Source organism: Paenibacillus sp. 7541 (genome assembly GCF_002276395.1).
Lineage (GTDB): Bacteria > Bacillota > Bacilli > Paenibacillales > Paenibacillaceae > Paenibacillus_AQ > Paenibacillus_AQ campinasensis.
Genome location: NZ_NQLZ01000012.1, coordinates 57672 through 173014 on the forward strand (window position 1 = coordinate 57672; position 115343 = coordinate 173014).

Genomic DNA, 115343 nt, shown 5'->3' on the forward strand with positions numbered 1-115343 from the left:
ATTTCGCGCTCGGACAGATTACGGAAGGCGGAATCGCTAGAGCCGGGGTTGCTGCGGCCGTTGCACTGCTCCTGATGATCGTTCCCATCACGCTCTTTATCATATCCCAGAGCAGTGTCATGCAAACGATGGCCACTTCAGGGATGAAGGACTAGAAAGGAGGCATGTCAGATTGATGAAACGCAAACTGAAGACGCCTCTCCTCATCATGATCTGCTGTTTATTGGGGGTTGGGGCAGGAGCGGGGAACGTAAGCGCCAAGCGCGCCTCGGACTCCTATATTTATTCCTATTGGGGCGATGCTGCGGCAGCGCCGGCCGCTTATGTAGCGACTGAATGGATCAGCGGCTCCGACCTGGGGACGGGAGCTTTTCAAGAGCCGAGCGATCTCCACGTCACCGCCGATCATCGCGTATACGTACTGGATTCCGGCAACAATCGGATCGTTGTGCTGGACCATGATCTAAAGCTGGTAACGGCTGTGGATTCCTTCACAAGAGAGGGCGAGCCGGATGCATTCCTGCAACCGCAGGGAATCTTTGTGACCGATGACGGCGAGGTGCTCGTAGCGGACACCGGTAACAAAAGGGTGGTTCACTTGGATTCGGATTTTGAACTGATCAAGATTATCGATTCGCCGGAGTCGGAGCTACTCCAGGATTCGTTTAGGTTCGAACCTGTGCGGATCGTCATGGACCATGCGCAGCGAATTTATGTCATGGCTGCCGGCGTGTTTGACGGGTTCATGGAATTCGACGCCGAAGGGGCGTTTACTTCCTTCATTGGCGCGAATCGCGTTTATATCGATCCGATCGAGTATTTCTGGAAGCAAATCTCGACCAAGGCGCAGCGCAGCCAGATGGTCATGTTTACGCCTACGGAGTTTACGAATCTGGATATTGACTCGGAAGGGTTCATCTATGCCACGAACGGGGACCAGTGGGGGAATAACATTAAGAAGCTTAATGCGCAAGGCAGCGATATTTTAAGAAGAACGGGGTATTCCGACCCGCAGGGCGACATTCTTTACGTCAGCAGCGAAGGTCCTTCTAGGCTTATCGACATCGATGTTGCCGACAGCGAGATTTACTCCGTGCTCGATGGCAAGCGGGGACGGGTGTTCACTTACAACGGGGACGGACATCTGATGTATGTATTTGGCGGGTTGGGGAACCAATTGGGTCAATTTCATACACCGGTGGCCATTGACCGAATCGGCGAGGATTTTCTTGTGCTGGATAAGGCGCTTGGCGAAATTACCGTCTTCCGAACGACTGAATACGGTCGAACGCTGAACGAAGCCGTCAAAAGCTATTATCGTGGCGAGGAAGAGACCGCTTTTGCGTTGTTTAATCGAACGATCGCCATGAATGCTAATCTGGAATTCGCCTATGCGGGGATCGGCAAAGCCTTGCTTCGTCAAGGCGATTATAAGGGTGCCATGGTGCATTTCAAACGCAGCTTGGATCAGAAAAACTATTCGAAAGCATTCCTGCTATACCGCAAAGAGGTCATGAGGGAACATTTTCCGTTGATCATGACCATGCTGTTCTTGGCTGGAACCGGGATATTTGCCGTGTCCAGGATTCGGAATGTGAAGGAACGAAGAAAGGGGGCTTCCGCATGAGCAGGGAATGGATTCGATTTCCCCTAAGTCTCATGGTTCATCCCTTTGAGGGCTATTGGGACCTGAAATATGATCGCAGCCGAAATTTCACGTTAATCATTTCATTTAGCGTATTGTTCCTGGTTGCCGTTACGAACATTTTGAGGAGCCAGTACAGCGGTTTTCTAGTCCATGTGTACAATCCTGAGAGCATGAACAGTGTCATGGAAATTGTATACGTGATCGTGCCGCTCTTGTTCTGGTGCGTGGCCAACTGGTCGCTTACGACCTTGATGGATGGGGAGGGCAAATTCGTCGAAATTTTTACGTCGACCTGCTTCGCGCTCCTGCCGCTCGTGATCATACAGTTTCCATGGATTTGGCTCAGCAATCTCGTTTCTCTGGAAGAGACCGCATTCTATTATTTTTCCAACTCCGTTGCGGTGCTCTGGTTCGTTTATCTGCTGTTTGTCGGCAATATGACGGTGCATCAGTTTTCTCCGTCCAAAACGATCGGAATTATGCTGCTGACCCTGGTTGCCATGGGGTTTATGGCTTTTATCAGTTTGCTGTTTTTCAGCTTGGTCCAACAGATCGTGGCCTTTATTTCCGTCATCTATCAAGAATTGGTCATGAGAACTTAAGGAGGAGGAAGGATGGGCAATTTCGCTAAATATATGCTGCTTGCTGCCAGTGTGCTGACAGCACTGATGATGGCCGGTTGTACGGATAAAGGACCGGAAAAGGCAGCTGGCGATGAAGGCAATGGGCCCGCCAACAGCTTCACGCCGGGAGCAGCCCTTAAGTCATCGTTCGTCAATCCGAGCGTCAAAGGCATGAAAGGTATTGCCGAGAACGATCAGCTCCAGCTGCTAACGGACGATCAGACGGGGGCGATCGCCGTCGTGCATAAGGCAAGCGGCGAAATTTGGCACAGCAATCCCCCTGGCCATGAGTCGGATCCGCTGGCCGCGGGCGTGAACAAAAGCTTGTTGTCCTCTCAGTTGAAGCTTGACTTTTATAACAGCTTCGGACAGATAAATTCGGTCAATTCGCACGCCGACAGCGCGGCTTACAAGCAAATCGGCATGGAGGAAATCCCAAACGGCGTTCGCGTTAACTACCGGTTCGGCACGGACAAAAAAACGATGGACGACATGCCCAAGAAGATCAGCAAGACCCGTTTTGAACAGAACCTGTTAAGCAAGCTGGACAGCGCCGGCCAGCGAACGCTGAAAATCGCGTACACGGAAGATGCCGAGCAAGGGGTGTATGTCCGGTCCGACGGCGCGCTCAAAGGTCTTCAGCTGGAACGTGCGCTTAAAGCCTTTGAGGATGCCGGATATACCGAGGACGATTTGCTGGTGGACATCGAGGAGAACCATTTGGATCAGACCAAGCCTGAACCGCGGGTATTTCATGCCTCGATCGAATATACGCTGGACGGCGACAGTCTGATCGCCAAGCTTCCGGTTTCCAGCATCGATTTCCCGGCTGAATATCCAGTGAATACGGTCTCGTTCCTTAGCTTCTTCGGTGCAGGGGGGGCGGAGGATAAGGGCTCAATCCTTGTTCCAGACGGATCTGGGGCACTGATCCATTTTAATAACGGCAAGACGCGGTACCCTTCCTACCAGCAGAGCGTGTACGGAATGGACCGAACGATGAGCGGGATTGAAACGGCGGATAGCAGCCAGGATGTCAGACTGCCGGTGTTCGGTATCATCCGTGAAGGCGGGGCATTTATCGGCATCATCGAGGAAGGGGCTCCGGCCGCGACGATCCATGCCGACGTCAGCGGCAGACTGAACAGCTATAACTACGTATACCCGGCGTTCACGGTAATCAACAAAGGCGACTTAAGCCTGGATGCGAACGGCCAGCAGCGCTCGCTCCCGAAGTTCCAGGAGGATCCGATGCGAAGCGATTTTTCGGTCCGGTATGCGTTTGTAGGCAAGCAGTCGGCTTCCTATCCGGGACTCGCCGCCTATTACAGGAATTACTTGGAGCAACAGGGAGGCCTCCCGGCAATTGCCGAGAGAAATGAAGAGAATATGCCGTTCTATATGCAGCTTGTAGGAAGCATTTATAAGAAAAAGCATTTTGCAGGAATTCCGTATCGGGCGCTGGAGCCGCTCACGACGTTCGAACAAGCGCAAAGCATTCTGACAGAGATGGGCAAGCGAGGCATCCATGACATCAAATTGAAGTATAGCGGCTGGTTCAACAAGGGGCTGGCTCATGAGGTTCCAGACAGCGTCTCCGTTGATCAACAGGTAGGGGGAGAGAAGGGACTCCGGCGTCTGTTATCCTATGCGAACGAGAATGGGGTAACGCTGTATCCGGATGTCGCCATCCTTACCGCGCTGTCCGGTTCCGGGTTCAACGAGGCGAAGGAGGCGTCCAGAACGCTGCGAGGCATCCCCGCAGAGATCTATTCCTTCAATCCGGCGCTGAATCGGCGGGATCGGACCGGTTCGCCGGCTTATGTAGTTTCACCGCGGTTCATAGGTAGCTACACGGAAGCTTTCTTAAAGGATTATGGAAAATACGGCGCTATTGGCGTGTCGCTGAGTGATCTTGCCGCCGAGCTGGACAGCGATTTTCGCAAGCATCGTCAAATTGACCGTACGGAGTCCGAGCAGTTGTCTCTGGATGCGCTGAACAAGATTTCAGATGCCAATCTTCAGGTCATGGCTGACGGAGGAAATGCTTATGCGCTGCCTTTCTTAACCGATATCACCCATGCGCCCATGTCTAGCAGCCGCTTTAAAATCGAAGACGCGGAAATCCCCTTCTATCAAATGGTTGTCCGCGGGCATATCGATTACACGGGAGCGCCTTACAACCTGTCCGCATATACCGATGCCAAGCCATATATTTTGAAGTGTTTGGAGTATGGTGCTGGCGTGTATTTTCAATGGTTCTATGAACCTAATCATAAAATAAAGGACACAGAGCATAACGAACTGTTCTCTGCCAATTACGCGTTATGGATCGACGAGGCCGCCCGCATCTACGAGGAAGTCAATGCATTTCTGAAAAAGGTTCGCCATGAGCGGATCGTCGGGCATGACGAATTGGCTGACGGCGTGTTCAAGACGACATACGAGAGCGGCGTGTACGTCATCGTGAATTACAATCGTGCACCGGTGACGATAGATGGCGTAACCATTGAAGCCGAAAGCTATGTGACGGGTGGTGAAGCGCCATGAAATCCATAACCCAGCGATTTGGGCAAAAGCAGCGAAGCTATGGGAAACAGAAGGCATTATGGGGCATTGTTTATGTGATGCCTTGGCTGCTCGGCTTTATCTTTTTCTTCCTGATCCCTTTGCTGACTTCCCTGATCTACAGTTTTAGCACCGTTACGGCAAATTCCGAAGGCATCGGCATTACGTTTATGGGGATGAAAAATTACGTGACTGCCTTTACGGTCAACACCAGCTTTAACCGGATGCTGACCGAGGCGATCGTGAACATGGCGGTGAACGTGCCCCTGATCGTTATTTTCAGTCTCTTTCTGGCCGTCGTCCTGAATCAGAAGTTCCTTGGTCGTTCCTTTGCCAGATCGATATTCTTCCTGCCCGTCATTCTTGCTTCCGGGGTCATTCTGACCCTGGAAAGCAGCAGCCTCGTTCAGGCGATCAATGATCAGAATGCCGGTTCCGGCGGGCTGATTAATGCACTGGGAAGCTTTGAACTCGAACGATTGATGCTTCAGGCCGGCGTAAGCGAGACGATCGTAAACTATTTAACGGGAGCCGTGGATCGTATTTATGAGATCGTAAGCCAATCCGGCGTGCAGATCCTTATATTCCTGGCAGGCATACAGACGATATCCCCCCAGCTGTACGAAGCGTCCAAGATGGAAGGAGCTACGGGTTATGAAGCCTTCTGGAAAATCACGTTTCCGATGGTCAGCCCGCTGATTCTGGTCAACATGATCTATACGATTATCGACTCGTTCTCCCGAAATGAGCTGACAGACTTGATCAAGACCACGGGCTTCGTCCAATTCAATTTCGGACTTAGCTCAGCCATGGCTTGGATTTACTTCCTGGCCATCTCCATCATCCTGTTGATCAGCACGTACTTTGTATCCAGGAAGGTCTTTTACCATGAATAGAAGAAGGTGAATGCAATGTCGGTTTCTCGGTGGCTATCGCTCGAAAGCTGGAAACGATGGCTCTGGTCTTTCATACGTTTAACATTGATCGCTGGCTTGTCCTTTGTCATTCTGTATCCGATTCTGCAAAAAATCTCGACGGCCATCAAAGACAAGGCCGATCTTTATTCACCGGTCGTCGTATGGATTCCGGAAAATTTCACAATGAGCAATTTCCTTGATGCGATCCGCATTATGGATTACTGGGAAACGCTGTTCAACACGTTTGCGCTGTCGACGACGACGACGGTCTTGACGGCCGCTTCTTGCGCACTGGCGGGTTACGGCTTTGCCCGTTTGAAATTCAAGGGCAGCCAGCTTTTGTTCGCCTGTGTTGTCCTGACGATTCTGGTGCCCCCAACCACGATTCTCATCCCGATTTATTTGAATCTGAAGGATTTTACGCTGATGGGCCTGATTCCGCTCCTCACCGGCAAGTCCGTCAACCTGTTGAACAGCTATTGGCCGTTCATTCTGACTTCGCTGACCGCCAATTCGCTTAAAGCCGGCTTGTACATTTTTATTTTCCGGCAATTCTTCCGCGGCATTCCGAAGGAGGTGGAGGAGGCGGCTTATATTGACGGCGCGGGCGTCGGAACCACCTTTACCCGCATCATGATGCCGAACGCGATTCCTGCCATCATTACCACGACGTTGTTCTCCTTCGTCTGGCAGTGGAACGACAGCTTCTACACGACGACGTATCTGACTTCAAGCAAAGTCATGTCCACCCAGCTGTCATCGCTGCCGTACAATCTGTCCATTATGCTGGGCAGCGATCCGTCAAAGGCGGACCCTTTTTATTTGAGTATGGTGCAGGATACCGGCATTTTGCTGGCCATCCTTCCCTTGATCGTCATCTATTTGTTCGTTCAGCGCTATTTCGTGGAAAGTATCGAGCGTACGGGCATCGTGGGTTAAATCACGGATGATTATACGGCTTGGCAATAAAATTGGCTGTTGTTCGTTGCTATGCTGTTGATCGTCATCCCTCCCCAATCTATTACGTATCGTTAGCCCAAATACCGAAGCCAACACTCAAGTAAAAGAGTTCCTTGCGCTTAATATATGAAAATCGCAGCCAGCCCCATCTGTCCTTGGGGTTGGCTGTTGTTTATTTGCAGATATCTTATCTTTTAGGGCTCGATCGAATTTATCGAACAATCAAAGGGTTGGTTTAAGAGGGTGGAATATATTGGGATTTGAACGAAACAACAAGTCAATATTGGGATAGAAAGTAAAAAAATGATTATTGTGGGCCTTGGCCTTTAAAGTATAATAATACAATTAATCGATAGGAAAGGGTGTTTTCTGTTGCTGATCATCGTAAAGAACTTCTCCAAAGTCGTGCTAAGTGCTTTACTGTTTGGTTCCACACTGGCGTCTTGTCACCAAAACGGCGGTATCGACCCCAATCCGGATAGGAGAACACCGGGAGAGGGCGTATACAGCGATAAGTCATTAAGCGCCTATCATCCGCCGATCGAAGTCACGCTGGTGAGAGAAATCGGTGACGGTTTGGAAGATATGCTGAAGGCATTGCCGGATGAAACGCTGGAGGACAATCGATGGAGTCAGTTGTACGAACAAGTTCTGGGCATTCAAATCAAATACGAATGGGCTGTGAGAAGCGAACAATACCACAAGAAGCTGGATATTATGCTGGCTTCAGGAGACATTCCCGATATCGTTAAGGTGAATGCCCAGCAGCTAAGGCAATTGAGCCATGCCGGTCTGATTCAGGATCTGACGCAGGTTTACAAGGAATATGCTTCGCCGTTAACACAGCAAGTTCACCGTCAAGAAGGGAGCGGTACCTTGGAATCCGGCATGATCGACGGCAAGCTGATGGGCATCCCGGAGACCGATTCCTCCATTGAAAAGGCGATGTTTCTGTGGATTCGAACGGATTGGCTGGACCGATTGGAGCTGTTGCCACCGAAAACAATGGATGACGTCCTGGCAATTTCGAAAGCGTTTACAGAAGGGGATCCCGACGGAAATGGCCAACAAGACACCTATGGAATAGCAGCTACCCACTATTTGTGGGATCCTATCATGGGCTTAACCGGATTCATGGCCGGTTATGGAGCTTACCCGAACATATGGCTTGAAGACGAGAGTGGCAAGCTCGTATACGGAGGCATTCAGCCTGAAGTGAAACAGGCGCTCAAGGCGCTTCAGGATATGTATCGCAATCATGAAATCGACAGTGAATTCATTTTTAAAAACGGAAGCAAAGCTAAACAGCTCGTTGCTGATGGGAAGATCGGCATGGTCTATGGCGAGCAATGGGGAGCATTCATGCTTCAGTCCAGCCGCAGCGGCGATCCGGATGCGGAGTGGCAGGCCTTTCCCATTGTTACTGACTCTGGCAAGGCAAGGAGGGTTCCTCTTAAATTTACGACAAGTTATTTTTACGCCGTAAGGAAGGATTTCGCTCACCCAGAGGCGATTCTCAAAATGTTCAATTTGCATCTTGAAAAAAATTGGGGCAAAACAGCCGATTACGGGACTTACTACAACAATTCCTCGCCCGTGTGGGGCCTATCTCCCGTGACTCCTTTCCCTGCTGATAAAAATCTCAAGGCATACCGGCAAATCGCCGAAGCGCGTCGTCAGGGCACGACGTCTCAGTTACAGGGCGAGCCCGGATTCATACAAGGTCGAATCGATCGATATTTGGATAAGAAAGAAGACGGCGAATCCGGCTGGGGTTGGGAGAAGATCTACGGGCCGTCCGGTGCGATGAGTATTCTCGACCAATACGAGGATAACCATCAGTTGTTGTTCGATGCTTTTGCCGGCGCGCCGACTGAAACGATGATTGAAAAACAAACGATTCTGGACAATCTTCAGCATGATTATTTCGTCAATATCATACTCGGCGAGCCCGTAGAACAATTCGACCGGTTCGTGGAGGAATGGTATCGGCTTGGCGGTGCTGACATTACGGCTGAAGTGAATCAATGGCATGAGGACAAAAAAAGCCGTCCATAACAAATGAGCCACACCCGCACGGTTGGCCTTAGAGGCTGACAGGCGGCAAATTAACATGCATATTCACACACATCGGAGGAGTTTAATTGCTTAAGTTACCTGTTAATTCCATTCGTAATAGCATCTTTATTCGGCTGGTCGCTACCTATCTCTTCGTCATTCTTCCGCTTATCATACTCGGCGTTTATCTATATAACTGGAGTTACCAATACGCTAGCCAGGAAGTATCCAAAAATACGCAAGCGCAGCTTTCGGCCTACCTGGACGGGTTGAACCGGGAAATCGAATGGCTGGAAATTCAGCAATACGATATTTTGCAGGATGGTGAACTGAACAAAATGGTGCTGACATGGGATATGATGAGCACGGTCGAAAGAAAAGCAAGTCTGCATTATTTGCTGCCGCGGCTGGTCTCCATCAAAAACAGCAGTGTCTACATCAAAGATGTTTTCATTCATATCCGCAGTATGGATAAAACGATTTCGGCCATGACCGCGATGAATACATTCGACTCGAGACGGTATAACGATGTTTATGCAGGTGAGGCGAGCGGCAATCAAAGACTGCTGCAGATCGACGATACGTTCCATCTTGTGGCGGCCAAATACGGGGCTCGAAAAGGGGAAGAGCCGCTTCTGATCGTTCAGATCGAACTGGATGCGAGCAAACTCAGGGAATCCCTGATGCAAATCAGCGTATATCCGGAAAGCGGGGCTTTTATCGTCTCCGAGCCGTCCGGCTTTGCCCTGGCCAGCCATGAAGAGGCGGATCGTTTAATGAAAGAGGCCATGCAGGCCATCCAACATGCGAATGGTCAAATTCTGAATATCGGCACAGGCAGGTATCTGATCGACAAGGCGTATTCCGACAAGCTGGATCTATCCGTGTTCACGTACTTGCCCACTGAGGCGGTGAAGCGGCCGTTAAGTAAATTTTATGTGTGGGCTTGGCTGTTTGCGGGCACGACCTTCTTAGCCATCGCCATCTATGCCGTATCGACGTACAAATTGGTTCATAAACCACTGCTTCTGCTTGTCCAGAGCTTCAGAAAAATGGAGGATGGCATGTTTAATATCCGGATCAGGCACGGACAAAGGGACGAGTTCGGCTATTTGTACGATCGATTCAATCAGATGCTCATCAAGCTGCAGCATCTGATTGACCAGAATTTCAGGCACAAGCTCATGATGCAAAGGGCGGAGCTGAAACAGCTCCAATCCCAGATCAATCCCCACTTTTTATATAACAGCTTCTTCATCCTGAGCTCCCTGGCCAAAACGGGGGATGTCACGCAAATCGAGCTGTTCACGAACATGCTGGGAGAATATTTTCGATTCATTACCCGCAATGATGCGGACAACGTTCCATTGCTGGAAGAGACGAGGCATTCCCGCATTTATACCGAGATTCAAAAGCTCAGATTCTCAAGGCGAATCCGCGTAGAATTCGGCGAGCTGCCGAAGGAAATGGAGGCCATCAAGGTGCCGCGACTGATCATTCAGCCGATTATCGAAAACGCCTATGAGCACAGCCTCGAAAAGATGCAGGAAGAAGGCTTCCTGCGTGTGTCGTTTCATCTGGATGGCCAAGAAGCTTCCATCGTGATTGAAGAGAACGGGAACGGGCTGACGGATAACGATATCGACATGATAAATAAGCGGCTTGAACGCACAGCTGAATCTGCCGAATCTCCTGAAGTGACGGGACTTATCAACATCCATCGGCGAATTGCCCTGACGTATGGGGAAAGCAGCGGATTAGTCTTATCAAGGAGTCCATTGAACGGACTGCGGGTCCAAATTCGAATCAGGCTGACGGAGGGGAATGAACATGTATAGACTGCTGGTCGTCGACGATGAAGAGATTATTACGAACAGTTTGTACGAAGTATTTCATCAGTGGATGCCCGAGAACCTTGACGTTTGCCGGGCATACTCCGGCAAGGAAGCGCTGAATTGGATGTCGCGCACGCGAATCGACATCGTCCTGACGGACATACGCATGCCGGGCATGAGCGGATTGGAATTGACGGAGAGCATCCGGGCGCTCTGGCCAAGGTGCAGAATTATCTTTCTGACCGGTTACAGCGATTTCGATTACGCCTATCAAGCGATTCAGATGCCGAATGTCCGCTATTTGTTGAAGACGGAAGGCTTCGATAAGGTCATGGAGGTCGTGAAGGAAGTCATTCATGAAATCGAGAGCGGCCACCGGATGAATGAATGGCTCATGCAATCCCGCGTGCAGACCGAAGCGCTGGAATGGATGGAGCAGGGAGAATACTTCCGGCAATTCGTCGCGGACAGCAGCCTGCTTGGACAGGACAAGGAAGCCATGCGGAGCGATTTCCGGGCCTTGAACATCGGATTGGATCCGGAGCTCCCTGTGCTGCTGGCTCTTGGCCGTGTAGCTTATTCAGCAGGAAAAGCGTATGTAGAAAAGAAAAACGACCACCGCTCGGTGAGGCTGATTTGGAATTCTTTTATGGATGAGCATGTCCGAAGCATCGGTGTCCTAGACAAACATGGGGATTTATTATGGATGCTCCAGCCGCGGTCTGAGAATCCATCCGTGGATCGTCTTGTTATTTATTCGGAAGGGACGCTAGAACTGATCCAGGAAGCCTGTCTGGATTCTCTAGGACTTGCCATTTCGTTCACCATAAGCGGCAACCCCTGCCGGTGGGAGGACGTAACACCGCAGTATGAACGACTGCGAAGGCTCCAGCAGTTAAAGATGGGCAACGGGATTCCGATGATCTTGAAGGATCAAGTTGACTCTTCCCAGGCGCCTCACTGCAAAGAAGGAGTGGAGACGAGCCATAAGGCGGGCATCTTGGAAGCCCATTTGGAGGCCGGAAGGGAGAACGAATTCATGAAGGAATTGGAGCAGTTGTCGGAATTCGTGCTGAACGGAGAAGATCATCATCAGCATGCTGCACAAGCCTATTACTCTATCGCTCTTGTGCTGTATGCCAAGCTGACCCGGCTTGAGCTTCAGGACCCTACCGGTGAACGGGGGAAACTGCTGGATTTGGAAAGTCATGATTCCATGAAGGAAGCTTTTCGGTATTTGAGGCGAACGGCCGAAGATATCTTCGATTTCAAGCGCCTGGATGAACGAGGCAAAACGGCGCATGTCATTGATCGGTTATGCCAGTATATCGAGGAGCATCTGGATCAGGACATCACCCTTGTGCATTTGGCCGAACGCTATTTTTTTAATCCCTCCTATCTCTCGCGTTTGTTCAAGCAGGAACGGGGAATCAATCTTTCGGAATATATCGAAAAGTGCCGAATACGGCGAGCAAAGGAGCTGCTTAAGGAAGGGGATTTGAAGGTAAGGGACGTGGCGCCATTAGTCGGATACGATGCCGCCCATTCCTTTACTCGCTTCTTCAAAAAGGCGACGGGTTTAACGCCGCAGGAGTACCGGGACCATCTCGCAAAATAGGCAGGCAACCTATCATTTGCCCGGTGTTTTCAGATGGAATGTCCGGTTGTTGCCCCGCTTACCCCAAGGTACACTTTTTACAAAACAATTTCGTTCATGTCGACCGTGATGGGACCGACCAGATCGGAATGACAGGTCACCAAGTAACGATGGAGGAGGGCGTATTCAGGATGAAGCCCGGAAAGACGTTACTGGTCATATCTGCCGTATTTGCTTTCGCTTGCATTATCGTTGTTGTTGCAAGCCTGGCGAGTCGTGGCCAAGACGATCCCAAAATGTTTAATCAGGAGCTGAGTGACAAGATGAGTAATGAAATTAAAGCCGGCCAAACAGGAACTGAAATGATGGATCAAGGAGGCAATGTTGTGAGCCGGGATGCGAACAGCACCCGCAGGGAGGCGTATGCGGCCGCAATCGGCAAGATTCCTCCGAACGGGAATCCGGTCGTCTCCCATAAATTCGGTGCGGATCCCTATGCACTGGCAGTTGACGGACGTGTTTATTTATATAACACGTACGACACATTGGAATATGACGGTGAAGGAAATGTCAAGGACAACAGCTACAGCACGATCAACAAGCTGTCCGTCATCTCTTCCTCGGACCTGGTCAACTGGACCGATCACGGAGCAATCCAGGTCGCAGGACCGACCGGCGCTGCCGCATGGGCAACGCAATCGTGGGCGCCAGCGGCCGCGCACAAGGTGATTGACGGCGAGGACCGCTTCTTCTTGTATTTTGCCAACAATGCCAGCGGCATCGGCGTGCTGACGAGCGACAGCCCTGTTGGCCCGTGGACGGATCCGATCGGAAAGCCGCTGATCACAAGAAACACGCCGGGCGTGGAAGGTGTCACGTGGCTGTTTGATCCCGCCGTGCTCGTTGACGATGACGGGAAAGCCTATATCTACTTTGGCGGCGGCATTCCGGAAGGCGAAGCCGAAATGCCGAACACGGCTCGCGTCATGCAGCTGGGCGACGATATGATCAGCGTGCTTGGCGAAGCCGTCACGATTCCGGCTCCTTATATGTTCGAGGATTCAGGAATTAACAAATTTGACGGAAAGTATTACTATACGTACTGCTCCAATTTCTCGGAAGGAACGCGGCCGGAGAACAGTCCCCCTCCCGGCGAAATCGCCTATATGGTCAGTGAGCATCCGATGGGCCCATGGACGTATCAAGGGACCATATTGAAAAATCCCGGGCATTTCTTCGGGGTCGGAGGGAATAATCATCACGCCATCTTTCAGTTTCAACAAAACTGGTATATTGCCTATCACGCCCAAACGTTGTCAAAGTCCATGGGGATTCCGAAAGGCTATCGTTCCACCCATCTGAACCGCGTTTATTTCGAGACGGACGGTACCATCCGAGAGATAGACGCTGATATGGAAGGTGTGGAGGGGGTCCAGTTGCACAATCCCTTCCAGCGAACGGAGGCAGTAACGATGGCATGGAATGCCGGAATTCAAGTCAATCCGTCTACTGCCGCTGAAGACTCGCAGGACAGCCCGATATTGGCGGTCACGGACATCCACGACCGGGATTGGATCGCTGTGGCCAATGTTGATTTCGGAAAAGGAGCATCCGCGTTTACGGCTTGGGTCTCGGGAGTGGAAGGAGGAGGAAGCATGGAGCTTCGGCTGGACCATCCGGAAGGAGAACGGATCGGCACAGTGAACGTACCGCCAGCATCCGGTGCGAAACAGCGTCAGGAAATATCCATTGAAGTTTCAGGCGCATCCGGCATTCATCATCTATACTTCGTATTTACCGGAAAGCAGGATCAGAAGTTATTTGACTTCGAAGCATGGCAATTTGAGCTGTGACTGCATATATACAGCCCGTCCATTCATAACGTGATGATAGCCAGCTAAAAAGGCGCTCGCGAGTCAAGCGGCGCCTTTTATAAGTGCTTCAGGTAAAAATGTACGTACAAGTTAGTGCTGGCCAGAGGCAACGGGAACCGGAACCGTACGGGAGCCATGTAATTTTCTATAATTGTTAGCGCTTATACCAGCATAAGACTTGAATTTTTTATAGAACCAATCCATATCGTTGTACCCCACTGCGTCAGCGATTTCGTATATTTTCATGTCGGTATGCGTCAGCAAGAATTTCGCTTTCTCCATTCGCTGCTGCAGCAGATATTCGTTAAACGTCATCTTCTCGTGGAATTTGAATTTCTGCACCAAGTAGGAATAGTTGAAATGCATCCGTTCGGCAATTTCTTTTAAGGTGATGTTTTGATACATCGAATCCTTCAAATATGCCTTGACCTCTTGAATGACCTGATCCTCCTTTTCCGCATGGACTTGGGACCATCTATTATCCGGATGCCCGTCACCAGAAGGGGGTGCCGGCAAAATCATCCGCAAGCAAGTGTTGAGCTCTTCGACCGTGAACGGTGCAGGCAGATAATCGTTAACTTGCAGCTGCAAGGCTCTCCGGGTCCAATAAAACTCCGTGCTGCCTCCGGTAATAATGATGGGAACCTGGCTTACGCACCGGATGTTTGCGCATAACTCCATACCTTCGGAATCTGAGCCAAGCGCATGGATAATCACCAAGGTGTAAGGCTCCAAAGCAATGAATTGCATGGCGGACGAGGCGGACCTGACGCAGCGGCGCCGCGAGCATCTCAACGCATTCCAATCCGGCCGGATTCCCGGTGTTGCTTCATCATGGGATTGCAGATCAACAAACAGGACATCGTGCACAAAGCTTCCCCCCAACTTCGTTGTAATAACGCTTTCATACGGTTTGATAACATTATGGGGAACGGAAAGCCGGATCACAATGTGCCGATTTTTATATTTCTAACCGATATTTACTTCTTACTGAAAAATACGGGGCCTGTCTATGCGCAAGGAACATTGGCAACCGGAGATTGGACGGGTGAACGATCCCAAATTTGGCAGGTTGTTTCAATAATTTGTAAGCGCTAATATGAAGTTGTATTTATTCGGGCCGGGTCCGACACCGGATCCCTATCACTTGCTTGAAGTGGAAAGGAGGTCATGCTTTGCATCGCATGCCTAAACGCGGCCGATGGGCGGCCACGGCTGTGGCTGCTGCGGTTGCCGCGTCCGTTGTTGTCCTGTTAATCCTGCCCCAAATGGGCAGCCGTGACAAGCCCCCCGCCGAAAGTCAGGCCCCAGGAAAACCGGGGGAAGGAGCAGTGGAGCTAACAGGGGATTCGGATGCGTCGAACGGAAAACTGAATGCCGAACCCCCTGCCGGCACTAATCAAACTGCGTCAACTGAGCCGCAGGCACAGCCGTCCGCATCGCAAGATATTCCCTCGCTGCATGAACTCTTCGAGGAGGATTTTCCAATCGGCGCCGCGATCGAACCGAACCAGACGAGCGGTCCATCATCGGAATTGCTGAAGAAGCATGTCCGCTGGCTGGTGGCGGAGAATGTCATGAAGCCGGATGCAATCCAGCCGTCGGAAGGCCAATTTATATGGACAAATGCCGACCGGATCGTGGAATTTGCCAAGGAGAACAACATGCAGGTCCGTTTTCATACGTTGGTCTGGCATACCCAAGTCGGGGCATGGTTTTTCCAAGATGAGGAAGGCAAGCCGATGGTGGATGAGACAGACCCCAAGCGCCAGGAAGCGAACAAAAAATTGCTGCTGAAACGCCTGGATACCCATGTAAGGACGATCGTCGGCCGATATAAGGACGAGATTACGTCTTGGGATGTGGTGAATGAAGTCATTGAACCGGGGGATCCGGACGGAATGCGCGCGAGCGAATGGTATAAAATAGCCGGTACTGATTACATCGCAACGGCATTCCGAGCGGCCCGGGAAGCCGGAGGACCCGAAGCGAAGCTTTATATTAACGATTACGGCACGGATAACCCTGTGAAAAGGGACCTTTTGTTTCAGCTTGTGAAAAATTTGCTGGAGCAAGGTGTTCCGATCGACGGGGTCGGACATCAGACGCATATTGACATCTATGGCCCATCGGTGGATTCCATCATCACCTCGATGCGAAAATTCGCGGAGCTGGGCCTCGACAATCTTGTCACTGAGCTCGATATGAGCATTTATGCGTGGAATGACCGCAGTGATTACGGCCAAGATCTCCCGCAAGATATCCTGAACCTGCAAGCTGATCGTTATGGCGAGTTATTCAAGGCATTCCGTCAGAATAAGGACATTCTCAGCGGCGTCGTGTTTTGGGGTATCGCCGACGACCATACCTGGCTTCATGGTTTTCCGGTCGCACGTACCAATGCGCCTTTGCTATTCGACCGACAGCATCAGCCTAAACCGGCGTTTTGGGCCGTTGTTAAGGCGGCAAGATCTGAGTGATAAGCGGACGTTTCCGTATAGCCGGGCTAACATTTATGGATTTAATGTCTATAGCTTTATGTCGCTTACGAAATAACGTTGATAAGGAGAGACGAGTGATGAGCAGAAGCATGGAAAGGCTGCCCAAGCTCCATGAAGCTTACGGCAATAGCTTCAAGATCGGCGCTGCCGTGAATCCGATCACGATGGTGACCCAAAAGGATTTATTGGCACACCATTTCAACAGCGTGACGGCGGAAAATGAAATGAAGTTCGAGCGATTGCACCCATCGGAAGAGGTGTACACATTCGAGCAAGCCGACGAGATCGTATCGTTTGCCAAATCAAACGGAATGTCGGTGAGAGGACACACCCTCGTATGGCATAATCAGACGCCGGAATGGGTATTTCAAGACAGCTCCGGCGGCAAGGCCGACCGCGAGCTGCTGCTGGCGCGGATGAAAGCGCACATCCATGAGGTGGTTGGCCGTTACCGTGGAGACATCCATGCCTGGGATGTCGTGAACGAAGCCGTTGCTGACGGCGGAGGCGAACTTCTTCGTTCTTCTCCGTGGCTTGCTTCAATCGGGGAGGATTTTATCGCAAAGGCTTTCGAATACGCGCACGAGGCAGACCCGCAAGCGCTGCTGTTTTATAACGATTACAACGAATCCGTACCCGAGAAGCGGGAGAAGATTTACACGCTCCTTAAATCGTTAAAGGAGCAGGATGTGCCGATTCACGGCGTCGGGCTTCAGGCCCACTGGAATTTGGAGTTTCCATCGCTTGATGATATCCGCAGGGCCATCGAGAGATATGCAAGCCTTGGCATGTTGCTGCATGTAACGGAGCTTGACGTATCCGTTTTTGCACATGAGGATAAGCGGACCGATCTGGCAGCGCCGACGGCAGAAATGCTTGAGCGCCAGGCGGAGCGTTACGGGCAATTGTTCCGGCTGCTTAAGGAGTACAGTGGCAGCATCGCTTCCGTAACCTTCTGGGGAGCGGCGGACGATTATACCTGGCTGGATCATTTTCCGGTAAGGGGCCGTAAAAATTGGCCGTTCGTCTTCGACGAGAACCATCTTCCGAAGGAATCCTATTGGAATCTGCTCAAGGAAGCCAATCCCGAAAGAACATTCCAAGAGATACGTTCGTAAGTCGTATTTCGGCTGTCGCCATAGGTTGAAAGGGGAATCCATCAGATGAACAAAACGCAGATCACGAATCCGGTCATATGGGCGGACGTGCCGGATGTGGATGCCATCCGGGTAGGGGACGTCTATTATATGGTCAGCACCAGCATGCATTCCATGCCGGGCTGTCCGATCATGAGGTCCGAGGATTTGATGCATTGGGAGATCGTCAGTTACGTATACGATACGTTCGAAGACAACGAGGCCCATCGTCTGGAAGGCGGCAGCAATATCTACGGGCAAGGTTCTTGGGCAGCCAGCCTCCGCCATCATCGGGGGGAATTTTATGTTTGCTTCTCCAGCAACGATACCGGACGGTTTTATGTGTACCGCACGGACGATGTTATTCAGGGGCCGTGGCAACGATCCGTCATTGATGGACTGCGGCATGATCCGGGCCTGCTTTTTGAGGATGACCGGGTATTCGTGATCTACGGTAACGGGGATATTTACATCACCGAGCTGACCGCCGATGCAGATGCCCTTAAGCCGGACGGAATCCACCAGCGGCTCTTTGAAACGGAAACGGAGGGCATCGGCTTGCGCTGCGAAGGCTGTCATGCCTACCACATCAACGGTTACTATTATTTACTGTTCATTGAATGGCCGAAGGCAGGGTTCGGCAGCGGCCGGCGCAGACAAATCTGTTACCGGTCACGGGAATTGCTGGGCCCCTATGAACGAAAAATCGTATTGGATGACGATCTCGGCTACCATAACAAGGGAATCGCCCAAGGGGGGGTGTTCGATACGCCGAATGGCAAGTGGTACGCGATGCTGTTCCAGGATCATGATGCCGTCGGGAGAATCCCTTGCCTGGTCCCGGTAACCTGGGAGGAGGATTGGCCCGTGTTCGGCATCGAAGGCAAGGTGCCGGAACGGTTTGAGGTCGACTTGCCGCAAGCCGTTGCGAAGCCGCTCGTGATCAGCGATGAATTCGAATACGAATCGAATAAGCTGGCTCTGAATTGGCAATGGAACCACAACCCGGATCATCGGTTATGGTCCGTGACCGAACGTCCCGGTTTCCTAAGGCTGACAACAGGAAGCCTGGCACCGGCGGGCGTGCTGCAGGCCCGGAATACGCTGACGCAGCGCACGGAAGGGCCGGCATGCACGGGGACTGTCTTATTGGACACGGGGCGTATGAAGCCCGGTGATCATGCAGGGCTTGTTGCCCTGCAAAGCCATTTCGGCACCGTCGGCGTCAAGGTCGCGGAGAACGGCGACAAGTTCATAGCGATGAGCGTGAACGATGGGGACGGCAGGGAGAAGGAGCTGGAAACGGTTCGGTACCGCGGCAGGGAAGTACATTTGAGAATTGATTTTGATTTTGAGAATAGCAAGGATGTGGCCTCCTTTCATTATTCTGTCGACGGGGCTGATTGGATGCCGATCGGCGGTGAGCTGAACATGCGGTATACCTTGGATCACTTTATGGGTTATCGCATCGGGCTTTATTATTATGCGACCAGGCAAACCGGCGGCCATGCCGACTTCGATTATTTTCGTTACGAAAAAGCCGAGCGGTAGAGCACGTAAACAAAATGAAGAGGAGTTGATCGATGTATGAAAAGAACTGGATGGACGCTTAAGTTGTTATTGGCCGTGCTGCTCCTGCTGCCGATAACGCTGGGGCACCCTAACGGTGCTGCTGACGCATGGTCGGGCATGCCGATGTCCAAGCTTCGCGTCAGCGGCAATCAGCTGGTAAACAGCGAGGGGCAGCCCGTTGTCCTCAGCGGATGGCACCAGCCTGGGGGCTCGTACTGGACGTATCAGGGAAGCAACTACTACCTGAACCGGAATGGAGGAAATCGCCATGCTGCCATTTTGGAATATCTAAAGGATATTACCGACACATTCTCCGATACGTCTCCGAAGTACGGCAACAATCACGGCTGGTATATGAATCAGGTCAGGCTCTTTATCGACCGCGAAGACATGGGCGACGTGGCGGCCGGAACGTATAATTTTGCGGGCGTGCAGTCCTTTACGCAGAATGTTGTCGTGCCTTATATCCAGTATGCTAAGAGCAAGGGAATCTACGTTACGCTAGGCCTCGACTTCACGCTCCAGGATAATCAGGCAACGACGCAAGCCAATCTCGAGAAATTCAATCAAATCTGGGGATATCTTGCGGCACAGCCGGCGATTAAAAGCGCAGACAACGTCATGTTCGAGATTATCAATGAGCCGGTGCTGTCCTATGCGAATGGACGCTGGGGAGGACACCCGTCTGATCCCGATTTTCCGGCGTTTTGGGACTCGCTGCGCAATTTTCAAAATTCCATCATTTCCACGATCCGCAGTCAAGGGGCAGATAACGTGATATGGGCCGCCGGCCTTGGATGGGATCAATATTATCAGTTATGCGCCACGCGTCCGCTAACCGATCCGCTGAACAACATCGGATATGCCGTGCATTGGTACCCGGGCTATGGAGCAAAGGATAACGGCTCGATACTCCAGCAGCAATGGGATACCAACATTAAGCCTTGCGCGGACAATTATCCGATCAATATTACGGAAACGACCTGGTTCAAACGGTTGCCGGGAGACTCGGAGTACTGGGAGCTGTTCAACGGCTCGAACAAAGGCTTCGGCAAAAACACCAAAGCGATATTTACGACAGCCGGGAACGTCAGCATCGCGGTCCACATGAACGGTTTTCTTCTGCAGCCGGGGCCAAGAAGCACGTTTGCCGATCCGACGTCAGGTCTGCTCTTCGACGGCGATCCGGCACGGGACGGCATGGCCCGCTTTATCTTCGAATGGTATTACGAACGTGCGCAGCTTCATCCATGGAACGGCATATGGAATGGTATTATATCGGGAGAAACCTATAAAATCGTGAACCGTGCCTCAGGGAAGGTGATCGACGTCCCGGGCGGACAAAACAGCAATTCGCTGCAGCTGCAGCAATGGCCAGACAATAACGCCACGGCGCAGCGATGGGTTGCGGACGATATGGGAGCATACAACAATGTATACCGGCTTCGCAGCGTCAGTTCGAGCGACGGCAAGGTGATGGATGTTAGAAACGGTTCTTCAAACAACGGGGAAGCAATACAGCTCATGCAGGATTATGGGAATCAAGCGCAGCGATTCCGTCTGATCAAGCTCAGCAACGGATACTGGAGCATCCTTAACGCCAACAGCAATAAAGCCGTCGAAGTGGCGGGTGGTTCGTCCGCAGACGGAGCCAAGCTCCAGCAGAATCCTTATCGAGGGGATTTGCATCAGCAATGGCAGCTGGTCAAGGTGAATTAAACAGCATGATTGCATAAAAGTGACTACATTTGAGTGATAGCATTAGGACATAGTTTGCCGGGCGGTGTGTTTGATTGGATATCGCCCGGTGCCAAACCAATGTACTGAAGGGGAGAGGAACATGAGGGAGAAGGCTCCGGCCGGATACGACCGGCATCGGGAACATATCGCCAGGGGGAAAATCGAAACGGTGGAATATGCATCCGAAACGGTAGGCAATGATCGTAAGGCGATGATCTACACGCCTCCGGGGTACGCGGAAGACAACGTATACAGCGTTCTTTATTTGCTGCATGGCATCGGAGGTGATGAAACCGAATGGTACCGTCATGGCGATCCGCAGACGATCCTAGATAATCTATATGCGGAAGGGAAACTTGCGCCCATGATCGTCGTGTTTCCGAATGGCCGTGCGATGCCGAACGATCGGGCGGAAGGGGACCTGTTTGATCCGGACAAAGTGAAAGCGTTCGAGACGTTCGAATACGATTTGCTTGATGATCTGATTCCCTTCGTCGAGTCACGATATTCGGTATCGACAGGCCGGGAAAACCGTGCGATTGCGGGGTTGTCTATGGGCGGGGGGCAATCGTTAAATATCGGCTTGAAGCATCTCGACCGTTTCGCATGGATCGGCGCTTTTTCCCCGGCTCCCAACACGAAATCACCGGAACAGCTCGTCCCGGATCCGGAAGAAGCGTCGGCATTACTCAAATTGCTCTGGCTGTCATGCGGCGATGAAGACAATCTTAAGCCGATTAGCGATCGGACACATGCGTATTTATCGGAGCATCGCGTTCCTCATGTGTGGTATGAGGAAAGCGGCGGACATGATTGGCCCGTATGGAAGAACGATTTGTATCATTTTTCGCAGCTCCTATTTAAAGATAACTAATGTAAGAAGGAAGCCTTGCGCCTTATTGGCCGGGCTTTTTACTTTCAGCCATGAACGAAAGGGTAAAAACATGACGATATTGCCGAAGGAAATCATGTCCATGCTGGACAGAAACGGTACAAAAGCCGCTGATCTGGTGTACTGGATGGAGTGCGACCGGTTGCCGGACGGCGGCTTTGCGGACAGCTATCTCATCTTGTCCCGGGAATCACTCCACATCTTCCGTAGCAGCGGCATTTCGAAGGAGAAGACGTTTTCGGGATATGCAGCCGGCCGGCATAAGGACACTGGCAAGCTGGTGCAAGACGGTTCCGTCGATTGGGCATGGGAGCGCATTCCCCTTGAACGACTTGAAGCCTTGACCATCGTCAATCTGGTCGCTTCCGGCATGGTCGTCGCCAAGGAGCAGGAGGAGCGAGTGATCGGCGCATTCACAAGCGGTCATATGAAACAGGCTGTCCGATTTGCGCAAGCCTTCGACAAAATGAAGAAGAACGAGCCCATTGAGGCCTTCGAACAGGATGAGGAAGCGCATGGGGCTTCCTGCCCGACATGCGGATTGATCTACCCTGAAGAAGGCAGGCCGTTCTGCCCGAAATGCATGAAAAGACATGCCGTTTTCGCACGTTTGCTTTCATTTGCAGGCAAGTACAAGCTGTCCATCTTTTTTATCGTGTTGTTTATGCTGCTGAACTCGGTGACCGGTCTCGTCATTCCTTATTTTCAAGGCACGGTGCTATTTGATCAGGCGCTTGCCGGCAATGGGGCTTTCGCGGGGCGGATCGGCCTCGTCATTGTGATCATTCTGGCATTCCGTACGCTATCGCTGTTATTCGGAATCTTGTTCGGCACCATCATCGCAAAGCTGGCGGCCAAGGTCGCCTTCGATTTGAAAACGGCTGTATTTACCGCGTTGCAGCGGTTATCGCTCGATTTTTTCATGCGCAGGCAGACCGGCCATCTGATGACCAGAGTGAACAACGACGCTCAGGAATTGCAATATTTTTTCGTCGACGGGCTTTCTTATTTCATCGTGAACGCGATGAACATCATCGGCATCACCGCCGTGCTTCTGTGGATGGATTGGCGGCTTACGCTGATTTGCCTGCTGCCGATGCCGCTGGTACTATGGCTTGTCCGGAGCGCGTTTCCGAAGCTGTGGCGCTTGTCCTGGCGGAGACACCGCAAGGTAAGCGTTCTGAATTCAATCATCAGCGATTCGGTTCGCGGCTCGCGGGTCGTCAAGGCATTCGGTAAAGAAAAGGTGGAGATCAGCCGCTTTCAGCGGTCGAATAATGCATTTTCCGTGGCGGAACAGCGTTTCAACAAATTGAGCGGTACGGTGTTCCCGATTCTCAATTTTCTGACCCAAGCGGGCGGGATATTGATTTGGGCGTTCGGCGGTTGGTATGTGATGCAAGGCCAGATGTCGTTCGGCACTGTGCTGACGTTCGTCAACTATATGATGATGCTGTACGGGCCGATTCAGTTCATGAACAATATCGTCGGCTGGTGGTCCAATTGTATGGCGGCGGCGCAGCGTATCTTCGAGATCCAGGACGCCGTGCCGGATGTAGCAGAGCGTCCTGGCGCCGTTACGTTGCCGGCGATGAAAGGCGATATTGAAGTCGATAACGTCACGTTCGGCTACGAGCCGAACAAACCGATTTTGAAACAAGTGTCCTTGCGCGCGAGGCCGGGGCAGATGATCGGCATCGTCGGCCATTCGGGTGCGGGGAAATCGACGCTCGTCAATCTGGTGTCGCGATTGTACGACGTAACCGAGGGAGAAATTCGGATTGACGGCGTCAATGTCAAGGATCTTTCGACAGCTTCATTGCGGCGTCATATCGGGATCGTCTCTCAGGATGTTTATGTGTTCTCGGGCAGCATCGCCGAAAATATCGCATACGCTGATCCCGATTGCTCGGTTGAGGACATCCTGCATGCAGCCAAGATCGCGAACGCGCACGATTTCATCGAGAAGCTGCCCGACGGCTACGATACGGAGGTCGGTACGGGCGGCTATAGCTTGTCCGGCGGGGAGAAGCAGCGGCTGTCGATCGCCAGAGCCGTGCTGCACAACCCGAAGGTGCTCATTCTCGACGAGGCGACCGCATCGCTCGATACGGAGACGGAGCTGTATATCCAGCAGGCGCTCGATTCGCTTGTCAAAGGACGGACGACGATCGCGATTGCACACCGGCTGTCCACGCTAAGGCAAGCCGACTATTTGGTCGTGATGGATAAAGGCGTTGTCGTCGAAGCCGGTACGCACGAAGAGCTGATGGCGACGGAGGGCATCTATCGGGAACTCGTCCGCAAACATGATGAAGCGCTCAGAATGAAGGGGGAAATCATCGCATGAGGATGGAAGAACATCGGGGAATGGAGCTGGCGGATGCAGCGGGCATCCGATATTTAACGCCGGGCAATTCGGAGTTTATGGAGACAAGCGGCCGCATGCTGTCGGTCCGGACCGGAGGTGAGATGCATTCGCCGGTATACGTGCATTGCTCCTTCCCGCATACGAACCAGCGCTCATTCTTGTCGATTCGAACGGCGGGCAACAAGGAGATCGGCATGATCCGCCATCTTGACGATTTTCCACAGGGGACGGCTTCCCTGATCGAAAGGCAGATGAAGATTCGTTATTTTACGCCGGAAATTACGAAGGTTATTGCCGTAAGCGAGGAGTTCGGCTATTCCTATTGGGAAGTAGCAACGACGGCCGGGCTTTGCCGGTTTACGGTGCGAAACGGCAGCGGCAACGTCAAGTTCGCGGCGGAGAACCGCCTGCTGATCACCGACGTCGACGGAAACCGCTTCGTCATCCCGCAGGTGGATCAGTTGAGCGACAAGGAATACCGAATGATCGAAATGAGAATGTAAACGACGGCAACGGAGGAATATCGATGAATTTGAATTTCACGCTCTCAGATCAGGATCTAGCGGCGGTACGCCAAATCGTCGGAGGGGAGATCGCTTATTGCGTCCCGGCCGACCTGTCGCTGGAAGGACGGCGGGTGGAGGGCTATCTGGCGATCGGCGGCGGCAGGTGGGCGTATGTGCAAGACGGCCAGGTGCGGGATCACGGGGACATCGCGGAGGCCAGCGATTACAAGCTGATGCCGTTCGTTGGCAATGCGGTGCTCGAAGCCACGGAGAACGAGACGAAGCGAATCATCGTCAGGGTGACGATGCAGCATGCGGCAAGGTACGGCTATATCGCCCAAATCTTGAACGACATGGCCGCCAGTCGCCCCGTCCGGATTTATCATGACGAAGCGGACCCGGTTTGTGCAGCATGCGGGCGATCGCTCGTCCCGGGTACGCGGGTATGTCCCCGCTGTATGAGCAAAGCAGCCGCTTTCAAACGACTGCTTCTTGTATCGAGAAGTCACTGGCGTAGCTTGATGCTCGGTCTTGGCGTCCTGATCGCCGCTTCGGCGCTGGCGCTGGCGGGACCTTATTTCCAGAAGCTGCTCGTCAACGCTGCGCTGGTGCCCCCTGCCGGGCAAGAAGCGAGCGTTAGAGTGTTCATCCTTGCGCTGGCGGGGATGCTGTTCACCCTGGCCTTCGGCGAGCTGCTCGGCATCGCCAGAAATCGGATCATGGCCAGCGTCAGTTCGGGCATTGCGGCCGATTTGCGCAAAACGGTATTCGATCGGATTCAGAGTATGTCGCTCGGATTTTTGACGTCGCAGCGGGCGGGTGACCTGATGAACAGGGTGACGGCCGATACGGACCGCATCCGTCATTTGATTCAGGAGATGTGCACGACGGCCATCTACCAACTGATCATCCTGATCGCTTCAGCGACGCTGCTCTTTTCGGCGGATTGGCGGCTGGCGCTGATCGTGCTGCTTCCGGCGCCATTCGTTGCTTATTTGCACTACTATATTTGGAGACACGTGCTGCACAAGCTGTTTCACAAGCAGTGGCGCATCTCCGACAAGGCGAACTCGTTCCTTCATGATGTCCTGAGCGGCATTCGGGTCGTCAAGGCGTTCGGCCAGGAAGAGCGGGAGATCCGCAGATTTCGGGAATACAACGGTGAATTCGCCGCTGCCGCGATCAAGAGCGAGAAGTTGTACAGCATTTTATCGCCTATCTCAAATTATTTGATTCAGATCGGGCAATATCTCGTTCTCATGATCGGCTGTTACATGATTATCGGCCGGGAAATGAACGTAGGCGAGCTGATCCAGTTCAGTGCCTATGCGGCAATGATATTCGGGCCGATCTCCTGGTTGATGTTCATGCCGCGCTGGATTGCGAATGCCGTCATTTCGATGCATCGCGTATTCTCGGTGATCGACGAACAGCCGGAAGTCATCGATGCAAAGGACGCAGTGGGGCACCGGATTCGGGGCTCGATCGAGTTCTCGGGCGTTTTTTTTGGTTACCGATCGTATGAGCCTGTTCTGAAGGAAATCAACCTCACCGTGAAGCCGGGGGAAATGATCGGTCTTGTCGGTCATTCCGGTTCGGGCAAATCGACGACGATCAACCTGATTTCCCGTTTTTATGATGTCAATGAAGGGGAGATACGGATCGATGGCATCGATATCCGGATGATCCGGCAGGAGGATTTGCGCTCGCAGATCGGCGTTGTGTTGCAGGAGACCTTCCTGTTCAGCGGGACGATTGCGGAGAATATTCAATACTCGAAGCCGGGCGCGAAACCGGAAGAAGTAATCGAGGCGGCCAAAATCGCCAACGCGCATGATTTTATTATCAACTTGCCCGACGGTTACGACACGAGGCTCGAAGAGAACGGGAACAATTTGTCGGGAGGCGAGCGACAACGCATAGCGATCGCCCGCGCCGTGCTGAACGATCCCCGAATCCTCATTCTGGACGAGGCGACGGCCTCGCTAGATATCGAGACGGAAGCGGCCATCCAGGAGGCACTGAAGCGGGTGACGAAGAATCGCACGACGATCGCGATCGCGCATCGTCTCTCTACACTGCGCAATGCCGATCGACTTGTCGTTCTCGACAAGGGGCGGATCGCGGAAATCGGCACGCATCGCGAATTGATGGAGAAGCGGGGCATCTATTATAAGCTGATTGCCGCCCAGCGCAGCATGTCCCGCAAGAGCGGATCGTCCGCGGTGGTATCGCCGCAAGTTTAGGCAGGTCGGTACAAGGCGTGGCAGCGAAATCAATTGAATGAATGTGGGCTTTTGCTGTAAGCCTAAACAACGACTCGAATGAAAATATCGAGTCGTTTTGTATGTTTTTTATGACAGCTATTCATTTTGTTCGCAGTGGCGAGTACCTCTTAATTTACTGCCGCTAGGATCTCGTGCCTTCCCGGCTGCAGTATTCTGGAATCGTTCTGCAATTTCAATTCCGCTGTTGTGGTTTAAGTATGAACCGGGTTTCTTTTTGGGAGGACGGTTATGCCAGCCACGGTTTCGAATAGCCAACTGACCACCGCACCGTAGGCATAATGATTCAGACTGTTGTCGGGCTTGCAAAAGAAATTTGGCAAATGTAGCCTCGGCGCGCGCATAGAATCCCGAAGGCGTGTTCAGATGCGACACTCCTTTTCACTCGTATCTCGTTTACTATTGCCCTATGGTACGACGTAATCTGCCCTTATGTACGATATCTAGTCCGAATCGATCATGTATAATGAATAATAAAGAAGGTTATCACAGTGAATGGCACAACCGATTAATTTGCAATCCATATTCAGATGGGGGTACTCATATGACATTGCACACATCCATAGGGAGAATAAACATAACGGATCAGGTTATTTCGAAGATTGCCGGAACAGCAGCGAAAGCAACAGATGGTATTGTATCGATGACCGCTGGCCTTGTGGACGGGGCAGTTAAGCATTTAAGCGGCAAAAGGATGATGAAGGGAATTCAAGTAAAAATCTCAGATGCAACGGTTTCAGTTGAACTGAGAATTATTGTTCAACACGGGTTGAAGATCCACGAGGTATGCCATGGTTTACAGCGTAACGTCCGCGAAGCTATCGAACAATTAAGCGGTCTTACGGTTGCTGCGGTTCATGTTCGTGTGGAAGGATTGTCCCTATCATAGAAAAGACTGACATTAAGAACTTGCAGATATATATCATGAAGATAGGAGAAGAGAATGGAGTTAAACGCTAATTGGATTGGAAAAGAAACTACCTTAACGGCCGCAAGGATCCCTATCGTATTGTGGGTTCTTCTCGTAACCACAGCAACCATAACGTTGCAGACGATCGTCAATCCTGTCATTGTTCCGACCATTTATTTCCTTGTTATGATTGCCGTCCATGTGTTGTTGTACTGGCATGTGAAGGTCGTCGTATCCGTCTCTCGATTACTTTACGTCACCGTCCAGGGCGTTTTAATTTTCAGTACAGCCCTTTTGATGCCTGATGGTATGCCAGCGCTGTTGATCGGGCTGCTACCCGTATTAATTGGTCAGTGCTTGGCTATCTATCGTAGGTTAATCATTGTATCCATGATTTTCGGGATTCTGTACGCTTGTTTTTGCATATTTACTTTAAATACGCAGTGGTCCAATGATATATTGTTATTCATTGCGTTGATGATCTTTATGACCATTATCATCATATCGTATGCAATATTATTTTACAGGCAAGTTGAATCTCGGATGCGGACCGAATTTTTTCTGAAGGACTTAAAGCAAGCTCATGATCAAGTCGAACAACTTACTATCGCCAACGAAAGGCAACGAATGGCAAGAGATCTTCATGACACGCTTGCACAGGGGCTGGCGGGGCTCATTATGCAACTTGAAGCGACTGAAGCGCATCTGAATAGAGGGAACTTGGAGCGTGCCAAGGAAATAGTTAATAAATCGATGAGTCAGGCCAGACGAACGTTGGCTGATGCAAGGAATGCCATTGATGATTTGCGTGCTCGGACGCTGCCTGAACTTGATTGGCAGGATGCAGTGAAGAGTGAGATTCATCGATTTTCCTCTGCAACAGGCACTCCAGTAAAGCTAAATAATGCCGTTAAGATGCGCTTGTCCGGGAAGACAATGGAGCATCTTCTCTATGTACTACGAGAAGCATTAACGAATATCGCAAAGCATGCCGAGGCAACCGATGTTATCGTTCAAATGGAAGACACTACCGATGGGAACTTCCGTATGACGATTCGGGATAACGGTATCGGATTTAATCCGGACATCATCGGTAACCAAGCGGGACACTATGGGCTTATCGGCATAAAGGAGCGTGTTCGGTTGATTGGCGGGCATGTAAACATTCTGAATACGGGAACAGGTACTTGTATTCAGATTTTATTACAGAAAAAGGAATCGGAAGGCGGATAAGATCATGAAACATAAGATACTGATTGTGGACGACCATTGGGTGGTACGGGAAGGATTGAAAATGATTCTGGAAACGGATGAGCAGTATGAAGTCATCGGCGAAGCCGAAGAGGGAGAGTCGGCGATAGGCCTGATCAAGGAAGCCGAGCCGGACATCATTTTGTTAGACCTGAATATGCCTGGTGGATTGGACGGTCTGGGCACGCTGGAAAAGATGAAAGAGCTCCAATTGGAAATACCGGTGATCATCTTGACGACTTATAATGAGGACGAGCTGATGATGAATGCTCTAGCCCTAGGCGCCAAAGGATATCTGCTGAAGGATACAAGCAGAGATAACTTGTTTCGAACGCTCCAGTCTGCCTTGCGTGGCGAGACGCTGCTGCAACCTGAAATTACGTCAAGAGTGTTTGCATTCCGCCAGGATCGGAAATCCTCATTAGTGCCCGAATCATCTTACCAGGTCACTCCGAAAGAGCGAATCATTTTACAAGCGATAGCAAGAGGGGCGCGAAATAAGGAAATCGCCTCGGACTTGGGAATATCGGAAAGAACGGTGAAAGCTCATCTAACCAATATTTATAACAAACTGGGAGTCGACTCGCGGTCGGAGGCGGTAGCTGTATCAATCGAAAAAGGAATTCTTCAATTGTAAGACATCGCACTTAGCCTTGGTCTGCCCATACTTCTCTATCTGCCTGGTCGTACCATAGGAGACCCTATCGTACGATTTTTTTATTGTGTCGTAGATCCCTTCTTTGCACAAGTGTGGAATCCTTTGTTTCATTATGAAGAAACGGAACGAGAATATGACAAGGAAGTTTCCGAATTGGATGTATGATGACCACCAGTCCATATTTTTTCTTCCCGATCGTACATGTAGGGCATGCCCTTTTGTACGATTTTTTTTGATCCGTTATTCGATATGATCGGGTAAAGAGGTTGTCCTGCAGGCAATTCCTCTCGATTACTGCTTGATGAAAGGGGAAGAAATAGAGTTATGGCAAAATGGTTATATCGCCTCGGTGCATGGTCTGCGAGGAAAAGGAAATCGGTAATTATTGGAGGATTCGCACTGCTTATATTGCTCGCGACCTTGGGGCTTAGCCTGGGAACTTCCTTTACGGGGGAGATGACCATACCTGGCACCAAATCAGACCAGGCCGCTGACATTTTAAAAGAAGAATTTCCGTCGTCCGATGACGGTGGTCAGATAAGGTTGGTTTTTAAAGCCGATGATGGCACCCTTGAATCAGACATCAGTAAGAAATGGATTCTTCAGGCTTTGGAGGACGTCCAAAAGGATTCGTTCGTAAAATCCGTGTTGAGTCCATACGACGCAATGACGATAAGCCCAGACAAAAAGATCGGATATGCCGATATAACGTATGTTCAGCCGGCAAACGAGGTTGGAGAGCACTCAAAAGAGCATGTTCTGGGAATTGTGGAATCCTTACGCGGGAAAGGGATTCAGACAGAGCTCGCAGGCAGCGTGGCATTCTCGGAAATTGAAATCGGTGCAATCTCTGAAGTAATCGGAATCCTGATTGCCTTTATGATTCTGGCATTCACCTTTACATCGTTCCTTGTTGCTGGTCTTCCGATTTTGACGGCCGTCATCGGTCTTGGCATTGGATTAATGACCATCATCATCGGCTCCAACTTTATATCGATGTCATCTTTCTCGATTACGCTTGCCGTCATGCTCACTTTGGCCGTAGGCATCGATTACGCTTTGTTTATCGTTTCCAGGTATCGCCAGCAACTGGCAGAAGGATACGACCGTCATACGGCAATTGCGCAGGCCAATGCTACGGCCGGAAGTTCGGTTGTATTTGCGGGATTAACCGTTATCATAGCTCTGGTGGGGTTGTCCGTTGTACAGATTCCGTTTATTACCATGATGGGTCTCGCCGCAGCGGTTAGTGTACTATTCGCAGTATTGATCGCCGTTATATTTGTACCGGCCGTATTGGGAGCTGCAGGGGAGCGGATCAGTCCTTCACGTGAGAATAAATGGCTTCGGAGATGGTCAGGGAGTAAAAAGGAGAAGGTCGGCGGTAGTCGTTGGGGCAAGGTCGTAACGAGAAAGCCTTGGCTTACATCCATTCTATGCATTGCCATTCTGATCACATGCACCGTACCGTTTCTCCACATGGAGCTTGGGTTGCCAGACAATGGCTTGAAGTCTACCGATACGACGGAGCGCCGCGGCTATGATCTGCTAGCCGAGGGATTCGGAGAAGGATTTAATGGACCTCTTGTAATTGTGGCAAGAGCTAAAGGGAGTGCAGATGCTCAAACGGATATTGAAAAGGCAACGGCATATATAAAAGAACTGCCAAATGTAGCAAGTGTATCGCCAGCCATTCCAAGTCCTTCGGGGGAGACGGCTATCATCAATTTGCTGCCGGAGACGGGTCCACATGATATTCGTACGACCGAGCTTGTAAAGACAATTCGGGACAAGGCAGACCAGATCAATAAGGACAGCCATTTAGAAATCATGGTCACAGGCGGAACAGCGGTTAACATCGATATTTCCGAAAAGCTTGCTGAAGCGTTGCCTAAGTTTGCGCTGCTGATCGTTGGTCTTGCCTTCGTGCTTCTCATGCTCGTATTTCGTTCCGTGCTTGTACCGATAAAAGCCGTAATTGGGTTCTTGTTTACGCTAGGAGCTACTCTGGGCTTTATTGTATGGGTTATACAAGACGGTTATCTTGCGAGCCTGTTCGGCATTCCCGAACCTGGCCCTGTACTAAGCTTTCTGCCGATCCTTGTAACAGGCATTCTGTTTGGTCTTGCTATGGATTATGAAGTATTCCTTGTCAGTAGGATGCGCGAAGAGTACACAAATACGGGCGATGCACGCCAATCCGTAAAAAACGGAATCACACATAGCGGTCCGGTGGTTACAGCAGCAGGGCTGATCATGATTGCCGTATTTGCCAGCTTTATTTTGGCCGAGGATCCAATCATCAAGTCCATGGGACTGGCACTTTCCTTTGGAATTCTGGTTGATGCCTTTATCGTACGTATGACCCTTGTTCCGGCGATCATGACGATCTTTGGGAAGAGTTCCTGGTATTTGCCAAAATGGTTGGATCGTATCTTGCCCAACATTGATGTAGAAGGCGAATCTGTTATGAAAGACACACAAGGAATGGATCAGGGATCCAAGGGATAAGCTTTATCGTTCGGCCATCCTGAAGTTTAGTGATAGCTCAAGTCTCTTACTTGTGATACAAAGGACAGTAGATTTTGCTTCCAAATCGTACATAAAGGGCACGCCCTTCATGTACGATTTTTTGGTTTCCGATTAGTTTCTCGGTTTTTTAACCCGCTGTGTATAAAAAGATCAGTGGGTTTTTATACGTGGAGAAGGAGAATTAGTATCCAGTTTAACTGGTAACGCGCTTTTTAATATTTACAAATCATGTTTAGTTTCTCTATGGTTCGTTTTCGTAAGCAGTTATATGATCTTGGTGAGCATCAAAATGAAAGCGCTGCATATTCATGCAGCCATTAAGGGGGGGAAATAGCGCATGTGGATGCGTAAAATCAGTCTGCTGTTATGCAGTCTGATTCTGGTGATCATGACGGCATGCAGCAGCAGCCTGGGAGGTGATGCGAAGACAGTCGACCCCGACAAAGCGGAAGAGGCCGTCAACGCGCCTGCGGAAGCGACAAACGAGCAGCCGACAAACGATTCAAGCAGCCAGGGAGTATTAACCGGTACGTCTGAGATGGATTTTGATATGGGCGGCCGCACCATCAAATGGGTGTCCTGGTATGACGAGTCCATCCAGGAAGACAACCCTGACAACATTGAACGGAAACATAACTTGGAAGAGCTGATGAAAAAACATAATTTCAAAATGGAATACGTAGTCGTGGATTTCGGCGAGTACCAGGATAAGGTGACAGCCTCGCTGGTGGCGGGCGAACCGATCGGCGACATCATCCGGGTAGCGCGGCCATGGATGATTCCGACGCTGGTCAATCAAGGATTGTTCGCGCCGGTGGATGAATACACGAAGAATGAGAAGGTATTTATCCAGCAGTACACGAACGAGTACTCCCAATACGAAGGAAGGGGCTACGGGTTCAGGACCGGCATTAACGGCGCGTCATCCGGCATTTTCTATAACCGCACGTTAATGAATCAATTGGGCATGAAGCCACTGCAGGACTACGTCAACGAAGACAACTGGAACTGGGGGACGTTCATTCAGGTCGCGAAAGAAGCAAACAAAGATTCCAATAACGACGGCAAGTTAGATATTTGGGGTCTTGCATCCGCTTCCTTGCTGGTTCCTGCCATGGCCTCGAACGAAGCGAATCTGGTCATTCTCGATCAACAAGGACTCGAGGATCCCAAAACCTTGGAAGTGCTGAACTTCTTGTCGCGTCTCGCAACCGAGTCGGTGGGGAGGCCAACGGAAGGGGGAGACTGGACCGAGCCGGGCCAATTTTTTCGCCAAGGCAACACATTGATGGTTGCAGGCAGCGATTATGAAATGGAAAACTTCAAGCAGGACATGCCGGATTACGATATCGGATTTCTCCCATTTCCGAGAGGGCCAAGCGCATCAAGCTATCATTCGCATAATACGATCCCGAATTACCTGACGATTCCAAGCGCCGTAGAGCATCCCGAACGTCTGGTGTATATCTACGAGAAAATCAACGATATCGACTCGATCTACGACTATCCGAAACAATCTACGCTGGAGACTTTATTCAGCAACGAGGACGATATTCAGAATGCCAAGCTGGCCGGTGAGAGCATTAAAGTGATTGATACCGAGAGCGGATACCCATCCATGCCATATTACGAATTTATAGGGGAAATCATGGAAGGCATCCCGGTATCGACGGTCGTCGAGAAATATAAAGGGCCGTTCCAGGCGGCGATTGATGCGGTTTGGAAAAAGTAATCATGGTCTCAAAAGGAATCTAGGCCAGTCCTCCCGGCGTATTGAAGGGAAGAGTCAGGTACAGCGTTACAGATGGAAGCGACTTTAGATCAATGCCTTTTAACGGCAGACGGTGGATAGCCTTTCGCTTCCTTGAACACTTTGCTGAAATAGGAAAGATCTTGAAAGCCGCAGGATTCAGCGGCTTCCGTCACGGTAACGCCGCCGGCCATCAGCATGATTTCAGCATTATTGACACGTACCCGCTGCAGGTATTCCTTGTAGGTCGAACCGGTATTCTTTTTGAATAGTTTCCCTAAATAAACGGGATGGAGGTTGAACTGCTCGGCAAAGTCGTTTAACGACAAGTCTTCCGCATAGTGTTCTTCAATGAAGGAAGTCAGCTTCTTGATTCGCGGATCGATAGGCATGATCGTTTGGCGATGCATGCCGTGAAGGAGCCGATGGAGAATGAGTTCGAACAATGCACGGGCATGAATCATATAAAACGGTTGTTTATTCATCCACACGTGGTTGAACTCCCGGATGTAGGCAAGAATCTCCTTGGTGATCAATTTCTTCGTAACGACGCCAAACGGAAGCCGGATATGATTGTGCGGCTCGGCCCAGAAAAAATTGAAAGGATACGCATGCATGGGAGATTCCTTGAAGGTATGGGCTTCCCGTACGCTTCCTCTGGGTACGTACACCAGATCGCCCGCCTCAACTGCAAATTTTTTGCCGTCAATGTAGTAGTTTGCCCGGCCATTAACGACGAACGTCAAATCGTGAAACCCGATGCGGGCCTTCTGAATTCTCCAATCCGGATAACATTTGCGGTCCACGAACAGAAAAACATTCGGTACGAGATGAGGGTGATATTCAAGCTCCAAGCGAAGATCGCCTCCTTTTAAAACAAATTGTAATGTCCCAAGGATCATTTACAACCTGTGATTGGATTGTATTTAACATGGAATCACCATGGAATCTCCGCTTGTGATTATCGAAATTGTCAAATGCGAGAAGGGAACGGAAGACGCTCGGCGTGCTGTTTGTTTAGCTAAGGCGATTAACCGATTGTTAGCGGAGCAAGCGATGGAGTGGAATTGACAAGCTGGATAGGTATTCAACCGAGTACGCTCTGATTCACGAAACCAAAAATTATTAGGGAGGAGCATTTTCATGAATTCATGGATTAAAAAAGCATTATGTACATGTTTGTCTCTTGTCATTGCATTGTCTCTTATGGCGGTACCTGGTGATGTTTCCGCAGCTAGTGACGCCGTCGTGAATGTATCGTCGGAGAAACAAGTGATTCGCGGTTTCGGAGGCATTAACCACCCGGCATGGATCGGCGATTTGACGGCAGCACAGAGAGAGACCGCTTTCGGGAACGGGCCGAATCAGTTAGGCTTCTCGATACTAAGAATCTACGTGCATGAAGACCGAAATCAATGGTACCGCGAGCTGGAGACGGCCAAACGAGCCATTGCTCTTGGAGCTATTGTCTTTGCTTCGCCATGGAATCCGCCCGCCGACATGATTGAGACCTTCAACCGTAACGGCGTGTCCGCAAAACGACTTCGATACGACAAATATGCCGCGTATGCCCAGCATCTTAACGATTTCGTGACGTACATGAGAAACAATGGCGTCGATCTGTATGCGATATCCGTCCAAAACGAGCCCGATTATGCACATGACTGGACATGGTGGACACCGCAGGAAATGCTTCGGTTTATGAAAGAAAATGCCGGATCGATCAACACGAGAGTCATCGCGCCGGAATCGTTCCAGTATCTGAAAAATATGTCGGATCCGATTTTGAATGATCCCCAGGCGCTTGCCAATATGGATATTCTCGGCGCTCATCTGTACGGGACCCCGATCAGCAATTTCGCTTATCCGCTATTCAAACAAAAAGGAGCGGGAAAAGATCTCTGGATGACGGAGGTATACTATCCGAACAGCGACAACAACTCGGCGGATCGCTGGCCCGAAGCCCTGGATGTGTCTTACCATATCCACAACGCGATGGTAGAGGGCGATTTTCAAGCTTACGTATGGTGGTATATCCGCAGATCTTACGGCCCGATGAAGGAGGATGGCACGATCAGCAAACGCGGCTACAATATGGCTCATTTCTCCAAGTTTGTCCGCCCCGGCTATGTCAGGGTGGATGCCACGAAAAATCCTGAATCCAACGTTTACGTATCAGCTTATAAAGGTGACAACAAAATCGTTATCGTTGCGATTAACCGGAGCAGCGTTGGGGTCAATCAGAACTTTGTCCTGCAAAACGGATCGGTTTCGCAGGTATCAAGGTGGATCACGAGCAGCAATAGCAATCTCCAGCCAGGAACATCTCTCAATGTAACAGGGCGCAATTTCTGGGCTCATCTTCCCGCGCAAAGCGTTACAACTTTTGTGGGTGAACTCGGGCGGTAACATACCGATAATGCATAGGAATCAAAGTTCAAGATAAAGGGCTCTGTCTTCAGATCGTACAGGACGACTTGGAAGGACAGCTCTTTGTTCTGGCTGCAAATTAGTCAGCTGCCCCTCGATGCTCAGACGCATTATATTTCAGGCGGTTTACCTTTAGGCTCCATAATTATATAAGCCTTCAAACACAGAAATTGCTCGACTGTTGTTTGAAGGCTTTTTATCATGCATCCATTAAAAGATAGATCGTCTGCACCTAGTTAAACAGGGGATGAGACTCCATTGCAGACGGGCTTGTGGACATGTACGCTACATCGTTAATTCTTCATGAGGGTTGATCGGTCACAATCTGCCATTCAATCCCGAATTTATCGATGACTTGACCTGTGGCCGGGCTAAATCCCGTTTCCTGGAGCGGCATGATTTCCTTCCCACCGTTTTGCAAAAGGGAAAAGAGTTTTCTCGCGGTTTCGGCATCTTTAACAACGATCATTAAGTTGATGGAAGAGCCGGGCTGCGGAGTTTGGCCGGGAAGGTAATCGGCCAGCATGATCTCGGAATTTCCGATTTTCAGGTGAGCGTGCATCACGCGTCCTTCATTCTCCGGTGTAACCTCAATCCCCATTTCTCCAGGCCAGTCCCTTAAATACTCTTGTCCAATGATTTCCGCACCGAAGAGCTCCTGGTAAAATTGAATGGCTTCCTGGGCCCTGCCGTCCAGCATCAGATATGGCGTAATGACGATATCCATCGTTATCCCATTCCTTTCTGTTGTAAATAGAAGTACAAGTTCATACTGACAGAAAAACGAGCGAATAACTTCTCATGCATTGCGGTTTTTTAATGAGTCTGCGAGCAGCTTCAGGACATTGACCACGATGGGCGGGTCTTCCGGGAGGGCTTCACGCAGCGTGATTGTAAAGGCTTGGTTGTGATCCTGGGGGAAACGCACTTGGTGCTGCACACGGCCGCGCAAGCAATCATCCAGTACGAAGTAACGCATCGGATTGAAGGTTTTCTCAATCGAACATGCAAGGAGATAGTAGGTCCCGTTTGGAATATGTTCAAAAAGATGCGTGTGCTTCTTGGTGAGTGCGACTCCGACCACCGGCCGGTGATTGGGGATGGGGCTGTGGAATAATCCTACAAACGTAACTCCGGCTTGGTAGCCTTCGGGATAACGGACGGACACAAGACATCGACTTGTTTCCGATGCAAGCGGGGCCTCGTGATGGCCAATAACCGTTGCATCCGTTTCTTCACATTTCTTGGCCACGCTGTAAAGCGCTTCGACTTGCTGCTTATACTCGCGGGGAGAGAGTCCGGTTTTTCTTGTGAATGTGGTAGAGAACGTGCCGATGCTGGAATAACCTGCATCATATCCGGAATGAGTCACAGAATGTTCATGCCGGAGCAGGGCCTGTTTGGCGAACTCGACTTTTAATGAAGACAAATAATCCGCTGCTGAAAATCCTGTCAAACGCTTGAATTCTCGGCTGAAATGATACTTGCTGTAACCGAAATGGTTGGCGACTTGTTCCACGGTGATATCTTGTGTGACAGATGCTTGCATATACGCAAGAATGTCAGGAATCCGTTCCTTCACGGTCCTGCTCCTTTCGCTGACTCAGTTCATTTTAGTTTACTGTACCATAAATCCAGTCCACCGGGGAACAATCTAAACGGCAAGCATAAGTGCTCTATTAAAGTGTCATGATGCAGCCTTTGCATCAGTATCCCTTTCATTCAGGGAGCATAGGAGCGGGGAAGGGAGCAGAAGCAAGAGGGAGGAACAAAGAAAAATGAAGTAAATAGCAGCGGATGGAGATTACTAACGATCTGCTTGATTCGATTTGAAAAATTGGGCATCCCTACATGGCTCAAGCTCCATAGGTTGTTTCTTCTTACTAACCTTGTCTGTTTCTGCTGCCTGACCAAACGGGATAATCATGCAAGGGCTCGAAAAAAGTGGAAGTAACCAAAAGCCGCTCCGATGGTAGGAGCGGCTTCTGTAATCCTGATTATTCTACCGTAATCGAGCCGACGGAGGAGGTCAGCGTAATCAGTGGACCGCCGCCATTCACATCGCTTTTTCCTTTGCTTGCTCCGCTGACGCGCCCTAGATCCGTTGTAATTCTTAAGCTGTATGAAGCATCCGGGGGAAGCTTGGCGGTAATCGTGCCGACATCGGTGGTGGCTTTCAAGGCGCTTCCGCTCTCGATTCCGTCGAGCTGAATACGCAGGTTGCCAAGCTCGGATTGCACACTGGATTTGCCCTTCAGGTTCGCTTCGTTGATGCGAATCACACCGACGCTGTTGAATACGTTGTATTCGCCATCCAATCCACTTAATCCGATTTCGCCGACATCTGTCGAAATATCGAAATGAGTGACTTTGGCAGGCAGCTGCACTTCATAGTTGATCCCGAATTTGGAGTCTCCAAATTTTCGCTCGGCCCAAGTCCATAAGTCTGTTTCCGGATCTCCCTGGGGGTGGGCGACAACAACCATCTGATCACCTTCTACCCGTACCGAAATGCCCGCTTCCTTGACGATTTCTTCCATCATCGTCTTGTACCGGTGGTTATTCGAGGTTTGAAGTGATGCCTTCACACTCAGCGTATCATCCGGACTTGCGGATACCTCAATGTTGCCTACGGAATTTTCGATCTTCACAGCTTCCGTGATGCCATCCTCCATGATGACACTCAGATCTTCTCTCACGCTGTTGCTGAGCATCTGATCATACCACTTAGCAGCCGAGCTTGACGTTTCATCGGCTGTGCTGCTTTCGCCTTGGGAACTGTCGCAGCCGGAAAGGACAAGCATGGAACCAAGTGCGGCGAGCAGCAACTTCTGTATATTTTTATTCATGATCATCAGCTCCTTGTTATTTACGGCTAGGCAGCCGTTATTCTACCACCAGGATGCGCGGAGAGGATTTCTGAACCACTTTGGAAGCTCCCCACGCACCAAGCGCTGCTGCGATAATACTCACGGATGCAATTGCAGCGACTCCTCCAGAATGGAGGATCATAGGTAGCTCCACAATGCCGTAGCCGACGAGGATACTCTGCAGCAGGTTCGGAAGACCATAGATGCCGATCACGATCCCCAGCAGCGCGCCGAGTATGGAAAGCGCGGCAATGCCGAGCGTAATGGACGTCCGTATCTGCCGGGAGGTCATTCCAAGTGACTTATAGATGCCGTAATTCCGGCTTTCCTTGCGGATATTGATCCGGCATGTGCTATAGATAATGATGAAGGTGACGATGGTAAACAACAATCCGATGAAGCTCATCGGGTAGATCATAATGTTGGCCGCTTCCGTAAAGACGGAGTCGAGCAGTGTTTGCTGCGTTACGATAGACGCCGAATCTTGGAAGGCCTCATTAAGATCGCTGACAACGCCATCCGCCTCGGTCACGTCATGAAGATTTATAAACGCAACATCCAGCAGGTCAAAGGACGGATTGGCGGCTCTGGCAGCATCGATGGTGACGCGCGCGGAATACGAAGAATTCGAGATCGCCTGATAGATGCCGGTAATGAGCAGCGTCTGCTTGTTTCCTTCAATATAGACATCGACCGTATCGCCGATCGTTTTGTTTAACGTTCGTGCTACGTTGACGCCGAGGGCAATTTCGTTCTTGTAGTGCGGATTATATCCGGATACGGTGTCAAAGCCCATCTGCTCGTAGCTGCCGTCCAGCACGCTTAAATAGATGCTTAGCGGGCTGCTGCCCTCCGCGGATCCAGAGGCCGATTCATCGGCGATCATCGCCGTTGTATTGCCCTGCCACCCGATATCCTTGATTCTTGGATCGTTTGCAACAGCCTGCTCAAATTGCTCGCGAGGGAAGGTCATTTTATTAATGACCAAGGCGGAGATGTTGGCTGAATCATATCCCCACTTGGCGGCGGTTTGCTGAATGCCGAAAATGCTGTTGAGAACGATGAACCCAAGCACCAGTACAGAGGAAGCCAGCGTCGTTAGAATCAGCATCAGAACAGAGCCTTTTCTGTTCTTGATCAGATTTCTGATGCCGAGGACAGCCATTACAGGCAGGTTGCCAAACCCGATTTTGCTGGTGCCATCGGCATTCATTCTTTGGGCGAACTTGCTGCTCTTCGCCTCGGACATGCCAAAGCGTATCGCTTGTACAGGCTGGACGTGGCGGGCCTTTCGTGCGTACAACGCCACAAACAGGATGACCACCGCGAATAAGAACACACCGACAAGCACGGCGGCATCCAATCCCCGAATCTCCATCTGCGTATTGCTGGTGCTCAAAGAGGAGACCGACATGCCGATCACAATTTTGGACAGCATGCGGCTGAGCGCAAGTCCAGGGATGACGGCGATGAAAGCCAGCAAGCCGTACTGCATCATATAGGTTCCAATCGTATTGCTGGAGGTCATGCCCAGCGACTTGAGAATGCCGATCGTTTTGTAATTGGCGAGAACGGCATCCGAAATGGTGAATCCGATAGTAATCAAGGCAATCAGCATCATGACCAGGCCGAGGAAAATCATGATGAAACCGACAATCTGACCGATGATCAGGTAGAAGGAGGAGATCGCCTCAAACTCCATTTTGGTCTCAAGGAACGGCCCGCCGAGCGCGGCTTCAAAGTCGGACCAATAGGCTGCATTTCTGTCATAGTCGTCAAACCGCAACCCCGTCATGTAAGCATCCTGTCCAGGCAGCGGAGCGATCTGCTCCTGATAATCGTCCGTGTTCATCCAGATGCGGGACGTATTGGTGAACGGTGCGCCGAATGGAACGTCAACGACAACTGCGGATATGCTGAGCGGCAGCTGTCCGGACCCGATATGAAAGCTGACGGTGTCCCCGACAGACATTCCGTAAGCATTGGCCATGGAGGTAGGAACCCAGACGGTGCCTTTGGCCGGCGAAGCACTTTCTGTTCCTTCTGCAAAAACCAAATCATCCACCACAAACGGGCGCTCCGGCGTCTGCATCATATGCAGATAGGCGTTCGGAATGTTCTGGTTATCGTAGGTGATGCCCGATAAGGTCCGGTATGGCAGCAGCTTGGAGACGGATACGCCTTCTTGGGCTTCCCACCATTGATGGACGAGCTGCGGATCATGGAGCCCCTTTTCCTGCATGATGATCTGATGTGAGCCGTTCGTTTTCTTGTGCATATCAAAGAACATATTGCCTGTATTGGCAATGATGATCGTTGCCGTTGTCACCAGCAACGTAGACAGCAAAATGAGCAGAAGGATGAACAGATTCTGAATTTTGTTCTTCCGGATATGTGACCAGCAAAGCGTCCAGATGGCGGCCATGCGATCACTCCTTCCCTGTTACAAACGCAAAAATCATCGCTTCCCGATCATGCGTATCATGGGCATCGTATTTATCAAACTCCAGGACGCCGCCAATTTTGCCGTCGCGGATATAAATGAGCCGGTCTGCCCGGCAAGCGGCTTTCATGTCGTGAGTGACCATAACGACGGATTGACCGTTGCGATTGATGTCGGTTAGGATGTCAAGAACCGCATGGCCGTGTTCAAAATTCAGGCTTCCCGTCGGTTCGTCCGCAAACACGATATCCGGGGAGTTAATCAAGGCTCTCGCAATGGCGGCACGCTGCTGCTGCCCGCCGGAGGTTTGAGCAGGCAGACGGCTGCCTTGCCCTGCGATTCCCATCGCTTTCATGAGGCTTTCAGCTTTTTTCTTAATATTCGATTTCTTCTGTCCGGCGATATAACCAGGCAAAGTAATGTTATCCAGAATGGACAGGTCCGGAACGAGATTGATGCTCTGATAGATGTAGCCGATTCTTCTCGAGCGAAAATCAGACAGCTCCTGCTCGGTGAAATTGTCGATGCGCTGATTCTGGAAATAAACCTCGCCGGCCGTTACGTTATCCAGCCCGCTGAGCATGTACAGCAGGGTGGACTTCCCGGAGCCGGAATTTCCCATAATGACAGTAAAATCTCCTTCATATATTTCCAGATCCAAATTACGGATGGCGTGATATTGTTCGCTGCCGCTGTTGTAAGTTTTACTGAGATTTTTAGCCGTTATAATCGCTGTCTTGGCCATACCCTCACCCCTATTTTATTTTCCTCCACTTTACCTTCAGAATGTTGCAGAAGGCTTATTAAGTTATTAATAAAGTATTACAGGCGGAATTAACATAGGGGCAGGGTGAAATAGAAGGTAGTTCCTTCGCCGTGTTTGCTTGTGAAAGAAATCGTTCCGCCATGTGCCTCGATAATGGTTTTGCATATCGACAGTCCTAGGCCGGTGCCGCGCTGCGGGGCAGAACCCGGGTTCCCCCGGAAATATCGCTCAAAAACAAAAGGCATATCCTGCGGACGAATTCCGCTGCCTGTATCGGCGATGATCACTTTCAGCATGCCGGCTTCAAGCTGAACATCAATTCGGATCGAGCCGCTCGGCGGGGTATGTTTCAGCGCGTTGGACACCAGGTTGGATATGACCTGTTCAATCCGAATGGCATCAATATAGATCAATACATTGGGGATTTCCTGAGGCCCGATGTAGGTCAGCTCGTTCGTGCGGACATAGTGGCCAATCGGCTTCAGAATCTTATGGAGAACCTCCCGGCTGTATTGCTCGCGGGGTTCGACGGTAATTTGACCCAGATCCTGCAGGGTCTGAAGAAGGAGATCCTCGACGAGCCTGGCCATTTTATCCGTATGCGTCCGCATAATTTCGACATACTCGAGCATCGTTTCCGTATCGGAACAGACGCCTTCCAGGATGGAGTCAATGTAGGCCTTGATCGTGGTAATTGGTGTTTTGATTTCATGTGAAATGTTGGTGATGAGTTCCTTCTGTGCTTTTTCCTGCTGGATTCTTTGCATGCTTAAATACATGATTTCAGTTCGCATCTGGTCAAACATCGAATACAATGCGCCCATTTCATTCAAGCTGGCATAGCTGGGCTGTTGTTCATAATTGCCCTTCAAGATGGCTTCAACGTGAAGCCTGAGCTCAAGAATTGGCGATATGAAGTGGGTGTGAATGGTCCGTTTCATCACGATGAGCAGCAAGATAAGGCAGAGGGTCACGAGCATGATAGCGGCAAAAGCAACAATGGGCCGATAGTCTGACTGCGCGGGAAACACCTGGGCTTCCGGAAGGAAGTACACGGCATTTCCCACCTGACGCAGGGAGCCTTCGTCAATGACAGGAAATGCGATCTGGAACAGCCCGTTGTTGTGCAGGCCGGAGTACATATCATAGCGCAGAAAACGGTTGATGTTATCTTGCGGGAGGGGCGGAAGAGCGTTTGAGCTGAACGATACAGACCCGTCCAATTCGACATAAGCCAGCCCGATCTCACGCTGGGTCGCCAGACGGTTTAATTCGGTCTGCACTTCAAGCGTCCCGATATGTTCATGATGCTGCTCCAAATAGAGCATCAGTGGATTGACGGCCAGGCGCACTTGATGAATGACGCTTTGGGGAGCCGCGTCCCTGCTGTCTGATAGAGCATAGGAAAGCAGATAGAAGCTGCCACCGAGCAGAGCTGCAAGCAGCAGCCATGCGATGGTCAGCGTTTTATTCGTCCAGCCCTTTAATGTCATGTCGCCTTGCCTCCTGTTGGTTAGTCTGCACTGAATTTATAGCCTACGCCCCATACGGTTTTGAGGTAGACGGGATTGGACGGGTCAGCTTCAAGCTTCTCCCGCAGCCGACGGATATACACGGTCACGGTATTCTCATCCCCGTAGTTGTCATATCCCCATACCGCATCCAGCAGTTGGGATTTGGAGAAGACCTGGTTCTTGTGGGAGGCTAAATGATAGAGCAGCTCAAATTCCTTGGCAGACAGCGACACTTCAGCTCCGTTTACGGCGGCGATATACGCTTTTTTGTTGATTTCAAGATGCCCGAAACGCAAAATATCCGGGTCCTGATGGACGGTACTGACGCTTTCATATCTGCGGAAATAAGCATTGATGCGCGCCAGCAGCTCCGTGATGGAAAAGGGCTTGGTCATATAGTCATCCGCCCCGAAGCCGAAACCGAGCACTTTATCCGTGTCGCTTCCTCTGGCGCTTAGGATCATGATCGGCACATTGTTCTTCTCCCGGATCTTGCGGCACAGATCGACGCCGTCCATGTCCGGGAGCATAATATCCAGGATGATATAGTCCGGTTCCAGCATGTCTAGGATGGTAAGCCCATCCTGACCGTTTCCGGCAACAGCAGCCTCGTAGTTATTTTTTATCAGGTAATCTGCCAGAATTCGAGAGATATCCTTTTCGTCTTCGATGATGAGAATCTTTTTTCGTCGAGACATTACCATTCTCCCATGCTGTAAGTTTTTTTTATCGAGAAATACGATATCTAAATTATGGCAAAGGGATAAAAATACTTCAAGCATAAAACATTTTTACGTTCTTTTTACACAAAACGATTGATTATAAAATCATAAAATGTGAGAATGATACGTATGTTGACGAATGGTATATTATGGAATAGTATAAACAACATGGTTGAAAAGTCTTAGGTTTCATAGTTTTGTAGTTGAATAGCACTAGTGATTCTGTGGAGAGGTGAGCGAGCTTGAAGAAAACAGCTTTTGTTTTTCCGGGACAGTCATCTCAGAGAATTGGTATGCTGACAGATCTGTATAGGGAAAGCGAACGGGTCAGGCACACTTTCGAAGAAGCTTCGGATGCCGTCGGGCTTGATATCGCGAGAATTTGCTTGGAAGGTCATCACGGGAGCCTGCAGGATATTTCGATCAGCGCTCCGGTCATTGTTACCGCTGGCATTGCAACCTTCAGACATCTTCAAAGCCAGTTTGGAATCACGCCTGCGGTCATGGCCGGGCATAGCCTTGGCGAATATACCGCGCTGGCCTGTGCCGGCGTCTTTACGCTGGAAGAGGTGCTGCCTGCTGTCGTATTTCGGTCCAGGCTGGCCCAGCGCGTGATGGAGGAAGAGCAGGGCGTCATGACCGTGATTACGAAACTGAACATCTCCGAAGTTGAGGAGCTTTGCAGGCATATGCGCCGCCGTGGCGGCAAAGTCTGGACAAGCTGTCTCAATGCCGAGTCTCAAGTGTGTGTGGGAGGAAGAGAAGCAGACCTTGAGATTCTTGAGCAACAAGTACTGAAAATGGGCGGATCCCTTCGCCGATTAATAGGGAACGCCCCTTACCATACCCCGCTGATGAGCACGATGATCGAGGAATTTGGCAACTATCTTCAATCATGCCAGCTTAGAACACCACAATTTCCTGTCGTCGCCAATGTGTCGACCAGGCCTTACACTGCATTTTCCATCATCGACAACCTGCTGCTGCAATTACAACACTCCGTTAAATGGCATCACACCATCGACTATATTCAGAGACAACACATTCATACGTTTATCGAGCTTGGAAGCGGGCAAATTCTATCCCGGCTTCTGAGACAGCATAGCAAGACGATCGAAATCTATAACTACGAAACGGCCGCAGACCGCAATCGCTTGGCCTCATCCCTGTCACAGCTTGCAGAGGTAAGCGCATGAGGCTGTACACCGTGCCGTATGCTGGCGGCTACTCGTTTACTTACCTGAAATGGAAGCCGCTGCTTGCCCAGGGAATCAAGCTTCATCCTATCGAGCTCCCCGGGCGAAGCGATGCGTCAAGAGACAGGCTGTGCTCGACCATCGAGGAGATGGCGGTACATTGCCTTCGCCACATCGAAGCGGATCAGGAGCCCTATGCTTTGTTCGGTCACAGCATGGGCGCCTACGTGGTGCTGGAGGTGTACCGGGCGCTTGAAGCGAGGGGGCTGCCGTTGCCGGAGCATCTAATTCTGTCCGGCATGAAGCCGCCGCATTTGTATGAGAACAAGAACCATCACTTGCTGGACGAAGCCAGCTTCAGAACGAAAATGCTGGAAATGGGCGGCATCCCGTCACTGCTGGTGAACGAGGATGATTTTGCTGCGACCTTGTTCCGGCTTCTTCGAAACGACCTTCGTGCTGTAGAGCTGTACAGCTGGAAAGGAGAATTGCCTGTCTTCAGCTGCGATGTCAGCCTGTTTAACAGCGAGACCGACATTCGCCGCGAACACAAGCTCGAGTGGAATCGGTATTCCCGGAGGCCGTGCGGCTACTATTCATTCCGCGGAACGCATTTTTTTTGTGAATGAGCGAACAGCCGACATCGTACAAGTGATCAATCAATTGCTTTGCCAGGAAGCAACCGTAATCGAATCACGAGAGGGTGGTAGACGTTGATAACGTTTGAAATGCATGAATCCAATGTCCGTTCGTATTGCCGCTGGTTTAACGATGTGTTTACCGGAGCAAAGAACGATGTCATTTTCGGCGAATCCGGGCGCGCTTACCTAGACTTTTTTGCAGGGGCGGGGGCTCTGAATTATGGCGCGGCAAGACCGGGCCGGGGATAGGGCCGAGAAGGATTACATCATCAGCCGGACCTGCGAATTATTTGGCTCCTACCATGAGAGATAAGTACACGGAGGGCCCTGTATGGTCAAGATCAGAGTGCTGATTTACCGCCAATGAACGTGTCCGGGAATCAGGAGGGGAAAGGGGCTGCATATGAGGGCAAGACCACGAATGTGTATGTGTCTGGTAACCGGCTGCAATTCAGCTCGTTCTGTCCGAAAGGGGAGGAAGAAGCGTTGAGGGCGCATTTGGACCGCTTTTTGGAAGGAATGTTTCAGGAGGATTTATAATGCCAGAGGTGTACATGGTTCAGCTGGACCCGCGCATTGGCCGGTCTCTCACCGATCAGGTGGTTCGTCATTTGTCAGCAGAAAGGCAACTCCGGGTTGAGAAATTCAGAAATTATATGGATGCAAGGCGTTCCATTACGGCAGAGCTGCTGGTTAGGAGGCTGGCAATGGATCAGCTGGGGGTGCGGAATGAAGATATTGTTTTTGGTGAGAACTCTTATAACAAGCCTTATCTCGTATCCAGCCCCCATTTTCATTATAATCTCTCTCATTCGGGCGAGTGGGTGGTGTGTGCGGTTGATCAACAGCCGGTTGGCATTGATATTGAGCAGATCAAACCGATCGAACTGGATATCGCCAAAAATTTCTTTACGACCGCCGAGTACAACCGGCTGATGGAGGCGGATGAGGCCCAGCGGCTGGAGCAGTTTTATCAGTTGTGGACGTTGAAAGAAAGCTATATTAAAGCGGTGGGGCAAGGCTTGTCCATCCCGCTGGACTCCTTCTCATTTCGGCATGAGAACGGTGATGACCGTTTCACTCTGGAGTCTCCTGCCGCAGAGCCATACCATTTGACGGCCACCCGCCTGCCGCCTAATTATGTGATGGCGGTATGTGCGATGGAAGAAGCAGCGATAGATCCGGTTGCTGTGAACGAACAAGAGCTGCTCGATGGATTTCTTCGTCTGTAGACGAAAGAATGACCGTATATAAGCAAGTGAAATTATCTGCCTCGGAATTGGGTAGCCGATTCTTGAGGCAGATTTTTTGTGGGCATATAAACAACATAGCTGAACTGTCTCCATCAATATTAACCATAATTTATAAGAAAATCATAATTATATATTCCTATGAATATATGTGGCATTCACAAGGTATAAATTTGTGAACTTCAACGGGAAAGCTCTTTAATTTGTCTAGTATATCTTTAATTTGACCTCTACTTGAAAAGGCTTTCATCATATAAATTGGGTTATAAACCAATATGGAAGGGAGTGGAAAGAAGCCTGTCGTTGATGAGAGACGGCAGATGATCATGATTGCAGGAGGGAACAGTTAATGAATGATCGAGGGAAGAAAAAAGGATTTCAAAAAATCACGTCAGTCGTACTGGCAACCGCGATGTTGCTATCGACTTTTCCGCTGATTGCGGAAGCGGGCGATACGTGGCCTTTTCAGGGGGCGAGCGCCCATGGAATCAACCAGCCTAGCGTGCACGGGTACACCAGCAGCCATGTTATGAACTGGAGCCCGGAAACCGATCCCGATGCGGAGCTGCTCAGATCACGAGTACCGCTGCAGAAGCGGATCGATCCTTTTGCGGCTACGCAGGCCAATCCAAACCTGAGTCCTGATGTAAAGATGATGAATGTTGCGGGCGATTATGGTAACGCATTCATAGAGAACGCGCCATATACGAATAAATTTGCGCAATATCATTTTAATTTCTGGCAATATATCGATTTTTACTCTTACTGGCATGGAACTGCAACCGCGTATACGCCTCCGGAGTACTATGACGACCTGGCACAGCGGGATTGGCAGCAAAAATGGTTTGAATTCGGCATGCTGAACATTCCGAACCCCACCTATACCGATGCGGCGCACAAGAACGGCGTTCTTTCTCTCGCAGGCATCTTCTTCTCCAATAATGATCGCGGTCAGCAGACCTATAAACAAATGATCGTTAAGGATGAGGCCGGTAATTACCCGGTAGCAGAGAAGTTAATTGAGATGGCACATTATTTTGGCTATGACGGGTATTTTGTTAACCAGGAGGAGCAAAATCCGAACGTAGCGATTGAGGATATCCCCGATTACATTGGATTTATGAAAGCGCTGCAAAAGGGAGGGCTATATGTACAGTGGTATGATTCGCTGAATACCTCCACGGGTCAAAACATGTTTGCGCGAACATTTAATGATAACAACATTTCATTTTTGTATGACAAAGATACGGGGGAGCAGGTTTCGCAGTCCTTTTTCTTTGATTACGGAATGGGAAATAACCAAATCAATGCAGCCGAGAATTATCTCAGCACGCTTAATCAAACGTACGGAGAGCGCTTCAACATTTATGATGTGGGCTACGCCGGACTTGAAGCCGGAAGGGACCGGTTCAAGAGCGTTCAAGGCTCGGCTTTGAGAAACAAGCTGGATAGCAATGGTCTGCCAAGACTGAGTATCTCGACGCTGGGAGCTGATTTTGTACATGCGGGGCTCGACGAGGATATGGGGCAGCCATGGCCCGTAAATCGCCGGGCGGAGAATGATTACCAATGGATGACGAAGGTTCGTGAGCAATTTTGGTGGTCCGGACCGAATATCGATCCGACCCACACGGCGGTATCAACCAGCAATACGGCCTCCGACGTGCATGCGGATAACCGCTATTGGCCGGGGATGGCATCTGTGATTGCTGAACGCTCTGTCATTGGCGATACGCATTTTTACACAAATTTTAATACAGGACATGGTCTGTCCTATTATGTTAACGGTGCGGTCTCGAATACGGAGGAATGGTCCAACATGAGCCTCCAGGACATTCCAGTCACTTGGCAGTGGTGGCAGGAGACGGCTGGAGACAAGCTGCAGGTCGACTTTGATTATGGGCCGGAATATAACATTGCGGATACATCCCGGTTCGACTATGAGCAAATCGGGGCTTATGAAGGCGGAAGCTCTCTGGTCGTAAGCGGCCAATTAGATGCTGAAAATCTCTTGAGACTGTATAAGACGGATTTAAGCGTGGGAGCGGATTCCAAGCTGTCGGTTACATATAACAAAACCGCGGGTGATGATGGTTCCACGATGAGCATCGGTTTGATCATGAAGGACGATCCGAGCACAGTGATTCACATTCCTGTTCCGGACAGCGGTAGGAAAACCAATGGATGGGTTACCACTGAACTTGATTTAAGTCCCTATGCCGGAAAATCGATTGCCACCCTCGGGCTTGTGTTTGATCCGGGTGCGGGAAGCGTAGCCGATTATCAGATGAACATCGGTCAGCTGCGGATTTACGACGGTTCAATCGCCCAGCAGGCAGCGCCGACGGGACTGACGATCGCTGAAGCCTATACGGATACCGGGGAAATGGTCATCACATGGAACATGGATCCAGACTATTCGAAGGTCAAGCAGTACAACATCTATGTGAATGATGTATATGTGGGCGGGAAGTATGATGACATCTTTTATATCAAAAACTTGCCAGCACGTTCAGGCGTCGTTAAGGTTGCCGCCGTCGGCGCGGACGGACGGGAAGGTGAGGCTGCGACAGTTCGCTTCGATTTAACCGAATCTCCATCGGATATCATCGTCGATTCCCGCGAGAACGGCGACTTCCTGGTAAGCTGGACGAACCCGCAGAATACAGCAGCAAATATGACGGTCAGCGTGAAGTCCCGGAACTGGATTACGACACCTGCCCCAGTATCTGAGCGCATAACGGTACCAGCAGGGGAGACCTCTGTTATGTTCCAAGGCATGCCGATAAACGGTGACGACTATATCGTGACGTTATCCGCCGCGAATATAACGCCTGTATCGGTCAGCGGCAATTTCATTGACAAGGTGGCTGAGCCATATGCCGAGGACTGGTCCTGGGATGGCAATACGCTGAATTTGCCGATGCCGAACACAAGGGATTGGCGGTATATGTATGTCTACGAGGATGGGAAGCTTAGAGAATTCCCGACAACTTATAATGTGGGCAATAAAGACCGCATCATTCGCGGGAGAACGACCAAGGCCAGCTTGAAATTCACTTCGACTGCCCAGAACGTATATGTGGTCATGGAGGACTATGCAGGCAACAGATCGGAACCGGTATATCTGAAAGGCAAAGCGCGTTATATCGTAACGTTTGATACCAACGGCGGGGTGCCTGCTGTTCCGCATATGGAAGCTGCTTTTCATGCCCCAATTGCCGAACCAGCGGCGGTCAGCAGAGCCGGTTATGTGTTTGACGGTTGGTATACTGCCAATGGAGTAAAGTGGGATTTTGCTTCAGACACGGTCAAGGAAGATGTTACGTTAACAGCGAAATGGAAGCTCGCGGCACCTGAGGTTCGAATGAGCAAATCAGGAGCATTCCGAGAGGGAGGCAGCGGTTCGCTGTTTGCGGTTGCGGTCGGCCAAGGAACGCTATCCTATGAATGGCATGAAGATCACGGAAGCGGATATACTCCGATATCGGTGACCGAAGCGACTTATGCGCTTCCTGCAATCACGATGGATATGGAGGGCTCCAAGTACAAAGTTGTCGTCACGAACGAGGATGGTTTAGCAGCGGAAGCCGAAACCATCGTGTCGGTTGTATCGGCTGATGCTGATCTGATCGCTCCCGGCTTTGAAACAGATCTGGATACAATCCAGACCGTGACAACCGGAGATACGGTTACGCTGTTCGTTGTTCCAGAGGGAGATGTGGATTCGCTGGCATGGGAAGCCAAGGCACCGGGCGAAGATGAGTGGTCACCGATAGCACACGGCATTCCTGTCTACACATTCACGGCAAATGCTGAGGATAACGGGACCGAGTACCGGGTAGTGCTAACCGGAAAGGAACCAGGAGGCACCCATCCTGTTACAGCGGTAAGCCAGCAACTGACGCTGCAGGTTAACCCGATTGTCTCCGTGCCAGAACCACAAATTCAAGATGTGACGATATCCAATAATTCGGCAAAAACCGGTGATGAAGTCAGCATTACCGTTCAAGCGACCGGTTCGGATACGCTCCGTTATCAATGGCGCAAGGACAATGCTTCCATTCCGGGAGCTACTGATGCCGTATATCGCATGGAGAGCGTCACTGAAGCTGATGCAGGAATCTATACAGTGGAAGTGACTAATTTAAAGCTTGTAGACGGTCAGGAATATAGCGCTTCGAAAATGAGTGATCCGGTTCAATTGACGGTAGAAGCGTCGGTTTCAACGGAATGGATGCAATTGCAAAATCTGTTGTCCGAAATTGATGTGCTGAGAGCCAATGATCCATATACGGCCGAGTCGATCGCTGCATTAAGGTCAAGTTCTGCTTACAGCACCGCCAAGTCGCTGACCGCTGGCCATGTGGCTAACGAACTCGCCCAAGCCTATGCTAATCTGCTCCAGGCCAAGAGGGTTATTCTGGTTGTTTATGTTCCGGTGACCCCGCCGGTAACTTCTCCGGGATCTGGTTCAGGGAACGGGACGCCAGGAAATACACCAGCACCGGCTCCGAGGCCGGATACAGGCTCAACGGTAGCGGTCATCTCTCCTGAAGAGCTTGGCAAACCGGAGACGGACGGCGTGAAGACGATCGCTATCGGTCCCGACGTAACAACGATTGAGCTGCCGCTTCATGCTAGCGAACTTCTCGGATCAAGCCGTCTGGAAGTGGCAACGGATCGGTTGACCATTGAATTAGGAACGGAAATTCTAAGCCAATTACGGGATTTGACACAGGGTGGAGCGTCTTCCGGCGGCAAAATTGTGATTGGCATTCAGACGGAGTCGCTGAATGAATCTGTAACGAACCGAAACATGGTGAATGTTAACGGCTATGCTGTAGGGGTAAATCTTGCCGTCGTGACTCATGATGGCCAGACGCAAGCTTTATCTGAGCTTGTACAGCCTCTGAAGATCAAGCTGCCCGTCGGTGCTTCTAACCATGTTGATTTGCTGGGAATTTACCAAGTAGGCAGCAACGGTTCCTTGACTTATGTGGGCGGAACACGTGTGGGAGAGATGCTGGAGACTGAGGTGAAGCAAACCGGAACGTTTGTTTTAATGGAGTACCATGCCAATTTCACCGATGTTCCGAATCATCACTGGGCTGCCGAAGCCGTTCAAATATTGGCAGCCAAGCACTTAATCAAGGGTGTATCCGAGGATCAATATCAGCCTCATCGCCCGGTTACGCGGGCAGAGTTCGTGGCTATTATGGCCAGAGCATTGGGACTGCAGGATGCCGAGACTCTGAACTTCAGCGATGTCGCGGAAGGTGCATGGTACGAGGAGGAACTGGCCCGAATGGTGAAGGCAGGCTTGATCAATGGCCGTAAGGAAGACCGTTTCGAGCCAAATGCAAGCATCAGTCGCCAGGAGATCGTTACCATCTTGATGCGGGCATACAGGCTGGAGCATGGGGATCAGCCGATCGAGCCGTCTGCGAGTGTTTTTGCCGATGAAGCAAGCGTTGCGCCTTGGGCACTGCTCAATGTGAGGGAGGCGGCGGCAATCGGATTGGTTCAAGGACGGGGCAATCATTTTGCACCGGCCGAACCAGCCAGCCGCGCGGAAACAGCCCAGATGATATTGAATTATATTCGGGCAGAATCTTCTAAATAAGTCATACGAATCAAGGCGCTGGTGAGGCATGTTCACCGGCGCCTTGTTACATATCTCTGTAGGAATGAACGCAGCGGTCCTTATGCCATAGGAAACAAGCTTCTGCATAAAATGACCGGCGACCTTCGTTTGGACGTGAACATGATGCTCACGCCAAAGTCAGCTCTTTAAATTCTAATTCCAGGGTTTACAACATACCAAAAATAAAATATCATAAGATATATAACATGTGATATATAATGATTGTGACAGGAGTGTCAGTCATGCCGCCAAAGAAAAAATTTACCGCAGAGCAAATTGTAGAAACGGCATTCCATATTGCCAAAACGGAAGGGATGGACAGCATAACGATCCGAAAGGTGGCCGAGCAGATGGGAAGCTCGATTGCGCCGATCTATGTCAATTTTGAGGATGTGGAGGAGCTGAAGCGTGCCGTGGTGCAGAGAGTGCATGAGCTGGGGAAGCAGATGGTGCTAGAGCAGGATACGGGCAGCCCGTTCGGTGATATCGGGGCGGCAAGCCTCCAGTTTGCCAAGGAATATCCGATATTGTTCAGGGATTTGGCCATGAAGCCCAACGATTATATGCAAAATTATGATCAGGATATGGGCGATGCGCTGGTCAGCCATATGAAGCAGGATCCGGACCTTGCAGAGTTTGACGAAGAGGAGCTGCGGCTGATTTTGTTCAAAATGAGGGTGTTCCAGGCGGGTCTGTCGATCATGGCTGTAAATGGGCAGCTGCCGGCCGAGATGGATCTGGATCATTTGAAGGCGCTTCTTGACGATGCCGCTGAGGATGTCGTGCTGGCTGCACGATGGCGCAAAAGCAAGGGAAGCAACTGAGAAGACTGATAAGCGTAATCCGGCGTAAGACAGGCCGCTTACAGCGGGACGGGAGCCGGGAATGATAAGGGGGAATTTGAAAGTGGCATATGAAGCATTGAAGCAAGAGGTGGAGCAGCAGCTCATCAATAAAGTGAACTCGGATCCCAGTCTGCATAATGTCTATCTGCTGGTCCATTCGGATCGGCTGAACATTCATTGGCCGATGGCAGCAGGGAGCACGGACGGGGTGGCAGCCACGCCCGATCAGCCATTCCACACCGCAAGCGTAGGCAAAACCTTCACTTCGGTCATCCTGACCCAGCTGGTCGAGAGCGGGCTAGCCCGGTTTGACGATCCGATTGCGAAGTATTTGCCACCGGAACTGATTCAAGGCATGCATATTTACAAAGGCAAAGACTATTCACAGGATATTCAGATCAAGCACTTATTGAGCAACACTTCGGGACTGCCGGATTTTTTCGAGGAAAAGCCGAAGCATCGACCTTCCATGTTACAGGAGGTGCTGGACGATCCGCAGCGGTTCTGGACGCCCCGGGATACGGTGGAATGGTCCAAGGAGCATCTTCGGCCTCATTTTCCACCCGGCAAAAAAGTGTACTATACCGACACGGGCTACAATCTGCTGGGGATGGTCATTGAGTCCATCACCGGGTCCTCTTATGAGGAGGTGCTGCATGAGCGCATTTTCAGGCCGCTTCAGATGAATCACTCCTACCTGTCCCAATTCTCTCTCCCTGCAGTGCAAAGCGCAGCCCCGACCGCGCATTTGTACCTGGACCATATCAAGATCGAGGTGGATCAATATCGCAGTCTCAGCAGCTTTTATTCCGGTGGCCAAACCGTGTGCACCTTAGCGGATTTACTGATTTTCATGAAAGCGCTCGTTAAAGGTCAATTGGTGAGAAAGGAAAGCCTGCGCGTGATGCAGACATGGCGACCGCTTCAGATGGGGCTTCGGTACGGCTACGGCCTCATGCAGCTGCGCTTCCTTCCGTTCACGTCCAAATACACGGTGTGGGGGGGCCTCGGCGCCAGTGGGGCTTTTATGCTGTACGTGCCAGCTATGGACGTTTATCTTGCTGGTACCTTCAATCAGACGACGTACCGCACGAAGGCGATGAATTACCTATTCTTTAACGTGCTGCGCAAGCTGGGGAATATCTCGAAATGAATTTGGCCATTCACGGGAGGCTTTCGGGACGGCTTCGGAGCCAGCAATACCAGCGGGCCGAAGCGGGGGAGGATGTTCCCCCGCCCGAATGCCGCTCGTTGAACGCATAAGTATCGGTATATTTCTTGATTGTTGTTAATTATGGCTTGGTCCATGTACCCAGCTTGTAAGTGCCATCTGAAAGCCGGTTCGTATTGGCGAAATCAACACCGGGCTGATTCGTTGTCGGATCAATAATGGCGATGGCCAAATCATAAGTGCCGCTTGGCAGCGCAGCGGTTGAGAGGGAGCCGGTGATCGTATGCAGTCCGGTTCTCCAAGTCGTTAAATCGGCTGATACGGTCTGGCGGGCCACAATGGCGTTGCCGCTGCGCAGCTGAATTTCGACAGGCCAGTTGAACGGGAAGTGCTGTACGCCCTTATTCTCTACAACGACCGATACGTCCAGTGAGCTTCCGTTACTCTGCTGCGGATATGAGGCCTTGTTCAGCACAAAGTGGTAGCCCATCCGCTTCTTGAGCTGATCAATGTTGTCCTGCAGCGGATTTCCGAGCGCCAGGGAAGCCGGAGAATTCGGCCCCAGCCAGCTCGGCTTGCTCAGCTCGGTCTGGCGAAGGGTCTCGCTAAAGCCGCTGCCCGAGGTAAGCGCAGCGTTCATCCCATAGGCGCCGCCGTAAAATTCGCCTGCGGAAATGCGGATGTCCCAGAAGTTCGCATGATCCGGCTGCCGCTGGCCGATATCATCCCAGTAACCGTTCTGGGTGCCCGTATACCATCCCCATTCCGAGTCGAAGCTCGGCTGATCTCCGAACACATCATTGAACATGCCGAGAATCAACCCTTTGTTGTTGTTCTTGGCCAGCTCCACACTTCTTCTGATCAACACCTGCGTATGTGACTCCTGGTCGGCAAAAGCATCAATGTAATGCTGGATGTACTGATTGGAAATTTCGTTCGGCGGAAATACGCCTGTATAATTGCGCTCACCATTCGGTCCGACGTACGGCCATGTGTGGAATTCCGCCCAATGACCGAGCGAACCGATCTGGACAAACGCGATCGGGCTGTCAGGTCGGTTATAATGCTCCGCAATCGCCTCAATCGCAAGCTTGTGCCTTGCAATCAAATAGTCAGAGCTGTAGTTCGGGGAGAATCCCATATTGTTGCCGGCTCCCATTCCTCCGGTCTCATCGTGATAGGCCGTGCCCGGTGATTGTCCTAGACGGATCATATCATTATAGAGCCAGTCGGGAATATCCTGGTGCGGCACTCCGGAAGGGCTGTCCATAATAAAGCGCAGGACGACTTTAACTCCCTGGCTGTGCCAATAGTCGAAATTATTGGCCGCCTCGATGGCATTAAAATCATATTGGCCCTTCACGGGTTCAAGCTCTTTCCAGGTGACACCGGCATAAACGAGACGGTGATCCTGAGGATAGTTCCTGAATTTGGCGGATGGTGCCCAGCCCTTATACGGATTGTTAAGCGGATCGTCGAGCTCGGTCGGGTAGAATTCAATCATTGGAGCTCCTGTCCCCCCTTCATTTAGGGTATAGGATGGCAGCGGCTGGCTCTGGGCCGGCAAGCGATGAATATCCGAATTGTTGTCCAGGTACCCTATGCTCACGCTGCTGCCAGCGGTCAGCCCAAGCGTAGACAGTGGAATGGCTGCCTCAATCACGGATGAAGTACGAGCGATAGCGGAAGAGGGGAGGGATAATTCCAGCGTCCACTCCCAGCTGCTTCCATTGCCGGCATAGCGGTACAGGGAGTTGTTCTCCAGAAGCCATTCGATGCCGGTTGCTCCCCATCCGAATGCTTGATATCCGGTCGAAGCATCCCTGTCCGTGTTCAGCCAGAAGCTGCCCATCACCGTGCTCAGGTTGCTCCCTTCGACAAGTAAATACAGATTCGTGTCATCATGCGTTGCCTTTAATCCCCTTGCATTTCCGGAGTTGACCGCAATGGCTGGCACCTCCTCCCAATCCGCCGGGTTTCCGTCTACGATGATCGGGGCCGCCGCTGCGGTGGACGTCAATAGAGACGAAGGGAAGAACGGGAACAGAAGTGCCAGTATCATGACAACCAACAGCGACATTTTCATAGATTTCCTCTGTGCGATCATGTCAAACCTCCTCAATAGAAAGATGATGTACAGCAGAATGAATCCGAATGTTCACCTCCTTTCATTAAAAGGAGCACCGGATCAGGTGCTTCTTCGGGTTACCAGGCTTCGATATGCCGTCGGTTGTCCTGGAGTTATGCCTGCTAAGTGGAACTGCGCACGACCAGGCGTGTCGGCAATATTACCTTCTTCGGCAGCAATTGGTTTCCGTTGATCCGGTCTAACAGATTATCGACAGCAACCATGCCAATTTCTTTGGTAGGAACATCAATCGTAGATAGCGGCGGATTGGAATACTTGGATACTTCGATATTGGAGAGCCCGATAACCGCCACGTCATTCGGAACGGAAATGCCGCTGCTGTATAGCGCGTTCAGAGCGGCCATGGCCATTAAATCACTTCCGGCAAAAAAAGCAGTCGGGACATTGCCGGATGTGCACAACCGATTGATGTTCTCGGTGCAGACCGCTTCATCCCACATGCAATCGATCACCCAATCGGGATTCACGGACAATCCGGCTGCATGCATGCTGGCATAATACCCCCGGTAGCGGCGGCTGTCCTTCAGATTGCCGGTCAATCCACTCCCCCCTATATACCCGATCTGGGTATGGCCCTTCTCAATGAGGTGGTTTACCGCAACGGAAGCCACATTGTAATGATCATAGCCGACATTATCGATATCCCCGCGTTCAGTATCAATCCCCACGATATATGGAACCTGCTTGCGTATGTACTCATAGGTCTCGCGGTTCAAGGATTCCATAAGGATCAGACCGGTGATCGGCTCATTGAACGTGCTGGAGAGAATCTGGTGATCATTCAGTTCGATCCCCGTTCGAATAAAAGCGATGCTGTACCCTCTGCTAAGCAGCCGCTCCTCCACACCGGAAAGAATCGACATGAAATAAGGATCGTTATATTTGTCTTTGGTGACGCTTAACACGCAGCCGATTTTGATCTGTGATTTGGCCTCGGCCGGTTCCTTGGCGGAAGCTTTCCGCTTTGGCTTGGAGCTGATCTTATAGTTAAGCTGCGTAACAGCCTGCCAGACTCTCTCCTTGGTTTCTTCCGTGATTTTATATTTGGTATCATTGTTCAACACTCTGGATACAGTCGCAGTGGATACATTCGCTAACTTGGCAACATCCCGAATCGTACTCATCAATCGCACATTCTCCTTTTCTCAGCTACTAATGAACCCATTTTAGAGTGTATAGGAATGATTCATCATTAACAATGATAGATCCCACTTTCGCTATTGTTTCGTCGATGTTTCGCTTTTGTTTCGTTATATTGTTGCGTAATATAGTTTACCAGTATTTACAAACTAAATCAACTGTAACATGCTTTTGACACTGATTGTCACGATTAATTTTACATTGTTTTAATTTTTCTATTGCCAGAACAAGGGGGAGTGGGATAACATGAAGTCACTAAACAAAAATATTGTTTACGCAATAAATAACGAAACAAATGATGTAACAAAAACATTGGGCGAGGTGAGAAATGCAATGGCAAGCCAGTGGAATTTTCATCAATGTGTGTCCCACTGCAAGTTTGATAACCTGCCTGAAGGGCTGGAGGCGAAGTATGACAGCTATGCACCTGATGACAGCGGCGTCGATCTCATTTCACAGGCATTTCTGTCTGAAACCTTTGATCGCTATCAGGTTCCCGGGGAGACCCGGCAACGGATTGTGGAGGGGATCGAGGAGATTGAACAGGATCCGGTTTTGCTGCATTTCACTAAATTTTTGGTGAAGGATTTGTGTTCTGCCCGCGAGCGCTGTGATGAAACGCACTATACGAATATGAAGCCGGGATGTATGCAGCGGCATGGAGCTTTGTATTCATTTCTGCTGCTCCTCGCCTGTGTGGTTCCTTCCATGAATCGGCTGCGGCAGCGGTCCATCCCCGAAGAGCATTATGCAGCGATTCCGCATACGTTTCTACAACCGCAGTTGGACAAAATGGCGCTTCACGGTGATCCTTCGGTTCATGATTTTCCATGGGTTATGAATTTCTATACCTGCTCAATCTTTCTGTTTGACCGATTCTACTTCATTCCCTACCGATTCGGAGATCCGTTTACGATGTTTCGCCATAAGGAAACAGGAGAAGTCATTGCGCTCAGGCATGCGGGAGAAGAGTTCCGAAGCGACGGGCAAAGGAACGGAATTAATGATGTGTTTGACCAGAAGGGCAGCTTCATAACGGAATGGCACGAGAACGCCGAGTTTATCATGGCCAACCGAATCAACCCGATGGGGTTCGTCGAACGAGATACGACAACGATCTTCAAGAAGGAATGGGCGCCGGCGCTACGGCAAGGCGATACGCTGCTTGCCCTTCACATCCCCTCCGGGCCCGGATATACGCCGGAGCGTCTGAGGAACTCCATGCGCCAGGCCATCGAATTTTATGGCAAGTATTTCCCCGAGCTGCCGATCACAGGGTTCTGGAGCGCAAGCTGGCTGTATGATACCCGCCTGTCGCTCTTTCTGGACAGCAAACATAGCAACATCGTTCTGGTTCAACGCCAGCTGTACAATTATCCCACATTTGAAGGCGACGGCATGCTGCGCTACGAACTTTTCGGAGACCGGACGGCAGATCCGGACCGCAATCCCGGCGAATATGCAACCTCGCTGCAACAAGCAGCCGCAGCGTACATGGTTCGCGGGGCCCGCTTCAACACACTAAGCATGATTGTGCTCAAGGAAGACATCGAACGGATTGGCGCCATGCCGTACATCACGGAAGCGGACATCGAGTTGTTCCTTAAAACCGTGGACAGTCATTTACATACAGGAGGTCATTGATTTGAAACTAGCGTTAATCGGGGCAGGACAGCGAGGCATGATCTACTCAAGACATGCGTACCAAAGCGCGGATATTGTGGCGGTTGTAGAGCCGGACGATATCAGAAGGAAGGCGGCAGCGGATGAGTTCCATATCCCGCCGGAGAGACAATTTGTCACTGTTGAAGCGTTCTATGCCTTAGGCAAAATATGCGATGCGGTTATCATTTCATCCATGGACCGGGATCACTATAAGCAGACGATGGCCGCGCTTGAGCTAGGCTATGACATTTTGCTGGAGAAGCCCATATCGCCAAGCCCTGAAGAGTGCCTCAAGATTCAAGAGAAGGCGGATGAAAAAGGCCGCAAGGTGATTGTCTGCCATGTGCTCAGGTATACGAATTTTTTTGCAGAGATCAAGAAAATCATCGACAGTCAGCAACTCGGTAAAGTCATCACCATCCAGCATAACGAAAATATTGGCAATTTCCATATGGCGCACTCTTTCGTCAGAGGAAATTGGAGAAGAAGCGATCTGGCCAGCCCGATCATCATGCAGAAGTCATGTCACGATATGGATATTCTATCCTGGCTGGTGGACAGCGGAGCCAAACGTATCTCATCCTACGGCGGTCTTGCCTACTTTAAGGAGGAGAATGCTCCGGCCGGCAGCGCCGAACGCTGCCTGGACTGCAAGGTCGCCGCAGATTGCAGGTTTGATGCCAGAAAGGCTTATCTGCCGGTGCGAGGACAATGGCCGGCAGCCGCGGTCGCGGCGGATCAATCGGAAGAAGGGCTGCTTAAGGCGCTAGAGACCGGGCCTTACGGACGCTGCGTGTATAAGCTCGACAATGATGTGTGTGATCATCAGGTCACGTTGATCGAGTTCAAGAACGGGGTCACGGCCACCTTCAATTTAAGCGGATTTACGAACAAAATGTACCGAACCCTTAAAATTATGTGCGAACACGGGGAGATCCGGGGAGATGACAGCTTGAATGTGATCGAGGTTACCCGGTTCAACTCCAACATGGTGGAGGCCGGCAAGCAAACGGTCATTCGGCCGGCCGTGATGAGCGGCGGGCATAACGGTGGAGATACAGGGCTGATGAATGATTTTCTGAACAATTTACAGAATCCTGATTTCAACAGCCGATCCTCGATCGACAGGTCCGTCGAAAGCCATATGATGGCTTATGCGGCGGAAGAGGCGAGAATGACCGGGACCATCATTGATATGGACGAGCTCAGGGAGAGACTAAAGCATAATGCCACAGCCTAATCGTTAAATCACAATGCAAAGCAAAGGTCGTGATGGAATGAGCAAGGGATTTTTATATGAAATCAAAAAACATAGAATTCTGTATCTGATGTGCGTGCCGGCTCTGATCGTACTGATGATGTTCTCTTACATTCCTTTTGCCGGTGTATGGATGGCATTCACCGATTTTAATGTTGTTGACGGGATCTTCGGCAGCAAGTTTGTCGGTCTGGACAATTTCCAGTACTTTTTCTCAAAGCACAGCATGGGCTGGAAGGTGACTTATAACACGCTGTATATTAACTTTTTTGGACTCATATTAGGGATCATTGTCCCGGTCAGCATCGCTGTCCTGATCCATGAAATCCGGCACAAAACCTATAAAAAGCTGGCCCAGAGCATGATGTTCTTTCCGTATTTCATCTCGTGGGTCGTCGTTGGGGCGATTCTGTACGGCATCTTCTCCACCGATGTGGGAATTGCCAACAATATCCTGAACTTCTTCGGGCTTGAGCCGATCCGGTGGTACTCGGAGCCGAAGTATTGGAAATGGATTATTATTCTGTCGAGCGTCTGGAAATGGAGCGGATACAGTTCCATTATCTATTTGGCGGCGATGTCCAATTTTGACGGGAGTTTATATGAGGCGGCAAAGGTCGATGGCGCAAGCAAGCTGCAGCGGATCCTGCATTTGACCGTACCGATGCTGAAGCCGACCATCATCGTGCTCAGTTTGCTTAGCGTCGGTAGGATCTTCTACGGCGACTTCGGGATGGTTTACGGCATTGTTGGCAACAATCCGGTTCTGGCGGAAGAGGTAACCGTTATCGACACCTATGTCTATCAATCGATGCGCACGCTCGGTTTCTCCTATTCGACGGCAATCGGGCTGTTCCAGTCTTTGATGGGATTGATTCTGATCACGGCAGCTAACAAGGCGGCCAAGAAAATAAATGACGGAGAGGGTCTATTTTAGATGATGGGAAAGAACGGGTTGCTCGGCGATAAACTGGTCCATGTTGTTGCTTATGGTTTTATCGGCTTATTTGCCCTTGCTTGTCTATATCCGCTGGTGCTGACTCTAAGTGTATCCTTCTCCTCGGAGCAGGCGATTGCAAGAAACGGGTATTCGATTGTCCCTCTGAGCCCGACCCTGGATACGTATAAATATATTTTTGTAAACAGCGGGATGAAAATACTGAAATCCTACGGCGTCACTATCTTCGTAACCGCTGTAGGCACGATAGGCGCTTTGCTGATCACGAGCCTGATTGCCTTTTCCCTATCGATCAAAAAGTTGAAGTACCGCAACGTGCTCGCGTTTATCTGCAATTTCACCATCATATTCTCGGCCGGACTGATCCCGTGGTACATGGTCAGCGTTAACTATTACGGATTGAAAGACAGCATTCTTGCTCTGATTCTTCCTTCGATTTTTAATGTGTGGAGCATGTTTCTGATGCGCACGTATTTCGGGAGCATCTCGACCTCGCTCTATGAAGCGGCCGAGATGGACGGGGCCAATTATTTCAGGATTTACATGACGATCGCCCTTCCATTAAGCAAAACCGCGCTGCTAACGGTCGGATTGATGTATGCGCTGCAATACTGGAATGACTGGTGGCATGCGCTGATCTTCATTCAGGACCAAGATTTATATCCGCTGCAATATTACCTCTACAATATTCTATCCAATGTCAATGCAATCAGCTCCGGGCGCATTCCGTCAGGGGCCTCGGGCAACATCACGCTGCCTGCGGAAACCGTGAAGATGGCGATTACGGTAATAACGATCGGACCGATCATCTTCCTGTACCCTTACATTCAAAAATACTTCGTGCATGGGATTATGGCCGGCGCGGTCAAGGAGTAGTTGTCCGCTTGGTTACTGGCCGATCACGGCTTTTAACATAAGAATAAGCATTTTTATGAGGGAGGGTCTTTCATGAAAACAAGGAAATGGTTGGTATTATTGGCGCTGTTGATGGTATCCGTCTCCATCATGGCGGGATGCAGCGGGAGCAAGGAAGGAGCGGCCGAGCTGGAAACGGTTACGATTCTGTACCCGGGGGAGCGAAGCGACCGGATGAATGAGTTCCTGCAGAACGAATTTGCCGAGAAGATGGCCGCAGACCTTGGTCTGAAGGTGGAGGTTGTATTCGTGCCTTGGGCTCAATACTGGGAGCAGAAGGACATTATGTTAGCCGCCAATGAGCCGGTTGATCTGTATTGGGACGGCCTGCCGGACTTGTCCACGATTGTGAACAAGAGGCAAGCGATGGCGCTTGATGCGTTAATTGAGGAGCATGGTCAGGATATGCTTAATGTGCTTCCGATGGAGCAGCTTCAGGGGGCAACGATTGACGGTAAAATATATGGCATCCCATCCGCTTATGCGCCGTCCTCTGCGATGTACCAGCTGGTCGCCGTTCGCCAAGACATTCTTGAAGCCGTGGGGATGACGGATGTAAAGACGCCGGAAGATCTGAAGGAGTTTGCGGCAAGGGCGAAAGCGCAGTTTCCTGAGATGAAAGGGCCTGCCGACATTATCTTTAAACCGTTGACACGGTATTATGCCGATGAACAATACAACTGGATTGCTGCTGAGGATCTGGTGGTATTCGGGGAAGACAGCAAAAAAGCGTACAGCTATTATGAAACAGAGGCTTTCCAGGAGGTAGCCAAGTTCAACCGCAGCATGTATGAAGCGGGAATCTATACCGAGGATCTGACCATTAAATATAATGAAAGGGATTCTCGAATGCAGACCGGGCTTTACTTATGGGTAGAAGGATCCTTGGGCAAGGAGATGGAAATTATCGATGGTGTCAGAGCTAACGCGCCGGGTGCGGACATTAAGACTTATCTGCTGGCAGAGGAGAAGCCGCGCTATATAACGGCCGCAGGCGGGGAAGTTCTGGGCATACCGGTTAACGCCCCGAATCCGGAAGGCGCCATGAAGTTGATCAATTGGATTTACAAGTCACAGGATAACTACCTGTTCGCGCTCTATGGCGTAGAAGGCAAAGATTACGAGATTGTGGACGGCCGGATTCACAAGCTGACGCCTACTGAATTTTTCTATGAGTGGATGTTCAGGAATCAGAATTATCAATTGTTTGGTCCCGATGTGCCGCAAGCATTGATTGATCAATATAACAGCTGGGATGATCAGGCGCTGCGCTCGGCCTCTTTAGGCTTCCGTTTCAACAACGAGAATGTGAAAATGATCGAGACGGCTCTGAAGGAAGTAGCAGGGAAAGACCTGGCTGCGATCCGCTCCGGCTTTGTCGATTATGAAACGGCCTATCCGGTGGCGATTGAGAAGCTTAAGGCGGCGGGAATTGATGAGTACGTGGCTGAGATCCAGCGTCAGCTGGACGAGTTCCTGGCTGGAAAATAAGGGACGAGCATCGCGTATCCGGCCTGAGAAGAGATAGTCATACTGCGGCCTGACCATGTCGCGTTCGATGATGTGGGCCAGACAATCGCAGGGGGAACTATAGTCTCCCAGGAATGCCAGAGGGCATGAATGAGACGACGTGTTCCCCGAGGAGCCGGCCAGCTGTGCCCCAAGCGCAGTGATGATGAGACGAATGCTGCAATATGTGAAGTTTATCGATGGATCTGTGGCTTTAGCTGAGTTCGTTTGGAGTTAGAGGGTACACGTACACTTGACCGGTGTGCGTGTATTTTTTTCGGCAAAGGGTTGCATATGGAGACTGAATTGTCTATTATGGATATCAAGTATCTACAATGTAAGCTTCGGAAGGAGGAAATGGGTTGCAGTTTTCCAAAAGCACGGATTATGCGCTGCATGCCTTGATTCATCTGACGCTTTCAGAGAAGGACGGGCATATTGGGATTAAGGAGCTTGCTCACACGCTTGGCGTTTCGGTAAGTTACCTGTCCAAAATCATGTCCAAGCTGAGACAGGATGGCATTGTCCGCGCGGTTCCCGGTGTAAATGGCGGCTACGAGCTTGCGCGTCCGGCGGATGAGATTACGTTTCTGGAGGTCATCCAGGTGATCGAAGGCCGGGAGCAGCTGTTCGAGTGCTCCAATCTTCATTCCCAGCAGCATCAGCTGCTGAGCGAGGAGATGGCGGAAGGGCACCTTCCTAAGCATCGCGGCAGCGAGTGTCTGGTGAAAAAGGTGATGGACGGCGCCGAGGAACAGCTGCATCAATATTTGCGGCAGCATACGATTCAGGCTGTGGTGGATCAGGCGTTAAACCGGCAGCATGGTTTCACAAGCAAGAAGTGATACGCTTCTTGTATTTTAATTATAGATATTATAGATCTATATAGGAGGATGTTATGAATTCGAAAATGGAAACAACAGATGTCGTTATCATCGGCGGAGGACCGGCCGGGCTGAACGCAGCCCTGGTGCTGGGGCGGGCGAGGAAAAAGGTGGTCGTCATCGATGAAGGGCGTCCCCGCAACGCGGTGACACGTGAATCTCACGGATTTCTGACCCGCGACGGAATCAGCCCGGCTGAATTTCGCAAACAGGCCAGAGCGGATCTCCTTAACTATCCATCCATCACGATCGTGGAGGATGAGGCAGTGTCGGCTTCGGGGTCTGATGGGCATTTTCAGATCGAAACCGCCCAGGGCCGATCTTATCATAGCCAGAAGCTGCTGTTTGCCGTTGGAATGAAGGATCAGCCGCTGGATGTTCCGGGACTGGCCGAGGTTTATGGAAAAAGCGCGTTTGTATGCCCTTATTGCGATGGCTGGGAACTTCGCGATAAGCCGTTGGTCATTCTGAACAGCGGAGCGGAGCTGATGCATTTCGCGCCGCTGATCTCGGGCTGGACAGATCGTTTTACGATCTGCACAAACGGGCCCGACGGGTTGACAGAGGAGCAGCGCGAGGAGCTGCGCCAGCACGGCATCCCGCTGTATGACACCCCGATTCAATCGATTGACTCGGCCGAGGGCATGGTGAGGCAGGTCGTTCTGACAGACGGGACGGCGGTGCCGTGTGAAGGGATTTTCTTCAAGCCGACTCTTCGGATCGGATCGGATTTGCCGAGATCTCTGGGCTGTGAACTGACGGAAACGGGCAGTGTAGCGGTGGACCCATTCGGCAAAACGAGCATTCCGGGCGTGTACAGCGCCGGTGACGCCGCTTCGCAGTATTATCAGCTTATTGCTGCGGCTGCTATGGGCGCATTTGCTGCTGCAGCGATGAACAATGAGATGAATCTGGCGGCTTGGAAGAGGCGCTGACGAGGTGATTTTGCCACCATTCAAGCGTTCGAAGCTGTTCGAAGCTCCTTATCAGCAGAGGCTGGTCCTGACGGACCGGCCTCTTGTTGTTTAGATCATACTCATTCCCATTCTCACTTCGGGTTAAGTATGCCAAACAAAATGTTAATTAAACTTTACATTATGTTAGGGATAATATACAATGGGTCAGAGACGATCGAGTAGGAGATGTTTCTATGCTCAAAAATCGAGTTCGCGAGCTGAGAGCCCGTTTTCAGTTTACCCAAGGGGAACTCGCCAAGAGGGTCGGCGTTACGCGTCAGACGATCGCTTTTATTGAGAAGGGTGAGTTTGCACCATCGGTCACTCTTGCGCTGAAGATTACCAAGGAATTTGAATGCACAGTAGAAGAAGTCTTCTGGCTGGAGGAGGAAGAGTAAATGAATAAGCTGCTGCGGTCCCCGTTCTGGTCGGTGCTGTCGATGGTGATAATAACGTTGTTTATGATAATCAAAATCGAGGCACAGCGTCTGCCGACCTGGTTGTATACGTTGTCTTACGCTGCATTGGCCGTTTGCTTCATATTCATCCTTAGCTGGCTGGTTGCTGTGCTGATTCATAACCGCAGGCATCCGAAGCAGAAGGTGAAATGGCATCTTTTCTATCCCGTTGAATTTCGGGAAGAGGATGAGGGGATGCGATGGCTGACGTACATGGCTTGCCGGAAGGTATATATTATGTTCTACGTCGCCTTGCCGCTCATTCTGCTGGTATTATTTCTGTTTCCGGAGCACCGCTCGCTTCCCATTCTATTGATCGGAGCGCTCGCGGTTTCGCAGTACTGTATGTATTGGTCGGTCATCCGGAAGGCAAACATAGGGGAGGATGAAACGTAAATGAATGTGTTGATGGAAATTTGGCAGTATATTCTCGTATTTCTGATGGGATCGGTGCCGTGGATTGAAATTGCCGCGGTAATCCCGATAAGCATTGTGGCAGGCCTCAACCCTTTTTTCGTAGCGCTGATGGCGTTTCTCGGAAATCTGTCCACCGTTTACTTGCTCGTGATTTTCTTTGATAAATTCCAGCAGTGGCGCAGCCGCAGGAAGAACGGCCAGGAGCAGAAATCGAAGCGTCAAACCCGCGCGATCAACATCTGGAACAAATATGGACTTCCGGGTCTTTCTTTGCTGGGCCCGCTGTTGATCGGTTCGCATATCGCTGTTTTTATCGGCCTTGTATTCGGGGCCAAAAAACATGTGACCTTGCTGTGGATGACAATCAGCCTGGTGATTTGGACGGTGATCATTACGCTTCTGTCGGTGTTCGGCATCGATTTGATCCAATCGATACGGTAATGGCTTAACCGAAAACGGGTGTGCTGCTCAGCACGAAGATACAAAAGTACGCTTGCTAGCCGCCGCAGATGATAGAACAATCCCCCTTCTCCTTCGTATGTTGGAGTGAGGGGGATTGCTTGTTCTGTGCAGGATGAAAGCAAAGCTAGGAATCCGGATTCCTTCCAGCCAGCAGGATGCCTATCCCCGAAACGCTTCAATAATCACCAGGAGCCAGCCCGCGAGAAAACAGAGGCCGCCAAGCGGCGTAATCGCGCCCAGCTTACGGATGCCGGTCAAGCTGAGTGCATACAAGCTTCCGGAGAACAGGAGGATGCCGGCAAACAGCAACCAGCCTGCGGTCACGATCAGCGAACCGTTGCCGAGCTGGGCCGAAAGCACGCCGAGCAGCAGCAGGCCGAGACTGTGAGCCAGGTGATACTGGATGCCCGTCTGATACGTTTTCGACTTGTCACCGGTCAATTTGTTCTTCAGCGCATGCGCACCGAATGCGCCGAGCGCCACAGCAAGAAACATCATGATGCCGCCGAGGGCGAGCAATGTGTTCATCATCAATCACCTCGCTACTATATTACTCCAATGCATGAATCCGGACAATTCATGAAGTTTAACAAGCTGCAGGCAGGCTAGGTGCACCTGTCAATAGATGGATTAAGCTCCGGCAACCGTGTATTTGTATAATGAACCGAATCCGTCAATTGCGGCCGGTCCGCCAAAGTTCTCAAGTTCCGCCGGTGGCTGCGCTATATTCGCCCCTAGCGTTCGCTCTGACTAACAAAACAAAAAGAGCTGCAAGAAAGTTACCTTTCTTACAGCTCAACGGAATACTGCACGCCTGTCCCGAGTCGGGCAGGCTGTGAAATGTATGAACCTGAGTGAGAAGAATAATGAACATTATTTTCCCTCAAGATCCCTGCTCGATCAGAGACCGGGATATTTCACGACAGGCCATTTCTCCTTTCGGAGGGCGTTCATCAGCTCCGGCGGCGCGCAAAGGTTATCCTGAACAAGCTGTTTAGGTGTCAGTGCCATCCACTGATTCAGCGAGATATCCTCAAAGCGGTCACTGCGAAAAATTTCGAGGAACCAGAGCGTCTCGTCTCCGGTGTTCTGTACATAATGGCCCATGGCAACAGGCACATAGCCCACATCGCCTGCGCGGACATCGAAGGTGCGGGCGATGCCGTTTCCGCCGAACACCGTCATCCGCCCTTGTCCGGTCAGGTAGTACTGCCATTCATCCGCGTTCGGATGCCAGTGCAGCTCCCGCATCGCGCCTGGGTGGATCTCCACGAGCGCCGCCGCGACGGTGGTGGATGCCGGGAAGTTGGTGGAGTCTACGATCCGCACGCTTCCGCCTGGCGTCACAATCGGTTCCTGCGCGTGCAGGCGGTACGTGAAGGAGCGCGGTACCGTTCCACAGGGAGAGGGGACAGCCTGACTGCCGATCGGACCCGGGACCGTGTCCTGAAATATATAGACTTGCTTGGACGGTCTGGAGGCAAAGGCTGATTCAGGAACGCCAAAATTGGCGGCCAGCACCTCGGCTGGGGTATGCGCGAACCAGTCCGAGATGGACAAGGTGTTCAAGTCTGAGAAGGAGCCGTCGTCAAAGACGAGCAGAAATTCGCACCCATGCTCCAGCCCCTGAATCGAGTGCGGAATCCCCTTCGGAAAGAACCACAGGTCGCCCGGTCCTACATCGGCGATGAAATTGCGCCCGTTCTGGTCCACAGCCGTCACCCGGGCGGTGCCCCATATCATATAGGCCCACTCCGCCTGCTGATGCCAGTGCAGTTCGCGGACTCCCCCAGGCGTCAGGCTCATATTCACGCCGGCGAGCGTCGTTGCAATCGGCAAATCTCGAACCGTAATCTCTCGCGACCATCCGCCGTGGTTTAACTGCATATGCGTGTCCGAGAAGGACATGCGGAGGTTAGGAAGGAGTCCGGCGTCGGTTGTGGGAGGGACAAGCATATCCGGGTTCTGCAGATCACGAAGCACATCACGCGGCCCGAGGTCGGGAGCGCCGGCCCCGTCCTTGCGAATCGGTTGGGGGATAACCCACTTCTTGCCGTTATCAGGCATTCCATCCTTCATGTACGATGATCTCCTTTCGAACTGCACTTCAACTATAATGTATAGATATGAGCCAACGTCTGTCCCTTATGTAGCCTGCATGCATTGAATTCCCCATCCCCCCTATGTATAATGGTTAGGCATATGGACAGGCGGGATGGCTACAATGAAGCATTGCAGCAAATGGCGCATTGCCGGAGCTCCCCTTCAGCAAGGAGGTAACCTACCAGATGCAGAACAAAAATAAAACGCTTGTGAAATCGATGGATCTCCTTCAGCTATTTATTACGCATCCGGCATTAAGTCTGAACGATATGGTCAAGCTATCTGGCATGCCGAAAACATCCGTTCACCGGATGCTGATGTCGCTTGAAGAGATGGGCTTCCTGGCAAGGCATGAGGATGGCCAGTATTCGCTGGGCTTGTCATTTCTCCAGTTCGGTCAACTTGTGGCGGATCGGCTGGACATTCGGCAGGTCGCATTGCCGATTATGCAGGAGCTTCGGGATGATGTAGGCGAGGCCGTGAACCTCATCATGAAAGATGGAAGGGAAGCCATCTACGTTGAGAAGGTCGATACGAATCATCCGGTGAGGCTGTATACGAAGATCGGCCGCAGATCGCCGCTATATGCGGGCGATTCCCGCATCATTCTCGCGTTTTTGCCGGATCAGGAGAGGGAGCAGTATTTGCGTGAAACGGAGCTAACGCCGAGAGGTCTCGGAACGATTACCGATAAAGACAAGCTACGCCGAATATTGCAGAAATCCAGGGAAGACGGTTACACGATCAGTCGCTCTGAGCTGGAGAACGATACAGCTGCCCTGGCGGCACCGATTTTTGATCATCGCGGACGGGTGTATGCCGGCCTCAGTGTGGCAGGGCCGGATGACCGCTTTCAGGACGAACGGCTGCCTGAACTGAGCGTGAAGGTGGTCCGTGCGGCAGAGGAAATTTCCCGCAAGCTGGGCTGGGAACCTTCGAGCAGAATTCCATTATAATGTACATACTCATCTACCCTGTTGCTCACAATATGGGAGATGAGTTTTTTTATTGTTGACAGACGGGACGCTCCCCATTAACCATACCTCCTCCTTCTCAACATCTAACACGGGGAGTTACATAACGTAACGCCACACACGAGAAAATGGTGAAGTACATATTGCGTAAACACGAAGCATTAGCTATAATCCAATATAATTAAAAATTTCGGAATCTATGTTCCGAATAATGGAACGAAGATGGGTGGGGTGAGGAAATGTATCGGATCGATTTGAATTGTGATCTTGGAGAGAGCTATGGTGCGTACAAGCTGGGTGTGGACGAGGAGATGCTCGGACGGATTACATCGGCGAATGTAGCCTGTGGTTTCCATGCCGGGGATCCGGGCGTTATGCGCCGCACCGTACAGATGGCCCTGAAGCACGGTGTCGCAGTTGGAGCGCATCCGGGCCTTCCGGATCTCATCGGTTTTGGCCGGCGCAATATGGATATTTCGCCGCGGGAAGCGTACGACATGGTTGTCTATCAGATCGGTGCCCTGGCCGCATTTGTACAATCCGAGGGTGGACGCATGCAGCATGTGAAGCCGCACGGTGCGCTGTATAATATGGCCGCGAAGAGCAGGGAGCTGTCTGAGGCGATTGCTGAGGCGGTATATAAGGTTGATCCGGAGCTGATATTGTTCGGGCTTTCCGGCAGCGAGCTGGTGCGGGCTGGAGAGCGAATCGGCCTGAAGACAGCCAATGAAGTATTCTCAGACAGAACGTATCAGCAGGACGGAAGCTTGACCCCCCGGAATCAGTCGGATGCATTGATTACAGACGATGACCAGTCTGTATCGCAAGTTATCCGCATGGTGAAGGAAGGCAAGGTGCTGACGCTGCAGGGAAGCGACATTGCGATCTCGGCAGATACGGTGTGCATTCACGGGGACGGGGCACATGCTGCGGTATTCGCGAAGCGAATCCGGGAGGCGTGCGAATCTTCGGGCATCTTGATCCAGGCGGCTGGATCTGAATAAAATGGAACAAGGAGGATATGCGTTTGAAATCCGATAAAAAATCATTGGAGCTGGAGAATCAAGCGTCCGGCGGACCGAAATCTAGCTGGAGCTTACTGCTGGGCGCAGCCTTTTTGATGGCGACTTCAGCCATCGGACCTGGATTTTTAACGCAGACCACGGTCTTTACGCAGCAGCTTGCGGCCAGCTTTGGCTTTGTTATTTTAATGTCTATCATTTTGGATATCGGAGCACAGATGAATGTATGGCGAATTATCGCCGTTTCGGAAAAAAGAGGACAGGACATCGCAAACATGGTGCTTCCGGGGCTTGGCTACTTCGTGGCCTTCCTCATTGTGCTGGGGGGCATCGCCTTTAACATCGGCAATATCGCCGGGGCGGGTCTTGGCATCAATGTGGTGCTCGGCATATCACCGACTACGGGTGCGATGATCAGCGGCGCTATTGCGATTGCGGTATTTATGATCAAGGAAGCCGGAAAAGCGATGGACCGGATTACGCAAATTGCCGGTTTTGTCATGATCGCGCTGACGATTTATGTTGCGATCACTTCCGCGCCGCCGGTAGGCGAAGCGGTCGTTAAAACGTTTGTCCCGGATCAGATTGACATTCTGGCGATCGTTACACTGGTCGGCGGAACGGTTGGCGGATATATCACATTCGCGGGTGGTCACCGTCTGCTCGATGCCGGGGTTCGCGGCCAGAGCGCTTTGCCCCAAGTGACGCGAAGCTCGGTAACAGGCATCCTGGTGACGGCTGTCATGCGTGTGATCTTGTTCCTGGCAGCGCTCGGTGTCGTCGCCAAGGGCTTGGCCATCGATCCGTCGAACCCGCCGGCGTCTGTCTTTCAGCTGGCAGCCGGCAACATCGGGTACAGAATATTCGGCATCGTCATGTGGGCGGCTGCGATTACCTCGGTCATCGGGGCTGCTTATACGTCGGTGTCGTTCATCCGCACCTTCAGCCCGGCGCTGGAGAAGCATCATCACCGGATTACGATCGGATTTATTTTGTTGTCGACACTCGTATTTGTGCTTGTAGGCAGACCGGTGAAAATTCTGGTGCTGGTCGGCGCACTGAACGGGCTCATTCTGCCTATCGCGCTTGGCGTGCTTCTAGTGGCAGCTTACAAGAAGAAGATCGTTGGAGATTACAAGCATCCGCTATGGATGACTTTGTTCGGCGGGCTGGTCGTTGTGATGATGGCGGCAATGGGCGGCTACACGCTGGTTAATGAATTGCCGAAGCTGTTCCAGTAAGTCTAGCTGCCACATTTCCTGCCGATGAACGCCCGCTGGCAGCCAGCATCCGCAATAGAGATGACGGTGCAATGTGAGGCAGTGGTTCGAAGAGATGAAGGCTGTATGGCTGAGGCAAGGTTCTCTTGTCTCGGCCTTTTTCTATCGGATCATCGTCAGAGCGAGCAGAGGAATCATCCTATTCATGTATACTTTATTCAGGGCATGACCTGGTGAAAGAGGTGACCGAAGCATGAGAGAGGCCGAATTAAAGGGCCGTGATCAAATCGAGATATACCCGTATGGGGAATCGGCCGTACGGATTGAATTTGGCAAGGGGATTGACCCCGAAATCAATCGCAAAGTAAGAGCGCTGACGGCGAATCTGGAGTCAGAACCATTTCCCGGAATGATCGAATGTGTATCCGCCTTTACGAGCGTAACCGTCTTCTACGATCTGCTGGCGGTAAGAAATATGGCATCACCGTTATCGGAGAGCCAATCCGCATATGAAATCGTTTCTGACCTTGTGCGCGAACGGGCGGCCGGGATGGCGACCGAGGCTTCCGGCCAAGCGAGAACGGTGGAGATCCCGGTATGCTATGGCGGATCATTCGGGCCTGATCTGGCGTATGTCGCAGAGCATAACAAGCTGACTCCGAGCGAGGTCATCGACATTCATACGAGCGGCGAATATCTGGTGTATATGATCGGGTTTGCCCCGGGATTTCCTTTTCTCGGCGGCTTGTCGGAGCGAATCGCTACCCCGAGGCGCTCGTCTCCCCGTCTGTCAATTCCCGCAGGATCGGTAGGCATCGCCGGGAAGCAGACGGGTGTATACCCGATTGTCACCCCGGGCGGCTGGCAGCTGATTGGAAGCACCCCGCTCGCCCTGTTCCGGCCGGAGCATCATCCGCCAAGCCTTCTGCAGGCAGGGGACGTGGTTAAGTTCCGGGCGATTACACCAGCACAATATGAGGAGTTCAGAGGGGGAAGGATATGAGTTTCAAGGTCGTCAAGCCGGGACTGCTGACCAGCCTTCAGGATCTGGGGAGGTACGGTTATCAGAAATATGGCGTAATCGTCAGCGGTGCCATGGACCCGGTCTCCCTGAGACTGGCCAATCTGCTGGTCGGAAACGACGAGGATGAAGCGGCACTGGAGCTTACCCTGGTAGGCCCATCGCTCATCGTGGAGCAGGATGCACTGCTTGCCGTAACCGGAGGCGATATGTCGCCAAAGGTAAACGGGCAGCCGCTGCCAATGTGGCGGCCGGTGTATGTCAGGAAGGGCAGCCATCTGCAGTTCGGGGCATGCAAGGCTGGCAGCCGTGCTTATGTAGCGGTGGCCGGAGGGTATGATGTGCCTATGGTGATGGGCAGCAAAAGCACCTATCTCCGGGCCGGCATCGGCGGCTATCAGGGCAGGGCGCTGGCGGAGGGAGACGTCATTGCATGGAAGGCCTCAGCTGGGCGGGCCGCTGAATATAGAGAGCAATGGGCGCGGAAGCTGGAGGGCGTCTCATCCGATTATATATCCACGGATTGGCATACCGGCAGAGGGTTTCATCCGCACGAGGGGGGAGATGCAGTCATTCGCGTCACCCGGGGCAGCCAGTTTGAATATTTTGCGCCAGGCAGCCGGCAGCAGTTCTATGAGAAATCCTTTCAGGTATCCACGCAATCGGATCGAATGGGCTACCGTTTAACCGGACCGGAGCTGACACTGGCAGAGCCGCTGGAGATGATCTCGGAGGCGGTCATTCCGGGAACGGTCCAGGTGCCGCCGGACGGCAACCCGATCATTCTGATGGCAGACCGGCAGACGGCGGGCGGATATCCGAGAATTGCCCAGGTGGCGGTCGTGGATATTCCGGTAGTTGCCCAGATCAAGCCGGGCAGACGCCTTCGTTTTCGTGAAATCACGGTCAATGAGGCCGAGAAGCTTTACATTCAGCGGGAACAGCAGATTCAGCAGATGAAAGCCGGCATATTGGTGAATATGAAGCAGGGTGTGTAGGTTGCAGGTTTCGGCGCTCATCGTTTACCGAAGGGCCGAGGGCGATCACCCAAGCCCAAGAAGGATTGGTCAAGTGTGAAATCCGTCGTGAGGACAACGGTGTTTGCTGTGCTTTTTTTCGGAGGATTCTCGGCGCTTTCCGTCTTTAGAGAACTCCAAATATATCGTGAAAATCACCGATTCGTACGGAAATGAAATCAGACATACGTTTTCCACCGTTGCATTTCTGATCAAATTCGCGATCTATTGCGCCATCGTTGCTTACTTTTTTATGCGAAAAAAGAATTCGCTGTTTTTCCGTCTCGATACGACGCGGCAAAGAGCAGTGACGATCAGTTTCCATGCCTTTACGATCCTGATCCTTGTCCTGTCCGGATTCACAGGGTCTGTTACTCCGCTCATGATTGTTTTCATCTTCCACGGTGTCATGCACTTTGTACAGGCTTATGGCGGGATAAGGGCCAATATATAGCTCTGCCTGCCGTGGTCCAGGGCGATAGGGAAACTCAGGCAAGGCAGGCTTGATCACAATATAGAAACCGGCAGAAGCGCTGTTGCTTTTGCCGGTTTTTTTGCTTGAAGCGCCCTGGCAGTCCCTCCATCCGGATTCTCCTCTCTTGTGAAAATGCCCCCGATAATTTGGATGTTTTCGAAAGTTCACAGGATATTATGCCAGACGAATGGGACCTATAATAGGCCTATAAGCAGTTGCATGATAGGCAAAGGGGGACTTCACCCGGCGGAAATAAAGCGGATTCACGAACATGCCTGACAAACATTTGTCGGGGCTGACGTAAGACCTGAGCCGCTTACAGGAGACGCTGCGGAAGAGGGCTGCCAACATTTAGAGGTTTACATGAGGAGGGCCAACAGATGAAGATTGAGAGACATCCGGAGAATCCGATCGTAGTGCCAGGGGGCTATGAATGGAGAATGGTCACCGTATTTAATCCGGCGGTTATTATCGAAGACGGCAAGTTTTATATGATCGAGCGGACAGCAGGTTCGCTCACGCCTTGTAAAAACTACCTCGGATTGCTGGAAAGCGAGGATGGCGTTCATTTCACCCATGTGAAGGATGAGCCGATCGTGACGCCGGATCAATTGGGCTTCCCGTACGGAAGTGTACAGGATCCGCGCGTGGTCAAAATTGACGACACCTTTTATATGAACTATGCGCTGAGACCGTGTGCGATGAGCTACTATCCGACCGGAAGAGGCGTGCCTGAGCGCTCGATTCCGAAATATCCGGATGGCTGGGGCGAAGAGGAGGGCCACTGGCTCACTCGTTCTTCGATTCTGACCTCCAAGAACCTGATCGATTGGGAGTTTCTGACCGATACGACGCCACTGGATATCAACGATCGGGACAACATTCTGTTTCCAGAGAAAATCAATGGCAAATATGTGCTGCTCCGGCGTCCGGAAGAATACGTGGGCGAGGAATACGGCACGGAGAAAGCGGCGATGTGGATCACCTATTCCGATGATCTGATTCATTGGGAAGAGCCGAAGCTGCTCGCGAAAGGCGAGAATCCATCATGGGAATCGCGGAAAATCGGCGGGTCCACACCTCCAATCAAGACGGACAAAGGATGGCTTGTCCTGTATCACGGCGTCGACGACAATGTCGTCTATCGCGTCGGGGCCATGCTGCTCGATCTCGACAATCCGGAGAAGGTGATTGCCCGGACACGGAATTTCATCATGGAACCGGAGACGTATTATGAAAAATTCGGATACCAGCTTCCGAACGTCATATTCCCGACGGGAAATGTGGTCAAGGACGGTCTGCTCTATATCTACTACGGAGTAACCGATACGGCGATTGCGCTTGCGACCGTGCCGCTGGACGAGCTGGTGGATTATATTCTGAACGAACCGCAAAACTAAACAACAAGAGAAGGATGCCGCGATGATGCGGCTCCCCTTGAAGCTCAAATGAAACCGCATACAATTTATTTAATAACTAACAAATAATGTTACAAAATATAACCTAAATTCAAACCAGCTTCTTATAAATAACTAAATCATCGCAATATTTTGGATGTAATCGAAGATTTGTGGGATATAGATGATGAATGCTCCGCTTTATAATGTCTAATATAACGTGAATAAGGAAATAAACACGTCATTGCCTGTTAGATTTAATCCTTGTTAAACAATTACGAAAAGAGGGTTGGTTATGAACAAACGAAACAAAGGCAAAAAAGTACTGCTTCTCGGATTGGCAGCCATGCTTACACTGGTTACGGCTTGCGGCAAAGACACGGGGGCCAGCGGCGGAGCCGATGGCGATCAGATTACGATCAATATGATGCACCCGTGGACATCGCCGAATGTGGACAATGAAGTATACAAGGCGCGCATCGCCGAATTCGAAAAACAGCACCCGAACATTGTGATCAAGCAGGACGGCGTGCCTGCGGCGCAATACAAGACCAAGCTGCGCACGCTGGCAGCCGGCAACAATCTTCCGGACATTAACGTCGTATGGCCGGGAGCAGACCTTGATCCGCTTGTAGCGGGAGATTTGCTGCAGCCGATCAATGAACTGATGGATAACTGGTCCTCCATTTTGCCTGAAGGCGCACTCGAGGGCTTCAACGTGGACGGGCAGCAATACGCCATACCGACCAAGCAGAACTTCGTAGATATTATTTATTACAACAAGGAGATGTTTGCACAGGTTGGTTATGATGAGTTCCCTGACACCTACGACAAATTTATCGATGCGGTAACGAAGTTGAAGGAAGCGGGCATTACCCCGATTTCGCTTGGCAACAAGGAACAATGGCCGCTGCAATCCTCCTATATCTCGATTATTGGCGACCGTTTCACGGGAAGCGACTTCCTGACGAACGTGCTGGAGAAGAAGGCCAAGTTCACCGATCCTGAATTCGTGAAGGCGCTGGCTGTCATTGAGGAGCTGACTCAGCTTGGCGCATTCAATACCGACGCCAACAATATGGATTCGGTACAGGCGCAGGATTATTTCATCCAGGGCAAGGCGGCGATGCACATCTCCTCGGCTACGGTTGACGGCCGGGTGCGGATCAATAACGAAGAAGGTGACAAGTTCGGCATCGCCCTGTTCCCGAGTGTGGAAGGCGGTAAAGGCGACCCTGCAAAAAGCGCAGGCGTCGTGCAGTATGGCATTGCCATGAAGAGCGGGCTGGATGAGAAGAAGCGGGAAGCCGCGGAAGAATTTCTTAAGTTCTTCGTGAACGAGGATCTGTATAAAGAGCTGATTCGCAACGGTGTTGTCGTTCCAGCGAAAGTGGAAGTGCCTGAAGATGCAAGCAAGTATCTGAAGGAGATGCTGGAGCTTACAGATGGCGGTACCGCCCCGGTATTTGACAGCGTTATTCCGACACAGGTGGTTGACGTGCTGCAGAACGGTCTGCAGGCGCTGACGATCGGCCATGGAACGCCGGAGGACATTGCGGAGGAAGTGCAGAAAGCTTTTGACGACATGAATTAAAAGCGGATCAACGATAAACGATTCATAAGATTCACGATCATTCTGCTATCCCAAACCGGAGATGATGTAAGAAAACCCGAGATGAAGCGGGTTTTCTTCTTTCTTCGGGACTGGAGGGCACACACACTAAGGAGGGAACCCTGATGCAAACGCTGAGAGGAACCAAGCTTGCGATATTCCTCGGCTTGCTGCCGGCGCTGATCATCTATCTGGGCATTGCCATCGTTCCGATCGGGTTGTCCTTGTACTACTCCCTGATGAACTGGAACGGGATCGGCTCGATGACCTTTGCCGGGCTGGATAACTATGTGAAAATTTTGGGTGACAGCACGTTCTGGCTGTCGGTAAAGAACAACATCATCATTATGGTGACCGGGCTGATCGGGCAGATTCCGCTGGGATTGCTGCTGGCGCTGCTGCTGAACCGGGGGCTGAGAGGCTCCGGGCTGTTCCGCACCATCGGGTTTATGCCGGTCGTCATTTCGTCGGTTATGGTGTCCCTGATCTGGGGCATGGTGTACAACACCGAGTACGGCATGCTGAACAACCTGCTCGGCATGGTCGGACTGGACAGCTGGAAGCAGAACTGGCTCGGAGATTCAACTTGGTCGATGCTGTCGATCAGCATCGCCTATATTTGGCAGAACTGCGGACTCTATATGGTCATCTTCCTGGCCGCCCTGCAGAACATTCCGGATGAGGTCAATGAAGCGGCCGAGCTGGACGGAGCCACAGGCCTGAAGCGGACGATGAGGATTACAATTCCGATGATCCGCGGGACGATTATGGTAGGCGTGGTCTACAGTATCAGCAACTCATTCCGCGTCTTTGACCTGATTCAGATTTTGACCGGCGGCGGACCGGCGCATCAGACAGAAGTCATGACCATCTATATGTACAACAGCGCATTTCTCAACATGCGTTACGGTTACGGCAGCGCGGTGTCCATTCTGGTCCTGTTGTTCAGCCTGATCGTCATTACACTGATCAACCGGGTTGGCCGGGAGAAGGACGCTTAACGAAAGGAGGAAAACGCCATGAAGAGAAAGTCGGGCTTGTTCCAGTTATTCGCATACACATTTTTGGGCTTGTTCGCTATTATGAATATAGTTCCACTCTTTTGGATGGTGGTGAACTCCTTCAAGCAGGAGCAGGAATACGCCATCTCCCCGTTTTCGCTTCCCGACACGCTGCAGTTTTCGAACTACGCAAGAGCGTGGGAAGTTGCGAACATGGACACTTACTTTTTGAATAGCATTATCATTACGTTTGCTTCCTTGATCATTACGGTTCTGCTCGGAGCGATTGCGGCCTATTTCCTTTCCCGCTTTCAGTTCAAGCTGCGGGGCTTCACCTACGGTTTGTTTTTGCTGGGGATGCTGGTGCCGATCCACGCAACCTTGATTCCGATATTTTTGATCATGCAGAAGCTGTACCTGCTGGATACGTACTGGTCACTTATCTTGCCATATACAGCCTTTCACCTGTCTTTGACCGTATTTATACTCGAAGGTTTTATGCGCGGATTCCCTAAGGATTTGGAAGAATCGGGCGTGATGGACGGCGCCGGCGTGTATCGCATTTTCTGGTCGATTATTTTGCCGATCACAAGACCCGCCCTGGCAACGGTCATTATCCTGAACTTTATTTATAACTGGAATGAATACCTGTTTGCGCTGGTTCTGATCACGTCCACCGAACTCAAAACGCTGCCGCTTGGCCTGGCTAATTTTGCCGGCATCGAGACGGCAAGCCTAACGCTGCAGATGGCGGCGCTCACGATTGCGCTGATTCCGATTCTGATCTTCTATCTGCTGCTGCAGAAGCAGCTTGTGAACGGAATGACGGCTGGTGCGGTCAAAGGATAAGGCGGGACTGAAGGACAGATAAGGCGAATGGAAGGGGAGAAGCAGCATGAAGAACCGTTACAGCAAACACCTCGGAAATTTCGGTTTGAAGCGGAAAGCGCTCGTCATTTTTCTCCTCTTCGTCATTCTGCCTACATTCGGCGTCGGTGTGGTCGCCCAATATAAATTCAATCAGGTCCTTATGGACCAATTCGTCAACTCCACCAAGCGGAATTTGGATAACGTCACCAATCAGCTCGGGGAGCAGACCAAAATGGTGGAGGATATCGCCAACTACTTGATCTTGAGTCCGGATATGAGGTCGTTTCTTAGAGCCTCGCCTCCTCTGAGCAGCGGTCAGCGCGACAATCTGAAGCGGAACATTGAGGAGTTTCTTACCTTCCAGCTCATGTCCCGCAACTATATCCGTTCCATTGAGGTGTCCGGCTACAACGGCAGCTTCATTGAGATGGGAGAACCGTTCAGCGGGGATGAATCGATGTGGATTCGCCAGGCCGAAGCGCAAAAGGGCGGGATTGTCTGGACGGAGGGCTACGCCTTGAACAGCGACTGGTACGGGCAGACTCGCCTTCTGTCGATGTTTAGGATCTTGAACTCGTACAATGCCATCACCAAGCCGCTCGGCAGGTTAACGATCCGCATGGATGAAGCCAGCATCGTCAATCTGCTGGAGAAGGGGATTTTCGAGGAGGGGCAGGGCAGCGTGTTTATCGTGGGAGAGCAGGGCCAGATCGTGCTCGGCTCCGGGGGCGGTCTGAGCGGCCTGTTTCAACCCGATGAGGCGCTCTTGAACAAGCTGGCCTCCGGGTGGGAAGGCTTCTTCCACTATCCGCTTGAGGGACAGCGCTATCTAACGCTCTATAAGAAAGTTGAAAACACAGGCTGGAACGTGGTTTCCATGATTCCGGAGGCAACCGTGGCAGGGGAATTTCGAGGCGTGAAAATCCTGATGCTGGTCATCCTCTCCTCCATCCTGCTGCTGGGCCTCACCGCATTGATCGGCTTCCATTACACGATCATCACTCCGATATTGCGGTTGAAAAAGGAAACGAGCCGCGTGGCTTACGGTGATTTCAGCGCCCGGGTGCCGATCAAATCCAGGGATGAAATCGCGGAGCTGAATCGAACGTTTAATGAGATGGTCTCGACCATTCAGGAGCTGATCGAGCACAAATATAAGCTGGAGCTGAGGGAGCGCGAATCCGAACTGAAGCTGATGCAGAACCAGATGGACCCGCATTTTCTCTACAATACGCTCGATATGATTCGCTGGACGGCGAGGCTGGAGCATGCCGATAAATCAAGCCAGCTTATTGAGATGCTGTCGAAGTTCTTCCGCGCGAGTGTAAATAACGGCAGCTATCAAACGACGCTGCGGCGGGAGATGGAGTTCGTGCAGACCTATCTGTATCTGCAGCAGCGCCGCCTGGGCGATAAGCTGAAGTATACGTTGTCCACGGAAAGCGGGCTGGAGGATATGTTGATGCTGAAGGCAACGATCCAGCCGCTGGTCGAAAATGTGATCAAGCATGGGTATGACCGGAGCAAGCCGATCAATGAAATCACGGTAAATGCTTTCCGATTCGGAGATGAGATGGTTATTGATGTCATCGACAATGGCAAAGGAATGACCCCTGCACGGCTTCAGGAAGTCGCATCCTCGCTTCAAGGAAGGGCCAAGGAAGGAATCCGGCAGGGAGCCATGTCCAATATCCATGAACGGCTGACGATCTTCTTCGGGCCGGACTACGGACTTGAAATTATCAGCACCTCACGGGAAGGCACTTGGATCAGGTTAAGACTTCCGGTGAGAGAAAGCCAGGATCAGGGTGGTGATAAGCATGGACAGTAAATCGGCAAAGGACAGCAAGCGGATCCATATGTTGATCGTGGATGACGAACCCGTCATCTGCGAAGGGCTGCGGCACACGATCGACTGGGAGCAGCTTGGCGTCCGTGCCGTCGGTGTGGCCTATGACGGTATGGAAGCGCTGCGGCGGATAGAAGAGCTGGACGTTCAGATCGTGTTGACTGACATCCGCATGGATGGGATGGACGGCCTCCGGTTGGCCGAGTGCTTGAAGGAACGGTTCCCGGATGTGCGTGTTGTCATGATCAGCGGTTACGAGGATTTTGAATATGCGCGTCAGGCGATTCGTCTTGGCGTCAGCGATTATCTGCTCAAGCCGGTCGAGATTGACGAGCTGACGGAAGTGGTCAAGAACATTGTTGGCGACATTCATGGACAGCGTCGGGACGAAGACGTTCAGGAAGCGAAGCTGTGGTTGTCGAATATCGTGCGGCAAGGCATCGCAAGCGGGAAGGAGCCGCCGGCATCCCTTCGAGGATCGGGATTTCGTATTCTGGCAACGCAGATGGACCGGTTTATCGAACGGTTCGGGAAGGAGCCCCCGCCGCATTATGACAGAATCCAGGACGACTGGGTGAACTTGCTGCATGCGGAGCTGCAGCGCCCCGACCTTCGACTCGTGTCCGTGTTTGATCACGAAAATATGCTGATTACACTGCTCATCTCCGATATCCGAATGGATGGGCAAGCATGGGATCAGCTGCTGGAAGCGGTGGAGCCGACGCTTCGAAGAGCCGGCATCCTGTGCGGCGCTTCCGGAATCTACAGCGATCTGGCGGATACCGTGGAGCGATGTGCGGAGGCCAAAGCGCTTCTTCCCTATCATCTGCTGGAGAACAGGAATGTGCTGTTCCCGAAATACCGGGACATCACCCTGAAGGACGCCGGCATTCCTGCATTTGATGCAGCGAATGCTGCAAGTAAACTTGTGGCGGCCATGCTGAAACAGGACCTTAACGAAGTGGATGGCCTTGTAGCGGACATGTTTTCCTTCTTCCGGGAGCAGCGTTATTTGCCAGACAACCTGTGGAGCACCTATGAGGAACTGGCCGCCCTGATCAGGCAGCGGATGCGGAAGAGCGGCATGACCGAGCTGGAGACTGTGCATAAAACTGGCCCGGATATGTACCTATATAACTCCTATGACGCGCTGGAGGGACTTGTGAAGGAGCGGCTGCGGGAGTGGCTGAAGCTCGTCGAGCGGCAAGGGATGGATAAATCCTACTGGATCGTTGAAAAAGCGAAGAAGTATATGAACGAGCATTATCGTTCCGATTTGAAAGCCTCGGAGGTGGCGGCCTGGCTCAAGATTACGCCGAGCTACTTCAGTTATATTTTTAAGCAGAGCACCGGAAAAGGCTTCACGGAGTATATGAACGAAATGCGTATGGAGCAGGCGAAAGAGCTGCTGGCAACCACGCATGACAAAGTGTTTGAGATTGCGGACAAGGTCGGTTATAAGGAGTACAAGTATTTTGTATCGGTATTCAAAACGTACACAGGCATGACACCGAAGGAGTACCGCGGGCTCAGTGCGGCCCGGGATGCGGATGTCCTGAATGCCAAGGATTCCACGACAAAGCGATGAAGCGGGGGAACGCATCATGGAACTATATAAGTCTGCCCAAGCGCCGATCGAAGAACGGGTTCGGGATCTGCTTGGAAGAATGACGCTGACGGAGAAGGTAGGACAGCTGAACCAGCGTATGTATGGATGGAACGCTTACGTTAAACAGGGAGACCGCTTCGAGCTGACGGAAGAATTCAAAGCGGAGGTGGCCTGGGGCAGCGGAATGGGCGCGCTCTACGGCTTGTTCCGCAGCGATCCGTGGTCTGGCGTCCACTACGGCAACGGCATTCCGGCGGCGGAAAGCGCCAAAGTGGCCAATCAGGTGCAGCGGTATGTGATGGAGCATTCCCGGCTTGGCATTCCGGTGCTGCTTACAGAGGAATGTCCGCACGGCCATCAGGCGCTGGACGGCACTCTGCTGCCGGTCAACCTGGCCGCGGGCGCGACCTGGAATCCGGCGCTGCTGGCGCAAGCCTACGGCTTTGCGGCCGCCGAAATTCGCAGCCGCGGCGCGCATGTGGGCTTGGTGTCTGCGCTGGATATTTTGCATGATCCGCGCTGGGGGCGGTCCGAGGAATGCTACAGCGAGGACCCATATCTTGCGTCACGGTTCACGGAGGCTGTCGTGCGGGGAATGCAGGGCGAGAGGCTGGAGCAGCTGGCCGAGACTGACAAGGTCGCGGTCGTGCTCAAGCATCTGTGTGCCCAAGGCACCGCACAGGGCGGCCGCAATGCAGGGCCGGCTCCGATCGGGGAGCGCGAGCTGCGCGAGATCCATCTTCCCGCCGCCAAGGCCGGGAAGGAGGCGGGCGCCGTCGCATTCATGGCGGCGTACAACGAGATCGACGGTGTGCCTTGCCACGCGAATGAGCAGCTGCTGACAGGCATTCTGCGCGAGGAATGGGGCTTTGACGGCGTCGTTATGGCCGATGGCTGCGCGATTGACCGGCTGCTGGCACTGACGGGCAGCCATGAATCGGCCGCTGCGCTCGCCTTGGCGTCCGGCGTTGATCTCAGCCTGTGGGACAAGGCGTTCACGACGCTGGAGGAAGCCGTTTATCAAGGGCTGGTCCCGGAGCCTGACATCGACCGGGCGGTAGAGCGGGTGCTGCGTCTGAAGTTCCGGCTCGGCCTGTTCGACCGTCCCTATGTGAACGAGAACGGTCCGATCGCCGTTGTCGGGCGTCCCGAGTTCCGGGAGGTGAACCGGCAGGTGGCGCTCGAATCTGCGGTTCTGCTTAAGAACGAGGGCGGTCTGCTGCCGATCCGCAAGAAGCACCGCCGCATCGCGGTAATCGGCCCGAATGCCGATCAGCTGTACAATCAGCTTGGCGATTACACGAGCGTCCAGCGGGAAGGCAGCGGTACGACCGTGCTTGCAGGCATTCGCATGGCCGCACCTGCAGAGACGGACATCGTGTATGCCAAAGGCTGCGGTATCCGTGATCTGTCCGAGGAGGGATTGGCCGAGGCTGTTGAGGCGGCGAAGACCGCCGACCTCTGCGTATTGGTGCTTGGAGGCAGCAGCGCCCGCCGCTTTGACGGCGCGTTCGACAGCAACGGCGAAGCCATCGTTCCTGAAGGCGATGCCGGCAATCCGTCCGAGATGGACTGCGGAGAAGGCGTGGATCTGGCCGATCTGTCCCTGGGCGGCCTTCAGCAGCGGCTCGTCCAAGAGGTTTCGGCTACGGGGACGCCGGTTGTCGCGGTGCTGATTCAAGGCCGTCCGCATGCGATAACCGAGGTCGCTCAGCATTGTGGAGCGGTGTTGTGCGCATGGTATCCCGGCCCTGAGGGAGGGGCAGCTGTGGGGCAGCTGCTGTTCGGACAGGCGAATCCGAGCGGCAAGCTGCCGGTATCTATCCCGCGCTCGGCGGCACAATTGCCTGTATACTACAACCAGAAGGATCCCGGTCGGCCAAGAGTTTATGTGGATATGCCGTCTGCGCCGCTGTATCCTTTCGGCTATGGGCTTAGCTACACAGCATTGGAGTACGGGGAGATCCGGCTATCCCAGCGGAAGATTTCAGTCGCCGAGCTAGCGAAGGGCGGACAGATTACGGCGGCGGTTCGATTGAAGAACACAGGTGAATGCACCGGAGCGGAAACCGTCCAGCTGTACATTTCGGCCCGCGAGTCAGGCATCACACGCCGTCTGGCCGAGCTGAAAGGCTTCCGGAAGCTGGAGCTTGCTCCTGGCGAAGAGCGTGAGGTTACCTTTCACCTCGGCATGGAGGAGCTGGCCTTCTGGAACCGGGCGATGAAGTTTACGGCCGAGCCCTGTGCGGTCAGGATCGGGATTGGCGGCAGCTCGCAGGATCTCTCCCATGCTGAGCTTAGGATAACAGAAAGCGTCTAGCGGACGCGGGAGAATAAAGCTCCGAGTTCCGTCTGCTTGCAGGAAAGAGGTCTGCCCAGGTTTTACGTGGGGCAGACCTCTTTGTACATTGAGGGGATCGTCCGTTAATGAGAATAGTGGTCCATCCAGACGTGCATCCATCGCCTTGCCTACTTGCGCCGGGCCCCAAGCTGCTTTACCTGCTCCAGCCACTTGGCCCGCTGCTGCGCGGTGGACGGCTTGACAGGCGCAACCTCGGTCACGCGCACCGGCTTGATCCCGCAAAACTTCAACACATTTCGCTTCATGACCAGATGTCCCGCACGCCAATAGATGAGGCGGTTATACCACGAAGGGGTATCCATCGTCACGATCAGGCGTGCGGATTTGCCGGTGAGCAGCTTATCCCATAACGGAGAATTGTCGCGGTACTTGAATGCAAACCCCGGCAGGAATACCCGGTCGATGAACCCTTTCAATATCGCGGGCGGCGCCCCCCACCAGGTCGGGTATACGAAGACGAGATGGTCTGCCCAGCGGATCAAGGCCTGAGCCTCGCGCAGTTCATCCTCCAGCTCGGTTCGTTTGCGGTAGCCGTACTTCAGGTTCGGGTTGAAGTCAGCTTGACTCAAGTCGATGCGGCGCACCTCGGTGCCGTCTATATGGGCTGCTCCCTCCGAATAAGCATCCGCCAATGCCAGACAGAAGCTCTCCGGATCGGGGTGTCCGTTAATGATGACTATATTTTTAGGTCCACTCATCGTCTTCTCCTCCTATAACAGCTCTTGCCCTCCAGGTGTTAGGTTATGAGGCGCTGTATCATCTATAATGAGAATAAAGTGAAATGATCGTCGGCGAAATGATCAATCGCGCATTAAAATTGCAAAATGGCGCAAAGGGGGAAGCGGTGTGGCGAGTCGGGACGTGGCTATCTCTATGGTATATCCCATTATGAAATCGATGGTTCGAAGAGGCTTTGACGCCGAGCGGTTTTGCGAATATGCTTCTTTCGATTCGGGGCTGCTTCAGGATGTGGAGGCCCGTATTCCGGATGCGGAACTGGAGCGTCTGATGAAGGCAGCCGCTGATTATACGAAGGATGAGCATTTCGGACTGCATCAGGGCCGACTGCTGGAGCTAGCGGATCTGGGGGTGCTCGGCTATGTGATGATGCATTCGACGACGATTGCGGACGCCCTCGCGGCTTACCAGAGATTCTATGTCATTCTGAGCAGCAGTTTTGAGCTGGAATGGGAGCTTCGAGACCGGGAATGTGTGCTTCATCTCTGTCTGAACGAAGCGGGAGTCTCGTCCCGCCAGTGTGTGGAGGATATGGCCAGTTCGGTGTATGAGCTGATGAGACGTCTCAGCAACCGTCCGATTCCGCTCATCGGGGTGGAATTCATGCATGATGCCACCGAGAATACGAAGCCGTATGTGGACATGTTCGGACTGATGCCGAAATTCGGGGCCGGCAACGTGCTGAGGATTCACGCCGAAGTTCTGGATTATCCGGTGCTCTATTCAGACCCGAGAATACTGCAGGTGTTCGAGCAGCTGGCACAGGAGACGAGATCGGAATTAACGGCGGACGGGGTGCTGACAGAGCAAGTGATCCGCTGGTTGAAAAAGAGTCTGTTAACCGGGCTTCCGACATTGCAGGAAACGGCCCGTGCACTCGGGATGAGCGTCAGAAGCCTGCAGATTAAATTGAAGGAGGAAGGGACCACCTTCAACGAGTTGTCGGTTCGTGTCCGGCAAGAGCTTGCGGTCAGCTATTTGAAACGGGAGGAGTTCTCGATCGGGGAGATTGCTTACGCGCTTCATTTCTCGGAGCCCAGCGCCTTTCAGAACGCGTTTAAACGGTGGACCGGCATGACGCCAAGACAGTATCGCACCCGATATGAAACGAAAAACCGCATATTATTTTCCAAATGAGGGGATGGTAAGAAAGCGATACTCCCATATTGCAAATGACCGTACAAGGGGGCCATCGATATGAGGCAAACCGACGAGGCAGGAAAGAAGCTGGACCACTTGCCGGATTCCCTTCCCCAGTTCATGAAGGAAGTCAACAACCGCTTAGGAGAGAGTCCGGATATCGTGTGGCGTGAGATCGCATTGGGCTCTGCTCCGGCGGTTATTTTGTATATGGATGGGCTCGGAGACCCGATTGATCTGCTCGAAGCCATTCATCAGGACTGGCTGTTCTTCGAAGGGGAGGGTGAGCAGACGCCGGGCGACCGCTACCGAGTGCTTAAGGAACGGACCATCACGATGGGCAAGGTTGGGGAGGCGGCCACGTTCTCCGACATGATGGAGAAGCTGCTGAGCGGCAACTCGATCCTGTTTGTGGACGGTGTAGGCTCGGTGCTGTACGCAGGGACAGAGTCGCTGAAGCAGCGCGGGGTGGAGGAAGCGACCTCCCAATCGGTGGTCCGGGGGCCGCGTGAAGGCTTTACCGAAGCCCTGCGCGAAAATACAGCGCTCGTCAGGCGCCGCATTCAGAATCCGAATCTTCGGCTAGAGCAGCGGAAGATCGGCGAGCAGACCAACACGCAGGTGGCCATCATGTATATCGAAGGGCTGTGCCATGTCGATGTGCTTGAGGAGCTGCGCAGGCGAATGGATGCTATCGAACTGGACAGTGTCCTGGAGAGCAACTATATCGAAGAAATGATCCAGGATCAGAAGTATAGCCCGTTTCCGACCGTATACAATTCCGAGCGCCCGGATGTGGTGGCATCCGCCTTGCTGGAAGGCCGGATTGCCATCTTCGTGGACGGCACACCGTTCGTGCTTATCGTTCCGGCGCTGTTCGCCCAATTTTTCCAGTCCAGCGAGGACTATTACCAACGGGGTGATTTCTCAAGCCTGCTTCGACTGCTGCGGTATCTGTGCTTCGGGATCGCGCTGTTGACACCTTCGTTCTATATTGGGATCACGACATTTCATCAGGAGATGCTGCCGACCAATCTGCTGACAAGCCTGATTGGGCAGCGGGAGGGCGTGCCGTTTCCGGCCTTTGTTGAGGCGCTCATTATGGAGATTACCTTCGAGATATTGCGCGAGGCGGGCATCCGTCTGCCCAAGTCCATCGGTCAATCCGTCTCCATCGTAGGCACACTGGTGATCGGCCAGGCGGCAGTTGAGGCCGGTCTCGTCTCCGCCGGAATGGTGATCGTGGTCTCGATTACGGCGATCGCGAACTTTGCGCTGCCAGCCTTTAACGTGGGCATCTCGGCCCGGATGCTGCGCTTTGTCATGATGGGCATTGCGGCATCGTTTGGCTTGTACGGCATGATTATCGGATTGATCATACTGGGGCTGCATCTGAGCAGTCTCGAATCGATGGGCGTCCCTTATATGTCTACGTTTGCTCCGTTCAGCTGGAGAGGCCAGAAGGATGCGCTGCTCAGGCTGTCTCAACGGACCAAGAAAAAGTATTTGCGTAAGCTCAAATCCTGATACAGGATCCCAGACTTCGACACCACACTGCCCATTTCAACAGGAGAAGGACATCGATATGATTGGTAAACGGATTCTAGTGATCATCATGCTCGTTAGTGTAACCATCACTTCCGGATGCTGGAGCCGCAAAGAGCTGAATGAGCTTGCCGTGGTCATGGCCTTGGGAATCGATACCCATGAGGATGGCTATGCGGTGTCGGCTCAGGTGCTCAACGCCAGTGAGACCGGGGCCAAGCAGAACAGTTCTTCCATGGGGAGTCTGCCTGTCATTACGTACACGTCGGTTGGGAAGACCATCCCTGACGCGCTTCAGCGCATGCTGAGCATGGCGCCGCGTGCCTTGTATCTGTCGCATCTCAGAGTGCTGATTTTCGGGGAAGAACTGGCAAGACAGGGCGTTGGGAATACGATGGACTTCATATCGCGGAATCATGAGCTGCGGAGGGATTTCTTTCTGCTTGTGGCGAAGGGAGGACGCGCCTCGGACATTCTGGAGGTTATAACCCCGTTCGAATATATTCCGGCCAACTCCCTCTTCTCTTCCATTCTGATCTCCCAAAAAAGATGGGCAGCCACCGGAAAAATTACTCTGCAGATGTTCATTACGGAGCTAAAGCGGGATGGATCGGATCCGGTGCTGTCTGGCGTGCAGTTGAGAGGAAGTGTGCAGCAAGGACGGAACGTCGAAAATGTGAAGAAGATTCAACCGGATACGATGATACAGCATGCAGGATTGGCTGTGTTCAAGCGGGACCGGCTTGTCGGTTGGCTGGATGAGTCCCGCAGCAAAGGGGTGAACTATATCCTTAATCGAGTCGTAACCACCGTCGGGGATATTGAATGTGCAGGCGGAGGGGTCGCCGCATACGAGATTCATCGGGCTGACAGCACCACCCATGCTCACCTGAATGAGAAGGGGGAGCCCGAGTTTCGGCTCGAGATGGAGATCGAAGCCAATCTCAGTGCGGTTGAATGCGCGATGAAACTGGATTCCCCGGATGTGATCACAGACCTGGAGAAGCGAATCGAGGACAGATTCAATACGAACATTGCCAAGCACATACGGTATGTGCAGTCGGAGTACGGTGCCGACGTATTCGGCTTCGGCGAGGCGCTTCATCGTCAACACCCGAAGGTATGGAAGAAGTATCGGGATAACTGGGATGAACGTTTCAGAACCGTTCAGATTCAGGTGAATGCCAATGTGGCAATCCGGCGGATCGGATCGATTGTGCAGCCGATCAATGAGGAGGTCGATGAACCATGAATTGGCACATGCTGCTCTCGATTGTACTGCTCGTCTCGCTCGTGAACGGCATTAGGCGCATACGGAAACTCCACGCGATGCGGGATATGCTCGTCTTTTTAACGATTTGGGGGCTGGCGGTCATAACGATGCTTGGAGATGCGCTGGAGGTGCCAGGCATGAGGCCGCTGGACTGGATCAAAGCGGTTATGCAGCCTATCAGCGCCTGGATGCCATGACGGTAGGAGGAAGGTGACATATGGCCAGACAGAAGCAGATTTCCTCCCGACAATTTTATATTATGACCTTCGGTCTGACGGTTGGAACCTCGATTCTCGTCACCCCGTCGGGGCAGGTGCATACAGCGCGAGAGGACGCCTGGATTGCTTCGATATTCAGCCTCCTGATCAATCTGCTGATGGTTCTGATGTATATCGGAATCGTTCGTCTCTACCCGGGAAAGACGATCTTCGAGATCCATGAGCAAGTTCTCGGCAAAGTGTTGGGTAAGGCGCTCAATCTGCTGTACCTGTTCTACTTTTTGATTTTGACAGGCACGCTGCTTGGGAACCTGGGCTTTTTTCTGACGAGCGAGATTATGCCGGAGACGCCAACGGAAGTGATTCAGCTGTTGTTCTTGCTCTCGGCGGTCATTTGTGCCCGGATGGGGCCGATTATACTGGCCAGGGTCGGTGAGCTTGCCTTTCCCTGGATCGTATTTCTGTTTCTGGTTCTTGTGTTGGGGCTCATTCCACAGATTGAATGGGATTATATTAAACCGGTGCTTGAGGAGGGCTGGGGGCCTGTATTGACAGCGGGGCTCCATTCCTCGATGTTTCAGGAATTGATTGTATTGCTGGTGTTTTTTTCGTTGGTCAACAAAAGAAAGGACGGTGAGCGGGCCTATGTGCTTGGCGCATTTAGCGGTGAAGTTGTACTTGCGATCATCACGACACTGAGCGTGCTTGTGATGGGCATCGAGCAGACGGAGAACAGCACATTTCCGGCATTCGCCCTGGCCAAAACGATTAACGTCGGCAACTTTTTTCAGCGGGTGGAAGGGATTTTAATTACATTATGGGTATTGACCTTCTTCCTTAAAATCTCCCTCTTGTTCCTGTCCATTCTTGAAGGCTTGCAGAGCGTATTCGGCTTGAAGGAACAGCGTTCGTTGATTTATCCGCTGTCGATCATCTTTATCATCGTATCCTGGAACACGTACATCAACACCGTGTATGTCTCGGATATTATCCAGAATGTATGGGTTGGGTATGCCATGCTTCATTTGATAGCCATTCCGCTACTTGTCCTGCTGATCGGCGCCGTTCGGAGGAAGCTGCTGGGCGGGCGTTAACTTCAGCACGGAGATCAGTGCGGAGCCATGCCGTTTGCGTGGCTGTCTCTTCCTGGATGCAGACGGGCGGATGCCGAAACGCGGATCTGCCGTTATAATAGGGTGTAGGCCTGTCAGCTTCGCTGCAGGCTGTTCGGGGAGGCATGGCACAGCTGAAGCCCCCTGTAACAGCATGGGAGGGGACCTATGAAACCGATTAACCAACTCCGCATTCAGGATGAATTCGTGGGCTTTTATTTGTTGAAGGAACTGAACCTAAGACAAACGAGCGGTACACCGCCGAAGGATTATTTTGACATTGTGCTGTCGGATGCGACCGGGCAAATTTCTGCGAAATACTGGGATGTGACGATCCAGGATAAAGAGACGTTTTTTCCAATGCAGCTGGTCAAAATCCAGGGAACGGTGCAAAGCTACCGGGATCAGCCTCAAGTCAAAATAAGCCGCATACGCAGGGCAACAGACGATGACGGAGTGTCGATCACCGATTATGTGAAAGCCGCCCCGCTTCGCCCTGTCGATCTGCTCCATACGATCAAACTGGCGATCAAGAGCATTGCGCATGAGGAGATTCGCATGATTGTGACGTATTGCGCTGATAAGGTGGAGGACAAGCTGATGCATTATCCGGCTGCGAAGTCCTATCATCATGCTTATTTCGCCGGGCTCGCCTATCATATTGTCCGCATGCTTGAGATCGGCGATTTCATCTGCAAGCAGCGCCCGTTCCTCAATCCGGATCTGATCAAGGCCGGCATCATTCTGCACGATATTGCCAAGCCGGAGGAAATGATCGCCCAGATGGGCATCGTGACGGATTACAGCAATCAGGGCAAGCTGATCGGGCATATTGCGCTTGCATCCGGCTGGATCGTCGAGGCGGCCATCTATCACGGCATTTCGCTGGATTCCGAGCTGGTGCTCGGGCTGCAGCATCTGGTGCTGTCCCATCACAATCTCGGCGAATGGGGCAGCCCTGTTCAGCCTCAAACGGCGGAAGCGGTGGCGCTGCACTATATCGATATGATGGACGCCAAGCTTCAGATGGTGGAGGACGCCCTCGATACGACCGCGCCATCCGAACCGTGGACGCCGATGATTCGCGGACTTGAGAACAAGGCGCTCTATCGGCTTAAGATAGAGGAAGAATCGGTCCGCAGCGGAAATGAGAAGGAGACCATCGCTCCGCCTTCCGGATGATTCGCTGCGGTAATCTGACCGCCGTGATGGGAGACGAGCAATTTGGCGATATAGAGGCCGAGGCCGGCATGTCCTTTCTGCCTTGGGGCACGTCCTTGCCCTTGATAGAATCGTTCAAACACTTGCTTCAGCTCCTGGCTGTCAAATCCGTTACCTGTGTCAGAGATCGCCATCTTCACTTGATGCTCGTTCATCTCGATGCTCCAGGTGATGGTCCCGGCTGCCGGTGTATGACGGATGCTGTTGGCCACGAGGTTGTCCAGAATTTGTGCGATCCGGTATGGATCGAACAGAATGGGCTGAACAGACGTCCGTTCATCCTGGCATGCTGCTGTAAACGTGATGTTCTTATCAGCGCACAGCGCTTTGTACTCGATGGTTTTCTCCTCTATAAATTCCTCTATATCCATTGGGATCGGCTGAAGATGAAAGGACATATGTTCAAGCTCAGCGATGGTGTTCATATCCTTCAGCAAATGGGCAGCATTGGCGGTGTTCCTCTTAATCACGTTCAAGTATTGGGAGACTGGAGATTCCTTGCTGCCTCTATTCATTTCCTCAAGCCCTTCGACATGGCCCTGGATAATCGTAAGCGGGGTGCGCAAATCATGGGCAAGTGCAGCGAACATCGTCTTGCGCTCCTGCTCTTGCTTCCATTCCCTCTCCAAGGATTGCGCCAGCTCCTTTCGCATCTCCTCAAAAGCAACCGTCAGCTCATTCATCTCGGTAACCGGGGAGCTCTCGCTCATCGAAAAATGAAGGTTCCGCTCCTTGATCCGGCCAGCTCCATCCAGCAGCTGTTGCAGCGGCCGGCTGATCATTCGGCTGATTTGTTTGCCGAACAGATAGGTGAACAGCGCGATGTAAAGAAAGGGAGTCAGGAACAAGAACAGAACGCCACTGTTAATCCAGGGACTAAGACCAGGATTGACAGCGGTCATCCTGAGCGAATATTCCAGCAATAGCGTACCTACCTGTTCCCCGTTATGGTCATGAATCGGCACAGACCTCGTAATATTTCCCCCGATCCAATTCGCCGGAGTCACTTGAACGGCTGCTGCATCCTGATTCCATCGCTTGGTGATCGCGGGGTCTCCGTAGAGAAATTGCCCTTTGCTAGCCACAACGCCATAGGATATGCCGGAAGAAGGAATCAGCTGTTCCAGCTCGGCCTGTGATTCCAGGCTCAGCAGGAGCGCTCCTTTCGAATTGGCAAAATGCTCGATAGCCGGAATCTGCTTCTCGTAATAATTGGCTGGACGCAGCACCTCATGCTGAAACAGAAAGCTGACCAGAGCAGCCAGCAGCCCCCAGGTAAGAAGTGTTGCGATCAGGCTGAGCGACAGCACCGACAGAAAGCTGCGGATGAATATACTTTTGACCGGCCGCTGTCTGCTCATTTGACCTCCCATTTATATCCGATGCCCCATACGGTCTGTATATAAGTGCGATCCGGGATGCAGGCCGCGAATTTGGCCCGGATTTTCTTGATATGCTCGGTGACAGTTGCATCGTCGCCTTCAGCGTCCCAACCCCACAATTTCTCGTAGATTTGCTCCCGCGTAAACACCTGCCCCGGATGCATGGCCAGCAGCTCTACAATTTTAAATTCCTTGTTGGTTAGTGAGATATCCTGACCATTCCCGTTTACCGTATAGCCTTTGCAGTCAATGGTTAAGGAATGGAAGCGGAGAACGCTCTGGTCCTGGGGCGTGAGTCCCCGCTTCTCCCGTCGCAGGTGAGCGTGAATTCGGGCTTTCAGCTCCGCCAGGCTGAACGGCTTTAACAGATAATCATCGCCGCCCGCCGCCAGCCCCTGAATGCGATCGGTTTCACTCTGGCAAGCGCTCAGGAACACGATCGGACACTGCGTAAATTCCCGGAGCCGCCGGCATGTCTCAAAGCCATCCAGCTCGGGCATCATCACGTCTAGCAGGATCAGCTCAGGCTGAAGCTGACTTAATTCCAGCGCCTCCCGGCCGTTTGCGGCGGTGAATACCTGATATCCCTCCCGCTCCAATGCGTCTTTCATAAAAGCGATAATTTCCTCTTCGTCGTCCACTAGCAATATACGTTCTTGAGTCATACAGATCCTCCGTCAGTCTATGAGATCGGTTAACTTCATCCTAGTATACATGGATTTTCTAAAGAAGCGATAAAGAAAGGGCCCGGAGCTAACCCCAGATAAGAGCTATCACAGCGATTCAGGAGCGCATACATGCGGCTTTATAAATTCTTTATGCTTATGGATTAACCTTGCATGGACCAACATTGTGGAAGGATGATCGACATGACAGACGTACGGCAGCAAAGAATTACACTCATAGACAGCTTGAGGGGATTTGCTTTATTGGGCATATTTCTGGTAAACATTCTTTTTTTCACGACATCGCTCCAGACGATTTCGTTTGGCGTGGACCTGTGGACTGGCGGGTACAATGAAGCGCTTGGCATGCTGAAGGACATTTTCATCAACAGCAAATTTATTCTGATCTTCTCGTTTCTGTTCGGTTTGGGGGCGGTATTGCTCCAGAACAGCTGCGAGGCGAAGGGGCTGAGCTTCCGTCGTGTTTATGCCCGGAGACTGACGGCCTTGCTGGTGATCGGTCTGATTCACGGCATGCTGATATGGTATGGCGACGTTTTGACGCATTATGCGATTCTCGGCTTCCTGCTGCTGCTGTTTATCAAGCGCAAGCCGAAAACGCTGCTTATCTGGTCGCTCATTTTGCAACTGATCGTTCCGGTGCTGGTCGTGATCAGCAGCCTGGCTTCATCTGGCGATCCGCAATTCACCACATTGAGCGGGGAAGAAATGCAGCAGACGGCGCTCTATTATCAAGCGAAGGATTCGGCGATCTATGGCGCTGGAGATGCGGGGCAGATTTTGGGGCAAAGGCTGAACGACTTCATCGCCTCGATTTTTAACATGATTCTGTTTTATCCCCAAGTGCTGGGTTTGTTTCTGTTAGGCATGTATTTCGGCAAGCGCAGGTTTCTGCATGACGTTGCCGGGCACCGGGCGCTGTTCGTTAGATTGGCTTGGATCGGAGGCGTCTTGGGATTTGCCGCGCAGCTGGCGATGGCATGGACGGAGCTGTCGTTTGCCATGGAGGCCGTTATGCTGTTCGTTGGCGCGCCCCTGATGTCACTGGCCTATATTTCGCTATTTGCGCTGTTGTATCAGAACAAGCGGTGCCAGAAGGTGCTGCGGGTCTTTTCCTATCCGGGTAAAATGGCCTTCACCAACTATCTCATGCAATCGGTTATTTGTGGCTTTATCTTTTATAGCTACGGCTTGGCGCTGTACGGCACCGTGGACGTTGGAATCCAGATGCTTATTGCCCTGGCGGTCTATGCCGCGCAGGTGATCTTCAGCATGCTATGGCTGCGCCTCTTCCCGATCGGCCCGTTAGAATATGTGTGGCGCCTGTTTACTTATTGGGGGAAACCAGTGAGGAAGGGAGCAGTGTCACATCAGGCTAGCATCGCTAGCGACAAGGACAGCAGCCGAGCAAACCGGGCTTGAAACCATTTTTCAAGAAACCCTTGCAATACCATTCCGAGTGTATTACAATGCATTATAAATTCATGACATGATATGTTATACAAGCAATGAAGGAAAGAGTAAGCACCGGAACTTCCCGACAGGAAAGGGCTGCCACCGACTGAGAGCGCCCGGGCGAAGCGTCTGCTGCCGAAGTTCATTCCTGAGCTGGTATCCTGATAGCGGTGCGATTGCGCTGCGGTAGGGATATCCGTCCACCTCGCGTTAAGAGGCTCAAGTGAGATATGCTGCGGTGAATACGATGGACGCACATATCTAATAAGGGTGGTACCACGACTCCTCGTCCCTTGACGGACAGGAGTCTTTTTGATTTTCAGATAAATAATAATGAGTGAAGGAGAGAAACCGTTATGAATATTAATGAAGGTCGTTTGGAGGAGCTGCGCTCCCAGCTCGATTCCGTCAATTTGCAGCTGCTTGCACTGCTGTCGGAGCGGGCACAGCTGGTTCAGGAGATTGGGGAAGAGAAGCAGAAGCAGGGCGTGCCTGACTATGATCCGGTCCGTGAGAAGAAAATGCTGGATAGCTTGGTGGAGAACAATAGAGGGCCGTTCGATAATGAAACGGTCCGCCATCTGTTCAAGCAGATTTTCCAGGCTTCGCTCAAGCTGCAGCAGGTCGAGCATAAGAAGCATCTGCTGGTCAGCCGCAAGAAGAAGCAGGAGGATACGGTGATCCAGTTGGGCGAGACCGCCATTGGTGGCGGACAGCCGGTTATGATCGCTGGACCGTGCTCTGTGGAAAGCTATGAGCAGGTGCGCCAGGTGGCTGCAGCGCTCAAGGAGGCGGGCATTACCGTGATGCGCGGCGGAGCCTTCAAGCCGAGAACGTCGCCGTACGATTTTCAGGGGCTGGGTATTGAAGGTCTGAAAATTCTGAAGGAGGTTGCCTCCGAATTCGGGCTGAAAACGATCAGTGAAATTGTGGATCCGGCGCATGTTGAGCTGGCCTGTGAATATATCGATGTCATTCAGATCGGGGCTAGAAACATGCAGAACTTCGAGCTCCTGAAGGCAGCGGGCGACGTCAAGACCCCGATTCTGCTGAAGCGCGGTCTTGCGGCGACGATTGATGAGTTCGTCCATGCGGCTGAATATATCGTGTCCCGCGGCAACACGCAGGTCATGCTGATTGAACGCGGCATTCGAACTTATGAGAAGGCCACGCGCAACACGCTGGACATCTCGGCTGTGCCGATTCTGAAGCAGGAGACGCATCTGCCGGTGCTGGTCGATGTGACGCATTCCACAGGCCGGAAGGATATTCTGGCTCCATGTGCGAAAGCCGGGCTGGCTGCAGGCGCCGACGGCATTATGGTGGAGGTGCATCCGAATCCGGCGACCGCACTGTCCGATGCTGCCCAGCAGCTGAACATTCCGGAGTTTCAGGAGTTCCTGGCGACAGTCAAACAATCCGGTTTGCTGTAAAGCGGGCGGGGCGTAATTCAGCCCCCTGGCATTAGAGGTCCGGCCCTGGCATCCGAAGGTGCCGGGCCGGCGATATAGCGCTATGTACGCCGCGATCATCCCTGATGATGCGGCGTTTGTCTTGTCCAGGGCAAGTTATGCGCGGACCTGGTTTTTCACGACAAAAGAGCTTCCCGAAGGTGACGGTTTGCATGGGAGAGATACGATGCGATGATGTTGCAGCATCCCGATCCTCTGCGAAGGGGTGAACTTCGGGTTGCAGCCATTCACACGGCTGCGGACGAAAGCGACAGGGGAAAGTCGAGCAAGGCTGGACTGGCTCCCGTTCACGGTGGGCGCCTCCACAATCCATTCAGCCGAGGTTTGCGGACCATGATAGCTCTGCACCGTTTTGAAGGTCCAGCCCCGGCTCAGGTTTTGCAGGCGGATCAGCCACTTGCTGCCTTTTAATTTGGCAATATAAGCGCGCATAACATCGCCCGGTCTCACCGGCAAGGAGATACGGGTTTCGTAGCTGGGGAGAATCTCCCACCAGGCATAATACTGCGCGGTGCCGTTTACGAAGTGATGCGCGGTACCGGTCTGGATCAGGCTGCTGTTGTTGTAGCCGTCAATTCCGACCCAGGCCGAAGAGTAGGAAGAGCGTGAAGTAGGCAGAACGAAAGGAACTGTCCATTCTCCGGAGATGCAGCTGTACTTCCCTTTTCTGCCTGTGAGGACATATCCGCTCCAGTTGCTGGAGTAGGGAAGAGACGCGCTGCTCTTGCCTGGACGAGGAACGAGGCAGCAGGTACCGTAAGCTGGAAGCTTGCTGATTGTGCTCATATATCCACCACCTTGATCGATTTGGGGCATGCTGGATTATGAAGCATCCCAGCATTGTCCACAGTATATTAGATGTAAGCAGGCGGGGAATGGTATGGTCATCGTTTCTATTATTTTTTCGTTTGTTATGTAATGGTTGCAGCCGGGTAAAAATGATAGAGACATCGTGAAGCTGAACATGCCATCTTATATCAAGAAGGAGAATAACTCATGCCAAATGAATTTTGGGTTAACCTGCCTGTGGAGAACCTGGATCGGTCAAGACAGTTTTATAAGGAGATTGGATTTACGTTCCATCCCGAGTATGTTGACCGGGACGATACGGCAGCTCTGCTGCTGGGCGATAACCAAGTGCTGGTGATGCTTCTTCCTGAGGCGGCATTCTCAACCTTCACCGGTCATGCCCCGGCGGAAGTGAGCGGCACAGGTGTGGAAGCGTTGTTATCTATCGATGTAGGCAGCCGGGAGCGCGTTCACGAAGTTATCGGCCAGGCGGTAAAAGCCGGGGGGACGATCTTCAGCGAGCCTCAGGCCCAGGGCTGGATGTACGGAGCCGGATTTGCCGATCCGGATGGCCACCGCTGGAATGTGCTGTGTACAGATGTGAACCAGGTGCCGCAGGAATGAAAGACTTCATGCCAGACGGAAGCGAGGCAGAACGTGATTCCCTACTAAAAGAATATATAACATCTATTACAATTTAAACCATAATATACCTGATTGTAAGAAAGCCATCGCTCTATCCAGCAACGGAATTGTTGGTGCCAATGTGATGATGCGAAAGCTTGGAAAGCCGCAGTGTTGCGGCTTTTTTCTGTTGTTCGGAGCACTGCTCTGCTGATGCATGACAGCCATCTTCCTATCCGTTCCCCTAAAAAGTTCCGAATATCTTCACAATCCCATCAATATATTTTAGTAGACGCTTTCTGTAAGCGGATACAACAAAATGCCAAAGAAGTGACGGTCAATGGACTAAAGGAGGGAACAGAATGAAAGGCGGCAAAAGGGGACTGATGCTGATATCATCGGCACTCAGTTTGTCACTGTTGTTTGGATGCGCGGGCGGGGGACAGTCGTCTGAACCCGGTTCGCCGGAAACGGGGGAGGCGGGAGAAAATGCAAAAACGGTCATCTCGGTAACCTTCCGCGATGACGGGATCGGAGAGAACGGGGCCTTCTATAAATGGTTGAAGGAGGTATCCGCAAGTTACCCGAACCCGGATGTGGAGATCAAGCCGACGCCGATCCAGGCATCCGAGGGCGACTATTTTGCCAAGGTTGCATTGGCTCTGAAATCCACGGAGACCGCACCTGATATCGTCACCGAGGATACGTTCATCCTGAATTCGGACGCAAGCGCCGGATATCTGGAGCCGCTGGATGACCGCTTGCAGGACTGGGAGGACTGGAATAACGGTTCCTTTATTGAAGCGATGAAAAAAGGGGTGACTGCCAGCGATGGCAAAGTGTACGGTGTGCCGTACAACACGGATTCCCGTGGACTCTGGTATAACAAGGAAATTTTCAAGCAGGTAGGACTTCCTGAGGATTGGCAGCCGAAGTCGTGGGAGGAAGTGCTTAACGCAGCCAGAACGATCAAGGAACAGGCACCGGATATCGTGCCAATCTGGATGAATATGGGCAAGGCTACCGGGGAGGCGACCTCCATGCAGACGTACGAGATGCTGCTCTATGGCACCGGGGAGCGCCTGTATGATGATGCCAGCGGCAAATGGATTATCAAAAGCCAGGGCATCCTTGACGCGCTGGGCTTCGTGGAAACCGTGAACAAGGAAGGACTGGGTCCGCCGCTGTCCAAAGTGCTGAACGGTCAGGCCGGCAATACGGCCTCCCGGGAATATCTGCCGCAAGGAAAGCTGGCGATCTCGCTCGACGGCTCCTGGATTACCGGCAATTATCTGGAGACGGGGGCGGCGCCTTGGCCGGAATATAAAGATGTGCTCGGATTTGCCCCGATGCCGACCAGCGAGGGACAGCCGCCCGGATCAATTACGCTGGCCGGAGGCTGGGCATTGTCGATTCCGAGCAATTCCAAGAATAAGGACGAAGCTTGGGAATTCATCAAATATGCATTGAACAAGGACAACACCCAGAAGCTGGTGACCAGCTCCGGAAATATTACGGTGCGTACCGATGTTGCCAAAGACCCGGGGTATACCCAGATGCCGTTCAATGAAATTGCGACCGCTTATTTGCAAAATGCCGATTTCAGACCGTCGCAGGAGAAGTATCCGGAGGTATCCACGCAAATCCAGACGATGGTTGAAGCGGTGGCTACCGGAACCTCGCCTCAGGATGCGATGAACAAGTATGCCCAGGATGTCACCCGAATCGTAGGCGCCGACAATGTTGTAGAGAAATAGTGACGAGAACAGAAGCCTGCTCAAGCGCGACCCGCCTGAGCAGGCGGTATTTCGATTCCCTGCATGAAAGGAGCTAGGTTCATGAGCAGCTTGACGATAGGCTCACAGAAACCGAAAAGAAGCACCTACACCTGGCTGTTTTTTCTGCTTCCGTCCGTGGCGATTATGCTGGTGTTCTTCATCTATCCGATCCTGCTCACGTTCTTCTATTCGTTTACGAACCTCGCGTTGACAGGGGAAGCGGCCAGGGAGCTGAAATTTGTCGGGCTGGACAACTATGCCCGCATGTTCCAGGATCCTACGGTGAAAGTAAGCATCTGGAACACGCTCGTATTTCTGATCGGATCAGCGGTGATCGGACAGCAGGTGCTCGGTTTTCTCATTGCGCTGCTGATGAAGCAGCGAAACCGGACGTTCCGGCGTGTCATCGGGACGATCGTGCTTGCAGGCTGGGTTACGCCCGAAATTGTATGCGCATTGTGTCTGTACAGCTTTTTCGGGGATGACGGGACGCTTAATGCCATCATTACGTCGTTTGGATTCTCGGAAGTGACCTGGCTGTTTACCGTTCCGATGTTGACGGTCATATTGGCGAATATATGGCATGGCACGGCATTCTCGATGATGGTGTTTCAGGCAGCGCTGGACGATGTTCCGAGCGAGATTGAGGAGGCTGCCGTCGTCGACGGGGCGTCCAAGTGGAAAATTTTCACCTCGATCATCATCCCTTACATTAAAGGCTCCATTACAACCAATGCGATGCTGGTCACGCTGCAGACGCTCGGGGTATTTGGCCTTATCTATGCGATGACCGGCGGCGGGCCGGGCAATTCAACGATGACGCTGCCGATCTTTATGTACAACCAGGCGTTTGTTAATTATCAGCTCGGCTACGGAACAGCCATCTCGTTGCTCTTGCTGCTTATCGGCATCGTGCTGAGTCTGCTCTATATCCGATCGATGAAAGAGTAATCAGGGAGGAGTTCGTATGAATGCCAGGCAACGAAAGCTCATCTACCGAATACTGCCTTACACGATACTGACCGGAATCGGGCTCTGTTTTCTGCTGCCGCTGCTGTGGGTGCTCGTGGCTTCCGTTGATCCCAATGCCATGCAGTCCCTCAAGCTCCCCAGCCAGCTGACGATGGGAAATTATGTTGAGGTTATCACGAGTCCTGAGAATCAGCGGGCATATCTGATCGGTCTGGTCATTTCGCTTGGCCAAGCCGTGCTTGTCGTGCTGCTGGCGCTGCTGGCCGCTTATCCGCTGTCCCGGTATCAGATGAAATACAAGAAACCGTTTATGCTTACAATTCTGTTCATGACATCGCTTCCGATTACCGCGGTCATGGTGCCGGTCTATCAGCTGTTTCTCGGATTGAAGCTGTATGACAGCATTGGCGGCGTCATTCTGTTCTATGTGGCATCGTCGATGCCCTATGGCATTTGGATGATGAAAAATTTTATGGATTCCGTACCGCGGGATATGGAGGAAGCTGCCTGGGTGGACGGGGCTTCGCTGCTGACCGGTATCCGAAGGGTAGTAGCTCCGCTCATGGTGCCCGGAATCTGCACGGTGGCGATCTTTACCTTCTCCGGCAGCTGGGGCAATTTCTTTGTCCCTTACATTCTGCTGCAATCCCCGGAGAAGTTCCCGGCTGCGCTGAAGCTGTACCAGTTCTTCGGACAATACGGGATGGTGGATTACGGCAGTCTGGCGGCATTTTCCGTCCTCTATGCCGTTCCGGCTATCGTGATGTATGTGCTGTCCCAGCGATTTATGTCCCGCGGCTTCGGTCTGCAAGGCGGAAGCAAGGGATAAGGGTCGCGGGAAAATGCAGAAGACTGGAAACGTTATTGAACCAACAATGCCTGTTCTGATTGATCACGGAGAAGGATCCGCATACTAGACGTTTAAGGCCAGCATCAAATGCTCACTTTGATGCTGGCCTTCTATCATAGTGATATCGTCGGTCTTTCATACAATCCACGTGATTTGGAGCTATGATTAATCCTGATCCTGACGATCAGACCTGATCAGACTTGATCAGATGGGATCAGACATGATCAGATGATCAGCTCCAGCTCGATGACCGTGTTGCGCTTATCAGGGAGCGGATAGGTGAAATGCTCGGGACGGGCAAAGCTTATAAACGCATCCTCTATGAATTCTGCGGCACTCCACGGTCTGCCAACGAACACTTCGGAGCCGTCAGCAAGCAGGCGGGCGCTCTTGATCTTGTCTGCCAATCCGGGCAGGCTGATCGGTCCGATCGATTCCTCGAACAGATGGGCGTACAGCTTGTTGCCTTTTTGCGTATAGCGTCCCCACTCCGGCTTCGGAAAGTCGGCGGCCCGGCAGCCGTGAATGCTGTCCCCGTTCTTCTTCATCCAGTCCCCGATCTCCTTCAGAATGTCCAGGCTTTCCTGAGGGATGGCGCCTTTCGCATCAGGCCCGACGTTGAGCAGCATATTCCCGTTCTTGCTTACGCATTCCACCAGCTTGCGGATGATCGTTGTAGCCGATTTGTAGTTTCGGTCCGCTGCGGCGTACCCCCAGTTGTTGTTCAGCGTAATGCAGGCTTCCCACGGAATCGGATCACCCAGTTCATTGACGAGACCGCGGGGAGGAATAATCTGCTCCGGTGAAGCGAAATCCCCGCTGTATATCGAAGGATTGGCAGTATAGATGCTTCCGCCCTGCTCGCCGCTGCCTTCTAGCCGGTTGTCGATAAGGATATGCGGCTGAAGCTCGCGGATCATCTGAACCAGCTCGGTTGCACGCCATTTCTCTCCGGTCATCTCATCATAGGAGAAGTCAAACCACATAAGATCGAGCTTGCCGTAGTCTGTCAGCAGTTCCCGAACCTGGCCGTGCATGTAGTCCAGGTAGCGGCCGAAGGTGTTCGGGTCGCGCTTGAATGCTTCGTTCTCCCGCATCGGATGGATGCGGTCGCCGTAGGCAGGATAGTCTTCATGGTGCCAGTCGATCAGCGAGTAATAGAGTCCAACCTTCAGCCCTTCCTCTCGGAAGGCCTCCAGAAATTCTCTGACCAGATCGCGGCCAGCCTGGGTGTTGGTAGATTTGTAGTCCGTAAGCTTGCTGTCAAACAGGCAGAAGCCATCATGATGCTTGGCTGTCAACACGGCGTATTTCATGCCGGCTTCCTTGGCCGCCTTGGCCCATTCCCGCGGATTGTAATGGACAGGATTGAATTCGTCGTAATAGGTCTGATACTGCTGGATGCTCATTTTCTCCGTGCTGCGAATCCATTCTCCTCGGGCAGGAATGGCATAGAGCCCCCAGTGGATAAACATGCCGAAGCGGTCTTGCTCAAACCACTGTACACGTTCCTTGCGCTCCTGGATAATGGGATTGGTATGATTCGTCATGGGATCAGTCCCCCTGTTCCTGGTTTATCGACCATGATTGTAGCAATTATATGGTAGTATGAATAGACAATTACTTAACTAATAAGGGTATTATAATAACTTTAGAGGATTATCGAAGATGAAGAAGAGAGCGCAGAACGAACAGGAAGCGATTCAGCAGATGCTGCTTCATATGCAGGTTCAGGTGCTGGAAGCGGAGTATACACAGTGCTGGCCGGAATGGAAAGAATTCGATTATACGATAGACTACAATAAACTCTACTGGATTGTGGATGGGGAGGGGTGGCTCAAGATCGGCGATAAGGAGCTGTATCCGAGGCCGGGCCAGCTGATTCTGATGCCGGCGGGTACGAAGCAGTCATATTCCACGATCAGCGATCGGCCGTTCCTGAAGTATTGGTGCCATTTTACAGCCACGGTGGGAGATTCGGAAGTGTTCTCCTGGCTGGATGTTCCGCTCGTGTATGACGGGCTTGACCCTGAGCTCATGACCGGGGTATTCTGCGAACTGGTTCAGGCAAGGCATCAGAAGACGGTCTCCTCCAGGCTGAAGGAGAAGTCTGCCGTGCTGGATATTTTGTCCCGTATTTTGGATAGGACGACGCCTGCGATTCATCCAGACAAAACGTGGGAGATGCAGCGGCTTGGTATTGTGCAGCAATACATCCAGGACCATCTGCACGAGGAAATTACGCTTGAGCAGATGGCTGCCACCATTCATCTTCACCCGAATTATTTTATCAAATACTTCAAACGTCATTTTGGTACAACACCGCAGAAATATCTGAGTATCAAACGGATGGAACAGGCCAAAATATTGCTGAGAACATCAACGCTGAGCATCAAAGAGATTGCGGACGCAACAGGCTTCGAATCCGCCAACTACTTCTCCAAAACCTTTCGCCAGAGGGTCGGATACAGTCCCTCTGAATACCGGGCGAACATGTGATGAGCGGAATATGGTTGCGAGATTGGAGAGCCGTACAGCAGCTGCGTGATCGTGTGCGAGTTGCAGGTTGGGTTGAGAAGATTTCGTTATGGTTTCAATATGACCTTAATGCATCCTTCTTCCCGATTGTTAAACATTTCGTACGCTTCACCCGCTCGTTCCAAGGGCATTCGGTGTGTCACAATTTCGGTCGGGTCAATCTGTCCGCTGTTGATTAGGTTATACAATTCGGGCATGTAATGAATGACTGGGGTTAGTCCCATCTTTAACGTGATGTTTCGTTCATACAGGTTGCCCAGCGGGAACAGGTTGTAGACGCCGCCGTATACACCGGCCAGCATTATGGTGCCGCCTTTTCGGACCGCTTTGATGGCCATTCGGATCGCACTCATGGTCCCGCTTTGAATCATCAATTTCTGACCGATGTTCTCAATCATGGATTTTTTGCCGTCCATGCCGACACAGTCTATGACAATATCGACGCCCCCTTTGGTGATCTCGCGGATATACATGCCCATATCGTCATAATCTTCGAAATTGTAAACTTCCGCCTGATTCATGCTTTTGGCTTTCGCGAGGCGGTAGGGGACGCGATCAATGGCAATCACCCGGCTGGCGCCCATCATCCACGCAAACTTCTGGGTCATCAACCCGATCGGACCGGAGCCGAGTACAGCGACCGTATCGCCGGGCTTCACGCCGGCATGCTCCACGCTCCAGTACGCTGTCGGCAGCACGTCCGACAATAACAGAAGCGCCTCATCCTCCAGTTCGCACGATTCAGGAATGACAAAGGGCATGAAGTTCCCGTACGGGACGTGGAGATATTCGGCTTGTCCGCCGGGGTACTCTCCATATCTTCTCGCGAGTCCCAAATAGCCGCCGCCGTCCACGATGCCTTTGTCGTTTGTGACATCACACATGCTCTCCAGGTCATGCTGGCAATAATAGCATTGTCCGCAGGATACGGTGGATGGAATGACGACCCGATCGCCTTTTTTGACAAGGGTAACTTCAGGACCGACCTCCTCTACAATCCCCATCGGCTCGTGACCGATAACGTATCCTCGCTCGGTAGGCATGACCCCTTGATATATATGCAGATCCGAACCGCAGATGGATGTCGACGTCACCCGGATGATGATGTCGTCCTTTTTTTTCAGCATTGGGTCATTCACCTGTTTGACCTGAATATCCTTTTTGCCTTGAAAAGTGACGGCTTTCAATGCATTCCCTCCTTATATGCGCTATACGTTAATGTGCCCTTTTTGGAGTTGAATATGACGGGTTGCGTCAAATAAACACCTTGTTGCTGGTTGCTTAGCACGATTATCCCGTTTGATCAGGTGACCGAGAATCGAGAACAGTGAACAGTGAACAGAGAACGGGGAACAGTGAACAGCGAACTGAGAACCGAGAACAGTGAACTGAGAACCGAGAACAGTGAACTGAGAACCGAGAACAGTGAACGGGGAACAGAAGATCGAAGGAAGAACACTAGACTTTTACGGTAGGGTGTCGATCTCAAGACGAAGAGATCATGGATAAGACGGAGATCAAGCTCAATATGGGGATCAATCTCAATATGGAGAACAAGCATAGATGGAGATGAAGGACAGGTGGAGATCAGCACAAGGTAGAGATTAGAGATCAAACACAGATAGAGATCAAGCGCAGACGAATATCAACGGCAGACGGCAGATCAAGGTCGCGGAGCGAGGCCAAGGACAGAAACAGAAAACGAAAACACCGAGATAGATTGGCAGCAACCTGAACGAAAGGGATAATCATGCAAAGGTCCCAGGCAGGAACTTCCAAGCCCCCAAAAAAAGAATGCCCTAATAGCCAGGGAAGTGATTGGCTCAAGGGCATTCTTCTTTAATTTATAGGCTTGGAATCACGAGGCAGGCCCCGCCGCTGGTTCACCTTATACCAGCTTCAAATATTCTACGATGGTCAGCAATCCCTTGTCGAAATTCTCAAGGTTAAAGTGTTCGTTCGGTGCATGCAAGTTCTCATCCGGCAGACCGAAGCCCATCATGACAGCCGGGGCATTCAGCGTGCTGGACAGACGCTCGACAATCGGAATTGAGCCGCCGTCTTTTGTGAACAGCGCCCGTGTACCGTACACGTTCTCGAACGCGTCCGCCGCTTTTTGCAGCATTGGATGAGATGGATCGATGTTGAATGCAAACGCCTTTTCCTTCGGCTTGAACGTAAGCTTCGCACCCACAGGAGTATGAGCCTTCAGGTGGGCCTCAATCGCATCAAGCACGGCCTGCGGGTCCTGGTCAGCCACGAGGCGGCAGGTGATTTTGGCATGGGCTTCTCTCGGGATCACCGTCTTGCTGCCTTCCCCTTGGAATCCGCCGTATACGCCGTTCAGTTCCAGTGTAGGACGTGCGCCAACGCGTTCCACGAAGGAGTAGCCTTCCTCGCCGAACAGTGCGTCAAGCTCCAGATCCTTCTTCAGCTTCTCTTCGTCAAACTGCTGCTTGGCGAACTCTTCCCGCATTTCCGGGGACAGCTCCAGCACACCGTCATAGAAGCCTTCAACGCTGACCCGGCCCTTGTCGTCATGCAGGGAAGCGAGCAGGGACACCATTGCATGCAGGGCGTTGGGCACGCCGCCGCCATATGTACCGGAATGAAGATCGCTGTTGGCTGTGTGCAGGGTCAGCTCCATCGAGCAAAGGCCGCGCAGTCCTGTCGAGATGGCTGGCTTGCCTGGTGCGAGCAGGGAGGTGTCCGAGATCAGAACCGCATCGGCGGTCAGTTTGTCCTTGTTGGCATCCACATACCGCGGCAGATTCGGGCTGGACACTTCCTCTTCGCCTTCGATGCAGAACTTGATATTGACCGGAAGTTCGCCTTCCTCTTTCAATATCGCTTCCACAGCCTTTACATGCAGGAACAGCTGTCCTTTATCATCAGTAGCTCCGCGCGCGTACAGCTTGCCGTCCCGGATGTCCGGCTCAAAAGGCGGTGTCTGCCACAGGTGAAGCGGATCAACCGGCTGCACGTCATAGTGGCCGTAGATGAGAAGGGTCGGTTTGCCTTCAGCGTGCAGATAGTCAGCGGTCACAATCGGGTGCCCTTCGGTCTGATGAATTTCCACATGCTCAAGCCCGGCTTCTTTCAGCTTGGCGGCAATCCATTCTGCTGCACGGGCGACATCGCCCTTATGCTCGGACAGTGCAGAGATGCTCGGGATCGCAAGCCACTCTTTCAACTCGTTCAGATGGGCTTCGCGATGCTGCTCGAAATATGCTTTATAATCAACGCTCATTTGGAATAGATCCTCCTTGAAATGATGGTAGTAGGTCAGGCAATACACATGCCGTTCCTTCCTATTCTACCCCTTTTTCCATCAATGCGAAATAAGCTGAATGTCGATCGATTATTTCCGCTGCTCGGAAAATGCTTCGGCCAGGCTCTTCCAGAACTCCTGCAGCGCCGGTGTTATCAGCTTGTTCCGGTGCCGGACTGCATAGATCTGGCGCTCGGGCACCCACTTCGGAATCGCGCGTGTACACAGCTTGCCTTCCAGCTGCTCCTCCTGCACGGCGGCCTCTGCAATCATGCCATAGCCCAGGCCATGCTTGACCGCTGCCTTCAGCGCCTCGGTTCCGGACACCTCGAGGGAAATCTGAAACTTAACCTCGTTGCTGTCCGCCCATCGATCAATCAGCTGCCTGCTGATCGATCCGGGTTCATGCGATACAAACGGATGCTCAGCGAGATCGCCGGGCTGCAGTTCCCCAGCGGAGGCCAGCGCATGATCCGGGGGAAATATGAGCACAAGATCATCCTTGAGCAAAGGCTTGGACACCAGTTCCGGATCGTCTACACGAGTGTTGGAGATGATTCCGATATCCAGTTCGTACCGTTTCAGTTTATCCAGAATAAAGGGGGCAGGGCGCACGTCGAGCATTACGGTTAACCGGGGATTGCTGGCTTTCAGCTGCTTGAGCAGCGGAGGCAGCAGGTAGGTTGCCGGCGTATGGGTGCTGCCTACGGCCAGGACACCAGCCGCTGTTCCCCGGTACACGTCCATCGTCGCTTCGGCCTCCGATGACAGGGAGTGGATCTGGGAGGCGTAATGGTAGAAGGCCTGGCCTGCCTCGGTCAGCTTGATGACATGATAGGACTTCGTATGGAACAGGGCGATGCCAAGCTCCTCCTGGAGCTTGTTCAAATGAAACGTCACCGTAGGCTGGGTAATTTCCAGCTGCTGTGCTACAAGATAGAGCTTTTTCAATTGTACGGTCAGCACAAACACTTTCAACTGTTGCAGGTTCAAGAGTCTGCTCTCCTTTCATCATCAACATTGATACGATCAATCTTACATTTCATTTGATAGATGAAATTTAATTGTTTGTTAACGCAGCGATAATTTTTTCAAGGAATTGAAGGGTTAAGCTTAAATAGCATTCGAAATGTGATAGGAATAATGGGAGGGCGACATGAACAAGAAATCGGTATTTCGTTATATCAGCACGATGATGCTTATAGCATTGATGCTTATTGTGTCCGCATGCGGACAAAGTGGCGGCACCGGCTCCGGGGAAGCAAGCCAGGCACTTGGCAGTCAGAATGAAGCGGAAGCACCGCAGGTCGAAGCGGAGGAACCGGCAGGTGCTGACGGTCCGGGAGAAACGATTTATTTGTACGGCAATGATTTCGTAGATGTCATTGCTCCGAAGTTTATGGAAGAGACCGGTTATAAGATGGAAGCCGTACATTACGGCGGCGGCGAGGCGCTGGCGAAGATTGAAGCCGAGCAGGGCAATCCGCAGTGGGACGTGCTGATGATGGACGGTCATGGTTCGATCCGCAATCTGGGGGACCGGGACTTTCTGATGACAGGCTGGCAGCCGGAAAATCTGGCGAATCTGTCCGAGCAAGGGGCGGCCTATGTGCCCGAGGACCTTGCCTATTATCCGGTCGGTATTCACGCAGCAGGGCTTATTGCGTATAATACCAACCTCGTAACGGCTGAAGAAGCGCCACAAACATGGGAGGAGTTCTTCGCCTATGAGGGGCCGGTAGGGCATGCAGATCCGGCGGTTGCAGCGCCTGCGTATCCGCTGGTGTCCGCTTTCTTCGAGAAATGGGGGGTGGCCGAGGCGGAGAAGCTGTATGTAAATCGGTTCAGCCAAGGCATGAAGGTATATCCGAAGAACGGCCCGGTGGGCAAAGCGCTGTTAAGCGGAGAGATCGAAGTTGCGGCACTGCAGGAGCATAACGCTTACGAGCTGAAGTTGGCCGGGGAACCGGTGGAGGTCATTTGGCCTGAAGAAGGCGCGCCGGGAAGTTTGCGCGTGGTGGCAATCAGCCAGCATACACGTAACCCGGAAGCGGCCAAAGCCTTTGTGGAGTTCATGCTGAAGCCGGAGACACAGCAGATGCTGGCTTCGCTCGATTCGACAGACAGCTTCTTCACACCGCTGGTAGAAGGGGTGTCTCCTCGAAGCGAGCGCGAGCCAAACGGAAAATTTCTGCTCCCTTCAGCCGCATGGGCTTCCGAGCATGAGGTTGAGATCAAAACATGGTTTGCAGATCAAAGCGTGAAGTAAAGGCGGGACAACAGCGATGAAAGCTTCGGAAGCTCACTATGGAGGCGGGGTAGCCCTCTTCCTCTTTTTATTTATTTTCCTGCCGCTGCTGGCAGTGCTTGTCAATGTAATATTTCCGGGGCTGTTCTTCGGAAATGTCGAGTGGGGCGGCATCGGTCTGATCGGGGAAATCTTCCATCGGCCGTTATGGCGGCAATCCTTGCTCAATTCGGTCACGCTTGCGCTCGGGGCGGCAACGCTCGGCACGATCATTGGTGGGGCGCTGGCGACGATCCGGTCCAGATGGAGCTTCGGAGCCGCCCGGCTATTGGACATTACAGCCTGGGTGCTGCTCATTGCACCGTCCTTCATGATTGCCCAGGGATGGGTGCTGTTTGCAAGCGCCGATGGGCTGGTTCACAGCTGGCTCGGCTGGACATGGGTCACCTCGTTTATTTTTCAGCCGACAGGGCTCGTATTTGTAATGGCTCTCAGCAAATTTCCGCTCGCCTATCTGGCGATTCTGGCAGCAACCGAGTGGAACATTCGCCAGTTCGGTTATGCTGCCAGATTGAACGGGGCGGGGCCATTCACCGTATGGCGCACGGTGGAGCTACCGCTGGCGATGCCTTCTTTCGTGGCTGGCTGGACACTCGTCTTTATGGATACCGTCGGCGACTTCGGGCTGCCAGCCGCGCTGGCAACCGTCTACAGGTTTCCGACCTTGACGTACTCGATATATTCCGCCATCTACCAATCGCCGGTCCGGTTTGATATGGCGGGCGTGCTCGCCTTCTATCTCGTGCTCATTCTGGCGCTTGCCATGGCGCTGCTGATGCTGACGATGCGCCGCTCGAAGTACGACTTTTTGAATGCGAGAGCGGTCAAGACGGTTAAGGAGCAACCGAAGCATGCCTGGATCTACAATGTGGCGATTGCGCTGTTTGTTTGTCTTAGCCTCGGTGTTCCGATTGGAACGAGTGCGATTGTATCCTTTATGAGACATGCCGGGGGCGGCTTGCGCGTGGAGAATTTTACGCTCGATCATTATCGCCAGTTATTCTCATATACGGCAGGGGATCATCGCCTGCTGGCATTTCTTGAAGGGATGTACCATTCCCTGCTCGTTGCTGCTGTAGCGGCCGTGCTGAGCATGGTGATCGGCTTCGTGGTGGCGTATGTGCTCGCCTTTACCCAGTCGAGGATGAGGCCGATGCTGCAGCTGTTCTCGATTATTTCGCTGGCTGTGCCCGGGGTGGTGCTCGGGATCGGGTATATTTTCATCTGGAATCAGAAGTGGCTGGAGCCGCTCGGGCTTCATCTGTACGGCAAGCCTTCGCTGCTTGTTATTGCAGGCATTGCCGGGGCGATTCCTTATGCGGTTCGGGTACAGCTTGGCGCCTTCGGAAATCTGTCGGGAACAATTCTGAAGGCGGCCGCGATTCAGGGGGCAAGCGTATTCGACCGGATGCGGGACATAGTGCTTCCGCTCGTGCGCCAGTCTCTGCTAATTGCGGGTTTGACGTCGTTTGGCACGAGCGTATTCGATCTGGCCTTGGCCTCGATGCTGAAGCCGCCGAATTTCTCTTTGATGCCGCTCGTCATTGACAAGGCTTTTGAATTTTCGAATTATGGCTACGCAACCGCAGCTACCGTAGTGAGCTGCGCCAGTGTAGTGCTGATCATTATGGTCGTTCAGGCCGCAGGCCGCTGGGTATTCGGGCGGCTGGACCGACAGAGGCAACAGGAAGGATGAAGAGACCGATGATATTGAAAGTGAAGGGTGTTTCCAAATCATTTGGCGAGCAGCAGGTGCTGAAGCCGATTGCGTTTGAAGTCGCGGAAGGGGAACGGATCTGCATTCTGGGCCCCTCCGGGTGCGGAAAATCCACCCTGCTGCAGATGGTGGCCGGATTGCTGCGAATCGATGAAGGGGAGATCGAGATGGACGGCCGGGCCGTGGAACGCGGGCGACTCTACATTCCTCCGGAATCCCGCCCGATCAACATGGTGTTTCAGGATTATGCCCTGTGGCCGCATATGACGGTTCGCCAGAACATCGAGTATGGTATGAAGCGGCGGAAAATGAACGGTCAGCACCGGGAACGGACGCTGCAGCGGCTGCAATCGCTGCTCAAACTGGATGGCCTGCTGGATCGGCTGCCGGCCCAGCTGTCCGGGGGGCAGCAGCAGCGGGTGGGCATTGCCCGTGCGCTGGCAACCGAGCCCAAGCTGCTGCTGATGGATGAGCCGCTGTCCAATCTGGACGTCAAGCTCAGAACCGACATGCGGGGTGAACTGGCACGTCTGCTCGAAGATTTGGCGATCGCCTCCCTGTATGTCACCCATGACCGGATGGAGGCTTTCACGGTCGCCCACCGGATTCTCGTGCTTCGCGAGGGGCGAATCGACCAGATCGGGAAGCCGCAGGAGCTGTTCGAGCGACCGGCCAGCCCGTGGGTCGCCCAGCTCATGGGCTACCATAACCGGCTGAATGCCCGGATTGACCCCGGGGCAAAGTCGCATGCGCGGATTGCGGACCGCCCGATTCAGGGACAGCGGATGATAACGTCTGTGCAGGATGGGCCCGCGGTCATCATGGTCCATCCGGAGGGCATCCGGCTGCACGAGAAGGAAGATGCCGAGGGGAATCTTCTGCCGGTCCTTGTGGCGCAGTCCATCTATGAGGGAACCCGGTGGCGAGTGATCGTGCATACCGCTGATCATCAGGCGATCCATCTGTTTCATCATCAGGGAGTTGAACCCGGCAGCGAGGTATGGATCGAGCTGCCGCCGGAACAAACGATGGTGTATGCGGGGGAGGGATTGTAGTCGGATGGGCAGGTTGCTTGCAGTATCAGATGTGCACGGATACGGAAATTTGCTGGAAGCCCTGCTGGAGCATGTGAAGTACGATCCGGCCGCAGACCGTCTGTTTCTACTGGGCGATTACGTAAACAAGGGGCCGGACTCGGGCGGCACCTTGGAACTGGTTGCTGCGCTATGCGCCTCCGGTGCCGTTGCATTGCAAGGGAACAACGAGCGCAAAT

The 115343-nt window shown here is 52.1% G+C and carries 92 protein-coding genes and 1 pseudogene (2 of these 93 cut by a window edge); 71 read left to right on the forward strand and 22 right to left on the reverse strand.

The features are described 5' to 3' along the window. From CHH75_RS07865 to CHH75_RS07910, 10 genes are all read left to right on the forward strand, one after another. On the forward strand, positions 1-155 hold the final stretch of the coding sequence (locus CHH75_RS07865) for a carbohydrate ABC transporter permease (protein ID WP_176475499.1). Its footprint begins 709 nt before the window's first position; the window shows 155 of its 864 coding nt (coding positions 710-864); its start codon lies beyond the left edge, outside the window; it ends in the stop codon at positions 153-155. A gap of 20 nt (positions 156-175) precedes the next feature. Then, complete coding sequence (locus CHH75_RS07870; RefSeq protein ID WP_095263824.1) at positions 176-1627, forward strand: NHL repeat-containing protein; 1452 nt, start codon at positions 176-178, stop codon at positions 1625-1627. Next, a complete protein-coding gene (locus CHH75_RS07875) occupies positions 1624-2250 on the forward strand; it encodes a YIP1 family protein (RefSeq protein WP_095263825.1) in 627 nt (208 codons plus the stop codon). Before CHH75_RS07870 ends, CHH75_RS07875 begins: the two co-directional genes overlap by 4 nt. 12 nt (positions 2251-2262) lie before the next feature. Beyond that, on the forward strand, positions 2263-4821 hold the full coding sequence (locus tag CHH75_RS07880; protein ID WP_095397903.1) for a DUF5696 domain-containing protein: 2559 nt from the start codon (positions 2263-2265) through the stop codon (positions 4819-4821). Beyond that, positions 4818-5735 carry a carbohydrate ABC transporter permease gene (locus CHH75_RS07885; RefSeq protein ID WP_095397904.1) on the forward strand — a complete coding sequence of 306 codons (918 nt, stop codon included), beginning with the start codon at positions 4818-4820 and terminating at the stop codon, positions 5733-5735. Before CHH75_RS07880 ends, CHH75_RS07885 begins: the two co-directional genes overlap by 4 nt. Positions 5736-5750: 15 nt before the next feature. Beyond that, positions 5751-6695 (forward strand): carbohydrate ABC transporter permease, encoded by a 945-nt coding sequence (locus CHH75_RS07890; protein ID WP_095263828.1) that lies wholly within the window; start codon positions 5751-5753, stop codon positions 6693-6695. 393 nt (positions 6696-7088) lie between these two features. Further along, positions 7089-8774 (forward strand): extracellular solute-binding protein, encoded by a 1686-nt coding sequence (locus CHH75_RS07895; RefSeq protein ID WP_095397905.1) that lies wholly within the window; start codon positions 7089-7091, stop codon positions 8772-8774. Positions 8775-8860: 86 nt separating this feature from the next. Then, positions 8861-10612 (forward strand): sensor histidine kinase, encoded by a 1752-nt coding sequence (locus CHH75_RS07900; RefSeq protein WP_095263830.1) that lies wholly within the window; start codon positions 8861-8863, stop codon positions 10610-10612. After that, positions 10605-12227: a response regulator gene (locus CHH75_RS07905; protein ID WP_095263831.1), complete on the forward strand. Its 1623-nt coding sequence runs from the start codon at positions 10605-10607 to the stop codon at positions 12225-12227. Before CHH75_RS07900 ends, CHH75_RS07905 begins: the two co-directional genes overlap by 8 nt. Positions 12228-12397: 170 nt before the next feature. Beyond that, positions 12398-14059 (forward strand): glycoside hydrolase family 43 protein, encoded by a 1662-nt coding sequence (locus tag CHH75_RS07910; RefSeq protein WP_095263832.1) that lies wholly within the window; start codon positions 12398-12400, stop codon positions 14057-14059. 111 nt (positions 14060-14170) lie between these two features. On the opposite strand, the gene CHH75_RS07915 is transcribed toward CHH75_RS07910, so the two are convergent. Beyond that, positions 14171-14950, reverse strand: a complete 780-nt coding sequence (locus CHH75_RS07915; RefSeq protein WP_095263898.1) for a helix-turn-helix domain-containing protein — start codon at positions 14948-14950, stop codon at positions 14171-14173. Between the two features lie 305 nt (positions 14951-15255). Here CHH75_RS07915 and CHH75_RS07920 point away from each other — a divergent pair, with 305 nt between their 5' ends. The 13 genes from CHH75_RS07920 to CHH75_RS07985 all read left to right on the forward strand — a co-directional run bounded on the left by CHH75_RS07920 (position 15256) and on the right by CHH75_RS07985 (position 34166). Beyond that, the gene (locus tag CHH75_RS07920) at positions 15256-16560 is read left to right on the forward strand and encodes an endo-1,4-beta-xylanase (protein ID WP_095263833.1); all 1305 of its coding nucleotides are present in this window, start codon (positions 15256-15258) and stop codon (positions 16558-16560) included. 98 nt (positions 16561-16658) lie between these two features. Beyond that, on the forward strand, positions 16659-17699 hold the full coding sequence (locus CHH75_RS07925; RefSeq protein WP_095263834.1) for an endo-1,4-beta-xylanase: 1041 nt from the start codon (positions 16659-16661) through the stop codon (positions 17697-17699). A gap of 45 nt (positions 17700-17744) precedes the next feature. Beyond that, positions 17745-19268, forward strand: coding sequence for a glycoside hydrolase family 43 protein (locus tag CHH75_RS07930; RefSeq protein WP_095397906.1), 1524 nt, complete (start codon positions 17745-17747; stop codon positions 19266-19268). 36 nt (positions 19269-19304) lie between these two features. Then, positions 19305-21008, forward strand: a complete 1704-nt coding sequence (locus tag CHH75_RS07935) for an RICIN domain-containing protein (RefSeq protein WP_095263836.1) — start codon at positions 19305-19307, stop codon at positions 21006-21008. A 121-nt stretch (positions 21009-21129) separates the two neighbouring features. Then, entirely contained in the window at positions 21130-21903 is a 774-nt protein-coding gene (locus CHH75_RS07940) for an alpha/beta hydrolase (protein ID WP_095263837.1), read from the forward strand. Positions 21904-21973: 70 nt separating this feature from the next. After that, positions 21974-24271, forward strand: coding sequence for an ABC transporter ATP-binding protein (locus CHH75_RS07945; RefSeq protein WP_095263899.1), 2298 nt, complete (start codon positions 21974-21976; stop codon positions 24269-24271). Continuing rightward, positions 24268-24795 (forward strand): DUF1854 domain-containing protein, encoded by a 528-nt coding sequence (locus tag CHH75_RS07950; RefSeq protein WP_095263838.1) that lies wholly within the window; start codon positions 24268-24270, stop codon positions 24793-24795. Before CHH75_RS07945 ends, CHH75_RS07950 begins: the two co-directional genes overlap by 4 nt. Before the next feature lie 23 nt (positions 24796-24818). After that, positions 24819-27044, forward strand: a complete 2226-nt coding sequence (locus CHH75_RS07955; RefSeq protein WP_095397907.1) for an ABC transporter ATP-binding protein — start codon at positions 24819-24821, stop codon at positions 27042-27044. 583 nt (positions 27045-27627) lie between these two features. Next, entirely contained in the window at positions 27628-27972 is a 345-nt protein-coding gene (locus CHH75_RS07960; RefSeq protein WP_095263840.1) for an Asp23/Gls24 family envelope stress response protein, read from the forward strand. A gap of 54 nt (positions 27973-28026) precedes the next feature. Further along, positions 28027-29226 carry a sensor histidine kinase gene (locus CHH75_RS07965; RefSeq protein WP_095263841.1) on the forward strand — a complete coding sequence of 400 codons (1200 nt, stop codon included), beginning with the start codon at positions 28027-28029 and terminating at the stop codon, positions 29224-29226. Positions 29227-29230: 4 nt separating this feature from the next. Further along, entirely contained in the window at positions 29231-29881 is a 651-nt protein-coding gene (locus tag CHH75_RS07970; RefSeq protein ID WP_095263842.1) for a response regulator, read from the forward strand. 345 nt (positions 29882-30226) lie between these two features. After that, on the forward strand, positions 30227-32413 hold the full coding sequence (locus CHH75_RS07980; protein WP_095263844.1) for an MMPL family transporter: 2187 nt from the start codon (positions 30227-30229) through the stop codon (positions 32411-32413). 358 nt (positions 32414-32771) lie between these two features. Then, positions 32772-34166: an ABC transporter substrate-binding protein gene (locus CHH75_RS07985; RefSeq protein ID WP_095263845.1), complete on the forward strand. Its 1395-nt coding sequence runs from the start codon at positions 32772-32774 to the stop codon at positions 34164-34166. 89 nt (positions 34167-34255) lie between these two features. Here CHH75_RS07985 and CHH75_RS07990 read toward each other — a convergent pair whose 3' ends face one another. Then, a complete protein-coding gene (locus tag CHH75_RS07990) occupies positions 34256-35038 on the reverse strand; it encodes a helix-turn-helix transcriptional regulator (RefSeq protein ID WP_095263846.1) in 783 nt (260 codons plus the stop codon). Positions 35039-35327: 289 nt separating this feature from the next. On the opposite strand from CHH75_RS07990, the gene xynC reads away from it, so the two are divergent. Continuing rightward, on the forward strand, positions 35328-36593 hold the full coding sequence (gene xynC / locus CHH75_RS07995) for a glucuronoarabinoxylan endo-1,4-beta-xylanase XynC (RefSeq protein ID WP_095263847.1): 1266 nt from the start codon (positions 35328-35330) through the stop codon (positions 36591-36593). Positions 36594-36915: 322 nt separating this feature from the next. Here xynC and CHH75_RS08000 read toward each other — a convergent pair whose 3' ends face one another. The 7 genes from CHH75_RS08000 to CHH75_RS08030 all read right to left on the reverse strand — a co-directional run bounded on the left by CHH75_RS08000 (position 36916) and on the right by CHH75_RS08030 (position 44905). Beyond that, entirely contained in the window at positions 36916-37341 is a 426-nt protein-coding gene (locus CHH75_RS08000; RefSeq protein WP_095263848.1) for a VOC family protein, read from the reverse strand. A gap of 72 nt (positions 37342-37413) precedes the next feature. After that, positions 37414-38196, reverse strand: coding sequence for a helix-turn-helix transcriptional regulator (locus CHH75_RS08005; protein WP_095263849.1), 783 nt, complete (start codon positions 38194-38196; stop codon positions 37414-37416). Positions 38197-38611: 415 nt separating this feature from the next. Continuing rightward, a complete protein-coding gene (locus tag CHH75_RS08010; RefSeq protein ID WP_095263850.1) occupies positions 38612-39463 on the reverse strand; it encodes a DUF4097 family beta strand repeat-containing protein in 852 nt (283 codons plus the stop codon). Positions 39464-39500: 37 nt separating this feature from the next. Continuing rightward, positions 39501-41909 carry an ABC transporter permease gene (locus tag CHH75_RS08015; protein ID WP_095263851.1) on the reverse strand — a complete coding sequence of 803 codons (2409 nt, stop codon included), beginning with the start codon at positions 41907-41909 and terminating at the stop codon, positions 39501-39503. 4 nt (positions 41910-41913) lie between these two features. Continuing rightward, positions 41914-42672: an ABC transporter ATP-binding protein gene (locus CHH75_RS08020; RefSeq protein ID WP_095397908.1), complete on the reverse strand. Its 759-nt coding sequence runs from the start codon at positions 42670-42672 to the stop codon at positions 41914-41916. Positions 42673-42761: 89 nt separating this feature from the next. Beyond that, complete coding sequence (locus CHH75_RS08025) at positions 42762-44186, reverse strand: HAMP domain-containing sensor histidine kinase (RefSeq protein ID WP_095397909.1); 1425 nt, start codon at positions 44184-44186, stop codon at positions 42762-42764. 20 nt (positions 44187-44206) lie between these two features. Further along, entirely contained in the window at positions 44207-44905 is a 699-nt protein-coding gene (locus CHH75_RS08030) for a response regulator transcription factor (protein ID WP_095397910.1), read from the reverse strand. A 266-nt stretch (positions 44906-45171) separates the two neighbouring features. On the opposite strand from CHH75_RS08030, the gene CHH75_RS08035 reads away from it, so the two are divergent. The 8 genes and pseudogenes from CHH75_RS08035 (at position 45172) to CHH75_RS08065 (ending at position 55661) form a co-directional block, all read left to right on the forward strand. Beyond that, complete coding sequence (locus tag CHH75_RS08035; protein ID WP_095397911.1) at positions 45172-46125, forward strand: ACP S-malonyltransferase; 954 nt, start codon at positions 45172-45174, stop codon at positions 46123-46125. After that, the gene (locus CHH75_RS08040; protein WP_095397912.1) at positions 46122-46754 is read left to right on the forward strand and encodes a thioesterase II family protein; all 633 of its coding nucleotides are present in this window, start codon (positions 46122-46124) and stop codon (positions 46752-46754) included. Before CHH75_RS08035 ends, CHH75_RS08040 begins: the two co-directional genes overlap by 4 nt. A gap of 84 nt (positions 46755-46838) precedes the next feature. Beyond that, positions 46839-46991: pseudogene (locus CHH75_RS08045) on the forward strand (diaminobutyrate--2-oxoglutarate transaminase); the annotation flags it as partial. A gap of 138 nt (positions 46992-47129) precedes the next feature. Then, positions 47130-47306 carry a hypothetical protein gene (locus tag CHH75_RS24805; protein ID WP_176475496.1) on the forward strand — a complete coding sequence of 59 codons (177 nt, stop codon included), beginning with the start codon at positions 47130-47132 and terminating at the stop codon, positions 47304-47306. Continuing rightward, the gene (locus CHH75_RS08050; RefSeq protein ID WP_095397913.1) at positions 47306-47998 is read left to right on the forward strand and encodes a 4'-phosphopantetheinyl transferase family protein; all 693 of its coding nucleotides are present in this window, start codon (positions 47306-47308) and stop codon (positions 47996-47998) included. Before CHH75_RS24805 ends, CHH75_RS08050 begins: the two co-directional genes overlap by 1 nt. A gap of 367 nt (positions 47999-48365) precedes the next feature. Further along, positions 48366-53642 carry an endo-beta-N-acetylglucosaminidase gene (locus CHH75_RS08055; protein ID WP_095397914.1) on the forward strand — a complete coding sequence of 1759 codons (5277 nt, stop codon included), beginning with the start codon at positions 48366-48368 and terminating at the stop codon, positions 53640-53642. A 263-nt stretch (positions 53643-53905) separates the two neighbouring features. Next, positions 53906-54487 carry a TetR/AcrR family transcriptional regulator gene (locus tag CHH75_RS08060; protein ID WP_095263859.1) on the forward strand — a complete coding sequence of 194 codons (582 nt, stop codon included), beginning with the start codon at positions 53906-53908 and terminating at the stop codon, positions 54485-54487. 82 nt (positions 54488-54569) lie between these two features. Next, positions 54570-55661 carry a serine hydrolase domain-containing protein gene (locus tag CHH75_RS08065; protein WP_095263860.1) on the forward strand — a complete coding sequence of 364 codons (1092 nt, stop codon included), beginning with the start codon at positions 54570-54572 and terminating at the stop codon, positions 55659-55661. Between the two features lie 139 nt (positions 55662-55800). Here the strand turns inward: CHH75_RS08065 and CHH75_RS08070 are convergent, their stop codons facing one another. Together CHH75_RS08070 and CHH75_RS08075 are read right to left on the reverse strand one after the other, a co-directional pair. Next, positions 55801-57786 (reverse strand): DUF4832 domain-containing protein, encoded by a 1986-nt coding sequence (locus CHH75_RS08070; protein WP_095397915.1) that lies wholly within the window; start codon positions 57784-57786, stop codon positions 55801-55803. A gap of 143 nt (positions 57787-57929) precedes the next feature. Next, positions 57930-58952, reverse strand: a complete 1023-nt coding sequence (locus tag CHH75_RS08075) for a LacI family DNA-binding transcriptional regulator (RefSeq protein WP_095263862.1) — start codon at positions 58950-58952, stop codon at positions 57930-57932. A gap of 349 nt (positions 58953-59301) precedes the next feature. On the opposite strand from CHH75_RS08075, the gene CHH75_RS08080 reads away from it, so the two are divergent. From CHH75_RS08080 to CHH75_RS08125, 10 genes are all read left to right on the forward strand, one after another. Continuing rightward, positions 59302-60612: an acyltransferase domain-containing protein gene (locus tag CHH75_RS08080; RefSeq protein WP_095263863.1), complete on the forward strand. Its 1311-nt coding sequence runs from the start codon at positions 59302-59304 to the stop codon at positions 60610-60612. Position 60613: 1 nt separating this feature from the next. Continuing rightward, positions 60614-61873, forward strand: a complete 1260-nt coding sequence (locus tag CHH75_RS08085) for a Gfo/Idh/MocA family protein (RefSeq protein WP_095263864.1) — start codon at positions 60614-60616, stop codon at positions 61871-61873. A gap of 13 nt (positions 61874-61886) precedes the next feature. Continuing rightward, complete coding sequence (locus CHH75_RS08090; RefSeq protein WP_255222990.1) at positions 61887-62828, forward strand: ABC transporter permease; 942 nt, start codon at positions 61887-61889, stop codon at positions 62826-62828. Continuing rightward, positions 62829-63725 carry a carbohydrate ABC transporter permease gene (locus tag CHH75_RS08095; RefSeq protein WP_095397917.1) on the forward strand — a complete coding sequence of 299 codons (897 nt, stop codon included), beginning with the start codon at positions 62829-62831 and terminating at the stop codon, positions 63723-63725. Positions 63726-63797: 72 nt separating this feature from the next. Further along, positions 63798-65255 (forward strand): ABC transporter substrate-binding protein, encoded by a 1458-nt coding sequence (locus CHH75_RS08100; protein WP_095397918.1) that lies wholly within the window; start codon positions 63798-63800, stop codon positions 65253-65255. Between the two features lie 380 nt (positions 65256-65635). Further along, the gene (locus CHH75_RS08105; RefSeq protein WP_095397919.1) at positions 65636-66118 is read left to right on the forward strand and encodes an RrF2 family transcriptional regulator; all 483 of its coding nucleotides are present in this window, start codon (positions 65636-65638) and stop codon (positions 66116-66118) included. 53 nt (positions 66119-66171) lie between these two features. Then, positions 66172-67092 (forward strand): NAD(P)/FAD-dependent oxidoreductase, encoded by a 921-nt coding sequence (locus CHH75_RS08110; protein WP_095397920.1) that lies wholly within the window; start codon positions 66172-66174, stop codon positions 67090-67092. 215 nt (positions 67093-67307) lie between these two features. Next, complete coding sequence (locus CHH75_RS08115) at positions 67308-67511, forward strand: helix-turn-helix transcriptional regulator (protein WP_095263870.1); 204 nt, start codon at positions 67308-67310, stop codon at positions 67509-67511. After that, complete coding sequence (locus CHH75_RS08120; protein ID WP_095397921.1) at positions 67512-67967, forward strand: hypothetical protein; 456 nt, start codon at positions 67512-67514, stop codon at positions 67965-67967. It abuts the gene before it with no gap. Beyond that, entirely contained in the window at positions 67968-68429 is a 462-nt protein-coding gene (locus tag CHH75_RS08125) for a small multi-drug export protein (protein WP_095397922.1), read from the forward strand. 180 nt (positions 68430-68609) lie between these two features. Here CHH75_RS08125 and CHH75_RS08130 read toward each other — a convergent pair whose 3' ends face one another. Both CHH75_RS08130 and CHH75_RS08135 read right to left on the reverse strand, forming a co-directional pair. Next, on the reverse strand, positions 68610-68978 hold the full coding sequence (locus CHH75_RS08130) for a DUF423 domain-containing protein (protein ID WP_095397923.1): 369 nt from the start codon (positions 68976-68978) through the stop codon (positions 68610-68612). Between the two features lie 372 nt (positions 68979-69350). Further along, positions 69351-70529 carry an oxalate decarboxylase family bicupin gene (locus CHH75_RS08135; RefSeq protein WP_095263875.1) on the reverse strand — a complete coding sequence of 393 codons (1179 nt, stop codon included), beginning with the start codon at positions 70527-70529 and terminating at the stop codon, positions 69351-69353. A 209-nt stretch (positions 70530-70738) separates the two neighbouring features. Here CHH75_RS08135 and CHH75_RS08140 point away from each other — a divergent pair, with 209 nt between their 5' ends. From CHH75_RS08140 to CHH75_RS08160, 5 genes are all read left to right on the forward strand, one after another. Beyond that, entirely contained in the window at positions 70739-71509 is a 771-nt protein-coding gene (locus tag CHH75_RS08140; RefSeq protein WP_095263876.1) for an IclR family transcriptional regulator, read from the forward strand. Positions 71510-71766: 257 nt separating this feature from the next. Then, entirely contained in the window at positions 71767-72531 is a 765-nt protein-coding gene (locus CHH75_RS08145) for a LamB/YcsF family protein (protein WP_095263877.1), read from the forward strand. 116 nt (positions 72532-72647) lie between these two features. Then, complete coding sequence (locus tag CHH75_RS08150; RefSeq protein WP_230875632.1) at positions 72648-73790, forward strand: NRAMP family divalent metal transporter; 1143 nt, start codon at positions 72648-72650, stop codon at positions 73788-73790. A gap of 232 nt (positions 73791-74022) precedes the next feature. Further along, positions 74023-74772 carry a 5-oxoprolinase subunit PxpB gene (gene pxpB, locus CHH75_RS08155; protein WP_095397924.1) on the forward strand — a complete coding sequence of 250 codons (750 nt, stop codon included), beginning with the start codon at positions 74023-74025 and terminating at the stop codon, positions 74770-74772. Further along, positions 74769-75788, forward strand: a complete 1020-nt coding sequence (locus tag CHH75_RS08160; RefSeq protein ID WP_095397925.1) for a 5-oxoprolinase subunit C family protein — start codon at positions 74769-74771, stop codon at positions 75786-75788. The genes pxpB and CHH75_RS08160 overlap by 4 nt, the downstream gene beginning before the upstream one ends. A 145-nt stretch (positions 75789-75933) precedes the next feature. Here the strand turns inward: CHH75_RS08160 and CHH75_RS24620 are convergent, their stop codons facing one another. Beyond that, positions 75934-76449, reverse strand: coding sequence for a hypothetical protein (locus CHH75_RS24620; protein WP_141235819.1), 516 nt, complete (start codon positions 76447-76449; stop codon positions 75934-75936). A gap of 212 nt (positions 76450-76661) precedes the next feature. On the opposite strand from CHH75_RS24620, the gene CHH75_RS08170 reads away from it, so the two are divergent. The 7 genes from CHH75_RS08170 to CHH75_RS08200 all read left to right on the forward strand — a co-directional run bounded on the left by CHH75_RS08170 (position 76662) and on the right by CHH75_RS08200 (position 86939). Next, on the forward strand, positions 76662-77681 hold the full coding sequence (locus CHH75_RS08170) for a glycoside hydrolase family 130 protein (protein WP_095263882.1): 1020 nt from the start codon (positions 76662-76664) through the stop codon (positions 77679-77681). Positions 77682-77973: 292 nt separating this feature from the next. Next, complete coding sequence (locus tag CHH75_RS08175; RefSeq protein ID WP_095263883.1) at positions 77974-79272, forward strand: extracellular solute-binding protein; 1299 nt, start codon at positions 77974-77976, stop codon at positions 79270-79272. Between the two features lie 143 nt (positions 79273-79415). After that, positions 79416-80291 (forward strand): carbohydrate ABC transporter permease, encoded by an 876-nt coding sequence (locus CHH75_RS08180; RefSeq protein WP_095263884.1) that lies wholly within the window; start codon positions 79416-79418, stop codon positions 80289-80291. An 18-nt stretch (positions 80292-80309) separates the two neighbouring features. After that, the gene (locus tag CHH75_RS08185) at positions 80310-81140 is read left to right on the forward strand and encodes a carbohydrate ABC transporter permease (RefSeq protein ID WP_095263885.1); all 831 of its coding nucleotides are present in this window, start codon (positions 80310-80312) and stop codon (positions 81138-81140) included. A 46-nt stretch (positions 81141-81186) separates the two neighbouring features. Further along, a complete protein-coding gene (locus CHH75_RS08190; protein WP_095397927.1) occupies positions 81187-82992 on the forward strand; it encodes a sensor histidine kinase in 1806 nt (601 codons plus the stop codon). Next, a complete protein-coding gene (locus CHH75_RS08195; RefSeq protein WP_095263887.1) occupies positions 82982-84598 on the forward strand; it encodes a response regulator transcription factor in 1617 nt (538 codons plus the stop codon). The genes CHH75_RS08190 and CHH75_RS08195 overlap by 11 nt, the downstream gene beginning before the upstream one ends. A 16-nt stretch (positions 84599-84614) precedes the next feature. Further along, entirely contained in the window at positions 84615-86939 is a 2325-nt protein-coding gene (locus CHH75_RS08200; protein WP_095263888.1) for a glycoside hydrolase family 3 N-terminal domain-containing protein, read from the forward strand. 149 nt (positions 86940-87088) lie between these two features. On the opposite strand, the gene CHH75_RS08205 is transcribed toward CHH75_RS08200, so the two are convergent. Beyond that, positions 87089-87679, reverse strand: coding sequence for an NAD(P)H-dependent oxidoreductase (locus CHH75_RS08205; RefSeq protein ID WP_095263889.1), 591 nt, complete (start codon positions 87677-87679; stop codon positions 87089-87091). Positions 87680-87842: 163 nt separating this feature from the next. Between CHH75_RS08205 and CHH75_RS08210 the strand changes: the two genes are divergently transcribed. The 6 genes from CHH75_RS08210 (at position 87843) to CHH75_RS08235 (ending at position 94189) form a co-directional block, all read left to right on the forward strand. Next, positions 87843-88856: an AraC family transcriptional regulator gene (locus CHH75_RS08210; RefSeq protein WP_369680146.1), complete on the forward strand. Its 1014-nt coding sequence runs from the start codon at positions 87843-87845 to the stop codon at positions 88854-88856. 60 nt (positions 88857-88916) lie between these two features. Then, the gene (locus CHH75_RS08215) at positions 88917-90386 is read left to right on the forward strand and encodes a spore germination protein (protein WP_095263891.1); all 1470 of its coding nucleotides are present in this window, start codon (positions 88917-88919) and stop codon (positions 90384-90386) included. A gap of 58 nt (positions 90387-90444) precedes the next feature. Beyond that, positions 90445-91656, forward strand: coding sequence for a Ger(x)C family spore germination protein (locus CHH75_RS08220; RefSeq protein ID WP_095263892.1), 1212 nt, complete (start codon positions 90445-90447; stop codon positions 91654-91656). After that, the gene (locus CHH75_RS08225; protein ID WP_095263893.1) at positions 91653-91874 is read left to right on the forward strand and encodes a hypothetical protein; all 222 of its coding nucleotides are present in this window, start codon (positions 91653-91655) and stop codon (positions 91872-91874) included. Before CHH75_RS08220 ends, CHH75_RS08225 begins: the two co-directional genes overlap by 4 nt. Before the next feature lie 20 nt (positions 91875-91894). Next, positions 91895-92989 (forward strand): GerAB/ArcD/ProY family transporter, encoded by a 1095-nt coding sequence (locus tag CHH75_RS08230; RefSeq protein ID WP_095397928.1) that lies wholly within the window; start codon positions 91895-91897, stop codon positions 92987-92989. A gap of 186 nt (positions 92990-93175) precedes the next feature. Further along, complete coding sequence (locus CHH75_RS08235; RefSeq protein WP_095263900.1) at positions 93176-94189, forward strand: 3'-5' exoribonuclease YhaM family protein; 1014 nt, start codon at positions 93176-93178, stop codon at positions 94187-94189. On the opposite strand, the gene CHH75_RS08240 is transcribed toward CHH75_RS08235, so the two are convergent. Together CHH75_RS08240 and CHH75_RS08245 are read right to left on the reverse strand one after the other, a co-directional pair. After that, the gene (locus CHH75_RS08240; RefSeq protein WP_095263901.1) at positions 94114-95589 is read right to left on the reverse strand and encodes a HAMP domain-containing sensor histidine kinase; all 1476 of its coding nucleotides are present in this window, start codon (positions 95587-95589) and stop codon (positions 94114-94116) included. The genes CHH75_RS08235 and CHH75_RS08240 overlap by 76 nt on opposite strands. Further along, the gene (locus CHH75_RS08245) at positions 95586-96275 is read right to left on the reverse strand and encodes a response regulator transcription factor (protein WP_095263902.1); all 690 of its coding nucleotides are present in this window, start codon (positions 96273-96275) and stop codon (positions 95586-95588) included. Before CHH75_RS08245 ends, CHH75_RS08240 begins: the two co-directional genes overlap by 4 nt. 204 nt (positions 96276-96479) lie before the next feature. On the opposite strand from CHH75_RS08245, the gene CHH75_RS08250 reads away from it, so the two are divergent. Continuing rightward, positions 96480-97718 carry a DUF418 domain-containing protein gene (locus CHH75_RS08250; protein WP_095397929.1) on the forward strand — a complete coding sequence of 413 codons (1239 nt, stop codon included), beginning with the start codon at positions 96480-96482 and terminating at the stop codon, positions 97716-97718. Positions 97719-98107: 389 nt separating this feature from the next. Next, positions 98108-99184 carry a bifunctional 3-deoxy-7-phosphoheptulonate synthase/chorismate mutase gene (locus tag CHH75_RS08255; protein WP_155617701.1) on the forward strand — a complete coding sequence of 359 codons (1077 nt, stop codon included), beginning with the start codon at positions 98108-98110 and terminating at the stop codon, positions 99182-99184. A 135-nt stretch (positions 99185-99319) separates the two neighbouring features. Here the strand turns inward: CHH75_RS08255 and CHH75_RS08260 are convergent, their stop codons facing one another. Then, entirely contained in the window at positions 99320-100009 is a 690-nt protein-coding gene (locus CHH75_RS08260) for a G1 family glutamic endopeptidase (protein WP_176475497.1), read from the reverse strand. 210 nt (positions 100010-100219) lie between these two features. Between CHH75_RS08260 and CHH75_RS08265 the strand changes: the two genes are divergently transcribed. The 4 genes from CHH75_RS08265 (at position 100220) to CHH75_RS08280 (ending at position 104215) form a co-directional block, all read left to right on the forward strand. Beyond that, positions 100220-100636: a VOC family protein gene (locus CHH75_RS08265; RefSeq protein WP_095263905.1), complete on the forward strand. Its 417-nt coding sequence runs from the start codon at positions 100220-100222 to the stop codon at positions 100634-100636. Positions 100637-100998: 362 nt separating this feature from the next. Beyond that, positions 100999-102393, forward strand: a complete 1395-nt coding sequence (locus CHH75_RS08270) for an ABC transporter substrate-binding protein (protein WP_095263906.1) — start codon at positions 100999-101001, stop codon at positions 102391-102393. Between the two features lie 81 nt (positions 102394-102474). Beyond that, the gene (locus tag CHH75_RS08275; protein WP_095263907.1) at positions 102475-103365 is read left to right on the forward strand and encodes a carbohydrate ABC transporter permease; all 891 of its coding nucleotides are present in this window, start codon (positions 102475-102477) and stop codon (positions 103363-103365) included. Positions 103366-103381: 16 nt separating this feature from the next. Continuing rightward, positions 103382-104215 (forward strand): carbohydrate ABC transporter permease, encoded by an 834-nt coding sequence (locus CHH75_RS08280; protein ID WP_095397931.1) that lies wholly within the window; start codon positions 103382-103384, stop codon positions 104213-104215. A gap of 245 nt (positions 104216-104460) precedes the next feature. Here CHH75_RS08280 and CHH75_RS08285 read toward each other — a convergent pair whose 3' ends face one another. Next, complete coding sequence (locus CHH75_RS08285) at positions 104461-105786, reverse strand: alpha-L-fucosidase (protein ID WP_095397932.1); 1326 nt, start codon at positions 105784-105786, stop codon at positions 104461-104463. Positions 105787-105904: 118 nt separating this feature from the next. On the opposite strand from CHH75_RS08285, the gene CHH75_RS08290 reads away from it, so the two are divergent. Beyond that, positions 105905-106735: an AraC family transcriptional regulator gene (locus CHH75_RS08290; protein ID WP_095397933.1), complete on the forward strand. Its 831-nt coding sequence runs from the start codon at positions 105905-105907 to the stop codon at positions 106733-106735. 86 nt (positions 106736-106821) lie between these two features. Here the strand turns inward: CHH75_RS08290 and CHH75_RS08295 are convergent, their stop codons facing one another. The 3 genes from CHH75_RS08295 to CHH75_RS08305 form a co-directional block, all read right to left on the reverse strand. Then, positions 106822-107961, reverse strand: a complete 1140-nt coding sequence (locus CHH75_RS08295) for a zinc-dependent alcohol dehydrogenase (protein ID WP_095397934.1) — start codon at positions 107959-107961, stop codon at positions 106822-106824. Positions 107962-108662: 701 nt separating this feature from the next. Then, complete coding sequence (locus CHH75_RS08300; protein ID WP_095397935.1) at positions 108663-110024, reverse strand: dipeptidase; 1362 nt, start codon at positions 110022-110024, stop codon at positions 108663-108665. A gap of 111 nt (positions 110025-110135) precedes the next feature. Then, positions 110136-111038, reverse strand: coding sequence for a LysR family transcriptional regulator (locus CHH75_RS08305; RefSeq protein ID WP_095397936.1), 903 nt, complete (start codon positions 111036-111038; stop codon positions 110136-110138). Between the two features lie 163 nt (positions 111039-111201). Here CHH75_RS08305 and CHH75_RS08310 point away from each other — a divergent pair, with 163 nt between their 5' ends. The 4 genes in view from CHH75_RS08310 to CHH75_RS08325 are tightly spaced (at most 16 nt apart) and all read left to right on the forward strand, a layout consistent with a single transcriptional unit that may run on beyond the window. Next, complete coding sequence (locus CHH75_RS08310; protein ID WP_095263914.1) at positions 111202-112314, forward strand: extracellular solute-binding protein; 1113 nt, start codon at positions 111202-111204, stop codon at positions 112312-112314. A gap of 16 nt (positions 112315-112330) precedes the next feature. Then, positions 112331-114049 carry an ABC transporter permease gene (locus CHH75_RS08315; RefSeq protein WP_095263915.1) on the forward strand — a complete coding sequence of 573 codons (1719 nt, stop codon included), beginning with the start codon at positions 112331-112333 and terminating at the stop codon, positions 114047-114049. An 8-nt stretch (positions 114050-114057) separates the two neighbouring features. Further along, positions 114058-115125 (forward strand): ABC transporter ATP-binding protein, encoded by a 1068-nt coding sequence (locus CHH75_RS08320; RefSeq protein WP_095263916.1) that lies wholly within the window; start codon positions 114058-114060, stop codon positions 115123-115125. Positions 115126-115129: 4 nt separating this feature from the next. Then, positions 115130-115343 carry the 5' portion of a metallophosphoesterase gene (locus CHH75_RS08325; RefSeq protein WP_095263917.1) on the forward strand. Its footprint extends 413 nt past the window's final position, so only the first 214 of its 627 coding nucleotides appear in the window; its start codon is at positions 115130-115132; the stop codon falls past the right edge of the window.

Excerpts from the sequence above, each read along its gene's own strand:
- CHH75_RS07925 (WP_095263834.1), top strand. The coding sequence starts at position 16,659 with ATGAGCAGAAGCATGGAAAGGCTGCCCAAGCTCCATGAAGCTTACGGC.
- CHH75_RS08300 (WP_095397935.1), bottom strand. The coding sequence starts at position 110,024 with ATGAGCGTTGATTATAAAGCATATTTCGAGCAGCATCGCGAAGCCCAT.
- CHH75_RS08185 (WP_095263885.1), top strand. The coding sequence starts at position 80,310 with ATGAAGAGAAAGTCGGGCTTGTTCCAGTTATTCGCATACACATTTTTG.
- CHH75_RS08115 (WP_095263870.1), top strand. The coding sequence starts at position 67,308 with ATGCTCAAAAATCGAGTTCGCGAGCTGAGAGCCCGTTTTCAGTTTACC.
- CHH75_RS08150 (WP_230875632.1), top strand. The coding sequence starts at position 72,648 with ATGGCGACTTCAGCCATCGGACCTGGATTTTTAACGCAGACCACGGTC.
- CHH75_RS07965 (WP_095263841.1), top strand. The coding sequence starts at position 28,027 with ATGGAGTTAAACGCTAATTGGATTGGAAAAGAAACTACCTTAACGGCC.
- CHH75_RS08280 (WP_095397931.1), top strand. The coding sequence starts at position 103,382 with ATGAATGCCAGGCAACGAAAGCTCATCTACCGAATACTGCCTTACACG.
- CHH75_RS07870 (WP_095263824.1), top strand. The coding sequence starts at position 176 with ATGAAACGCAAACTGAAGACGCCTCTCCTCATCATGATCTGCTGTTTA.
- CHH75_RS07880 (WP_095397903.1), top strand. The coding sequence starts at position 2,263 with ATGGGCAATTTCGCTAAATATATGCTGCTTGCTGCCAGTGTGCTGACA.
- CHH75_RS08025 (WP_095397909.1), bottom strand. The coding sequence starts at position 44,186 with ATGACATTAAAGGGCTGGACGAATAAAACGCTGACCATCGCATGGCTG.
- CHH75_RS08090 (WP_255222990.1), top strand. The coding sequence starts at position 61,887 with ATGCAAAGCAAAGGTCGTGATGGAATGAGCAAGGGATTTTTATATGAA.
- CHH75_RS08180 (WP_095263884.1), top strand. The coding sequence starts at position 79,416 with ATGCAAACGCTGAGAGGAACCAAGCTTGCGATATTCCTCGGCTTGCTG.
- CHH75_RS08080 (WP_095263863.1), top strand. The coding sequence starts at position 59,302 with ATGGCAAGCCAGTGGAATTTTCATCAATGTGTGTCCCACTGCAAGTTT.
- CHH75_RS08030 (WP_095397910.1), bottom strand. The coding sequence starts at position 44,905 with ATGTCTCGACGAAAAAAGATTCTCATCATCGAAGACGAAAAGGATATC.
- CHH75_RS08225 (WP_095263893.1), top strand. The coding sequence starts at position 91,653 with ATGAATTGGCACATGCTGCTCTCGATTGTACTGCTCGTCTCGCTCGTG.
- CHH75_RS08100 (WP_095397918.1), top strand. The coding sequence starts at position 63,798 with ATGAAAACAAGGAAATGGTTGGTATTATTGGCGCTGTTGATGGTATCC.
- CHH75_RS07985 (WP_095263845.1), top strand. The coding sequence starts at position 32,772 with ATGTGGATGCGTAAAATCAGTCTGCTGTTATGCAGTCTGATTCTGGTG.
- CHH75_RS08060 (WP_095263859.1), top strand. The coding sequence starts at position 53,906 with ATGCCGCCAAAGAAAAAATTTACCGCAGAGCAAATTGTAGAAACGGCA.
- CHH75_RS07980 (WP_095263844.1), top strand. The coding sequence starts at position 30,227 with ATGGCAAAATGGTTATATCGCCTCGGTGCATGGTCTGCGAGGAAAAGG.
- CHH75_RS08075 (WP_095263862.1), bottom strand. The coding sequence starts at position 58,952 with ATGAGTACGATTCGGGATGTTGCCAAGTTAGCGAATGTATCCACTGCG.
- CHH75_RS08110 (WP_095397920.1), top strand. The coding sequence starts at position 66,172 with ATGAATTCGAAAATGGAAACAACAGATGTCGTTATCATCGGCGGAGGA.
- CHH75_RS07885 (WP_095397904.1), top strand. The coding sequence starts at position 4,818 with ATGAAATCCATAACCCAGCGATTTGGGCAAAAGCAGCGAAGCTATGGG.
- CHH75_RS08145 (WP_095263877.1), top strand. The coding sequence starts at position 71,767 with ATGTATCGGATCGATTTGAATTGTGATCTTGGAGAGAGCTATGGTGCG.
- CHH75_RS07960 (WP_095263840.1), top strand. The coding sequence starts at position 27,628 with ATGACATTGCACACATCCATAGGGAGAATAAACATAACGGATCAGGTT.
- CHH75_RS08205 (WP_095263889.1), bottom strand. The coding sequence starts at position 87,679 with ATGAGTGGACCTAAAAATATAGTCATCATTAACGGACACCCCGATCCG.
- CHH75_RS08200 (WP_095263888.1), top strand. The coding sequence starts at position 84,615 with ATGGAACTATATAAGTCTGCCCAAGCGCCGATCGAAGAACGGGTTCGG.
- CHH75_RS07955 (WP_095397907.1), top strand. The coding sequence starts at position 24,819 with ATGAATTTGAATTTCACGCTCTCAGATCAGGATCTAGCGGCGGTACGC.
- CHH75_RS08055 (WP_095397914.1), top strand. The coding sequence starts at position 48,366 with ATGAATGATCGAGGGAAGAAAAAAGGATTTCAAAAAATCACGTCAGTC.
- CHH75_RS07945 (WP_095263899.1), top strand. The coding sequence starts at position 21,974 with ATGACGATATTGCCGAAGGAAATCATGTCCATGCTGGACAGAAACGGT.
- CHH75_RS08040 (WP_095397912.1), top strand. The coding sequence starts at position 46,122 with ATGAGGCTGTACACCGTGCCGTATGCTGGCGGCTACTCGTTTACTTAC.
- CHH75_RS07890 (WP_095263828.1), top strand. The coding sequence starts at position 5,751 with ATGTCGGTTTCTCGGTGGCTATCGCTCGAAAGCTGGAAACGATGGCTC.
- CHH75_RS08140 (WP_095263876.1), top strand. The coding sequence starts at position 70,739 with ATGCAGAACAAAAATAAAACGCTTGTGAAATCGATGGATCTCCTTCAG.
- CHH75_RS08000 (WP_095263848.1), bottom strand. The coding sequence starts at position 37,341 with ATGGATATCGTCATTACGCCATATCTGATGCTGGACGGCAGGGCCCAG.
- CHH75_RS08020 (WP_095397908.1), bottom strand. The coding sequence starts at position 42,672 with ATGGCCAAGACAGCGATTATAACGGCTAAAAATCTCAGTAAAACTTAC.
- pxpB (WP_095397924.1), top strand. The coding sequence starts at position 74,023 with ATGAGAGAGGCCGAATTAAAGGGCCGTGATCAAATCGAGATATACCCG.
- CHH75_RS07905 (WP_095263831.1), top strand. The coding sequence starts at position 10,605 with ATGTATAGACTGCTGGTCGTCGACGATGAAGAGATTATTACGAACAGT.
- CHH75_RS08170 (WP_095263882.1), top strand. The coding sequence starts at position 76,662 with ATGAAGATTGAGAGACATCCGGAGAATCCGATCGTAGTGCCAGGGGGC.
- CHH75_RS08315 (WP_095263915.1), top strand. The coding sequence starts at position 112,331 with ATGAAAGCTTCGGAAGCTCACTATGGAGGCGGGGTAGCCCTCTTCCTC.
- CHH75_RS08260 (WP_176475497.1), bottom strand. The coding sequence starts at position 100,009 with ATGAGCACAATCAGCAAGCTTCCAGCTTACGGTACCTGCTGCCTCGTT.
- CHH75_RS24805 (WP_176475496.1), top strand. The coding sequence starts at position 47,130 with ATGAACGTGTCCGGGAATCAGGAGGGGAAAGGGGCTGCATATGAGGGC.
- xynC (WP_095263847.1), top strand. The coding sequence starts at position 35,328 with ATGAATTCATGGATTAAAAAAGCATTATGTACATGTTTGTCTCTTGTC.
- CHH75_RS07940 (WP_095263837.1), top strand. The coding sequence starts at position 21,130 with ATGAGGGAGAAGGCTCCGGCCGGATACGACCGGCATCGGGAACATATC.
- CHH75_RS07930 (WP_095397906.1), top strand. The coding sequence starts at position 17,745 with ATGAACAAAACGCAGATCACGAATCCGGTCATATGGGCGGACGTGCCG.
- CHH75_RS08230 (WP_095397928.1), top strand. The coding sequence starts at position 91,895 with ATGGCCAGACAGAAGCAGATTTCCTCCCGACAATTTTATATTATGACC.
- CHH75_RS08125 (WP_095397922.1), top strand. The coding sequence starts at position 67,968 with ATGAATGTGTTGATGGAAATTTGGCAGTATATTCTCGTATTTCTGATG.
- CHH75_RS07970 (WP_095263842.1), top strand. The coding sequence starts at position 29,231 with ATGAAACATAAGATACTGATTGTGGACGACCATTGGGTGGTACGGGAA.
- CHH75_RS08215 (WP_095263891.1), top strand. The coding sequence starts at position 88,917 with ATGAGGCAAACCGACGAGGCAGGAAAGAAGCTGGACCACTTGCCGGAT.
- CHH75_RS08095 (WP_095397917.1), top strand. The coding sequence starts at position 62,829 with ATGATGGGAAAGAACGGGTTGCTCGGCGATAAACTGGTCCATGTTGTT.
- CHH75_RS08265 (WP_095263905.1), top strand. The coding sequence starts at position 100,220 with ATGCCAAATGAATTTTGGGTTAACCTGCCTGTGGAGAACCTGGATCGG.
- CHH75_RS08010 (WP_095263850.1), bottom strand. The coding sequence starts at position 39,463 with ATGAATAAAAATATACAGAAGTTGCTGCTCGCCGCACTTGGTTCCATG.
- CHH75_RS08175 (WP_095263883.1), top strand. The coding sequence starts at position 77,974 with ATGAACAAACGAAACAAAGGCAAAAAAGTACTGCTTCTCGGATTGGCA.
- CHH75_RS08015 (WP_095263851.1), bottom strand. The coding sequence starts at position 41,909 with ATGGCCGCCATCTGGACGCTTTGCTGGTCACATATCCGGAAGAACAAA.
- CHH75_RS08135 (WP_095263875.1), bottom strand. The coding sequence starts at position 70,529 with ATGAAGGATGGAATGCCTGATAACGGCAAGAAGTGGGTTATCCCCCAA.
- CHH75_RS08190 (WP_095397927.1), top strand. The coding sequence starts at position 81,187 with ATGAAGAACCGTTACAGCAAACACCTCGGAAATTTCGGTTTGAAGCGG.
- CHH75_RS08220 (WP_095263892.1), top strand. The coding sequence starts at position 90,445 with ATGATTGGTAAACGGATTCTAGTGATCATCATGCTCGTTAGTGTAACC.
- CHH75_RS07950 (WP_095263838.1), top strand. The coding sequence starts at position 24,268 with ATGAGGATGGAAGAACATCGGGGAATGGAGCTGGCGGATGCAGCGGGC.
- CHH75_RS08235 (WP_095263900.1), top strand. The coding sequence starts at position 93,176 with ATGAAACCGATTAACCAACTCCGCATTCAGGATGAATTCGTGGGCTTT.
- CHH75_RS08050 (WP_095397913.1), top strand. The coding sequence starts at position 47,306 with ATGCCAGAGGTGTACATGGTTCAGCTGGACCCGCGCATTGGCCGGTCT.
- CHH75_RS08270 (WP_095263906.1), top strand. The coding sequence starts at position 100,999 with ATGAAAGGCGGCAAAAGGGGACTGATGCTGATATCATCGGCACTCAGT.
- CHH75_RS08070 (WP_095397915.1), bottom strand. The coding sequence starts at position 57,786 with ATGATCGCACAGAGGAAATCTATGAAAATGTCGCTGTTGGTTGTCATG.
- CHH75_RS08240 (WP_095263901.1), bottom strand. The coding sequence starts at position 95,589 with ATGAGCAGACAGCGGCCGGTCAAAAGTATATTCATCCGCAGCTTTCTG.
- CHH75_RS08120 (WP_095397921.1), top strand. The coding sequence starts at position 67,512 with ATGAATAAGCTGCTGCGGTCCCCGTTCTGGTCGGTGCTGTCGATGGTG.
- CHH75_RS08275 (WP_095263907.1), top strand. The coding sequence starts at position 102,475 with ATGAGCAGCTTGACGATAGGCTCACAGAAACCGAAAAGAAGCACCTAC.
- CHH75_RS07910 (WP_095263832.1), top strand. The coding sequence starts at position 12,398 with ATGAAGCCCGGAAAGACGTTACTGGTCATATCTGCCGTATTTGCTTTC.
- CHH75_RS08290 (WP_095397933.1), top strand. The coding sequence starts at position 105,905 with ATGAAGAAGAGAGCGCAGAACGAACAGGAAGCGATTCAGCAGATGCTG.
- CHH75_RS07875 (WP_095263825.1), top strand. The coding sequence starts at position 1,624 with ATGAGCAGGGAATGGATTCGATTTCCCCTAAGTCTCATGGTTCATCCC.
- CHH75_RS08250 (WP_095397929.1), top strand. The coding sequence starts at position 96,480 with ATGACAGACGTACGGCAGCAAAGAATTACACTCATAGACAGCTTGAGG.
- CHH75_RS08255 (WP_155617701.1), top strand. The coding sequence starts at position 98,108 with ATGAATATTAATGAAGGTCGTTTGGAGGAGCTGCGCTCCCAGCTCGAT.
- CHH75_RS08285 (WP_095397932.1), bottom strand. The coding sequence starts at position 105,786 with ATGACGAATCATACCAATCCCATTATCCAGGAGCGCAAGGAACGTGTA.
- CHH75_RS08130 (WP_095397923.1), bottom strand. The coding sequence starts at position 68,978 with ATGAACACATTGCTCGCCCTCGGCGGCATCATGATGTTTCTTGCTGTG.
- CHH75_RS08160 (WP_095397925.1), top strand. The coding sequence starts at position 74,769 with ATGAGTTTCAAGGTCGTCAAGCCGGGACTGCTGACCAGCCTTCAGGAT.
- CHH75_RS07935 (WP_095263836.1), top strand. The coding sequence starts at position 19,305 with ATGAAAAGAACTGGATGGACGCTTAAGTTGTTATTGGCCGTGCTGCTC.
- CHH75_RS08195 (WP_095263887.1), top strand. The coding sequence starts at position 82,982 with ATGGACAGTAAATCGGCAAAGGACAGCAAGCGGATCCATATGTTGATC.
- CHH75_RS08245 (WP_095263902.1), bottom strand. The coding sequence starts at position 96,275 with ATGACTCAAGAACGTATATTGCTAGTGGACGACGAAGAGGAAATTATC.
- CHH75_RS08310 (WP_095263914.1), top strand. The coding sequence starts at position 111,202 with ATGAACAAGAAATCGGTATTTCGTTATATCAGCACGATGATGCTTATA.
- CHH75_RS08320 (WP_095263916.1), top strand. The coding sequence starts at position 114,058 with ATGATATTGAAAGTGAAGGGTGTTTCCAAATCATTTGGCGAGCAGCAG.